Here is a 101,128-nt window from a genome sequence, read left to right on the forward strand (position 1 = left end):
CTACTTCATTACATACCAACCGCCAAGGGTGCTTCATGCCCAATCTTGTCGTTTTTAGTGGAAATGCTCATCCACAGTTCGCTCAAAAAGTCGTAAGTCACTTACATATCCCTCTAGGTGCTGCATCAGTCGGTCAGTTCTCTGATGGTGAAATTTCAGTAGAAATTACTGAAAATGTTCGTGGTAAAGACGTATTTATCGTTCAACCTACTTGTGCTCCAACCAATGACAACCTTATGGAAATCTTGGTTATGGCAGATGCTTTGCGTCGTGCAAGTGCTGGTCGTATTACTGCTGTTATCCCTTATTTTGGTTATGCTCGCCAAGACCGTCGTCCACGTTCTGCACGTGTGCCGATCACAGCGAAAGTTGTTGCAGACATGCTTACCACTGTTGGTATTGACCGTGTCGTAATGATTGACTTACATGCTGACCAAATCCAGGGCTTCTTCGATATTCCAGTCGACAACATCTACGGTACTCCTGCTTTGCTTGCTGACTTACGTCAGCAACAACATGACAACCTTATGGTGGTTTCTCCTGACGTTGGCGGTGTTGTACGTGCTCGTGCCGTTGCTAAACAGATGGGTGATATCGATTTAGCAATCATCGACAAACGTCGTCAAAAAGCCAATGAGTCGCAAGTTATGCACTTGATTGGTGACGTAAAAGATCGTGATTGCGTTATCGTAGACGACATGGTTGATACAGCTGGTACATTGTGTAAAGCAGCTGACGCGCTTAAACAATTCGGTGCACGTCGTGTTGTTGCTTACGCAACTCACCCTGTACTTTCAGGTAAAGCAATTGAGAACTTACGTAACTCTGTTATTGATGAGTTAGTTGTAACTGACACAATTCCTCTTTCTGAAGAAGCATTAAACTTAGGTAAAATTCGCCAAGTTTCTGTTGCTAGCATGGTTGCTGAAACGATTCGTCGTATTAATAACGAAGAGTCTATCAGCGCGATGTTCGATAGTTTATAATATTGCAGCTTTTTTCTTAACCCTAGCTTTGGCTGGGGTTTTCTATCACTAAACTGGTCGCAAGTTTAGTTTATTTAATCTTTAATGAGGATTTATCTCATGGCAAACTTCGTATTAAACGCTCAAGCGCGTGCTGAAGACAAACAAGGGAAAGGTGCGAGCCGCCGCCTTCGTCGCGAATCTTTAGTTCCAGCTATCATCTACGGTGGTAACGCTGAGCCTGTAGCAGTTACTTTAGAACTTCGTGAGCTTGTAAAAGCTTTAGAAAGCAATGCTTTCTTTGAAGAAGTTGTTGAAATCAAAGTAGGTGACAAAGTTGAAAACGTTAAAATCCAAGCGTTACAACGTCACCCAGCTAAAAACACTCCTATGCACGCTGACTTCAAACGCGCATAAGTGTTTAAAGGCGTAGATTAGTGTCAAATATTTCGCTAATTGTTGGTTTGGGCAATCCTGGTTCAGAATATGCCCAAACCCGCCATAATGCAGGTTTCTGGTTCGTCGAACAACTTGCAGATAAATATGGCATTACATTAAAAAATGATCCAAAATTTCACGGAATCAGTGGTCGTGGTAATATAGAAGGGCACGATGTTCGCTTACTTCTACCTATGACTTATATGAATCGTTCCGGACAAAGTGTTGTTCCTTTCTCAAAGTTCTATCAAATTGCTCCTGAAGCAATTCTGATTGCTCATGATGAACTTGATATGAACCCTGGTGTAATTCGCCTCAAAACAGGCGGTGGACACGGCGGTCATAACGGTTTACGTGATATTGTCCCGCATATTGGCCCAAATTTTCATCGTTTACGTATTGGTATTGGACATCCTGGCTCAAAAGAAAGAGTTTCTGGACATGTGCTCGGGAAAGCACCAAGTAGTGAACAAAGCCTGATGGATGGAGCAATTGATCATGCTCTCTCTAAAGTAAAGTTACTTGTTCAAGGGCAAGTACCACAGGCCATGAATCAAATTAATGCGTATAAACCAGCTTAAATTGTTGAACAATCAAGCTTGCTATCTTGCTTTTTTAGGAGCAAAATGCGCATCAGCCACCTAGCCGGCGGCAAAGGCGAAAGATTTCACCATAAGATCTTCATCTTAGATCTACTCAGGAGACGCTAGCCATGCTATCTCGTTTATTAAAATGCAAAATTCACCGTGCAGTTGTAACCCATGCTGAACTTCACTATGAAGGTTCTTGTGCAATTGATGGCGTATTGATGGACTTAGCTGGTATTCGTGAATACGAAGAAATCCACGTTTGGAACGTAACTAATGGCAAGCGCTTCACAACTTACGCAATTCGTGGTGAAGATAACTCTGGCATTATTTCAGTAAATGGCGGCGCTGCTCACCAAGCAGATGTGGGCGATTTAGTTATTATTGCTACTTTTGGTGATTTCACAGAAGCTGAAGCAAATGCCCATAAACCACGCTTGGTATATGCAAACCCAGATAACACAGTCAATCACACAGCGAACTGTATTCCGGTGCAAGTTGCCTAATTAAAGATTTAAAAATAATAAAAAGCCCGTAAATACGGGCTTTTTTTATAAGACTTTATAAACTTCTGGCAGTTCCCTTCCACCAGCTCTGTTGCTGCTTACAATTTAGAGGCTGTAGCTCTTCTCCACGTAAATCAAATAAAATCGCCTCTCCTTTTGCATTTACCTTAAATTCAGCATATTTCGCTTTCTCATAGCAATGAGCTAAGCCTTCGGCAAATAAGAAACTTCGAGAAGCTGGGTACAAAGATTGATAGTGATTATCCGGATTTTTTAAAATTAAATTCTGCTCATTAGATAAAGAGTTAGGGTCTAAAATAGTACGGATCACTCGATTTCGTGAATCTAAAATAACTTTTGCTGGAACAGAAGCATGATTAAAAATCACCTGATCTAAAGCTTCACTTTCACTTCCTGTCAGAGCTTTGAGAGATTGTAAATTTAATTCATAAGCCAGCGCCATGTAGTCCCCTTGTAAAATAGAACGGGGATCAACTGGTTTCAGCTTAATAAAAATACTTTTACTTTGATGCAATTGCCATTCATTTTTCATGACTAAACCTGCAAAAAATAATACAGAGACTACTGCAAGCATAAGAGAGAAATACTTTTTCATTACTTTCCCCCCTCAACACAATTAATTTTAGCTTCTTTCATAAGTAGCCCATATAGAGCCAGCAATATAATGCCTGACACTAAGATTGAGGCACTTTTAGCTAAAAAACTTAATTGTAAACTGTAATAAAGTTGCCAAAGCACAAAGGCAAATACTATGAGCGTAACACCGTAAACAATGCGATCTTTATTTTTTAAAGCCCATGTCAAAATAATAAATAAAATGAATACTTCAAAATAGCCGAGTGCAATAAGTAATATGCCAAAAACTAAAAAGGCAAAAAAAGTTATACCGTGAAGTTGCTGATAGAGATAGAAAAAACTAAAGCATAATAACCATACGCACGGCAATGCATAAAGGAACCATAGTGACTGATCAGCCGAATCAACAAGTGCTAATCCTATAAAGGTATCAAAGAATGAACTCACCAAAATTACAACGAGCGTACATAAAAAGATACTTCGCTTATACGATACGACCGCTTTACTTCCTATCAGTAGTACCGAGCTAAAAATCAAATAGTTAAGTAAGACTAAATTTAAATAAGTCTGAGTAGAGTTTAAGGACCATAATGAATGATCCATTTGTAGTAGATAGATTACTGCTATACCATAAGTTGCAAGCATTTGAATTAAAATAAAGAACCAGTGAGGCTTAAGAAAATAACTAATACATAAAATAAAGATCTGGGCAATCAATACCCATAAAATTTGATCTGTTTCAGAACCAAGATGAAATAAAAAAGCAGTCTGTCCACTCACAAATAAACAATATGCAAACTGCCGGATGAAATAGCTTTGCGATTTTGTTAGTAAAGTTATAGCTACAGCAACAAAGATGATTCCAATAATTAAGGAAATAGTCTCCCAAAACACCAAAGTAAATGCTGCAAGCGCTAGACCAGCAAGCCAAGCACCAATTGCCAAAGGAATGATATAAAAACGGCTTTGACGGAAAATCTTGATTAAGAAATAACTAATGAGTGCAAACCAAGTAAAAATAATCCCCGCGATCAATAAAAAGATGAACTCATTAGAATCTTTAAATAGTTGATTAATACCATCCACAAGCCATATGGTAGCCGTCACACCAAGAACAGCAGCCATTAAACTGGCACACAACTGATCATCTTTATTAAAAAAATAATAAAAAGCGATGATTCCTAGAAAAAAAGCCGAGATCAGATAAGGTAAATTTTCACTTGATAGGAATTGAATCATTCCTGTTATTGAAATAACAGCAAACCAAGCAATAAAAATAAAACGTAAAGCCGTATATTTCTTTTGACAGATCCAAAACTGCACAAGACTGAATAGATTTAGAGCAAAAAGATAAAGATAGGGAAACTTTTCTGCCCAGAAAGTCTGTTTAAAAAATAAAAATAGGGTGAGTTGGCTTGTAATACAAATTAAAGCAAAGATTCCAATATTTGGTCGATATAGCCACGGCAATAAAAGCAAAGTCCAAATCAAGAAAAGTAAATAACTGTCTGCACCAGTTTGATAAACTTGCCCAATTACAGCCAAACTCAAACCGACCATTAAGCCGCAGATGCCATGTAAAGTTTGCCTTACTCCCTCACTTAAAGTCTTTTTGATACTCACCCAAGCTGTCATAAGTAATATAACAGGTGGAATAATGAGTTGAATGCTATCTGGAAGCATCAACCAATTAGCAGCAATTAAGTACAGAATACTGAGCGCCATAAATACATAACTGAAAATATGGAGATGCTGAATAAATAAAGTATTCCTAAAAGGATAATAATCTCTTATCTGCATGAAACACCTGTTTTATTTATAATTTTCTAGAAAAAACATAACATTCACTTTTAAGCTCAACAAGTAAGCTCTTGTTAAAAAGCCTATTTCAATTTATGAAAATACTTATTCATAAAGAGACTTAGCATTCTACAAAAGCATCTAGCCAATTTTGCCAAGCGCGCTATAATAAAACCCATCGCTTCAGGGCGGGGTGTAATTCCCCACCGGTGGTAAAGTTAATTTTTATTGTTAAATTAACAAGCCCACGAGCTTAAATTATGTAATTTGAGCAGATTTGGTGAAACTCCAAAGCCGACGGTATAGTCCGGATGAAAGAAGACGACGAACTGGAATAAATCCATTTTATTTCAGTGCCAGCCTGTTTTTGCATCAGTCCTGAAATGTTCAACCGTATTCTTACGAGAGCGTTTCATTATGTCTAGTTTAATTCAACCAGAACTTTTTTTCTCAGCCCTCTCTCCTGCTGAGCAACGCATTCAACAAGCATTAGAAGATATCCGTCAAGGCAAACCTGTCTTGGTGATGGATGACTTCGATCGTGAAAATGAAGCAGATTTAATTGTTGCAGCGGAAACCCTAACTGTTGAGACCATGGCACGTATGATTCGTGATGGCTCAGGTATTGTATGTTTATGCCTTACTGAAGAGTTAGCTGATCATCTTGAACTTCCACCAATGGTTTCTCAAAACTCAAGTCAGTTTCATACTGCATTTACAGTGACTATTGAAGCTGCTCAAGGCGTTACCACTGGTGTTTCTGCTAAAGACCGTGTAACCACAATTAAAACTGCTATTAAAGATGGTGCTGTTGCAAGTGATCTTAACCGTCCAGGCCATGTTTTCCCATTACGCGCACGTAATGGTGGCGTGCTTACCCGTCGAGGTCATACGGAGGGGACTATTGATCTAGCAAGATTAGCTGGTTTAAAACCTGCTGGAGTGTTATGCGAATTAACCAATCCGGATGGGACAATGGCATCAGGAATTCAAGTTTTAGCATATGCTCAAACTCATCATTTAACCGTGATTACAATTGAAGAGCTTGTACAATATCGTCAACAACACGGTATTTAAAAATAAATAAAAAGGTTTGACTTGTTCACTTGCAGGTCAAACCTCTAAATTATAATTCTTGAAATTTAAGAAACTTTCTTTTGTGCGGCCTGTTCTTCAACATAATCTAAAAGTTCAGAAAATTTTGTAATCTTTGCTTTAGGTTGTGCTTGAGTAAGTTCTTCTGGTGTCCCATAACCATAAGTCACAGCTACCGCTTCAATACCATTATGACGGGCGCCTAAAACATCATATTGACGATCACCCACCATCAAGCATTCTTCTGGGTTTAATTGCTCACGTTCAAGAATATAATGGATAAGCTCAGCTTTATTGGTCCGCTCACCCGTTAATTCACTACCGTAAATTTGTACAAAATATTGGCTTAATTCAAAATGATCTAAAATTCGTTTTGCATAAATCGTTGGTTTAGCAGTAGCAACGAGCAAACGATACCCTTCTGCTTTTAAGGCCTTAAGTGTTTCCGCAACAGATGGATATACTTCATTTTCAAATAAACCAATCACCGAGAAACGCTCACGGTAAGCAAGTAAAGCTTGCTCAGCTAGTGCATCATCTTGAGTAGCTAATAATTTTGCTAATGACGCTTTTAAAGGTGGGCCAATCGTCCAATCAATATTTAAATCGGCAGCTAATGGATAACCTAACTTATCCATTGCATAACGAATTGATGTATGGATACCAACTTTAGGGTCTGTTAAGGTTCCATCTAAATCAATCAAAATATGTTTTATAGCCATTCAATCACTAACCCAGTAAAGTATTTAATTCAATTGGTCGAGAGTTTAATTAAACTCTCTTATACTAACGTAAATTTAAATTGAAAAGGAAATAACCGTGCGTCCAACCGTACTTTGTTTCTCGGGTTTAGACCCTTCAGGTGGTGCAGGTTTACAAGCCGATATTGAAGCGATTGGACAAAGTGGTGCACATGCAGCAATTGCATGTACAGCCCTCACCATTCAGAATTCTCAACAAGTATTTGGCTTTGAAGCAACCTCAAAAGAACTATTATTAGCCCAAGCAAATGCTGTTGTAGGCGATTTACCCATTAAATGTGTTAAGTCTGGCATGCTAGGCACTACTGATAATATTGCGGCTCTAGCCGAATTTTTACGTGCTCATCCTGACTATCAATATGTACTTGATCCTGTTTTAGTTGCAAACAGTGGCGGTTCGTTAGGAGACCAAGCAACTTTAGTTAAAGCATTTGTGGAGCTTATTCCTCTAGCGACACTCATTACTCCAAATACAGTTGAATTGCGCGCTTTAACAGGCGTTACCGATTTAGATCAAGCAACCCAAAATTTATTTGAAATGGGTGCCAAGGCCGTATTGGTGAAAGGTGGACACGAAGATACACCTAACTTTATTAAAAATAGTTTATATATTGATGGCGAGCTTGCAGCAAGTAGTACATGTCCGCGCCTTGAAGGTGAATATCATGGCTCAGGTTGTTCATTAGCGAGTTTTATTGCAGGTCGTTTAGCTCTAGGTGACTCTTTAAAAATTGCAGTTCAACATGCAGAAACATGGTTATTTGGTGTGTTAAAAAATGCTGAAACACCTGTACCCAATGGACAAAAGATTCCAAAACGGTTTTAACCAATAAATAAAAAAGGCGCTTAAAGCGCCTTTTTTTATATTCCTATTACTGAGGAATACGTAAAACTTGTCCTGGAAAAATCTCATCTGGATCTTTCAGCATTGGTTTATTCGCTTCAAAGATTTTTTGATATTGATTGGCATCACCATAAAACTCTTTGGCAATTTTTGAAAGATTATCGCCAGATTTCACTGTATAAAATTTGCTTTCTGGCTCAGGAGTTGCAACAGTCATCTGGTCATCTACTTGTGCCACATGATCCACATTGCCCACAATAAGAATGATTTTTTCTTTATCTGCTTGGCTTTGGACTTGCCCTTTAATAATAGCAGTGTCAGTTGAGCCATTATATGTTACAGATAAGCCTTCCACCCCAAGGCCTAAGCTTTTAATCAATCCCAATAATTTATTCGCAATTTCTTGTGCAGAAGGTTCTGCTGGTGTTGCTGGAGCTGCTTGTGGTTCTGCTGGTGCGGTATTTTTCTTACCAATACCTTTTACAAAATCAAAAAGACCCATTATTTAGTCCTCATATTATTGTTTATAGTAAAGTCATTAAACTGACCCTTATTGTTATACTTGAAAAAAGAGATGCCTCTGCTATCAATTGAGGTTGATCTTGTAAAAATATGTATCTCTATCAATTATCTGACTCGTATAAAAAAAGCCACCTTACGGTGGCCTTTTTTTTTAATCAGCAATATGCGAATTAACCAAGTTTTTTAGTTACATAGTCAATTGCAGATTGAACTGTAGTGATTTCGTTTGAATCTTCATCAGGGATAGTGATGTCGAAGTCATTTTCGAAAGACATAACAAGTTCAACTAAATCTAAAGAGTCAGCACCCAAGTCATCCATGAAAGATGCTTCGTTTTTAATCTCTTCAGCTTTAAGACCAAGTTGTTCTGCAACCGCTTGTTTAACGCGTTGTTCGATATCGCTCACAGGAATTCTCCTCATTGCTTGTGGCGTTTGATTTGCCACTAGTTTAATTGAATATAAAAATTTTTAAAAGTTTATACATCGGCGTTAGGCCATGTATAAACCACCATTTACATGTAATACCGTACCGGTAATGTAACCTGCTTTATCACTTGCAAGGAAACTCACCGCATTTGCGATATCTTGTGGCTCGCCTAAGCGATTTAAAGCCACTTGATCACTCATTTTTTTGCGAATGTCTTCACTAAGTGCATCTGTCATTTCTGTTGCAATAAAACCTGGTGCCACACTGTTTACAGTGATTTGGCGGCTACCCATCTCTTTTGCAAGACTACGGCTAAATGCTTCAATACCTGCTTTAGCAGCAGAATAGTTCGCTTGGCCTGGGTTTGCAAAGTGAGCTACAACAGAACTGATATTAATAATGCGACCAAAACGTGCTTTCGTCATACCCTTAAGCACACGTTTAGATAAACGATAAACGGCTTTAAGGTGGATATTGAGGATGTCATCCCAATCATCTTCCGACATACGAAGCAACAAATTGTCTTTCGTAATACCTGCATTGTTAACGAGAACAAGTACAGGACCATAGTTCTGTTCAATATGAGACACGACTGCTTCAATCTCATCGAGATTACGCACATCGAGAGCCAAACCTGCACCTTGTTCACCAAAGCTATCAGTTAGCTTTTGTGCACCAGATTCAGAAGTCGCAGTACCTACGACAAAATAACCGTCTTGAATAAGTTGCTGGGCAATTGCAGCGCCAATGCCCCGACTCGCGCCCGTTACTAATGCAACTTTGCGTTCTTGTGTCATGCAATTTTTCCTTCTGCCACTAAAACAGCATTTAGGGCATCTTCCATTTTGCTCTTACTATCAATAGAAAAAGCTTTTTCAATATTTGGTAAACGCTTTGCGAGATTACTCAATACTGTACCTGGGCCACACTCAACAATGTACTGAATACCTTGGTCTTGTAGAGACTGCATGGTACGTGTCCATTGTACAGACTGGTACAATTGTGCTGTTAAAGCCTGACGTAATTGAGCAACATCGGTAGCAATTCCCGCGTTGACATTTTGTATTACAGGAATGGTAGGTAGCTCAATGGCAGTTTGTTCCAAAGCTTCTGCAAATTTTTCTGCTGCCGGCTTCATCAATGAACAATGTGATGGAACAGAAACCGGTAAAGCAATTGCTTTAGCAGATTGTTCTTTTGCCAATGCCATAACTTGCTGTACAGATGCGGTACTACCAGCAATCACAACTTGACCTTGTGAATTATAGTTTGCTGCTTCAACTGAACCTTGGCCTGATGCAGACACGCTCTGGCACAATTCAACTACTTTATCATCAGCTAAACCAAGAATAGCAGCCATAGCGCCTTCCCCTTGAGGAACAGCATTTTGCATGAGTTTTCCACGCAAATTAACTAACTTAACTGCATCCGCCAAACTCATTGAACCTGCTGCAACTAAAGCGCTGTATTCACCTAAAGAGTGACCTGCAAGGTATTTAGGGGCTAAACCACCTAAATCTAACCATAAACGCCATAAAGCAATACTGGCAGTTAATAATACAGGCTGGGTATTTTCTGTTTGGTCTAAACCTTCACCACTTTGTGCAATGTGCCAAAGATCAAATCCTAGCGCGTCTGAAGCTTCGGCAAAAGTTTGCCCAACTCCACTAAACTGTTCTGCGAGTTCAGCGAGCATACCAACTTTTTGTGAACCTTGACCTGGAAACACAAATGCAGTTTTTGTGGCTAAAGCTACTTGTTCAAGACGTTTAGCAGACATAAGAAATCCTTTTTGGGTTTTCACTCATTTCTCTGGAGCGGAAATTTAACATTTAATTTGTATATTTATAATTGCGAAAAACAACAAAAAAAGGGAGCTTTCGCTCCCATTTTTTCTATACTTAAGCATCACGCTTAATGCATATCATGCAATTATTCAGCATCAGCTGCTTTAGCGAATAATTGGCGACCACGGTAGAAACCGTCTTTAGTCACGTGGTGACGACGATGAGTTTCACCAGTTGCTTGGTCTACTGTTAATGCATTCTCGGTTAAAGCGTCATGTGAACGGCGCATGTCACGGCGAGAGCGACTTTTACGGTTTTGCTGAACGGCCATGATGGCTCCTTACAAAGATCGAAAAAATGGATCAGAACAAATTCAGTTGTCTTATCCCATAATCATAACACAAATTATGAGTTAAGTTTACCCTTCAAACCTGCCAAAACATCAAACGGATTATCCCGTTTCTCTTCGACAACGTTCTGAATGGTAGGTTGATGTTTATGTTCACAAGCATCATGCTTGGGAGATAAAGGCATCAACAATAACAGTTCATCTTCTAGTAATGCGAGTAAGTTGATCGAGGCAGGTGTATCAAAATCACCTTTTGTCGAAGACTCACTTTCACCTAAAACGATGAAATCAGCATCCTCATCCAAGCGCTCTATCAGTGACTCATCATCTACAAGTGCAATATGAAAGTCAGAAACAATTGGCATTTCAACAGGTTCCAAACAACGTTGGCACTCCATTGGAACTTTTGTTTCCATGTGACCATCTAACCACACAATGCGATGATAGGCATCCATTGATAGCTTACAGTCTATGTTGATCAATTGGTTATCAATTGACCCAACAGCTTCACGAGCAATACGAGCAAAGCGAGACAATGGCAGTTGACCTGACCATGTAAAGCCTTGTTCAGCCCATTTAAACGGCTCAATCTGTGCCGGAAAGGTATTTGCTGACATAATTAAGGCGGCAATTCTACAAATTCATCGGTACTCTGTCAAAGATTAAGATACAATTTTGTACTTCTTTAGACAGAACTCGGGGTAAATTAAGCAATGCACCTGTTGCAGCCGCAACCTGAAGTTAACACTTCATTACTCGTTTGCACCCATTCAACCCACCAGAACCCTCTTTTACCTGACGTGGTGCAACTCTCACCATGGCCAAGCTCAAAATTAGAGTCTGAGCAAGTTGATTGGCTTATTTTACACTTTAATCACTGGTTTTCCCACCATAATGTGACATTAGTTCGTGGAGAATTTGAACCAGAATATTTCCCAGCGAACGATCATGAGCCAGCGAAAATTCAATTTGCTCATGGTTTTTTCAATAGTGCTCTTCACGAAATTAGCCATTGGACGATTGCAGGTGCAAAACGTCGCCTATTACCCGATTTAGGTTATTGGTATGCGCCAGATGGCAGAACTAAAGAACAGCAAGATTTATTTGAACAAGTAGAAATCAAACCTCAAGCCATTGAATGGTTATTTGCACAGTCTTTTGGCAGAAAATTCAGAGTCTCGCTAGATAACCTTACGGGCGATGGTGGAGATGGCAGAAAGTTTAAAGATAATGTTTATGCCCAAGTTCAACGTTACTTTTCTGGTGAAGCAAAGCTGCCTACCGATGCAGCAAGATTCATTGAATGTATTTGCCAATGTACGCGAGCAGGTGCAGCATTAAAATTAAATGAATTTAAACGTGAACTCCTTGATTAAATGACAAAAAAACTACGTAAGTTACTTGCTTCACAAGTTTGAAAGGTCTAATACTATTTTTAATAATGGCGTGATGGAGTCTCTAAAATATGCTGCATTTACATGTACATCCTGAAAATCCACAGCAACGCCTCATTGAGCAAGTGGTTGAGCGTATTCGTGCCGGAGACGTTGTGGTCTACCCTACTGATGCTGCCTATGCAATCGGATGCCAGATTGGTAATAAAAATGCGATGGAACGGATTGCCCAGATTCGTGGTTTAGGTCCTAAGCATCAATATGCAATTATGTGTTGCGATTTATCAGATATCGCGACTTATGCCAAAGTTGATAATGCGACGTACCGTTTATTAAAGGCAAATACACCAGCCATCACTACTTTTATTTTACCGGCAACCAGCGAAGTTCCACGCAGGTTAATGCACCCTAAAAAGAAAACTATTGGTCTACGTATTCCAAGCAATCCAATTTGTCAGGCTTTATTAAAAGAGCTCGGTGAACCTTTACTCACCAGCACATTAATTTTACCGGGGCAAGAAGATCCACTAGATGATCCTTACGATATTGAAAATCAATTAGCTAAGCGTATTGATGTCTTTATTGATGGCGGTTTTGGTACTTTAACAACTACGAGTATTGTTGATTTATCAGGTGAGCATCCTGAAATTATTCGTCGTGGTGTCGGTGATGTAAGTGCTTTTGAATAAGCACTTACTTTTCATTTTTTACCAATAGTTTAAAAAAAAGCATTATCAAGAAAAAAAATACTCTTTATTTAGTTTGGATTTTTTTTACACTTTAGTCGTTAAGCAATTTATTAAAAGTCACAATTCCTTTAGAATGCTTCTCACTATCTGCTGTTCTTCTGCTACAGCTATTATTGACTTGAAAAACAAGTCTCATGCTTTTGAAAATTCGCGTGGCTTATAATCGTAATGAACCAATCACTTCATCAATCCATGGAAGACGTTCCACACATCCGTGTTTTAGATGAGTGGCACGACACGATTCCTGAAGATCTTTATATTCCTCCGGCTGCCTTTGAGATTTTACTCGAACAGTTTGAAGGACCACTCGACTTTTTAATTTATCTGATTCAGAAAAACGGTTTTGATTTAGTTCAGCTCGATATCGCCCCTATTGCCACTCAATATTTAGCTTATATGGATAGCATGAAATCCTTAAATATTGAGCTGACTGCCGACTATATGGTCATGGCTGCTTTATTGGCTGATTTGAAATCTCGCTTACTTTTACCTAAGCCTACTGTAGTAAGCATCGAAAAAGATCCTAAACAAGATCTTATCGATCGACTTGAAACTTATTTACGCATTAAACAAGCCGCTGAACGTTTAGGCCAAATGCCAGTTCTTGACCGTGATACATTCAGTGCCAATGTAAGCTTAGGTCATATTGCACCTGTTTATGAAGGATATGATGTTTCAGCATTACACGATGCTTTGTTCTGTGTATTTAACCGTCCGGAACCTGTAACACACACAATTGCGCAAGAGCCTGTACTGTTAGAAGAACGTATTGCTTATATTGAAGAGAAATTAGAGTCAGGCGACGTGTTAAGTTTTAAAGAATTACTTAATCCCCAACAAGGCCGTATGGGAATGGTTGTAACTTTTATGGCTGTTTTAGAATTGACCCGACAACAAAAGATTAAGATTATTGCTACAGGAGTTGAAGCTCCACTAGCTATTCAAGGGTCTTCAATATGAGCAGTTTTGAACAAAATAATAATGATTTGTCATTAGCCGATATTCATCATGAAGTTTTATTACAGCTTGAAGCCATTATTTTTGCTAGTGAAGCGCCTGTCTCAATTGCCCGTTTAAAAGAAGCATTTAATAATCAATATAACAAACAACAGCTTCGTCAGCTTTTACAACAGCTTGCCCTTTTACAACATGGCCGTTCCATTGAGTTGATTGAAACTGCGCAGGGCTTTCGTTTTCAGGTAAGATCCAAATATCGCAATATCATTGCGCAGATTTGGCCAGAGCGACCAACAAAACTGTCACCATCATTACTAGAAACGTTGGCTGTCATTGCGTATCATCAACCGGTCACACGTGCTGATATTGAACAAATTCGTGGTGTATCTAATAATAGTCAGATTCTCAGAACGCTATTTGACTGGAACTGGATTAAAGAAGCCGGTTTTAGAGATTTACCCGGAAGACCTGCGTTGCTAATTACAACGCCTCAATTTCTGAATGCTTTTGGTCTAGCCTCTCTAGGCCAATTGCCTCCCCTGCAGAACGCCAAGGAAGCATTTATGGCTCTCGATGCAAATGCACCGAAGTCATAAAGAGGTGGACTGTTGATCATTATGTCTAAGGTTGTGCTGTCATGAGTGAAAAATTGCAAAAAGTATTAGCGCGAATCGGATTAGGTTCTCGCCGATATATGGAAGAGGTTATTGCCGCAGGACGCGTGAGTGTGAACGGCCGCGTTGCCCAAGTTGGCGAGCGCATTGAACCAGGCGATGAATTACGCATTGATGGCCGTAAAGTTCAGTTCCAGATCGAAGATGAAATTCGTCGTCGTGTACTGATTTATTATAAACCAGAAGGTGAAATCTGTTCACGTAATGACCCTGAAAAGCGTCCAACCGTATTTGATCATTTACCACAAATTGCAAATGACCGTTGGGTAATGGTAGGCCGTCTAGATATTAACAGTACAGGTTTATTACTTTTTACAAACGATGGCGAGCTTGCTAACCGCTTAATGCATCCATCTAATGAAATTGAACGTGAATACGCTGTACGTGTAATGGGTGAAGTAACACCACAATTACGTCAAAACATGGTCAATGGTGTAGAGCTTGAAGATGGCCCTGCCAAATTCGAATCTTTCTCTGAAATTGGTGGTGAAGGTATTAACCGCTGGTATCAAGTTGTAGTGAAAGAAGGCCGTAACCGTGAAGTACGCCGTATTTTTGAATCACAAGGCCTTAAAGTAAGCCGCTTATTGCGTACTCGCTACGGTACAGTCATTTTACCACGCGAATTACGTACTGGTCGCTGGATGGAACTCGACAAAACTGACATCGATAACTTGGCAAAATCTGTTGAGTTAAAACCACGTCAAGGTACAGGCTTATTTGGTATGGCAAAACGTCGCACCGAACGTATGACAGAAAAGCCAATGGCAGCACGCCGTGGTGGTTACTTACGTCAGCAACGTCGTGATGATGAAAAAGAAGCACCAGCTAACACAGGTAATCAGCGCAAATCGACTGGTTTTAACCGTGGATTTAAAAAGTTCTAAGTAAAGCTTTTAAATCAAAAAAACCGCTCAATTTAGAGCGGTTTTTTATGGCCTAATTTTTTAATTCATTCATTTTTGCTAGTTCAATCCACTCAGCTTCAGGGAAATGAATGGCTAAATGGTTCTTCAAATAATTTGAAGTATCTTGAGAGATTAATGGATCTTTTGATTCATCTTTTAGGTTGTAAACCAAAGCTTTTAATTTCAGACCACGTGACTTAAGTGCCTCGAGACTAAGCAATGTATGGTTAATACTCCCCAAACGACCAGACGTCACCAAAATAACAGGAAACTGATGCTGAGCAACGTAATCAATAGTAAGTAAACTGGTGGTTAAGGGTACCATTAAGCCACCTGCACCTTCTAACAATACAATTTCAAAACGCTCAGCCAATGTTTGAGTCGCATTCTCAATTTTTTGAAAATCGATCTCTCGGTTATCAAGACGCGTTGCTAAATGAGGTGAAGCAGGATAACTAAAGATTTCCGGCATAGTCAGCTTGTCATGATCTTCCTGAAACCAACCTTGCCCCATAATTTCACGATGCTTCTGGATATCCTCAGAGATATCAGCATTACCTGTTTGAATAAGTTTTTGGGTAATTACTTTTTTACCCTGCTCAGTCCATAATTTTGCTAAGAAACCTGTCGCGTAGGTTTTACCAATTTCGGTATCAATCCCACTCACAAAATAGATCTGGCCACTCATTTACTTCATTCTCCGGGCAATACAATAAATCGGGTGATATGTTAGGGAGTACCCCTCGGTGTGCTTAAACCGGTCATAATCTTGATAAAACTGCTGTAAAGATTGCTTAGTCCAACGATGCTGAGCAGTTGCTGTTACACCTGTTGCTTTTAAATGCTGCAACACAGCTTTAGGCGAATCGAAATAAAGCTGAGTTTCTGACTGTGCCAAATGCAAAATCTCAAAACCAGCCTGAGTTAAGGCACTATTCCAATTTTCAAGATTCCAATAATTTAAACCTTGTCCAGTTAACTCTTTAATTTCAATGAGGTTTTTAGGACCAAATGTTGAAAAGCATAGCCAGCCTTGCTCATTTAAAGCAGCATCGCAATGTTGAAGTAACCGTGGTAAATCTTGCATCCATTGCAAAGCTGAACCGGAAACAATCATATCGAGCTGCTGAGGGAGTTCTAAGGTTTCAACGTCTCCAATTAACCATTTCACATGTTCTTCATGATTAAAGTGCTGTTGCACCTCTGCATACAAATCATTTAAAACTAAATCTTCAATTTGAAAAGATTCAACAAGCAGACGAGTTAAATTGCCAGAACCACAACCAATTTCAAAGACACGTGACATCGTGCTTGGACAAAATTGCTTTAGTAAGTTCGTTAAGTTTTGGCAAATTTGTTTTTGGACAATTGCATGCTTTGAATAGCTTTGCCCTGCTTTAGCAAAACGTTGGGCAACCAAATTTTTATTCAAACTCACAGGAAACTCACCAAGGCTTCAAGTTCATGTTGCTCAACCATTGATGTTAAGGAAATGCGCAAACGCGAACTATTTTTAGGTACTGTTGGTGGACGTACAGGCATGGCATAAAAACCGCTTTCCTGAACCTGTTTCGCCTTATCGATAGCAGCCTGACTTTCTCCCACAATCACTGGAATAATATGGCTAGTCGATGGACTCACATACCCCTTTTGCACCACTGCTTGTTGAAGATATTGGCTAATATTTTTTAAATGTTTACGTTGAGATTGAGCGTTTAATACTTTTTGAAAAATAAAATTTGCCCAAGCCATAACAATCGGAGGTTGAGCAGTACTAAAAATAAGCGGGCGCATTTTATTAATGAGATAATCTTTAATAATTGGATGGCAAATAATATAACCACCGACTGCTGCTAGCGCTTTACCCAAGGTACCAACTAGAAAATCAATTTCCTGAATTACATTATATTGTTCGGCACACCCTAAACCCTGCTGTCCACGTACGCCAATTGAATGCGCTTCATCGACATATAACATGGTTTTAGCAAAGCGTTTTTTAAGCTGGACTAAAGCGGTTAAATCTGTTTCATCGCCATCCATACTAAAAATACTTTCCGTGACCACAATGATTCGTTCAATCTGGTCATCATCATGATACTTTTGTAGAAGTTGCTCTAAATGCTGTAAATCATTATGTCGATACCGCACATACTGGGCACCAGACAAACGGATCCCATCAATCATACTGGCATGAACTAACTTATCTGCCAGAATTAAAGTTTTACTATCAGCAACAGCGGGCAAAATACCAATATTCATATGGTAGCCACTATTAAATAATAGAGCCGCCCGACCACCAAATGCTTGGCTTAGGCTATTTTCCAACTGTTCATATTCATCAAAATTGCCCGTTAATAAACGTGAAGATGAAGAACTAAAATAGCTACGTTCTAATGGATAGCAATCTAAAAATTCTTGGCGAAGATCAATATCAGCTGCCAACCCAAGATAGTCATTTGAAGCTAAATTGAGCATCGTTTTATTTTGAATTGTAATAAAACGGCCATGCTGCACATTTTGGGTAAATTGTCTGAAATTACCTTGTCGTTTTAACTCATCTAACTCTGTAGCAAAATGATCGAGCAATGACATCTTAATGTGCCCCCTGCATCGTTTTAACTACTTCAACCAACTGTTCGAGCAAGTCACTTAACTCTTGTTGAGTGATGACATAAGGCGGCATGACATAAACTAATTTTCCAAAAGGACGAATCCAGATTCCACGCTCTACAAATTGTTGCTGTAAAGTTTTCATATCGACATTAAAGGTGAGTTCTACCACACCAATTGCACCGAGCACTCGTACATCAGCAACATAATCAAGCTGATTTAAAGGCATTAAATATTGGCTAAGCTGTTGCTCAATTCGCTTAATATTGGCCTGCCAATCTTGCTCAATTAATAATTGCGTACTTTTTAAAGCAACGGCACAAGCGAGTGGATTGGCCATAAAAGTTGGGCCGTGCATAAATACCCCAGCCTCACCGCGACTAATGGTTTCTGCTACATACTTTGTCGTTAAGGTCGCAGACAAAGTCATATAACCGCCTGTTAACCCTTTACCTAGGCACATAATATCCGGCTCGACTTGAGCATGTTCCCAAGCAAAGAGCTTACCTGTACGGCCAAAACCAGTGGCAATTTCATCAAAAATTAACAACAGATGATATTTTTCACAAAGCGCTTTAGCCTGACGTAAATATTCAGGGTGATAAAAGCGCATGCCTCCTGCCCCTTGGACAATCGGCTCAATAATCAGTGCAGCAAGGTTTTCATGATTTTGCTGAATAGCTTGCTCTAACTCGGCAATATCTTCTCGGTTCCACTCCTCATGAAATTTGGTTTGCGGAGCTGCTACAAAAAGACGGTTCGGTAAGCTGGTACCAAAAATCTGATGCATGCCTGTCACTGGATCACAAACAGACATCGCATTCCATGTATCACCGTGATAACCAGAACGTGTAGTAATAAAATTTGTTTTTTGTGGCTGGCCTTGTGCTGTCCAGAATTGCACAGCCATTTTCAAAGCAACTTCAACGGCAACCGAACCTGAGTCTGCATAAAAAATTTTATCGAGACTCGGCGGTGTAATTTTTAAAAGAATTTTGCCAAGTTCAATAGCAGGATCATGAGTTAAACCGCCAAACATGATATGAGACATATTTTGTAGCTGGTCGGTCACTGCCTGATTAAGTTCAGGGTGGTTATAGCCATGAATTGCACACCACCAAGATGACATACCATCAATTAAAGTTCTACCATCATCAAGTTCAATCGTTGCCCCATAGGCACGCTTCACTTTAAATGTGGGTAAAGGTTGGGTCATTGAAGTATATGGATGCCAAATATGTTCCAAATCAAAATTATCGGTCATCCTCTATACCCTTTTACAGCAATCAAATCTTTCATTTAGCACATGTTAAACCTGTTAAGAATGAAAGAAAATTGCGAGATCAACCAAAGCTTATGAACTTTGCTGATGAATTGTTAAAAATTGGCAGATTTCTTCAATTGTTCTCTCTACCTGTAAGTAGGGAAAAGCATGTGTAGCATCTTTTATTAGCTTATAACTCATGTTTTCTGTCACTATATCTTTAAAATTTTCAACAATCTTGCAAGGAATGACATTATCTTGCTCAGCAAACAGGTGAAGCTGTCGACCTGAATAGGTTTTCAAGTTATCTACCAAATTTAGCTGCTCAAGCATTTTCAAACCTTCTAACAACAGTTTATTTGAGGGCGGATTTGCTATGTTTTGTACATTAAGCCAATCTTGTTTTGCCTGAGATGAGCCAAGTGTAATTAAATAATAAAAACGTTTTAAAGTAGCTTGGGGATTCTGTAAAAAGGACGCTTTAAATTGACTAAATACATCAGCAGGCATAGCAGTATGCCACGAGGTATTAGCCACAAAACAAGGATTAGAAGCAAGCGTAATTAACGTTTTAGTTTGGCCCGTTTGTTTATAAAAAAAGTCAACCAGGTATGTTGCTAACTGTCCACCTAAAGACCAACCTACAACCACCTCAATATCAGTTAAAAAATCAAGCTGCTCGTGAAAGCCACCATCTAAAACATTAAAAATATTAATAAGTTGCGTGTCATACCCAGCTTTCATTAAACCTAATTTTAACGATTGCAAAGGTTCTATTCCTACTCCCCAACCTGTAATCAATAAAATTTTATTTTGTAACTTCATATGCACGCTCAAAGACAAATTTATGGAAATTATATATTAATATCAATTTAAAATATCTTTTAAAATCAATATAAAAATTGAATTCAAAAAAGTAAAATCAACTATTTATAGCTGTTAAATATTCTGAAATATATTGATAAATAAGGCCTAAAATATTTATATGAAATATACAAAAATTTAATTATCTAAACATTGAAGCAAATCAAAAAACAACATAATCCACACTTCACCCATAAATCCATTATGCAATGTAATTAATGTTAATACTTATGTTTTTTTATTAAAAAAAATGACTCATCAATTCATTTTAATGTTAGAAGATTAAATATTGATCAAAAAAATATGGGCAGGCAAATATGAACAATCAAAGTATAATATCTGATGGGAGAGAAAAAGATACATATTTTGTTACACCCAATGATATTATAAATACCTTACCTACAGATAAAAATTATTGTTTATTTCTGGATATTGATGGAACATTAGCTCCATTTCAAATTCATCCTGAGCATAGTTTTATTCCAAATACTACCTTAGAAGTTATAAAAAAAATTATTGAATTAAATATACCGGTGATTGCTGTAACAGGACGTGATGTTGAAACAGCAAGTAAGCTACTTCAGTCTATTGAATTACCTATAGCGGGCTTACATGGTTTAGATATTTATTTTGATTCTGATACTTATATTCGCCCAGATTTAAGCGATATTAATTTTCAAAAATTAAAAGAAGATATTATAAATTCTTGTGAAAAATATCCCGATTTATTAATTGAGGATAAAGGGCATTCTATTGCTTTACATTATCGAAAAAACCCAGAATTAGAAGATAATGCAATTTATATTATGCAACAAATTAAATATTTTTATCCTCAATTAAAATTAAATAGAGGAAAATTTGTCGTTGAATTATTACCTAAACAGGCAGATAAAGGTAAAGCAATACAAACAGTATTAAACCACCTTAATTTACCGTTAATTCATCCTATATTTATAGGAGATGATTTAACGGATGAATCAGGTTTCATTTTTATTAATCAACAGCTTGGCACTTCAATTAAAGTAGGTTCTGGTGAAACAGAAGCTCAATATAGATTAAAAGATATTAATAGTGTTTCTAATTTTCTTTTTTTCTTCCTAGAAAAAATAAAAAAGTTATACGTCAAAAATAGTCAAGATCAGAATGGAGAACAAATATGTCTAAATTAATCGTGTTATCGAATCGAATTAGTATGCCATCGGGTAAGGCTTCAGCAGGTGGCCTTGCAGTAGCTGTACAAGACGCATTAAATGATAGTAACGGCATTTGGTTAGGCTGGAATGGTCAGCAAATTACCGATACTGAAGCGCCTGAATTCGATCAGGCATATTCTCATGGGATCGACTACATTACCTGCCCTCTTACACATCAGCAATATGCACAGTACTACTGTGGTTTTGCCAATAAAGTATTATGGCCTGCCATGCATGATCGGGATGACCTGATCGAATATAATGCAGAAGAATATAATACCTACCAAAAGGTCAATCGTTTATTTGCTGAAAAATTACAACAGATTGCTCAGCCTGATGATCTTATTTGGGTGCATGACTATCACTTTTTCAGCGTAGCTCGTCATTGCCGTGAATTAGGTATGCAAAATAAAATCGGTTTCTTTTTGCATATTCCTTTCGCAAGCTTAAATATCTGGCGCAAGATCCCAGTTGCACTACAGTTGGTCCAAGATCTTTGCCAATATGATGTGATTGGTTTACAAACTCAAACCGATCAGAACACCTGTATGCAAACCTGTATGGGCTTACTTGAAGCTCAAAAAATACTAAGCGACAGAATCAGTTATAAAAAACGTCAAATCTTGATTAAGTCCTATCCTATTGGTGTTCAACCAGAGCTTATTCAGCGCCAAGCACAACAGGCCTTTCATACCCCATACGTATTTAACTTTGAAGATATACCACGTCAAAAAACAATTATTGGGGTTGACCGGATTGATTATTCAAAAGGTTTACTTGAGCGTTTCAATGCATTTGCAACCTTTCTTGAAACTAATCCTGAATATCATGGATTGGTACGTCACCTTCAAGTTGCAACGCCTTCACGTACAGATATTCCGGCCTATCAACGCTTATACCAACGCTTTAAGGCCAAATTAGAACTGATTAATGAAGAGTTTGCTCATGAAGATTGGCGACCTATCGATTGTTGCTTCGACACAGTTCAACATGACAGCTTGATGCATATTTATCGTCGTTCTGACATTTGCTGGATTAGCTCATTACGTGATGGTATGAATTTGGTCGCAAAAGAATATATTGCAGCTCAAGATCCAGAGAACCCAGGTGTGCTGATTTTATCTAAATATGCCGGTGCAGCTGAACAAATGACTCAAGCATTGATTGTTGATCCATTAGATAGAGCAGCCATGATGGATTCTTTAAAAACGGCTCTAGAGATGTCAAAAGCTGAACGTATTAATCGTTATGAACAGTTAATAGGAGGTTTAGCAGCTACTGACCTGAGCGATTGGCGAAATAATTTCTTGAAGGATTTAGAAAATTCTCCGACATTCACAAAGTCTAAGTTGTCCTTACAAGAAAAGTATCAACCCACTTACCATGTTTTATAATAATTTAAGCTTAGGGAACATCGAGGATGTTTTTCTCGATGTTCCGCGGCTGGTAAGCAAGCTTAAATTACTTGGCCTTCACAAGAGTAAAGCGATTGAGTATAGCAATCATGGTTAATAAAACCGCCACTCCTGATAAGACGGTGGTTAGGCTAGTCCACTGGCCAATCAAACCAATTAAGGCTGGGCCACTTAATGAACCTGTATAAGCAATCGTTGACACTAAAGACAGTGCCGCTGCTTTAGGCATATCATTTTGGCGTCCAACACGAGAGAACATGACTGGTACAATATTAGAACAGCCTAAACCTAAAAGTGCATAACCCAATACGACAACTTGCCAAACAGGTGCCATCACAATAGTGACCATAGCAAGAGCAGCGACAATTGCACTATAAGTCACAATAGTTTTCTCACCCCACTGTTTTAACAAGATATGCCCTGCAAAACGACCACTTGTCATACTAAGCGCGAAGAAAGTATAAGCCAGCCCAGCAAAGGCAGGATTAAGCTGGTATTTACTGGTTAAATAAATACCACCCCAATCCATTGCCGCACCTTCTGACAAAAAGGCAATAAAACACATCATCCCAATCAAAAGGATCGTACCGTTCGGACGTGAAGATTTTTTAGGCGCGTCAGTTATTTCCGCTGCACCTTGTTCATCTTGCTCAAATGTTGTTAAGGCAGATGGAATGGCAACAAAGCTCACCACCAATAAAACCATGACTACAGACAATGTGCTCATGAGTGGTGAAAGGCCAATTGCTAATAGTGCAGTGACAAGCATGGCACCGATTAAACCGCCAAGGCTACACATACCATGAAAACTAGACATGAGCGCACGTAAGCTGTGCTTTTCCACCACAACTGCTTGTAAATTAATAGCAACGCCAAGACTACCTGCTGCCGTACCAAAAATGAATAACGCTACAGCCATCGATACAAGACTATGCCAGATCGTTAAACTTGGTAGTAATACCATCAAGAGTATGGTCGCCACAGCAATTAATGGACGACATCCCCAACGCTTAACTAAAGCCCCAGTCGCAGGCATAGCAATCATTGAGCCGATTCCCATACAAAGCAGCAATAAACCAAAATTTGCATGATTTAGGTTTAAACGTTGCTGAGCATACGGAATAAGTGGTGCCCATGCAGATATCGCAAAGCCCAAGCTAAAAAAGCTAAGACGAGTTGCTAATCGTTGTGTACTTAAGAGAGTAGCTGTATCTAAAACAGCAGGTTTGGAAAATAACATATACGCGAAGCTCACCATAAAACCATTGGCGATCCATACCAACCGATTCCCCATAGAAAAACCCTTGCCTCATTAAATTTCTAGGCAAGGGTTTTTGTTGGCGAAATTATATCCAATTCCACAAAAAAAACATGGGGTCTGATACAAATTTTCTGACTTTTTTGTAACTGCCAAAGCCTTATGTAGTAAGGCTTTGAATATATTCAATTTGGCAGAATTAACATTTAAATGGTGACTTCATTTTATTAAAATGAGCCAATGAAAAACCCAGCCTAGGCTGGGTTTTTCAAGTCATTAAATTTGAGACTGGATATAATTTTGCAGGCCAATCAGTTCAATTAAACGCAACTGTTTTTCAAGCCAGTAAGTATGGTCTTCTTCAGTATCTGATAATTGTTGACGTAACATGTCACGACTGATGTAGTCGCCTTTTTCTTCACAAAGTTTAATACCTGTCGCTAATTTTTCACGCACATGATATTCAAGTGCTAAATCAGCTTTTAAGCAAGATACAACGTCTGTACCAACATTGATATCTTCACGATGCATGTTTGGTTTGGCACCTAAAAATAATACACGACGAATAATCGCATCGGCGTGAGACGCTTCTTCTTGCATCTCATGGTCAATACGTTCATAAATCTTGTTTAAGCCCCAATCTTCATACATACGAGAATGGATTAAATATTGATCACGGGCAGCCAACTCTCCGCCAATGAGCATATTTAAATAGTCTATGACTTCTGGATTGCCACGCATAATAAATCTCCTATCGTATGAGTCTATTATGGGCAAACTTAAAAATGATTGCAAAACAAAAAATAGTTAAGTTTATGATTTTTATCAAATTAAAATGAGAAACATACGCATTTGCAGTTTAAGTTATTTAAATTTCCTTTGCAAAAAGAATCGCTTGTCCGATTTATAAGCTCAGACAAGCGTTCAAATATAGCAAAAACCATCAATTTATAAATTTGTAACTAAAATCAATGGTTCTTATTTCGCTAACCTTTTAGCTCAAAGTTTGCCCATAGCCTGCCATGAGTGATAAGAAATCTGTTTCATTCATGACGGGAATACCTAACTTCGCAGCTTTTTCTAATTTTGAACCCGCCTTCTCACCAGCAACTACACATTTTGTTTTGCTAGAAACACTCCCACTTACTCGTGCACCTAATGCTTGTAGCATTTGAGTGGCCTGATCACGGGTCATTTGTTCTAATGTACCTGTAAGTACCCAGCTTTCACCATTTAAAGGTTGACGCGTTGGTGCTGTTGGTGCATCCCAATGAATTCCTGCGGCAATTAAACGATCGAGTACTTCAATGTTATGCGGTGCCAAGAAAAAGTCAGCAATCCACTCTGCTGTAATATCCCCTACATCTGGGGTTTTCTTTAAAGCTTCTACATTCGCAGCTTTAAGTGCCTCTAGCGTCTGAAATGTATTTGCTAACATTCTAGCCGTTGTTTCACCTACTCCACGAATACCTAATGCATAAATAAAACGTGCTAGAGTTGTTTTCTTACTTGCTTCAATCGCATCTATTAGGTTCTGTACTGACTTTTCTCCCATTTTTTCGATGCCCAAGAGAGTTTCTCTGTGCTCATGCAAATGGTAAATATCAGCAACATCTTTAAGTAAATCGAGACGTAATAAAGATTCTACCCAACGATCTCCCAAGCCCTCGATATCCATCGCTTTACGCGATACAAAGTGACGAATGGCTTCAATACGCTGTGCGGCACAATATAAACCGCCTGAACAACGTGCGAGAGCCTCACCTTCAGGCATCACTACAGGCGAAGCACATACTGGGCAGGACTCTGGTAAATGAACAACTTCTGCTTCAGCAGGACGGAACTCCGGCCAAACTTTTTCTACTTTAGGAATCACGTCACCCGTACGATATACACTTACCGTATCGCCAATGCGTACATCCAGACGATGAATTTCCCCAATATTATGCAACGTTACGTTAGAAACAGTCACACCACCCACAAAAACAGGGTTTAAGCGTGCTACAGGGGTCAAAGTCCCTGTACGCCCTACTTGCCAGTCAATCTGCTCAACTGTAGTTAATGCAGCTTGTGCCGGGAATTTATAAGCAGTTGCCCAGCGTGGTTCACGACTTAAGAAACCAAGCTGCTGTTGTTGTTTTAGGTCATCAACCTTCACCACCATGCCATCAATTTCAACTTGCAAGTTTGGACGTTCTTGCTGAATTTGCTCATAGCGCTGCTGTACTTCTTGAATTGAATTACACAAGTACTGACGCTCAGCAATTTGGAACCCAAGTTCCGTTAACCATTGCAAGCTATCATGCATGGTTGTGAGGCCATGATTTGGTTCACACTGTGCAATCCCATACGCATAAAATGCCAAAGGTCGAGCAGCAGCAATATTTGGATCAAGTTGTCTTAAACTTCCAGCGGCTGCATTTCGAGGGTTAGCGAAGGTTTTTTCTCCCTTTGCTTCTTGGTCAGCATTGAGTTTTTCAAAACCAGACTTTGGCATCAATACTTCACCACGTACTTCAAGTAGACGAGGTATTTCATATTTTTCTGAATGCAGAACTTTAGGTAAGTTACGAATGGTTTTAACGTTTTGAGTAATGTCTTCACCCGTTTCGCCATCCCCACGGGTTACGCCGCGAACGAGTACACCATTTTCATACCATAGTGAAATCGCAAGGCCATCGAGTTTTAACTCAACTTCATATTGTACTTTCTGGTTCGGAAGTCGCTCTTCTACACGGCGTGCAAATGCAAATAAGTCTTCTTGGTTAAATACATTACCAAGTGAAAGCATTGGCACCACATGCGTCACACTCTCAAATTTTGAAAGCGCCTGACCACCTACTTTCGTTGTTGGTGAGTCGGCTTGTACAAGTTCCGGATATTGTTCTTCTAAAGCTTTTAACTGATGAAATAAATGATCATATTCACTGTCCGAGATTGTCGGCTGATCCATGACATAGTAGGCATGGTTATGCTTTGCAATCAGTTGAATAAGCTGACGCATCTGTTCGATCACGGAAGTTATTGCCATTATTTTATTCACCATAAAAAAGGGTGGAAATTTCTCCACCCTGAGCTGCGACTAGATATATTGCAATTATCGCAACCTATACCAAAAATTTAAACTAGGCTGTTGCCTGTGCTGGACGATAATCAATCACATGATGGCGCCAATGTTCTTTTAACTGTGGCGTAAATTCAAGGTTATTTTCATCATAAACCTTACCATCAATTTCACGAGCAATAAGGCCTGCAATACTGGTCATCATGTCAAAACCGGTAACAGCTTTGCTGTTTGGAAGTGCAAGGAAAAATGCTAAACCTTGAACTTGCTCAGTCGATAAAGTTTCTAAATCGAAACCAGCAGGACCATTATCAGTCATACGCAATACAGAGAACATCAATGCACTCGGCTCATCGGTATTTTCATAGCGGTGGAAACAAGACATTTCACCGTAACGTAGACCATATTTTAAAAGCACTTTCAGTGCTTTATCACCCGATAACGCACGGCGCGGATTTGGATATACATTTAATGCGATAATCTGCTCAGCCATTGCTAACGCACTTTCGTCATCAAAACGCTGCTGCTCATGTAAATGTACATCAAGAATGTTGCTTTCACCTTCAAACTCAGCAATTTCAGCAGTTTCGATATTTGGATTTAAGCTTAATTCCGGCTCAGTTTTCGGTTGCCCTTCTGCAACTTTTGGTTCTGATGAGCTAACAACTTCTGGTTCAGCAGAAACGGTATCAACTAACTCAACTGAACTATTTTCACTTACAGTTGGGCTAACAGTATTTTCTTCAGCTTTAACTTCTTCTACTTCTACTGGCGTATTTTCAACGGGTACTTGTGTCTGGACTGTTTGAGCTTGTGAAGCCTGTTCTAGTTCTTTTGTTCCCTTTTCTTCTGACTGTGCTGGCTCGCTTAAAGTTGGTTCCACTCGTTCAGCAACGGCTGCTGACGCAACAGTAACTTCTGGCTGTTCAAGTTGATCTCGTACATGACGAGGGATAACCGGTTGATTACTTTCAGGATTAATATGCAAATCACTGTCTAGCGAGGGTTCAGCATGGTTCGGCTTTTTTAAAATCATTCTTAAGCCAATTAGCATGATAATAATGGCAACAACGATGCCAATAATCGTATTGATTTCCATTCTATGACTCCGAAACTAACCCGTATTCTTTTGCCTGTTCTAAATTGACAGTGACTAATTTTGATGTACCCGGTTCAGGCATGGTTACACCCAACAAGTCAGTTGCCATGGTCATCGCCAGCTTATTATGTGTAATGTAAATGAATTGTACATGTTCAGAAAGCTCTTTTACCAAATTACAATATCTCTGTACATTCGCATCGTCGAGTGGAGCGTCCACTTCATCGAGTACACAAAACGGTGCCGGATTTAACCTGAAAATAGCAAATACTAATGCTAACGCTGTTAACGCTTTTTCTCCACCGGAAAGTAATGCTAGAGAACTGTTTTTCTTACCCGGTGGTCTCGCCATGAGCTTAACCCCAGATTGCCAATCATCCTCAAGACTTAAACTGGCTTCACCACCATTAAAAACTTTTGGAAATAGATTTTGTAACTCTTGATTAATCTGATCAAAAGTCGACATAAACAACTTACGGGTTTCTTGGTCAATGCTCTTCATCGCATCTTTTAACTGAGTTACCGTATTTTCCAAGTCTTGAATCTGGTGGCTCAACTCATCAAAACGCTGAGAAACTTCTTCAAACTCTTGTGAAGCAGCTAAGTTAACTGCACCGATTTTTTCAAACTGTTTCTGTACTTTTTCTAGTTTTTGCTGGTGTTCAGTTAAATCTATTTTCAAGCCCGTTTGAAGCTCGGCATTTAACTCTTTGAGCTGTTCTTGATAGTGCTCACGGTCCGACTTGGCGGCTTGCCATGCTAAACGTTTGGCTTCAAGCTGCTCTCTAAGCTTTTCATCTTGCTGTTGGTATTGATGGCGTTGATCTGTAAGCGTTTGTTGCTTCTCTTGGACACTATTAAGCTCAATCTGCCATTCATTCCATGTCTTTTGCAGCTTTTCGGTTTGAGCAAACTGTTGTTGAAACTCTGACTCAAGGTTTGGCAACTCTAACTGAATAGGGTCAACAAACTTTTTCGCCTGTTCCATTTGCGCTGTAATTTGTTGATATTGGCTCTGCAAGAACGAAATATCTTTTTCAAGCAGCTCAATTTGTTGAGTTGTCTGCGTACTATTACGTCGTAAAATCTCACGTTCTTGTTGTTGCTGTTGTAAGACTTGTTGCTGTTCCTCAAGCTGCTCTGTTAATTCTTCTACCTGAAATTGCAAAGTTTTATAGTCAGGTAAAATAGTTTCGAGCTTCATTGCCAATGCATGCAAATCAATTTCAAGATCATCTTTTTGCATCGCATCTTCTTCAAGCTGCGTATCTAATTGAGCGAGTTGATCTTTCAATTGCTGTTTTTGCAATAAAAATGCTTGTGCTGCGGTTTGTTGCTTGGCAATTTGTACATCAAGCTGTTGCAAGTCTTTTTGTTTTTGTTTAATGACTTGTTGTTTTTGCTGTAGGTCAACTTGTAACTGTCCTAGCTCATCTTTTTGCTGAACTATAATTTGATCTAATGCTTGTAATTCTGGTTGCTGCTTTTGAAGAACTTGTTCAATTTCGTCTAGACGAATACGATGACTGAGCATACCTTGCGCACTTTGACTTTCGTCATCATACATAAGAGCAATTACCCAATCTTGCCCGACATGATAACCATCTAAAGTCAAAATAGACTGGCCATATTGCAGTTGCTTTTGTTCATTTAAAGCATGAGATAAATCTTGTGCAATCGCTACATTCGAGAATATTGATAGCTGTGGCGATGCAATCCAATCATTCAAGCAAGTCAGGTTCCCCTTAAATTTGCTTGATTGCTCTGAAGGCTTTAACTGGCGAGCAATTCCTTCCTGAAAGGCTTGTTCAGTTTCAACAATATGTGCCTGTAACCATTTTGCTAAAAACTTTTCAATAATTTGTGCGTGTGGTTTGCCCTGCTCTGTTAACTCTAGAGCCTGCATTAAACGTAGCGTATCTTGGTTTTGCTTTGGACTTTGTTTAGCAACAAGCTGGCTTAAGTTTTTCTGCTCTGATAATAAAACCTGTATTTCTGTTTTTAACGTTTGCTGCTGGTTTTTATTTACCTGATGCGCTTGTTGAGCTTGTTCAATACGCTGCACATACTGCTCAATTTCAGCTTCTAGCGTTGAGATTTCACGACAAAGCTGCTGCTGTAATTGCTCAAGCTCGCCTTGTTCATCTTCGTGTACTTGCGATTGGATCTGGTTTGCTTGATGTTGCAGCGTTTCTTTTTGCTGTTCAATGCGCTGAACATTTTTGCCTAATTGCTCGATTTGAGCAGACATTTGCATTTTTTGCTGTTGTTGTTTTTCAACCTGAGCTTTTACTTGCTCAAATTGTTGCTGCGCTTGCCGTTGCTGTGATTGTAAACCGGCAAAACTTTGCTCTGCTTCAGCTGCTGTATGCTCAATTGCAGTTAAAGCTTCGGTTTGCTCTTCTAACTGGCTATTCAGTGTTTCGAGTTGCAATTCAGAAAGCTGTAAACGTTCTTTAGTTTGGGCTTTTTGCTGTTCTAACTGAACGAGAGTTGTACTATTTTGCTGAAATAAACTTTGTTTTTGCTCTAGAGTCATTTTCAGTTCAGACAGTTTCTTTTCAGCTTGTTGCCATTCTTGTTGTAACGGTGAAGATTGCTGAATAAGTCTCTGAAATAAAGCACTGGTAGATTCTAAATCATGTTCAATCGTACTTAATTCTGAACGAACTAATTTAAAAGTTTCCCCCAGTTCATTCATTTGAACGGTATATTCTTCTTGTAGACGTACACTTTTCTCTGCCTGAAAAGACAAAATTTCAATTTTGAGTGTACGAATCTGGCTTTCTAATGTTTTATATTGAACTGCTGCTTCTGACTGGCGTTTAAGCGTTTTAAGTTGTGATTTTAACTCAAGCGCAATATCTTCCAAGCGTGAAAGGTTTTGCTCCGTATGTTCAAGGTGCTGCAAGGTTTCGCGGCGACGCGCCTGATAACGGGAAACACCTGCCGCCTCTTCAATGAAAATACGCATTTCTTCTGGCTTGGCATCAACCAAGCGGTTAATCATGCCTTGTTCAATGACTGCGTAAGAGCGTGGCCCTAACCCTGTGCCCAAGAAAATGTCAGTAATATCACGGCGGCGACAACGTGTACCATTTAAGAAATACTCAGATTTACCTTCGCGGGTCACCTGACGACGAACTGCGAGCTCATTATAAGCATTATAAGCTCCACCTAATTTGCCATAGGTATTGTCAAAACGCAGTTCTACACTGGCAACACCAACTGGCTTACGCTTGGATGTTCCGGTAAAAATAACATCTTGCATGCTACCACCACGCAGCTGACGAGCGTTTGACTCCCCCATCACCCAGCGGATCGCATCAATAACATTGGATTTGCCACAACCATTTGGACCAACCACTGCTGTGCGGTTCGCCTTAAAATTTAAAGTTGTACTATCTGCAAAAGATTTAAAGCCGGAAAGTTTTAAACTGCTTAAACGCATAATGCCCTAACTAGCGGCGTGAGCGTCTCGCCCAAGCCAATTCAATCTGTTTCATTCGTGTCAGCGATTCCAACACAAGGTTACGTAAGTGTCGACAAAAATCTTCCATAAATAAAGCGGCTTGTTGTGATTTTCGGATCAAAATTGCATCAGTCACGAGTTTAAATAATGCAAACGCTTCTTGTAGTTCCCGTTTAGAGGTATTTAGCGTCAAAAAATAACTACGACGTAATGATGGTAATAATTCTTTATAAAATTTCATTAAATAAGGATTACCGACCATATCTTGTTGTTCAGCAAGATATTGGAAAATAGCATCGTAGAATTTTTCGATATCGCCTGCTTTTACATGCTCAAGAAGCTGTTCTAACAAGAGCTGTAATTGATCAGCTTCATGGGCACGCCATGTTTCGCTTATGCGTTGTACAATATGCCCCAATAACATCATATTTGTATCAAACAACGCTTTGACCTGTTGTGCCGACATTTCCGAAACAATTGCACCACGACGCGGAAAAATTTCAATGAGATGCGTACGCTCGAGTAATAATAGCGCCTCACGAACTGATCCCCTACTTACGTCAAGTTCTTTAGCGATACGAAGCTCTTGTATGCGTTCGCCTTCAACCAATTCGCCACTAATAATCTGTTCGCTAATATATTTGACAATTTGCTCAGAAAGACTTTCTGTCTCTTCGAGATTCATAAATCACCCGCTACTTTTTATATGCATTAATCCATGCTTTTCTTTCGCATCCTTGTTTTTAACTGATCCCATCCATTAAAAACTATGTCATTGTCTGACAATTTTATTGCATTTTAAGCCAACCCACCCAAAATCCATACACAAATCGGATGAAAAACTCACCGTTAATCTTTTCAAGTCTTCAAATAAAAAAAGCTTAAACCGTGAGAGTCTAAGCTTTCTTTTCTATATATTTTTAATAAAACGTTTTTAATTCATAAAACCTTTATAAATAAAGTAACTGCCGACCACGACTAACAAGCAAGCAAAGCATTTTTTTAGCATTTGTGGTGACAATGCGTGGGCAACCTTAGCCCCAAGTTTAGCAGTGACAAAACTCATGACACTAATACCAATAAAAGCGTAGATATGGATATATCCAATTGTATTAGGTACAGAAATGTGCTCTTTAGCACCAAACCACATAAAACCAATTGCACCTGCAATAGCAATAGGTAAACCACAAGCAGCAGAGGTCGCAACTGCTTTTTGCATGACTACGCCATGACGGTTTAAATATGGGACAGTTAAGCTTCCGCCTCCAATACCAAAAATTGCAGAGGCAATACCAATGCCTCCACCCGCCATAAATTGCATAGGTGTTGAAGGAAGCTGACGTGTTGGGTCAACCACAACATGGGCTCCTTTGAACATCCGATAAGCCATCACAACAGCAAAGACACCAATAAGAAGCTGTAAATGCTGTCCAGACAAAAGGTCGGCAATACCTGCACCTAAAAAGGAACCAATCACTAGTCCCGGTGCTAAATTACGAAAAACAGGCCAGAGGACTGCACCTTTTTTATGATGAGCCGAAACTGAACTAAAGGAAGTCACAATAATGGTTGCTAGGGAGGTTCCGACTGCAATATGCATGATTACCGCGGGATCATAGTGCAACTGGGTAAAAACGACATAGAGAATTGGTACAATAATTAGTCCACCACCAACTCCAAACAGTCCGGCAGTAAAACCAGCAATTGCGCCAATGAGTAAATATATGATTAACTCCATAAATGTTTTACCACTCTGCTCATATTCAACATGGATTTAGAGACTCGCCAACTACAACAACTTTTAAGCGCAAAAAACCAGCTTCCAGAAGTGGTTTTATTAAAAGCAACCACAACTTCGACCAATGATGATATTCGTGAAATTGCCCAAAAAGGCATTACAACAGGCTTGGTTTGCAGTGCTCAACAAACTCAAGGGCGAGGTCAACATCAACGGCAATGGATTTCACCTGAAGGAAACATTTATTTAAGCACATTGGTGCAAACTCGAACACCCTTAGATGGTCGCTTAGCACTTGAAGTTGCGTTGAATATTTTACAAATTCCACAGCTACAACCTTTGAGCCTACAAGTGAAATGGCCAAATGATTTGTATAGTACACAAGGAAAATGGGGCGGAATTTTGGTTGAACCTCTTTCCCAACATCAGGCGATTGTGGGTGTAGGTATTAATTTAAAAACACCACCAGTCACTGATAGTGATCAACCGATCACGTCTCTAGAAGATTTAGGCCTAGAGCAAATGAGTCGTCTTGAGTTAATTTCAGAGCTTTATGTTGCAATTCAAAATGCAGCCCGCTGGTTTGATCATGGTTGTTATAACCTTGCAGGACGTTTTAACCACCATGCTGCATGGCTTAATCAGTTAGTTCAGTTCGAACATAGTCAAGGATTGGTATATGGCCGTTTCGTTGGTATCTCTAATGAAGGTGCGGTGATTCTTGAAACTCCTGAACCACAGCAGTTTTATCAAGGTCGTCTAAGACCACAAACCACTCAGTAATCAGGTATTTTTCCCATGAAAAGTTTATGGCTTGATATCGGAAACACCCGTTTAAAATACTGGATTACTGAAAATCAGCAAATTATTGAACATGCAGGTGAGTTACATTTGCAGTCCCCTGCCGATTTATTACTGGGATTAATCCAACACTTTAAACATCAAGGCTTGCACCGTATTGGGATTTCTTCGGTTCTCGATACCGAAAATAATGAGCGTATTCAGCAAATTCTAAAATGGCTAGAAATTCCTGTTGTTTTTGCCAAAGTACATGCCGAATATGCAGGTTTACAATGTGGTTATGAAGTTCCAAGTCAGCTCGGGATTGACCGCTGGCTACAGGTACTTGCTGTTGCTGAGGAAAAAGAAAACTATTGCATTATTGGTTGTGGAACAGCGCTTACCATTGATTTAACGAAAGGTAAGCAACATTTAGGCGGTTATATTCTACCAAACCTTTATTTACAGCGTGATGCACTGATTCAAAATACCAAAGGCATTAAAATTCCCGATTCGGCTTTTGATAATCTAAATCCAGGCAATAACACCGTAGATGCAGTACATCATGGTATTTTGTTAGGCCTGATTAGTACAATTGAAAGCATTATGCAACAATCACCTAAGAAACTACTCCTCACAGGTGGCGATGCTCCTCTTTTTGCAAAATTTTTACAGAAGTACCAACCTGCTGTTGAAACAGATCTTTTACTTAAAGGGTTGCAACAATATATTGCATATCATCCTAAAGATGAATAAATACTCTGCAAAATAAAAGGCGCTCTGGGCGCCTTTTATTTTATATTTTATTTCTTTTGGTCATTGTTACCAAACAGTGGTCCCATACCGCCACCACCGCCAAATTGTTTTTGCATATTGCCTAATGAGCGCATCATTTTGCTCATACCAGATGGATTCGCAAACTTCTTCATCATTTTAGCCATTTGCGCTTGTTGCTTAATGAGTTTATTCACTTCAGCTACATCCATACCACAACCAGCTGCAATACGTTTTTTACGGCTTGGGTTCATCAGGTCTGGATTACGGCGTTCCTTGATGGTCATTGACTGGATAATAGCTTCCATTTTCTTGACCTGCTTTTCAGGATTCGCCTGCTCAATTGCTTGCTGAATTCCTGCACTGCTCATGCCTGGCAACTTGTCTAAGAAGCCCATCATGCCGCCCATCTTCTTCATTTGCTCAAATTGCATCAGCATATCTTCAAAGTTGAAGCTGCCACCTTTTTGCAATTTTTTCGCCATTTTTTCGGCTTTTTCTTTGTCGATTTTACGTTCAACTTCTTCGACTAAAGAAAGTACGTCACCCATACCTAAAATACGTTGAGCAACACGGTCCGGATGGAATGGTTCTAAAGCATCAAGCTTTTCGCCCATACCTAAGAACTTAATTGGCTTACCGGTAATAGCACGCACAGAAAGTGCCGCACCACCACGCGCATCACCATCAGTTTTAGTAAGAATCACACCTGTAAGTGCCAAAGCATCATTAAATGCTTTAGCAGTATTTGCAGCATCCTGGCCTGTCATGGCATCAACCACGAACAGAGTTTCAGTTGGCTTAACTGCTGCATGCAATTCTTTAATTTCGTCCATCATGTCTTCATCGACATGTAAACGACCTGCCGTATCGACAATCAACACATCGGCAAACTGGATTTTTGCCTGTTCAATTGCACGGTTAACGATGTCAATTGGCTTTTCAGAAGGATCTGACGGAATAAAGCCTGCACCAACTTCTGCTGATACAGTTTCTAACTGTTTAATTGCTGCCGGACGGTAAACGTCGGCAGAAACGGTCATTACTTTTTTCTTTTGACGTTCTTTTAAGAAACGTGCCAGCTTGGCAGCAGTTGTAGTTTTACCTGCACCTTGTAAACCAGCAAGCAATACAACAACTGGAGGCTTAGCACTTAAATCCAGTGTTTCATTGGCCTCACCCATCATCTTGGTGAGTTCATCATAGACAATTTTTACAAATGCCTGGCCTGGAGATAACTGAGTCATCACTTCTTGGCCCAATGCCTCTTCCTTAACTTTCGCGATAAATTCACGAGTTACAGGTAACGCGACATCGGCTTCAAGAAGAGCCATACGTACTTCACGTAAGGTATCTTTAATATTGTCTTCGGTCAGCTGCCCTGAGCCAGTAACATTTCTTAAACTCTGCGTGAGTCGTTCTGTTAAGGTATCAAACATTGCAAAATCCGCTTAAAATGGCTAGTTGCAAAAAAATCTTTCTCGAAATAGAAAATTTATGCATAGAATGCTATAGGATACTTTAGTTCGCAGCGAATTTATATCTTATCTAGATGAATTAATCCTGAAAAAGGTTTGACATGATTAGCCTCCCCTTGGTTTACACAATTTTGGCACTCATCGCATATACCACTTCTTTCTGGTATCTGTTCATACGTTTAATGTCAAAACGTGAACCAAACCCATGGTTATTTGCTTTTGTTACGACCTTAGCACTGCTGTTACATGGCACAGTTTTATGTCATGCCATGCTGACGCCATCAGGAATTAACTACGATGTTTTTAATCTGGTGTCTTTTACATCAGGACTTATGTTGTTGTTAAGCTTAGTTTTTAGTACTTTCCGCCCGATTGTACCGTTAAACTTGCTCGGCATTCCTGTAGCGGCGATTGGTCTTATTTTAGGTTTTGCATTTAGCCGTCCCGATCAGTTTATTGAACAGCATTCATTAGGTTTAGATACTCATATTATTCTTTCACTTTCTGCTTATGCTGTTTTACTGATGGCAACCATACATGCGATCTTGATATGGTTCCAAAACCGAGAACTCAAAAAGAAACAAAAAAAACGTATTTGGGTCAATTTACTTCCATCCATTCAGGCCATGGAGTCTTTATTATTTGACCTCATCATTACTGGTTTTATTTTATTAACCATTGCTCTCGCGTTTGGTTTCTTAACAGTTGATAGCTTCTTTGCCCAACATCTCGCTCATAAAACCGTATTTAGTATTATTTCATGGTTTATTTATGGCTCTTTATTGATTGGCCACTATAAACTTGGCTGGCGCGGTCAAAAAGCGATTCGTTTTACCTTAATTGGTTTTGCATTATTAGCGATCGGTTTTATTGGCAGTAAATTTGTGCTTGAGATGATATTGGGTCGATAAAACAATTAAAATTTCAGCACTACTAGACAGCGTTATACATATCCCGTATAACGCTGTTTTTGTTTTGCTCAGGTGACTCAGACTGTGAAACTCATACTCGCTCCAATGGAAGGTTTAACTGACCCGATCATGCGGGATACACTCACATCTGTTGGTCACTTCGACTGGTGTGTAACCGAGTTTATTCGCGTTACAGACAGTATTTTGCCAGACCATATTTACTATAGTTTTTGTCCTGAACTTAAAAATGATGGTAAAACAGCTGCTGGAACACCTGTACACGTCCAATTCCTAGGCAATAATCCAGAGATGCTGGCAGCAAATGCGGCAAAAGTCGTTGAACTAGGGGCTCCTGCAATCGACCTTAATTTTGGTTGTCCTGCAAAAACCGTCAATCGACATCGAGGTGGTTCGGTACTTCTTGATGAACCAGACGTAGTACATATGCTCATTAAAGCTGTTCGAGATGCTGTACCTGCGCACATCCCTGTTTCAGCAAAAATGCGTTTAGGTTATCTAGATGAAAACCACACCATGGAAAACGCCCATGCTGTTGAAGATGCGGGTGCAAGCTGGTTAACTGTACATGCTCGAACTAAAGCAGATGGTTATACGCCACCAGCTTATTGGGAAAAAATTCTGCCTATTAAAGAAGCTTTAAAAATTAATGTGATTGCTAACGGCGAAATCTGGACCAATGCTGATGCTAGAGCTTGCCAGCAACAATCTGGCTGTGAAGATTTAATGATTGGCCGTGGTGCAGTGACTACTCCAGATTTAACACAATGTATTCGCCAAAATATGGATGAAGCACTGTTTACTTGGGAACAACTGGTTGACTTACAAATACGTTTTTTAAATGGTCAAGCAAAAACAGAAATTGGGATGGTTGGCCGTTATAAGCAGTGGTTAGGTATGATGACCAAAGCCTATCCTCAAGCGAAAGAATTATGGGACCAAGTGAAACGCATTAAAGCTTTAGATGAAATTGTTCAGCAGCTAGAGCAAACCAGTTCTTCTCGTATTTAATCACTCAAACAAAAGAGAGCGATTGTTTAAACAACCGCCCTCTTTTGGTATTTCAGGTTAAGTAATTATTAATTATTTTTTTAAAAGCCACTTACTTTCATTTTAAAGTCGGTCACCGAAGCACCCGTAACTCCAAAACTCCCCATAGACCCATTGGGTAAATTATTAAATGTTGTTGTACTTTGTGTACCTAAATTTCCTAAAGTCACATTGTTAAGTGATGCATCAAATTTACTAGATACACCTATATTTCCAAAGGTAAGTCCTGTCGGGTCAACCCCAGCATAAAATCCATCCAGAACAAAACCCGTTGACGCATTCGTACCTGCAAATTTAAACCCAAATGTAGCACCTGTGTTATCGGACACTAAAGTAATCGGGCAGCCAGATGCAGCAGAACAAATCGATTGAATAGCTCCTCCGAATTTAACCATAACCGACTGGGCAGCATGTCCCAATTGAATATTTAAACGAGGCTTATTGGTTTGTACAAAGTTAATATCAAGATTACCAGTAGAACGAATCAGCTCTTTTACCCCGGTATTCACCGTTGTGCCCGAACTAAAAATTGATTTTGGTGCATAACTTGTTAATGCATAATCGGATGGGCTAGATAAAGATGTACTTGGAGCTAAATAAACTGAAAATGGTAAAAGCCGAATACCATTTACGTCACTCCCCATCGTGACAGCTAAATTTAAAAAAGGATTTCCACCACCAGCATCAGTATCGATTGCAATATTAAAAGAAGGATTTGTAGATACAGCAGCTTTAATAAACTCTATGCCAGGAACCGGATTAGTAGAGTTTCCTGCAATGACAAGACCTGCTTTACTGTTGTAAGACGTAGATGCAATACCGTTCGTATCAATCAAGGCAACTTGATTAAATTTAACTTGATCGGCCTGAATACCTAAAGTTAGACCATTTTGACCCGTCGCAGCAGCAAGACTTTGATCATCCAAAGGTTGCATCGCGCAAACACTTGAACTACCGGCAAGTAACAGCCAGCACCCTATATTTTTATTTTTCATGTCGCTCTAATCCTTAAGAGACAAACGTTTATTATTTGTTCAGACTATCAGAATAATATTCAAGTACAAAGCAATTATCTCTATAACCCGACGAATGCAAATCCAATCACACTAAACTAAAATTTATATAAAAAAGTGACGTTAAACGTCACTTTTATTGATTAGTTAAAGGCGCCATTTCTAGGCACAATGCTAAAGCTGCTATTTAGACGTCCACCCGTAATTGCAAGCTCACCTAAACGTGCTCCTGCACCTGTTGAAGGTGGATAGAAATTAATATCTTTCACACGTAATGCGCCGTCAATACTCTTATCAGGATTAAAATAAACCGCGGTATTTACACCAACTTTACCTAAACCACTTGCGGTATCTTTGCCCACAACTAAAGCGGTATTAAACGCTAGCTTTCCAGTAATATTGTCAAAACCAATTGCAGAACCATCAATCGGATCACTAATTTGTACAGTATTTCCAGTTGCGGTCGCAGGCATTGTAAAATCACCCAGTACAGTTAAAGCACTACCATCTGCAATTGAACTATTCGGCACTATCGATAAATTAAGATCACCGCCTAAACGTAGTTTTAAACCAAATAAGACATCATTATTTTTGGCAAAGTTATCGATTGGCGAAGTACAAGACCCAGTTGCCGGACAAGTTTTATATTTAGCTCCCGGTAAATAACCTGCCGCAATTTCGGTTGATAAAGCAAGTAACATATCTTTTAAACCGATATTTAAACTGCCATTTTCTAAACCAATAGTGCCATTGCCTTTGAGGAACATATCAATATTACGTAACCCCATATAATAATCGGTAGGGTTGCCCGCATTATTAGTATTTGGAGAACCATCAATTAATAAAATTGAAGTTGTTTTAGTACCGCCTGCATCTCGACCTGTCGTTCCGACAGCTATACCAAACCCTAAACGTGAAGTTGTACCAGATGTTGCAACTAAATTTTGAATCGGTTTACCGTTGGCATCTTTTGTATAGTAATAAGCACTATTTGCAGGCGCATCTACACCATAGACAGCGGCATTCGCATTTAAATTATAAAAAGGTAATGCCAAACCCCACTGGTTATTTAAACCATTATCTGCAAATTGATTGGCAGCAGCGACATTTGCACTGGTGGTAAAACGACCGCGTCTTGAGAATGCCTGGAACTCTGCTCCACGCATGGCAAGAATTAAGCTAAATGGATTAGTCACCGTATCACGATGAATATTATGTTGATAATCGGCAGCAGTTGTTAAAGTGCCGGATCCTAAACGAATTGCATTTAACGTTGCGTTATTTGGCATTAATAAAGTTTTTGTATCAGCAAGATTTAGATAAATATTTCCACTGTCAAAATAACCGCGTGTAGCCGAGTTCAGCCCCGTTAAATTACCGAATTCAAAACCATAAGCATTCAGCCCTGCCCCACCAATTTCCAAGGTAGTTGCTTTACCATCTGAACCTAACATCGAATCATTATCTTTAGTGAACTCCCCTTTCATACGAAAGGCAATTCCAGAGTTACCTAAAATACTATTACTTGATCCCGTACCTGAAGCCGTATTGGCAGTACCTAATGTTGTTTTATCTGAAGAGCCATCCATACCACGGACTTGTAAGTAACTATTGACCATACGGCCGCTAGCACCTAAACGAATCAAGCCTTTAGAATTCTGTGGGCTATTTGTCGTGTCTAGGGCATAAGGATTTGACTTATCAACATTTGAGCTAAGCATTACCTCAATATTCAGACCTGAATTGGTTACTTTTCCACTACTGTCTACATATGTACCAGCAGTTAAACCAGAAGCCGAATCGGCGACACGATTAAAATCGACATAGCCATAGGTACTATTTGGAGTTTGCCCAACCGCAGCAATATTAGATCCCGTATTGGTTTGTAAAACCAGACCTCGGTTAGGGTCAATTAACATAGCGCCTTTACCAACAAAATTAAAATTAAAGTTTTTTAAAATTAATTGGTTAAGTTGCGTACGTGCATCTACTTGTCCTAAATAAATATTTGCATTATTTAGGCCAAGTCTCATGCTTGACTGGCTATTTGCATTAAATAAGCCATCTTGTGTAGTAAGGGCCAAACTCAAAGGTGAAGAAGTCTGAATAGCCAGTTGTCCCATTGTAGGTGAGCAAATTGACGAACTATTACAGACCTTAAAACTATTCACAGTAATAAGAGAAGGATTACTCTGTAAGGAGAAATCTAGACCGGTTTTTCCTGTCGTTGGATTACTGCCCACATCCAAACGGTAGTTTGTTCCTAATGTTTGTGTGGAAGCATTACTCTTTTGTACTTTTATTCCACCAGCTTGGGCTCTCAAAACCTGATCTGCACTATTTGAAGTTCCTGCATGATCGTCCCAATACGCATTGTCTATATTAATTTCATTATAAGTCGTCTGAATCGATATACCATCTTGGCCATTCACGGCACTCAAATCAGCGTCTGTTAACGCTTCTAAAGCAAAAACCTGTCCGCTCACTAACAACATACTGGCTGTTAATGTATTTAAAATAAACTTTGAGCCGTGACTTTCTTTATTTTTGTTCATCACTTCAGTTCCTTTGAAATCTACATTAACCTTTAACAACGTGGATGGCTACCATCACAGCTAAAGACCATGACTTTTCCTTGAATTGCCATGTTACCGTTCATCATTAAGCCCATAAAACCTGTTTCACGACCATAGTCATACGCCGATGGGGTCGCAGTAGCTACTTGCTGGTTCGCACTATTAGCAGTTGCTGCATAGGTTGGTTTTTTGAAATATGCATAATCATACATATTTGCACTCGAGCCTTGCGTTGTTGTTGAGCTCGTAAAGTTATCTTGCTCAATTGACAGAGCATTAAAACCAAAATTACGAATTAAAATTGGCTGTGCTGCACTAAAACTAAGTTGAATAGCCGGTTTTATAATTTCAGTATTACTTTTATCAAGATACTTTAAATCAGCACCATCTAAACCCATTTTTTGAATATTTAAAGTGCCTTGTACGCCTTTAAATACTAACCAAAGTTTATTACCGCTATCACTATTTTCAGCCCAACCACTTGGCTTAGTCGTGTCTGCTTGCACAAAACGTTTGTTAATTGCTAAACCAATGTGACAGAACTCTACGTTTTCACAAACTCCACCACTGCCATTATCAAATATACCGTTACTGGTCTGGTTTAAATTAAGCATGAGTGATAAATCAGCACCAGCTTGGCCATTGATTGCCTGTAATGCATCATTATCCAAGGTCTGTAACTCTGCATGAGTCACAGTTGCACAAAAAGCAAAGAGTAGAGCAGTTATTTTTTTCATCGCGTTACCCTCCCCTTAGAGACCTTTAGTTGTCAGTTTTAAATGCTGAATTAAAACACCATCAATAACAGCTGAACCCATGTTATTTATTGGACTAGAGTTTATAACAGGTGTAGGCGCCTGATTTAATGTTGGGAAAGTTGTACCTGTCATTCCATTATTGGCACCAATTAAATTATTTACTTCGTTATTTGCTGCCGTTAACCAAACAGCTGATGAGTTCGCCCAAACACGGTTTGCAATGGAACCATACATAGGTGTAGTTCCAGAAGTACTACTACAACCAATAGTTGGAGAACATGTAGCATCTGCAGGCTTTGTTGTTGGGGCTAAAATTGCCCAAGGTGTAGAACCATTATTATATTCCCACTGATATAGATATCCTGTTGTACCAGCGCCACAAATAAATAGAGTACAACTATAAGACTGAACCCACGTCTGAGTATTTACTCCACGTTGTTTATAATGTACTTCAGTCATCTGGTTTGAATAAGTTGTTTGTGAAATCGTACCTGAATTTAACTTACCAAACGAAATACCCACTGCTCCTTCATCGGTTGAAGCTCTTAGAGTTTTTCCACCATCCTCGCTATAGGCAGTACCAATAGAAATACTACTGTGTGTTGCATTATAGCCTTGGTAATTTTTACCACCTAAAGTTAATTGGCTACCACATTGATAAACATTACAAGTTGAGCCTTTGTAAGAGGTATCTGCACCGCTATAGTCAGTATAAATTTGTTTATAAATTTCTGGCTTATTCGCAATACGGGCAATTTCTAAACTAAAGTTTTTACCATCAGAACCTAGCACCAGAGGCTGGTATAAAGTACCTAATACAAGATTAATATTTGGGTTATAAAGGTAAACTCCCTCATTAGCATCAAAAGTCGGTGCTACACCACCATTAATTGCAGGTGTAATAAGATTTCCAGTATCGCTCGTTTCACGTGTACTCAAACGTAAAACTCCAGCATTCGATAAGCCTGAGGCATCCCACGTTTTTGTGGCGGTTTTACTATCTGTACGTGTACGTTTTTCTACATAATAACGGCATCCCGCTGAGGTACCAAAACTTCCTGTTCCTCCATTATTACAATCACCTGTTGTGCTTGTACTTAATGTCGAATTAGCACCCGCATGAATAAGAGTCCACGGAGAAGTAGTAGATCCCTCGGTTAGAGAACTTGTAGTAATAGCCTTAACATCCTTGCTGTCTCCGCTATTCAAACGTATAACTCCGGCAATCCCCAATGTATTATTATAAAAAGGACTCATGCCCCCACTAGTCGTCGCCCCACCTAAAGTTTGAAATACCTGTAGACGACTACCGTTTAAACTAAAATTATTCCAAATACCTTGCAAACGTAAACGATTCGCACGGCTCGCATCAGTACTTGTACCAATTAAACCATTAGAGTCACCATAGTTAAATTGATCTGCTGCTCCATTTATTTTATTAGGATTACGAACAAAAATATCTGACCATAAGCCTAATTTAAGCTTATATGCATCCAGACCTGCAGCATCTTTAGTCCCCATCTCATATAAAGGAGCTTCTAATGCTAAATACGTCACCTGACAAGTTGGATCAGTAGCTCCAGTACAGTTTGTTGTACTGAAGTTCGGTACTAAGTTTTCAGTTGCAACTTTAAATATCCACGGGTTAACAGCTGTACCCCAGCTTGATATTGCTGCTGCTGCCTCAGTGGGAGCTATACGTGTATTGGTATTATTATCAGATTTGGATAAAGCAAGACCATAAAGATAAATATCAGCTTTACCCACTGCACGGTCACCCGAATCAATCGTACCGTTTTTATTGGTGTCTGCCGAAGTCATACTTAATGGACCAACAGGTACATAATTGATATAACCCGTATCTTTAGTGCGATCGGTTAAAATTTGGTTGGTGGTTTCATTCGCTCCAGCTCCACGAAATACCATATAAGTATTTTGAGGCAAAATAGCGATACCTTCACCAGTAGTTTCACTTAAACCTGCATCAGAAAGTTCTTCAAGAGCAAAACTTGGCTGGCTTATACAAAAGCCAATTAAACTTGCCAGAACGGTTTTTTGAAACCTTACCGTATAATTAAGTGTAGTCATCTTGACCTTCCTGTTTATACGATGCCGCGCACCATATTTATTTTTCTTTAACAATCCTTGATGCTAGGTGAACTTTTCCTTTTCACCCTAGACTAGAAGGCAAATCTAAATAGATATTGCCAACCCTTCCACATTTCCATTATGCGCAATATTTGCACAAATGCAAAAAAAAGAGCTTAAAAACTTACTTTTCCGATGAATGCAAAATTTAAAACTACACATTCATACTTAGCAAAACTTTAAACTTCCATAGCAGTTTGGAGCAAAAGACTGATTAGCTAATTGTAAATTCTGTAATTCTAATAATGCTGGTCTTGCATTTGATAAATCCCTTGTCCCAACATTAAAATCACCACCAATACAATTGACAGCCAAGAAACCACAATTTAATGGATTCTGGGTTAATTCTTTACTCACCTCAGTAAGTGCATCTCTAATAGTATCTGTTTTAATAACTACACTATTAGTCGGGTCAATTCGACCAATATCGATTGGATTTGATAACCCTAGCCACCAACCACGCATTGCTGTTGATACTGTTCCAGGCCAACGTATATCCTGTCCCTGCATCGATAATGATAATGGGCTACCACTCAAATTAATTTTATGGATATAACCTAAATTTTCTAACAATGGTACTGTTACCGGCAAATTATTAATGGTCCCACGAAGATTACCATTTAACGTAATTCCCCCAAGGATATCGACATCTGCTGCCAGTGTACCCGACAAATCAATACCATTAACTATAGCAGAGGCTAATAAATTTACACTGCTCATCCGTTGTCCGGATACAACTGATTGTGGTAATGATAACTGTGCTTTTTGTGTAGGAGTCAATGTTATATCATAGGACTTGGTCTGGAAATCAAGATTGAATCCAGCTCCTAATGCAATCTCGCCTCTAGCTTTACCTGTAATTGCTTGATTAACACCACAACCCGCAGGAGATGGATATACACCACAAGCAGGGCTACCCGTTTGCGTGATGCGTGCAGCATCAACAGTCGCCTCACCTACTTGCGGCGCTACTACCATATAACCACTTAAACTATTAATACCATTTGGTGTGGCTGAGTTTTCTGTACCAATAGTTAAAAGCCCCTCAACCGCTTCAGCACTCAAGCGAATACCAGCTACTTCACGAGTCGAAGCACTATTTGGATTCTTTATGGCAAATTCAAGAAAAGGATTTGTCAGCTTCGCATCGCTTGCTACGCGGCCCTCGCGTGTATCTGCTACACCACTTAAACTAACATTATCAAAATCTATATCACAGCCGCCTGCACCATTTACCCCACCACAACCTAGTTGGAGCTTACGAATATTGGCATTAATTTCTAACTCGGCCTCTAAACCTAATTTATAAAATCCTACATTACTACTACTATCACGCAATTTTTCCAGATTTGCCGAATCATTAGGCGCGATATAAGACATACTCATTAATGCCTGACCACGAGTAGCTGATAGCTCAGCATCTGACATTGGAACTAAAGTAGAATCAGCATAGGCTGTAGAAAAGCATAAACTTCCGAGTGCTAATATCGCAACCTGAAGAGACGTAAACTGTCGCATGACCGACCTCCGTATCCTTGGGGGCATAATCTAATTTCTTTTTATTTGGCTTCTTTTTCTTTAATGTACTCTTAAACTAAATACATAAGAAAAATACCGATATTTACGATTTCGCTTCTTTTTAATTTGTGTGATCCACATCAAAGAAAAAAATCAATTCTTGATCATTTTATATCATTTTTTACAAAAGAAAACGTACCTTATTAATATTCCGATAAACGTCACTTTTTAAGGTATATATAAAAAATAGGCCACTTAAAGTGACCCATTTTTAAAGCTCATCTATTTTTAACAACTTATGTCTTAGGAAGTGTAACCCCAGTTTGGCCTTGGTATTTACCACCACGATCTTTATAAGAGGTTTCGCATACTTCATCACTTTCGAAAAATAGCATTTGTGCTACACCTTCACCCGCATAAATACGCGCAGGCAAGTTCGTGGTATTAGAAAATTCTAAAGTAACGTGCCCTTCCCATTCTGGCTCTAAAGGAGTGACATTTACAATAATACCGCAACGTGCATAAGTTGATTTACCAAGGCACACAGTCAAAACATTACGTGGAATACGGAAATATTCAATTGTACGCGCTAGAGCAAATGAGTTAGGCGGAATAATACAAACGTCAGACTCAATATCGATAAAACTTTTTTCATCGAAATTTTTTGGATCAACAATTGCAGAATGTACGTTAGTGAAAACTTTAAATTCGCGGGCACAGCGTACGTCATAACCATAGCTAGAGACCCCGTAGGAAATCAATTTTTCGCCATTCTTATCAAAACGGACTTGATTCTCTGCATAAGGTTCAATCATGCCGTGTTTTTCGCTCATCTCGCGAATCCAACGATCAGACTTAATAGCCATGTATTTTCTATCCAAAAGGTAATTTCATTGATTGCGACGTACTTTAACGTAAAAAAGCAATTATGAAAACAATAGCGGCTACTCTTATCGCCAAGAATAGCCCGGAATAAATTTTTAAAGATTTAATAAAGCAGAATAGCTAATTGGAATTGAGAAACTAACTAAAACCAACGAAGCTGTTCTTTGTAAATTTGATTGATTTAACCAACGTACTTTATTTGCAGCCAAGACTGACCCTAAAAAAATCCAGAATAAGGCAATCGGGGTAATTAAAGCTAAATAAGCCAGCATATGAATGAGATAAATATGAAAATTAGTCCACGCTGCAACAGGGAAAATCGCTGAAGCAAAAAGTAATGCCTTAGGATTTAGTAAAGTTGCACAAAATAATTCACGTGGGCGAATAGTTGGCTGATCTAGTTCAAGCTGTTGATTTGCCGTGTGCCATAATTTAATTGCTAAAAAAATAATATAACAAGCACTGAGCAATTTAAGTATAGGAGGTAATAAAGGAAGCGTTGCAGAAACTTTCCCGATTAACATTCCCCAAGCTGAAATCGAAATCACATACCCTAGAACTTCTGCCGGAATTAATTTAGCAGATTTTTTGAGGCCTACTTGTACTCCTGATGATGCAAGTAAAGTATTTGTTGGGCCAGGAGTAAGTAAAATAGTGGCAACCAAGCCAATAAAAAGCCATGAAATCATTGAATGACCTCACAATGTAGTCATCTCAGATTAATAGATATTATTCTAGAAGGCAAAATCTAATTGTAAGACAATTTTTTAACATCTTAAGAAATAAAATTTAAAAATTATTTATAAACAATAATTTATTAAAATTTTATTAATTCTAAGCTAAAAAACTATAGAGTCAGTCACAGCGTTTTACGTACCACATTGTATTTAAGTAATATAAGTATTTTTATTTTAAATCTATTTTTACATTAAAAAGACCTATAATAAATTATTACCGCAGTAAGTTTAATTTTTAAGCTTTTAATAAGTTTCAATTAATATATTGTTTCTTTGTGTTTATATGAGCCTCTAGGCTCTACTATCCTATGATTATGGCAAAGCAATTTTTTCAATCTTGGCTTCCTTCTCCAGAGAAAGTTTCAAATATGAAATTTTTAAGGATTTTCGGGCAAAAAACCCTTAATCCTGTGCTTTGGTATGTCAACCGTAAATCTATTACTCGCGCCATTTTTGTAGGGACTTTTTTCGGTTTACTGCCTATACCCTTTCATAGTGTATTTATTGTTATGGCAGTTTTACTGTTTGAAGTTAATTTACCTATTAGCTTAATGCTTGCTTGGCTCAGCAATCCTCTTACATTAGCGCCTATTTTATATATTGGTTTCTGGTTTGGTGCCCATATTTATCATGTACATATGATAAATAAGAAAATGCTTTTAGGGGTGCTTCACCAGATTTCACGTTGGATTACGCATTTTGGCCATGGTCATATCGATTTGAGCCTCGCTAAAATTTTAATATCAGGTCTCATTGTCGAAGCGTTTGTATTTGCAACCATACTATATATAGTGACTGAGGTTTTCTGGCGTTGGATGGTCATTCGAAACTGGAAAAATAGATCAGGTCATAAAAAACAAGAAGACGCTCTATAAGAATTCATCTTCTTGCCTAAAATTAAATTGTTATTTTGGTAGTTTAGATTTCATATATTCTTCAGCTACGTTAAGCACGTAGTCTTGGCAAGCTTCTCCTGTACCAGGGTCATAAGCTCCATTATTGGTAATATTATTAGATAAAATTCGAATTCCTAAAAACGGAACATTAAACTGGCTTGCAATTTGTGCAACAGAAGCCGCTTCCATTTCTTCAACTGAGGTACCATAACGCTCATGGAAAAATTGAATTCGGTCAAGTTCATTATTCCACACATCTGCCGAGCCAATCGTTCCTTCAACCACTTCACCTTTATCATAACGTACTTTATGTGCCGCCATTAATAGCTCTTGGTCACCTTCAAATTTGCGAATTGCAATAGGCTCAGGGTCAGATTCATCTGTTGGTAAAACATCAAAAGCCTCAACCCATGTAAGTGAGTTTGAACCGCCACCTAATGGCTGTTTAGGCGTTCTAAACGCACCAATATTGGTTGCATATTTTCCTAAAACAATATCATAAACATGGAGATCAGGATCGTGCCCCCCTGCTGTTCCCTGGTTAATAATGGCAATCGGTTTATAACGTTCAATTGCCAAAGCAGTCGCGGCAGCAGAGTTACTCATCCCCATACGTGTTTTAGAAATAATCATTGGATAGCCATTGTAGGTTCCTTTCCAAAAGGTCCAGCCACCTACTGTTTCAACAGTTTTATTTTCTAACTTTGAAGCCATTCTTTCCGACTCTACGGGTAAAGCCCCCTGAATAATAATCGGCTGTAACTTCTGTTTTTGTTCCTGTACAGTTGGTGTTTGTGAAACTGATGAGTTGTCATCATTACATCCAACTAAAAATAAAGCGCTACATAAACTGATTACGCCCAAACTATACTTAAATTGCATTTTCCACCTGTTTCTTTGAAAAAGAAGCGTAAAGTAGCAATCTGCATGCCAATTTCAAGTTTAGCTTTGTTATTTAGATTCAGTAATTTAAATTTTTCTTTTAACCAGCCAATAAAAAACCCGACTTAAAGTCGGGTCAGATGAATCAAAAGATTCGTTTATCATCTCGTGCACGCTGAGGAACTCTCTCAATCTGTTGCCACACCGCTTTCGCAATATCGATATAACTATCAGCTGCATCATCCATTGCAATCACACTCGGTTTACCTTGATCAGCATGCTCACGTATTTGAGCATTTAAAGGCAAACGACCTAGCAATGGAATATGATATTGCTCGGAAAGCTTATCACCACCACCGATACCAAAAATTTGCTCTTCATGCCCACAGTTTGAACAAATGTGGGTCGACATGTTCTCAACGACACCTAATAATGGAATACCAACTTTATTAAACAACTCGATTCCTTTAGTCGCATCAAGCAAAGCAACATTTTGTGGGGTCGTCACAATGATTGAGCCAGTCACTGGTATACGCTGTGCAAGCGTGAGTTGAATATCACCAGTACCCGGTGGCATATCAATCATGAGTACATCTAAATCTGGCCAAAGCGTTTGATTAAATAATTGCATTAGAGCGCCTGTAGCCTTCGGCCCACGCCATGCAACAGGTGTGTTGTTATCGCCAGTTAGATGTCCAATAGAAAGTACTGCCATACCGTAAGCATCTAAAGGCACAAAATTTTCACTTTCAATCAGGGGAGTTTTACCAGCATTACCTAGCATGGTCGGGATACTTGGTCCATAGATATCAGCATCTAATACCCCAACCTTAAGTCCCATTTTTTGTAAGGCAAGCGCTAAATTGACCGTAGTTGTCGATTTACCAACCCCCCCTTTACCTGATGAAACTAAAATAACATTCTTGATTCGAGGATGAAGTGGCACATCTCTTTGTTGCGGCGCTGCTTTCTGAATTGGTGGGTTATTTGGATCCGGTTCAGACTTAGGTGAGGCATCAAGCACAGGAGGTAAATTCGAAGTCTCTTTCGGTGCTTTAGATGAACAACCTTGACCAGAGCTTTCTTGTGTAGGGCGCTTTTGTTGAACTACATGTAAATTAAGTTCTTCAATACCGCACTTTTGCAAAGCACCAGCTAAATCATCATGAATTTGCTGCAAGTATTCTTTTTCGTCTGGGAAAGTATTAATGGTGAGTTGTAAAACACGACCTTGCACTTGAAGCTGACTAATGCGCTCTTTTAAAGCATCTTTTGAATCTGGCAATAAATAATTTTGGAGTACGGTTTGGATTTCCTCTTCTTTCACTTCTTGTGCGGGTGAAAAAACGGATTTTAATGAAGAAAGCCAAGACATATTGTTTACTCCAAAAACAGATCATTACAGCTTAATGGAGATAGTGTAACAGTATTGCTCCGCACTCGCTCACCTTGGGATGAATAATTACTAACTTCAGATCTCATCTTTTAGGTAAGGAGTACGGATTTTAGTTTAAATCAGCTTATTCAGCAGAATCATGATTTTTCAATTTATTGAGTTTTTCGGTAGCAGTTTTCTTCAACTCATCAAATTTTGCAGTTGCTTGAGTTTTTAACTCATCAAATTTTGTAGCCGCCTCTTCCTTTAATTCTGCAGCTTTGGCTTTAGCATCATCAAGTTTATGCGCTGCTTCAGTACGTAAATGGTCAAACTTATCTTGCAGACTATGCTGAGCATCATCAAGTTTGCCTTTCAAATCACTAGCTTTATCTTCAACTGCCTCTTTTGCAGCAGCTTGTTTTTCTTTTACATTTTCCTTTAAATCTTCCAAGGCTTTTTCACCTTGTACTTTTGCATCGGCCGCTTTGGTCTTTAGCTCATCTACTTTATCTGCAACTGCTTCTTTACCCGCAGTTTGTTTCTCTTTTACATTTTCTTTTAAATCGTCCAAAGCTTTTTCACCTTGTACTTTTGCATCAGCCGCTTTTGCCTTTAATTCATCTAATTTATTTTCAGTAGTCATCGTTGTTATCCTCATCGTTAATTAAAAAAATTACCTGAATAAGTTATTAGTTATACATCGTTATGGCTTATTTTCTGACCGTAACTGCAATTTGAAACAAAGACAATACAGGAAGGTTCAAATATTTTTTGATTTGTTTATCTGTTCTAAAGAGAAATAACTTCTGGCTTTAAGTCCATTTTTATAGATACCTCTTATATTTAGTCAAAGATTATTAATCTTTGCTTATCTCCCTGCATCAGTTAAAATCTTCCACCTTATAAATACGAATGAGAGAATGAGATCCGTGCGTAAAATTTTAGTCACCAATGCCCTCCCTTATGCCAATGGTCCAATTCATATGGGTCATTTACTCGGTTATATCCAGGCAGACATCTGGGTTCGTGCCATGCGGGCAATGGGTCATGACGTGACTTATGTATGTGCGGATGATGCTCACGGTACAGCAATTATGCTACGTGCCGAAGCAAATGGTATTAGCCCAGAAGAGCAAATCGCGAATGTTCAAAAAGAACACATCCGTGATTTTGACGGGTTTGGCGTACATTTCGATCATTATGATTCAACTCATAGTGATGCAAACAAAGCTCGTTCAACAGATATCTATATTAAAAACCGTGAAGCCGGAAATATTGCAGTTCGACCTGTAACTCAATTATTTGATCCGGAAAAAGGTATGTTCTTGTCTGACCGTTTCATTAAGGGTACTTGCCCAAAATGTAAGTCCGAAGATCAATACGGCGACTCATGTGAAGTGTGTGGTACAACTTATAATGCGACTGAGTTACTCAATCCGCGTTCGACTTTAAGTGGTGCAACACCAGTTGAAAAATCATCAGATCACTATTTCTTCAAGCTCCCAAACTTTGCTGAATATTTGCAAAAATGGACCCGCGATGAAGGTCGCTTACCTCTTTCAATTGCGAACAAGTTAGATGAATGGTTTGAAGCAGGTTTAGCAGACTGGGATATTTCTCGTGATGCTCCTTATTTTGGTTTTGAAATTCCGGATGCGCCAAATAAATATTTCTATGTGTGGGTAGATGCCCCAATCGGTTATATGTCTAGTTTTGAAAACTACATCAAAACTAAGCGCCCAGACTTAAACTTTGATGATTTCTGGAAGAAAGATAGTCAAAATGAGGTTTACCACTTTATTGGTAAAGACATTGTTTACTTCCATGCTTTATTCTGGCCTGCGATGCTTGAAGGCGCGAACTATCGCACCCCAACGGGCTTGTTCGTAAATGGTTTCTTGACTGTAAATGGACAAAAAATGTCTAAGTCTCGCGGTACTTTCATTAAAGCCGAGACGTACTTACAACATCTAAACCCAGAATATTTACGCTATTACTTTGCTTCTAAACTTTCAGATAAAGTTGAAGACTCTGACTTGAACCTTGATGACTTTGTTCAAAAAGTAAATTCAGATTTAGTCGGTAAAGTGGTTAATATTGCTAGTCGCTGTGCTAAGTTTATTAACAGCAGCTTTAACAATACGCTATCAAGTACATGTGCTGAATCTGACTTAGTACAAAGCTTTATTGATGCTGGTGATTCAATTGCTGCTGCATATGAAGCGCGTGAATTCTCTACGGCGATCCGTGAAATTATGGCGCTTGCTGACCGTGCAAACCAATATATTGATGAGAAAAAGCCTTGGGCACTTGCTAAACAAGAAGGTCAAGAGCAACAAGTTCTTGACGTCTGCTCTGTGGGTATCAACTTATTCCGTCAATTAGCAGTATACTTAGCTCCAGTACTGCCAACTTTAGCTCAGCAAGTTCAAGATTTCTTAAAACTTGAAAGCTTCGATTTCGAGTCACGTAAACAAATTCTTGTAAGCCATGAGATTGCACAGTTCCAACCTCTTATGCAGCGTGTTGATCCAAAAGCTGTTGCAGCCATGGTTGATGCTTCTAAAGAGTCTTTAGGTGCTCCTGCTCCACAAGCGACTAAAGCAGCGAAAAAAGAGAAATCTGCCGAGAAAAAAGCAGCCCCTACTCCAGCAGTTGGTGAAGCTGAAATTATCGGTATTGAAGATTTCTTAAAAGTTGACTTACGTGTTGCTCAGGTCGTTGAGGCAGGTACAGTTGAGGGTTCAGATAAATTGCTTCAATTGACGTTAGATGTAGGTGAAGCTGAACCACGTAATGTATTTAGTGGTATTCGTAGTCAATATGCGCCAGAAGACCTAAAAGGAAAATTGGTCGTTATGGTGGCTAACCTTGCACCACGTAAAATGCGTTTTGGTATTTCAAACGGTATGGTACTTGCTGCCGGAAATGGTGAAGGCATTTTCATTATTTCACCAGATAGCGGTGCAAAACCTGGCGATAAAGTTTCTTAATCCGCCTACATATAAAAAAAGCTCCCTACATTGGGAGCTTTTTTATTTCTAACCTACTTTTTAAAATAAGCAGGCTTATCTACACTGAGTACATTTAAAGTGCTATATGTGAGACATTCTATCCATCAATTAATAATTAGATTGCTCATGATTATTGGCTTGTAAATCGGGAATTTTGTAGTCTTTTTCATAAACCGGAGAACCAGCAATACTCATCGCCCGTTCATTTGAAGGTTGCTGTTTACTTGTTGTTCTCATCTCACATCCTGTAGTTAAGATGAAAAAAACAACCGAAATGCTCACCATTAGTTTTTTCATAACGTGATCCTCATTTCTTTTTGTTTTATTAATTAAGTTACCACTTTTTAAATATTTAAGTGCTAAAAAAGATATTTCAATTTGTATATATTTTGCGCAAAAATAAAGCCAGACTACAAAGAGTTGGCTTTATATTTTTTAGATATTTTAATTAAAGATTTATCATTTGAAGAAGATTAACTTTAAGCCCAATACACTAACAATGCTTCCAGCCACTCGGTCAACACCCGTTTTTGCTTTTAAATACATTTTTCGAGGCTTCTCTGAAGATAAAAGCATTGCTACACACGAGTACCAACCTGCATCAATCATAAAACAAATGAGCGGTAATGCGACGTAGTAATAATTTGGAATTTCTTTTGGCAGTAAAGCAGTAAAAACACTCGCTAGTACAACAGCAATTTTCGGATTACTTAACTGAGTAATCAAACCATATCGGTAGGCTTGTTTATAAGTCATTTTCGATTTGGCATCATTTTCCATGGCAATTGGTTCTTTGGCATGTTTAATAATTTTAAAAGCAAGCCAAAGCAAATACAGCCCTCCACCAATTTTTAAAATTAGATAAGCTGAAGGCACTGCCAATAAAACTGCCTGTAACCCCATAACTGCTAAAAAGCCAAAAAGAGCTGCACCCGTGCCCGTCCCTAATGCCGTAAACAAGCCATGTTTACGTGATTTAGATATTGAATTTTGCGCCACATAAATAAAGCTTGGCCCAGGACTTATTGCTCCAAGCATCAATGCCATCGCAATTGAAAAAAGAGGAATAAGGGACTCAAACATTGTATTGACCTAGCATCATGCAATTGCGCGATATTCTAGCAGCTTTTTTTGACACATATAAAAATGGAATAGAGATAAATTATAAAAATTGAATTTTCATGTTTTTACAATTTAGCTATTCACAACGGACAAAAATGTCCGTTAAATATATCATCTTTAAACCTCCCAAATCAGTGACATGAGTAAACGTCAAAAAATTGCAGCCCATAATCGGGATGAATTACTCAATGCAGCCGAGGAATGCTTTCGTATTCATGGTATTAATGTCCCTCTACAAGTCGTTATTGACCATGCAGGTGTAGGTAGAGCGACGTTCTACCGCAACTTTTGTGACCGAAAGGCTTTAATTAGTGCCCTTTTAGAGCGTGCAATTACACAGCTAGAGCAAAAAGCTGCTCATTTTCAACAATTCGAAGATGGTTTATTTCGTTTAATTGAAGGACATATTGCACAACTTCCCAAACTCGCAATTTTGCAAGATTTTTGGAGAGTGATTGATCGACAAGATCCAATTATGCTAAAAATTTATGAACGGCGGAATAATGCACTTAAGCCACTGATTGAAAATGCAATAGAACAAAAACTGTGCCGAGCTGATCTAACTGCTGATGACTATGCAATGGTCACAGCAATGTTGGGTTCTTCATTTCAAGGACATGAACCTGAAGAACAAACCCGCTTAGCAAAACGAGCAATTGAATTACTATTTCATGGTATTCAAGTACAAAAAATTCGAGGGATAGAATGAGTAAAACGCCTCGTTATTTAGAAACGCCACCTGACTGGACACCAGAAGAACAGCCGACTTTACCTGGTTCACCGGCAGCGATTGCGCATTCTGTACCTAAGCGATTTCTTTATTTTTTTATTGGTCTGTTTGTCGCTATTTCAGCAAGCTTAAGTAATGGTTTCATTACGGCAAATTTACCCTTAATACAAGGTGAGTATGGCCTGACGCCTTCTGAAGCCGCTTGGCTTCCTGCTGCTTATGTAATGGCCAATGTCAGTTCGAATCTGATTTTGTTTAAAGCTAGGCAACAATATGGTCTGAGAGTCTTTTCAGAAATAGGACTTGTTATTTTTATTGCCGTGCTGGTTTTGCACATTTTTGTGCATACCTATGAAATGGCCTTGTTCGCTCGGGTTGTAGCAGGTTTAGCTGGTGCACCACTCAGCTCTTTAGGTATGTATTACACCATGCAAGCTTTTAAAAAAGCCGACATGGCAAAAGGTATATATATTGCCTTTGGCTTTCAGCAGTTAGGTGTACCCCTCGCCTGGATTATTTCTCCTTTTCTTGTGAGCACAGATAGTTGGTCTGTTCTTTACACCTTTGAACTCGGCTTAGCACTTTGTTGTTTAGCGATGGTGGTTTCGTTGAAATTACCACGTAGCTTACGAATCTATGTTTTCGAAAAACAGGATTTCTTCACCTTTGCTTTACTGGCGCCAGGTTTTGCATGTCTATGTATTGTGCTGACACAAGGCCCAATCTTATGGTGGTTTAACAGTGAATGGCTTGCTTATGTATTAATTGCAGGTTTTAGCTTAGTTGTTTTAGGTTTGCTCTATGAACATTATCGTGCCAATCCATTAATTATGACACGTTGGTTAGGCGCCTCCTCAACCCTACGCTTTATCTTTGGTGCTTTTGCCATTCGTCTTTTAATGTCAGAACAAAGCTATGCAGCCGTTAACTTCCTAAAAACTATGGGAATGGGTCCAGACCAATTTGTTCCACTCTATGTGGTCATATTGGTGGGGATTTTAAGCGGAACTCTATTTAGTGCGCTTACTTTCTCGCGTGAACGAATTATTTTTCACTTACTTTTTGCAGAGTTTTTGATTCTCATTGCCTGTGGATTAGATTATCACCTTACGAGCGATGTACGGCCTTCAAACTTCTTTGCAAGCCAGTTTTTAGTAGGCTTTGCCGGCGGCCTGTTTATCGGTCCTTTACTTCTAATTGGATTTGCACAAACTTTGGCTAAAGGTCCTTCGTATGTAGTGACTTTTATTGTCTTATTCTCTGCAACCCAAACATTTGGTGGCCTTGTTGGCTCATCTTTTTTCTCGACCTATCAACAACATCGTACACAAAACTATCAAGTCGAGATTATTAAAGATTTGGAACAAGCCGACCCATTAGTTGCTCAAAGGCTTTCTACCTATCAACGTAGTGCAGCCATCACAACAAATGACCCCGCATTACAAACAGCTCAGTCTATACGCTCACTTAATCAAGTGGTTACTCGTGAAGCTCAGGTCCGTGCCTACAATGATGTGATTGCATTAAACGGTATTTTTGCCGTCGCCTTACTCTTATGGGGCGGATTTAATATTGCACGTAGTAAATACCTACAACGCAGAGGAATTAGCCGCCCTTAACGGCTTTTGTTATTGATGAAATAGAAATTGAGATTGATATATGTCAGATGATCAAAATAAACCGGAACAAACCCCTGCTCAAACATCTAATAATGAGCCAACACCTGCACCTGCACCTGCACCTGCACCTGCAAGTAAACTGATTCCGACAAAACGCTCAACCCTATTATGGATGTTGGGTGTGCTTATTATCGGTATTTTAGTAATTTTGTGGGCATGGAGAATTGGGCCTTTTGCCACGAGTGTGCAGCAAACTGACAATAGTTATGTCAAAGGTAAAACTACCATTTTATCGTCGCAAATTAATGGCTACGTTAAAGATGTATTAGTGAAAGACTTTGACCATGTTAAAAAGGGTCAAGTATTAATGCATATTGATGCCACCACTTATGACCAAAAAGTAGCACAAGCGGCTTCGGGGGTAGAACAGGCCAAAAATACTTTAGCCAATCAAACTCAGTCAATTGCTCAAAAACAAGCGGATATTGTGGCTGCGCAGGCTAAAGTAGAACAAGTTAAGGCTCAATATGAACTTTCTTTAGCACAGCTTAGACGCTATCAACAGCTAGGGAATAGTGGAGCAGCTTCTAAATCTGAGCAAGATAAAGCCGCTGCTGATGCCGAGAATAATCTTGCAGCACTTAAACAGGCAGAGGCTAATGTTCTAGTTGCCAAAGAAGCACTTAAAACAGCTCAAGTCGCAGAAGCTGGCTTAGAAGCACAAGTTTCCAGTGCTAAAGCACAGTTAGATCAAGCACAAACCACCAAAGACTATAGTGTTATTGTTGCTCCAATGGATGGACAACTTGGTGAAGTAAACCCTCGCGTTGGGCAATATGTGGCCGCAGGATCACAGTTACTCTATCTGATTCCACAGCAAACTTGGGTGATTGCCAACTTTAAAGAAACCCAAATTGCCAACATGCGAATTGGACAAAAAGCGTGGTTTACAGTCGATGCAATGAAACATAAAAAATTTACAGGTCATGTTGAACAAATCTCTCCAGCCGCGGGTTCCGAGTTCAGTGTACTAAAACCGGATAATGCGACAGGAAACTTTACCAAAGTCGTTCAACGAATTGCCGTGCGTATTACCATTGACCCAAATCAGGAAGGAATAGAACACTTACGCCCTGGTATGTCAGTGATTACTTCTGTCGACACAAGCTCTTAATCAGCTTTTTAAAAACCTCTTTAAAAAAGCTACAATGTGATCAATCATTATTTTTCTCAATTTCTAATGTTTGATCACATTGCCCAACCTATCTCCTATCAGCACATTGAACTATCCTTCCCTGTTCATCTCGACATTAAACGTTTAGATTTAGTTCATCCTCAAATTTCGGGTAATAAGTTTTTCAAATTAAAATACAATTTGCTTGCTTCAAAAGAACAAGGTTTATCAAGCATTTTGACTTTTGGTGGGGCTTACTCAAATCATATTGCTGCAACAGCTTATGCAGCTCATCTTTTTGGTTTAAAAAGTATAGGAATTATTCGTGGTGAAGAGTTAGCTAGTAAACCACTTAATCCCACCTTGGCAAAAGCTCAAAGTTTAGGAATGCAGCTACATTTTATCTCTCGCCATGAATATCGCTTACGAGATGATGCAAATTACCTTCAACAATTACAGCAACAATTTCCGCAGACCTATATCATTCCCGAAGGTGGTTCCAATGAACTGGCAGTTCAAGGTTGTCAGGAAATCCTCAGCCAATATGATTTAGAGCAATATGATGTGATTTGCTGTGCAGTCGGAACTGGCGGAACGATTTCAGGTCTGATTGAAAGAAGTGCAGCACATCAGAAAGTCTTAGGATTTTCGGCTTTAAAAGGTGATTTCTTACAACAAGAGATTAGGCAATGGACTAAAAAACAAAATTGGTCTTTGACAGATGTATACTGCTGGGGCGGTTATGCGAAAACCTCACCTGAACTATTCGCATTTATTGAAAATTTTGAAGAGCAATATACGGTCCCCCTTGAACCGATCTATACCGGAAAAATGATGTTTGGTCTGTTTGAACTTATAAAAAACAATTATTTTCCAGAGAATACTCGTATTTTGGCAATTCATTCCGGTGGTTTACAAGCTGATATTAGAAATAAACCTCACACATGACTCACCCGCTTTTAGAAGGCCTTATCCCTTACCTGTATAAATGTCCTTAGCATGAGTAAGTGCTGGCATGATAGTATATGCCCCTTTTTAATTTTCACGACTAATCGAGAACTTCTTATGTCTAACAGTCATGTCGATGTCATTGTCTTAGGTGCAGGTGCTTCTGGACTCATGTTGGCTGCACATGCTGCTAAACGGGGACGTTCGGTCTTAATTTTAGAAAAAGCCAATAAAATTGGTAAAAAGATTTTAATGTCAGGCGGTGGGAAATGTAACTTTACCAACCTCTATGTAGAACCTGAAAACTATATTTCTCATAATCCGCACTTTGTTATTTCTGCCCTATCACGCTATAGCAACTGGGACTTTATTGGTCTGGTCTGTGATTATGGAATTGCCTATGAAGAACGTAAACACGGGCAATTATTTACGTTAAACGGCGCTAAAGAAATTTTAGAGATGTTGGTAAGTGAGTGTAATAAAACAAACAATGTCGAAATCCAGACCCATTGTGAGGTTGGACAAGTCGATCCATTAGAACAAGGTGGTTTTTCAGTACACACAAATCAGGGCCGTTTTAGCTGTGAATCATTAGTGGTGGCTACAGGCGGATTATCCATCCCAACTTTAGGTGGCTCTGGTTTTGGCTATGAATTGGCACAAAAATTTGGACATACAGTTTTCCCAACCCGTGCTGGTTTAGTACCATTTACTTTTTCAGATCATATTAAAGAAGTCACTACACGCCTAAGTGGTAATGCTTTAGATGTGACTCTAACTAACTCAAAGAATAGCTTTACTGAAGCATTATTATTTACGCATCGTGGTTTGAGTGGTCCAAGTTCTTTACAGCTTTCAAACTATTGGAATACAGGTGAAAGTTTTAAAATCGACTTTTTCCCGAGCCAAGATTTAGCAACTTATTTAAAAGATAAAAAGAAAGCCCAACCTAAAGTTTTACTGCGTACTCTTCTGAACGAATTTACGGCAAAAAGTATCGTACAAGAGTTACAACAACTTATATGGTCAGAGCAGAGCGAGACACCAATTGGTAATATCAGTGATGCACAGCTAGATCATATTGCCGAGCAGCTACATGGTTTTACTGTTAAACCATCAGGCACAGAAGGATATCGTACTGCTGAAGTTACCTTAGGTGGAATTGATACAACTGAAGTTTCATCTAAAACACTCGAAAGCAAAAAGCAGAAAGGACTATACTTTATTGGAGAAGTACTTGATGTGACTGGCCACTTAGGAGGCTATAACTTCCAATGGGCTTGGTCTTCGGCTTATGCAGCAGCACAATATGTTTAAATGATGAATAAGCTAATTTGATGCTTTTGAATCATTGGATGATTTTTCAGAATCATGCTTATGGCTTGTTGTCTGTTTTGATGATTCAGATTTGCTAAATACAAATTTATAAGCACTTGCTAAAAAACCAACGGTAATCCCAGCAATTACAACAGGTGCTAAAAAACGACCAGGTTTTTTCATCGTATTTTCCTCACTTATTTGTTTTTATAGCTGTCAAAGACAGAACGACCACTCAATATAGAGTGGTCGAACTTATCACAAAAATCAAAGATTTTTTGTACTGTTTATCTGAAAATTAGTTACACCTACTAAATTTCATCATTTTCGCCAGTAGAACCAAACGGTTTATTTACTGGTGGTTGTGATGGATTTACTTGTGCAGAATCAGCTGGTTTTGCATCAGATGAAACTGTTGTTGATGGTGCAGTTGTAGTCGTTGACGGAGTTGAAGCCGTAGACGAACTACCTGTTGTATTATTAGTAGTAGGCGGTTGATATAAAGGATTTGGTTGATTTGCCTCTTTCTTAGCTTTATCCAGTAAATCAGATAAAAGTCTTTCTGCTGGTTGACGACCACCCAAACCAAATGCAAGAGCAAAAGCAACTGCAACTGCGCCTAGCGTTAAGCCGAACGCAAGGTTTACGATCGAATCGGCAATACCCATCGCTCTTAAACCAAGTGCAAGGACTAAACCAATAATCAAGACACGAACCAAACTACCTAACCAACGCGAACTATTATATTCACCGCGTTGAACAACGTTCGCCACAACATTTGCAAGCCAGAAACCAATCACCAAGATTACAGCGCCCAATAGAATGTTTGCACCGAAATGGATAAACATTGCGATTAGACCACTAATCTGATCGAAACCAAGACGGTCAGCAGCTTCAGAAACTGCAAACAACATGGTAAAGAACACGATTAGCCAACCAACGGCATTAGAAACTTTAGTTTGACCTAAAAAGCGTTGTACATCTAATTTTGCAGGAATTTCATCAACACCAGTTCCTGCAATTAACTCAGCAACCAAGCGACCAACAAAACGTGAAACAATATAAGCAACCAGTAAAATTAAACCAGCAGCAATAATGTTTGGAATAGCTTGTAAAATTTCATTGAGCATTGCTGTTGCTGGCTGAGAAATAGTCTCAATACCTAAAGCTTCAAATGCTACAATCAATGTCGTAATAATGATGATGGCAAAAACAAATGAACCTAAGAATTTGCCTACATTTGAATTTTTGAAAAGACCAATTTTTTCCGCTTGAGATTGCACACCTAAGCTATTAATTAATCCTTCAACAATACCGCGTACAATTTTTGCCAAGATATAACCAACAAAAACGATAACGCCAGCAATAAAGATATTTGGTAAGAATGCTACAGCATCATTTACCATATTTTGAACTGGAATCAGTAAGCCTGTTAATCCTAAGATTGAAAGAACAATCGGAAGGAAAAGTAACAATACAAGCCAATAAAGAATTTCACCAATATTCTGGCTAATTCCCCCTACACCCACTTCGCTGCTTAACTTATCATCAAGTTGAGTTCGGGATAAAACATTGGTCACCCCCGCCCGCACCAGTCGAGCAACGATCCAGCCAATAAAGCCCACCACTACAGCAGCAATGATATTTGGTATATAGACGAGTACCTGATTAACCATGTTGCTAAATGGACCGCTCACTCCACTAATGTTGAGCACATTTAAAGCAGCAACAACGGCGAGAATCAGAATAAACCAGAATACGACTTTGGAGATCAGACCTTCTATATTGGGTGTACGTCCAGTCGCTGAAGATAATTTCGCATTGGTATTTACTTTTTGCAGAAGTTTTTTTACACCTGCCGCCACCAATAAAGCGATGATCCAGCCTACTAGTAAGATGACAATTGCAGCTAAAATAGGATGAAACTGATCCCAGTAATACATCGCATCAAACTGAGCGCCGCGAGGCCCATTAAAAAATTCATTCATATTGTTATGTCCTCAATTGTTATGTTCTTTTCAGTGTTATCACTAAATGAAAAACACCAGTTCGTTGTAAAAAATGACGATAAATGCGGTCTATGTCACCTTATGTTTTGAATATTTTTCAATCAACAACCTTCTGCATAAATACAACAAATTGATGCAAAAGATTGCAAAAAAAGCCTTCAGGTCACATCCTAAAGGCTTTTTATCACGATATACTGGTTAGCTTATTACCCTTCATAGGTCTTCAAATCAGAAGTACCACTAATGACTTGTGGTATGGTCTCATGTTGAAAAGCGGCTTCCTCTTTTGGCGTTTTGCTGTGATCAGCAACCATATAAACCACAAGTGCGAGAAGAAAAAGCCCAACAATAATTAAAATATAAACTGGCAATCTTCTTTTTTTTGCAGTCTCTTCCGGACTCGTCACATGAGGCGGTTTTGAAAAATCATGCATCTTCTTTCCCCTCTTCTATTATCATTAACTTTATATTCATCATAACAATTTGATTTGTTGCATTGTGTGAAAAAGCATTATGAGAAGGTGTCTACAGTTGCAAAACTCTACTTTTAAAAATATTAATTTAGTATAAAATTTAGCCACTTTAATTATAACGTTTTAGAATCTAACCTCCCAATATTCAGAATCTGCGCTAAATTCCGATTTGTAATACAATATGTTTTAGCCCTTACTTTTTATAAAATAGGCTATAATAAGCCCCCTTGTTTTAAAGCTACTCAATTTTATGATGTATCGTCAGCAAAGCGTAACTCTTGATCTCGACACTGACGTCACACATCAATGTTATTTGCATCAGACAAGAGATGACCATCTCATTGGTATTATTGAATTTAATAAGCCAAGTTATGAACTCAAATGGGGGGATCTTGAATATTTCCGCCGCCGTACCGAAGAGTTCTCGGTCATGCCATTTCCTGAATGCATTAATGCGATGATTGTTGATATTCGTAATATCAATGTATTTCTGGACAATGAAGTTCCAATTTTACCGTGGCGTTTACTCGAAGAAGATTGTCCTGTTCGCCTAGTTGTTCCTCAAGACCGCCTTGAACACTATGCGGGATTATTTGAACCAACATGGCTTTCAACAGATGTCGACAGTGCGATTGCAGAGATCCGTGAGTTTATGGATATGTTTGTCCATTAATAAACATATCCATAAAAAATTTTCTTAAAATATTTTACTTCCTGTTTGTTTTACCAGTAATTTTCTACCGCAATATTTCCTTCACCACGACGATTCATTGTAAGACCACGGCATTTTAGAGCCTCTTTCGTATCATCAACCATTTGTGGGTTTCCACAAAGCATGACATGACTTGATGCTGGGCTGAGTTCTAAGCCTGCTACTTTTTCTAGCTCACCATTTTCGATTAACACGGGTAAGCGTTCATGTAACGGTGCAGATGGATCTCGGGTAATAATAGGAATAAATTTAAAACCGCTATGTCCTTCCCCAAAAGTTTCAGCAATCTCTTGAATACGGTCAACATAAGCCAGCTCAGCCGCAGTACGAACACTGTAGACCAAGTTAATTTTCTGGTAATTAGACCAAGTTTCAAAGTCTTGTAGCATCGACAAAAATGGAGCCAAGCCTGTACCTGTTGCCAGTAACCACAGATCATGCGGTAAAGGCTGTTGATAGCGTGCCAACGTCAGGTAACCATATGGAATTTTTTCCAAATAAAGCTCATCACCGACTTTCAAATGCTGTAGATTCGAAGTGAAGGCACCGTCTGGTACTACAATTGAGAAAAACTCTAGCGTTTCATCAAACGGAGAAGACACCACCGAATACGCACGGACAACCAGCTCATCTCCTACCTTTAAACCAATACGCGCAAATTGCCCTGCCGTAAATTTAAAATGCGAAGGACGCGTCATGGTAAAACTGAAAAGTGTTGGGGTCCAACGATGAACAGATAAAACTTTTTCTACGCTAAATTTTTCAATTGACATGATTTCAACGTGGCATGAAATAGTGCGCTCATGTTAGCATGACAGCCGAAATAATGAATACTTTTAAACGTTAAGGCTTTTTAAACATGCGGATGACATTACGCCAGTTGGCTGTTTTTGTAGCAGTCGCCCAAGAAGGAACCGTTACTAAAGCCAGTGATGCGGTCAGACTGACGCAAAGTGCAGCAAGTATGGCTTTAGCCGATTTAGAAGACGGCTTAGGTGCTCCTTTATTTGATCGTTTAGGTAAGCGCTTGCAGCTAAATGATCTTGGACGTTTTCTGCTTCCCCAAGCATTAGAAATTTTAGGCCGCTGTGAAGCCTTTGAACAAGCAGCCAAGGGTGAGTTACAGAGTATTGACCTTCGTATCGGGGCTACTTTAACCATCAGTGATTATCTAATGCCAGATTTAATGGCTAACTTCTTACAACGTCATCCACAAGCGCATTTACAACTTCAAGTTGGTAACACACGCCAAATGATTGAAGCTGTAAATCAGTTTCAGCTTGATTTAGCTTTAATTGAAGGGTCTTGTCACTTACCTCAACTCCAATGTATTCACTGGCGTGACGATGAGCTAGCAGTGTGCTGCTCACCTGACCACCCGTTAACACGTTTAAATCGCCCACTTACGCCTCAAGATTTTCATGACGTAGAATGGATATTACGTGAAGAAGGTTCAGGTACTCGTGAAGTCTTTGATAATGCAATTTTGCAAGATTTACCAGATGCAAATATTCGTTTGACGCTTGGACATAACGAAGCGATCTTAAAAATAGTGGCTGGCGGTTTAGGAATGTCTTGTATTTCAAAGTTAGCGATTGAACCTTTAAGTGAAAAAGGTCAACTTGTTATTTTAGATACTCCATTTTGGCAACTTACCCGCCCTCTTTATATGCTAGTGCACCGCCAAAAATATCAAGGTCCGGGCCTTAAAGCATTTTTAAAATTTTGCGATGAAGATCAGGCTTAAAGCTTGATCTTCACATTCATTAGCGTCGGAAATTAGACAATAACTCACTTGTGATCGCTTTATTGTGATCAGCAATTTTAGTTTTCTTAGTCTTCGCAGGGTTAGGATCGATACGCTCAATCTTAATAGCTTTAAATTTTCCTCGATTATCTGCAGCAAGAAATCTCACTTTTTCATTTCTTTTCGGTTCACCTTCGGATGCAGGGAAATCAGAAATATGAAAGAAAATATCTCCTTCAGTCGTCGAAATAAAACCAAACCCTTTATCGGCGTTATATTGTTTTACCCTTCCAGTATAAAACTCTTGCTTCATGATTTTTCACCCTACTTTCCCAATGCAATTACTGTAGTAAATAAAAAGAGACTTTCATTTCCGCTCTTTAAAGTTATACGGCTTAATGAAGTCTCTTTTTATCGTTATTTCAAAAATTAGTCTTTTTGAACACTACCAAAAATTTTGTCACCAGCATCGCCTAAACCTGGAACAATATAACCATGTTCATTTAAGCCATTGTCAATAGATGCAGTATAAAGCTGAATATCAGGATGTGCTGCCTCTACTTTCGCGATTCCTTCAGGTGCTGCAACTAACACCATAACACGGATATCTTTACATCCACTTGCCTTTAATACATCAATAGCAGCAACTAAAGAATTACCTGTTGCCAACATTGGATCAATAATCATGGCAATACGGTTAGCGACATCAGGAACTAACTTTTTATAGTAAGTACGTACTTCTAGAGTTGCTTCATCACGCTCAAGCCCTAACACACTTACTTTTGCACTTGGAATTAGGTTAAGCACACCATCAAGCATACCGATACCTGCACGCAAAATCGGTACAATCGTTATTTTTTTACCCGCGATACGCTGAGTAGTAACATTGCCAGCCCAACCTTCAATCTCACAATCCACAACTGGTAAGTCTTTCGTCGCTTCATATGTCAATAACATAGTCACTTCCTGAGCAAGCTCACGGAAATTCTTGGTACTGATGTCAGCACGACGTAATAAACCTAATTTATGACGAATAAGTGGGTGACGAATTTCTTGAATGGCCACAGATGTTACCTAAAAATATAAAAACGTATTTATTATAATCTTTTTTTAACTATCAATAAAAAAAAGCCTCCATATTTGGAGGCTTTTTTGTACACAAGAATTATTGTTGCTGAGAAAGCATGAAATGTAATGGAGATAAAATTTCTGCTTTTAATGCCAAATTAATCATTGGATCTGGATAAACACCCAAAATAATAACTAATGCAGCAGCAGCCAATACCATTAAACCACCCACTTTTTGTCCCCAATGTGCATCAGCATCAATACGAGGAGTTTCAGGTGGAGTCATATACATAACAACCATCACACGTAAGTAGTAATACAAACCAATACCACTACCCACAATAATCATTGCAGCTAAGAACCAGTGTTGAGTTGTTACAGCAGCCATAACAACCAAGAACTTACCAATGAAGCCTGCTGTTAATGGAATACCAGCCAAAGATAACATCATGACTGTTAATGTTGCTGTAAGTACTGGACGGCGCCAGAACAAACCACGGTAGTCTGCAAGGCTTTGCGCTTCATCTACGTTGTTATATGGGCTAGACATTAACGCTACTGCACCAAAAGCACCAATAGTCGTTAATACATAAGTCACCACATACACAGTTACGCTGCCCAAGCTTGCATATGTCATGCTGATTAAAGCAATTAACAAATAACCAAAGTGAGCAATAGATGAATAACCCAAAATACGCTTTAAGTTGACCTGACGAACAGCGAGCAAGTTACCGACTAAAATTGACAATACGGCAATGATTGTCAAAACAGTCACTAGCGAGTTCACCATGATTGCGCCAGAAGCAAGCAAATAACGTACGAACAAACCAATTGTTGCAACTTTAGCAGCAGTCGCCAAGAACGTTGCCATTGGAGCTGGTGCACCTGCATATACATCTGGTGTCCATTTATGGAACGGTGCAAGCGACAATTTGAATGCAACAGCAAAAATAATGAGTGCTAAACCTAATAACACCATTGGCTGTTTGATTGCGCCAAATAAAGCTTGTACAGAATCATAGAATGAAAGTGAACCAGTATAAGCGTAGATATACGCCATACCCATCAACAACATTGCAGAAACTGTTGCAGAAAGCACAAGATACTTAATCCCTGCTTCAAGCGACTGACTACGTTGATATGTATAAGCAAGTAAGCCGTATACAGGAATCGACATTAACTCAAGGCTAATGAAGAATGATGCATAGTGTGAACTTGCAACCATCAACATTGCACCTGCTACAGAAGCAAGTAACAGAAGATAGAGTTCTTCGCGGTTGTCTTTATAAGTCTCAATATATGCATGAGACAAAGTACAGCAAGCCAATGATGCAACTAAAATCATGAATTGATAGAACATAGTAAATGGATCAACCATAAACATGCCCATCACATTTGCCGGCACAAATTTACCGCCAAATAATTCTAACAAGATATAAAGTGCAGCAAGGTTTAAACCGACAACAGAGGTTGTTGCGATTAAATTATGGTTACGCTTAATTGAAATTAACAGCATGACGACGACTGCTGTCAAAGCAACAATCATCACCGGTGCTAAAGGCATAAGCGTAGAAAATGATACTGTGAAGTTCATGATTATTGGATCTCCACATGGTCAAGTTGAGTAGCTGTTTGCTGAACAGTTTCAACGACTTCTTGTACTGGTACATAACTATTGACCAACCACTGCATGCTTGAATGAGATACATCCAAGAATGTTTGTGGATAGATACCAAGCCAAACGAGACCAATCGCACAAATCATCAAAATACTAACTTCACGAGCAGATAAGTCTTTTAATGGACTAGTGTAGTGTTGCTTTTGTTCAGAGTTTGGTTCACCAAACAAAGCACGGTGAATCAAGATCAAACCATACAAACCTGCAAATACAAGGCTGATAGAAGCAATGATCGTGAATACAGGATATTTATTAAATGAACCCATCAAAATCAGGAATTCACCAATAAAGTTACCTAAACCTGGCACACCAACAAGAGCTGCGACGAAGAACATTAAGAAGAACGGTAAATACTGGAGCTGACCACGAAGACCACCCATCAAACGTAAATCACGTGTATGTAAGCGCTCGTAGATTTGACCAGACATAATGAACAATGCAGCTGATGACAAACCATGTGCCAACATCATGATCATTAGACCTTGGAAGGTCAAAATATTACCTGCATAAATAGCAAGTAAAACGAAGCCCATATGTGAAATCGACGTATACGCAAGTAAACGTTTCATATCAGTTTGCTGGTAAGCACACCACGCGCCGTAGAAAATACCAATCAAACCGAAAATAATTGCAATATCTGCAAACTGTGCAGAAGCTGCCGGGAAGAATGGAATTACAAAACGAAGCAAACCGTACGCTGCTGTTTTAATCAAGATACCAGCCAAGTCTACAGAACCCGCTGTAGGTGCTTGAGCATGGGCATCCGGTAACCAGCCATGCAATGGGAAAACTGGTAACTTCACTGCAAAACCAATAAAGAAGCAGATCATGAAACCATACGCGAAGCCAGCAGGTAAACGATTCGCTACAGCTAATAAATAGTTGTAATCAAAACCGATCATACCAGTCATCATGTAACCATAAACCACAAGGCCAAGGATACCGATTAACATTACTAAACCAGCGATTTGCGTATATAAGAAGAACTTGGTTGCAGCGTAAACACGTGAACGACCGTTTGAACCCTTATGACCCCATAACGCAATCAAGAAGTAGATTGGTACAAGCATCATCTCCCAGAAGAAGAAGAATAGGAACAAATCAATTGCCAAGAACACGCCGATAACGCCCCCTAAACTCCATAACAAGTTTAAGTGGAAGAAACCAACATTCTTTTGGATCTCACCCCATGAACAACCAACAGCAAGTACACCAAGTAAAGCTGTTAATAACACCATGAGTAAAGACAAGCCATCCACTGCTAGGTGAATGCCAATACCGAGAGATTGAATCCACGGTAAATAAAACTCAGCTGTCCAAGTTGGGACTTTTGAGCCTAACTCGTAGCTATAAGTACCACTTTGCCAAAGTGCAAGACCTAAGCCCAACGTGATGAGCATACCAATTAAGGCGATCCAGCGTGGCAAAGTTTTGTCGAGTTTATCGACTAACCAACAAGTAAAACCTGCAATGAACGGAACAAGGATCAGCGCGGGTAAAATTAAATTGTTTTCCATTTTATTTCCCCACTACCTGAATAACGATCAAGATCATCAATAACACCACTACACCGAGTGACATGCTTGATGCGTATTCACGCAATGAACCTGTTTGACGTGAGCTTGTGAAACTGTTTCCGCCTTTAACAAGCGCAGGAAGAACAAGCCATAAGCTGTCAATCGGATCACGACCAAATAGTTTGGCGAAGAATAAATAAGGTTTAACAAAAACGATGTCATACAACGCATCGAAACCAAATGCAGTACGACAAATATGAGCTAAGCCAGCACCAAGACTTGTTTTTGCAAACGATTTTACTGCACCGTAAGCAAATGCAAATAGACCAATACCAACAGCTAAACCAACAAGCGCGATACCTACTGCTAAATGCTCTGCCCCATGCATGCCTTCAACAAATTGTTCAGCAACATGGAATTCAGGAATTTTTGCCGTATTCAAAATGTTTGCTACCGGAGCTTTTAATGCAGCACCAACAAAAGTAGACAATACAGCTAAAATACCTAATGGAGCCCAGTAAGTAGCACCTTTAATCTCATGGTAATGTGTATTTTCTTTACCGAAGAATACAACCCAGATTAAACGGAAGGTATAGATTGAAGTCAGGAATGCACCTGCTACACCAGCCCAATATAAGCTGTTATATAAAGCAATCGATTGACCTTGTACCCAAACCTCACCGAGAATCGCGTCTTTAGAGAAGAAGCCGATAGTTAAGAATGGGATAGCTGCTAATGCACCGCCACCAATCGCAAAACATGCAAATAGGAATTTGTTTTTGTAGAACAAACCGCCCATTTTGAAAATATTTTGTTCGTGATGGTAAGCAAGAATAACTGCACCAGAAGACAAGAATAATAATGCTTTGAAGAATGCGTGAGCCAACATGTGGAACAAGCCAGCTTGATACGCTTCTGCACCTACAGCCATAAACATATAACCAAGCTGACTCATAGTTGAGTAAGCTAAAATACGTTTGATGTCTGTTTGTACGAGAGCAGCAAAGCCTGCAACTAATAAAGTTACAGCACCTGTTACCGAAATGAATTGCATCACTTCAGGCGCAAGTTCAAATACGCTGAATAGACGACAGCACAAGTACACACCAGCTGTTACCATTGTTGCTGCGTGGATTAATGCAGAAACAGGTGTAGGACCTGCCATCGCATCTGCTAACCATGTTTGCAATGGAATTTGTGCAGATTTACCAGCAGCACCCAAGAACAACATTAATGCAGTCCAGATGGTAAGTGACGAACTCTTCGTCATTACTTCTGCTGCGTGTTCAACGATGTACTGAGTATTAAGCGTACCAAATTGTTGGTAAAGCAAGAATAAAGCGATAAGTAAGAATACGTCACCTACACGGGTAACTGTAAATGCTTTGATCGCTGCCCAACCATTTGCAGGATTTGCATAATAGAAACCAATCAGCAAGTAAGAGCATAGACCTACGCCTTCCCAACCTAAGAATAACAACGCTAAGTTGTCACCCAACACAAGCAAAAGCATGCTTGCAACGAATAGGTTGAAATAAGAGAAGAAGCGCGCATACCCTTCTTCACCACGCATGTACCATGATGCAAAGATGTGGATTAGGAAACCAACACCCGTGATCATACCCATCATGAGTAAAGATAAGCCATCTAAATGTAAGCTAATGCCAGGCGCGAAACCACCAACATTGAACCATGTCCAAAGATTTTGAACAAAAACTTGCTGGCCGCTACTGGTAAATGCCATACCAGCAATCAATGCAAATAATGCAGATAAACCTACAGAACCTACACCAATAATTGCTGCAACATTTTCAGAGAGCTTATCACGCCCAGCCGCCAATAAAATAAAACCGATTAGCGGAAATAATACTGTTAGATATAAATAACTCATCCGCGCATCTCACTAGCAGCATCCACATCCAAATGATGGAAGCGATGATAGAACTGAAGGACAATCGCAAGACCGATACACGCCTCTGCCGCAGCAAGGGTTAAAATCAGAATGAACATGACTTGTCCATCTGGTTGTGCCCATACACTACCCGCAAGAACGAATGCTAACGCTGCAGCATTCATCATGATCTCAAGGCTCATTAACATAAATAAAAGGTTGCGTCGCACCATTACACCGTAAAAACCGAGTGCAAAAAGAATGGTTGCAACAATCAAACCATGTTCTAAAGGGATCTGGCCCATTATTCTTTTTCCTCTTCTGCACCTGGTTCACGTTTACCTAAGTGGTATGCTGCAACAAGGGCTGCTAGCAATAACATCGCGGCAACTTCAACCAACAATAAATAGTGTGTAAAGAGCGCTTGACCAACAACTTTTGGTCCAATTACTTGTGCTCCAAGTGGTGCAGAGATGGTTGTATATTCACCACCGAGCATCCAAACTAAAAGTAAGCCAAGTAAAAAGCTCATGAGTGCTGGATATGCCCAAGCATCTGAAGAAAGCCATTTACGTTCTTGTTCAACTGTGTGTTGCCCTAAGTTAAGCATCATCACAACGAATACGAACAAGACCATAATCGCACCAGCATAAACAATGATTTCGAGGGCGCCGGCAAACGGCGCACCTACGATCATGAAAATACCAGCAACAGCAAGCAATGAAACAATCAGACTAAGCAATGCATGTACAGGGTTCGTGTTAGTCACTACACGAACCGTAGAAACGATGGCCACGAGCGCCATCAAATAAAACGGCCACATCATGGTAATAGACTCCGTACATCGATTGGTGCACTTTCTTTTTGTGCTTGACCTTTCTCTTTACCGTTAATTGCCATACCAGTTACACGGTAGAAGTTATAGTCTGGGTATTTACCTGGACCTGAAATGAGCAAGTTTTCTTTCTCATATACGAGGTCTTGACGTACGTATTCGCCCAACTCGAAATCTGGAGTTAGCTGAATCGCTGTAGTTGGACATGCTTCTTCACACATACCGCAGAAGATACAACGAGAGAAGTTGATACGGAAAAATTCCGGATACCAACGTCCGTCTTCTTTTTCAGCTTTTTGCAGTGAAATACAGCCAACCGGACATGCAACCGCACAAAGGTTACATGCCACACAACGCTCTTCCCCATCCGGGTCACGTGTCAAGATAATACGACCACGATAGCGAGGTGGTACAATTTCCTCTGCTGGTACTTCTGGATAAAGAATTGTGTCACGTTTACGGAAACCATGGGTAAATACCATGAATAACGTCCGAACGATTGACCCAACTCCAGCTAGAATTTTATACATTTTGTACTCCCTGCTGTCTTAGGCCTGATTCATCAGAATCACAGCACCAGTTACCAATAGGTTAACCAACGCCAGCGGCAAACAAATTTTCCAACCGAAGTTCATGACTTGGTCGTAACGTGGACGCATTAAAGAACCACGTGCCAATACAAACATCATTACGAAGAATGCTGTTTTAATCACAAACCAGAACACTGGTGGAACAAATGGAATTTCTAAATTGAATGGAGCTAACCAGCCACCAAAGAATAAAGTCACGATCAATGCAGAGATAAGTACAACGTTTACATATTCAGCAACGAAGAACATACCCCATTTCATACCGCCATATTCAACATGGTAACCTTCGGCCAATTCTTGTTCTGCTTCAGGTTGGTCAAATGGGTGACGGTGAGTTACCGCAACACCTGCAACAACGAAAATCAAGAAACCTAAGAACTGTGGAATGATGAACCAAACATCACGTTGAGCTTCAACAATTTCACGAAGGTTAAATGAACCAGCGATTGCAACCACACCCATTAGCGAGATACCCAAGAACACTTCATAAGAAATTGTTTGAGCAGCTGAACGCAAACCACCGAGTAATGAATATTTGTTATTTGATGACCAACCACCGAATAACACTGCATAAACCGCAATACCAGCCATTGCCATAAAGAACAACAAACCGATGCTCATGTCCGCAACACCCAATGCAGGGCTTACAGGAATAACCATGAACGAAAGCACCGCAGTTGCCATCGCAACTGCCGGAGCTAAACGGAAAGTTAATTTATCAGCAAATTTTGGTGTCCAGTCTTCTTTGAACATGATCTTAAGCATGTCGGCAACGATCTGGAACATACCACCAGGACCAACACGGTTTGGACCATAACGGTCTTGCCACCACGCAAGCAAACGACGCTCAATGAAAGACATCAACGCTGCAACAAGAACAACAACAAGCAAAATCACAACTGCTTGAACAACAGCGTAAGCAATTGGCCAGTTCTCAGCCCAAAGTGGCGTTTGACGTATAATTTCTTGATTCATGAATTACACTCCTAATGCCACTGAAACAGGTTCAGCTAAAGATACTGTCGGAGCTAAACCAACTGGGTAACCAATATAACCTGTAGGTAAATATTCGATTACTTGTACAGGTAAGCTCACAGTTGTTTCGCCTGCTTTTACTGTAATACGTTGGCCTTCTTGTAGATTCAAACGTGTTGCGTCTTGTTCGCCCACAGCAAATACAGCTTCAGGAATACGAGTTTCCATTGCAGGTGTTTTAATTGTGAATTCACCAGAACCAAAGATATGGTGCATTGGTACAAGACGGAAGCTTTCAGGATTTGCAACTACAGCTGTTGGAGCGACATAGCTACGTGCTGGACGTTTTGCTAAACGGTCGAATAAACGAACGCCTGAATCACCACCTTTTAAGTGACCACCCACTTCATCTTGGTATTTGTTCCAAGATTGTGGAGAGTTCCAACCTGGTGCCCACGCAAATGGTACAAGCGAAGAAGCTTTTTGCGGACCTACATAACCTTCCATAGAGAATGTTAATGCTGAGTCTGGATCTGTCGGTTGTTTAGGTTCATGAACCGATAAAGGCGCACGCATTGCTGTACGACCAGAATAACGACGTGGTTCACGAGCAATTTTCAAACCATGTACACGGTAGCCAGCGTCTGGCGCAACATCTTGAATTGCTTCAAGTACTGGAACGTTCTTCACGATTGTTTCGATTACGTCGTCAAGTACTGTCCAATCAATTGGCTTGCCTTTAAGGCCAGTTTCAATGGCATGCAACCAACGCCAAGATTCTTTAATCGCGTATTCAGGTTTGTAGTAGCTTGGATCGTAAACTTGGTAGAAGCGTTGTGCACGACCTTCTTGGCTTACGACAGTACCATCACCTTCAGCAAAGCTTGCTGCTGAAAGTACAATATCAGCCTGTTTCACAGTTTCAGTTTCACTGTGGTCAAGCACGATTACTGTTTCAGCTTTATCAAGTGCTGCTTTAACTTGAGCGGCCGGTAAACGACGGAATAAGTCATTTTCAACAATAACAAGTGTGTCGTAGTCTTGAGCAAATGCTTGTTCAAGGCTTAAGCCACCAAATAATGCCAAGCCCATAGAGTTCACTTCAGGAACAACAAGGCTTAAACCAGCTTTTGAGCCAAGGTTTTGCGTTAACTCTGCTGCCGCTTCCATAATTGAAGCATCTTGCAAGCTCGTACCCGCAATAATTAACGGTTTGTTTGCTGCTTTTAAAGTGTCGGCAATAGTTTGAGCAAATGCTTTTGCATCTTCATCTAAACCATTAACTGTTTCACCTTTAACTGCCGCAGCAACTGCAAAACCTAAACGCGCAATATCATTTGGAGATGCAACAACTTCACCTGTCGCAACATCTGCAAGACGAGTTTGAGTTGCAGCCAAGATATAGATCGGAGATTTCGCTTCCTGACCAATACGTTGTACAGGCTCAGCCAACCAGTCCGGTGTACGTGTTTTTGCAGCCATTTCGCGAGCTTTGTTTTTTGCAGCTTGACGAACTGACAATGCCATACGTGGAGCAGTTTGAGTTAAATCTTCACCCAAAATTAGTACTGCATCGTAGCTTTCAATTTCACGCATGTTCGGGTTGTAAATACCCTCTGTTTGCATGATTGAAGCAGCAAGTTCAACGAGGCTTTGCTCTTTTTGTGCAACACCTGTTGAGTAGTTTGCTTGGCCCACTAGTTCACGCAATGCGTAATTTGATTCTAAGCTTGCACGTGGCGAACCGATACCTAGAACTTTTTTACCTTCAAGTTTCGCAATTGTTTGGTCCAACGCTTGGTCAACAGAAACAGTAGCTACTGTTTCGCCATTACGGAACTGAGGTTGACGTGGACGATCTGCACGGTTTACATAACCTGTGCCAAAACGGCCTTTGTCACAAAGGAAGTATTGGTTAACCGAACCATTGAAACGGTTTTCTACACGACGGATTTCGCCATAACGCTCACCCGGAGAGATGTTACAACCTGAAGAACAGCCATGACACACGCTTGGTGCATATTGCATATCCCATTTACGGTTATAGCGCTCTGAATGAGTCTTATCGGTAAATACACCAGTTGGACATACTTCAGTCAAGTTACCAGAGAATTCAGACTCTAAAGTACCTGATTCTGGACGACCAAAGTAAACACGTGATGCATTGGCATATACACCAAAGTCTGTACCGCCTGCATAATCTTTGTAGTAACGAACACAACGATAACAAGCAATACAACGGTTCATTTCATGTGCAATGAATGAGCCTAGTTCTTGGTTGTAATGTGTACGCTTAGTAAAACGATAGCGACGACGGTCGTGACCTGTCATTACAGTCATATCTTGTAAATGACAGTGACCACCCTCTTCACACACTGGACAGTCGTGTGGGTGATTGGTCATTAAGAACTCAACAATAGATTCACGGAAATCTACTGCTTCTTTGTCTTCAATCGAAATATAGGTATTGTCAGATGCTGGTGTCATACATGACATCACAAGACGTCCGCGCGTATCTTCAGGATTTGCATACTGAGTTACGGCACATTGACGACATGAACCAACAGAACCTAAGGATGGGTGCCAACAAAAATACGGAATATCAATGCCAAGGGATAAACATGCTTGTAGCAAGTTTTCTGATCCATTGACTTCGTACGATTTTCCATCGACATGAATTGTAGCCATAGTCGAATCCCTTAAGCTTGTTCTACGTTGCTAGTTTGCACGACAGGACGATCAGTCACTTTCGCTTCAAACTCGCTACGGAAATGTTTGAGTGCGCCCATAAGCGGCTCCATCGCACCTGGTGCGTGGGCACAGAAAGTCTTACCAATCCACAATTTACGAGTAAGTTCTTGTAAGTGGTCGATATCCTCTTTCTTACCTTCACCTGTCTCAAGTGCTTTAAGCGCTTTAACAGCCCATGGCAAACCATCACGGCAAGGTGTACACCAGCCACATGATTCACGCGCAAAGAATTCTTCCAGATTACGGGTCAACGACACCATACATTGGGTCTCGTCTACCACCATTAATAAACATGTTCCTAAACGCGAACCTGCTTTCATAATGGTTTCAGCATCCATTGGTAAATCAATGGTATCTGCCGGTAAAAAGTCAGTAGACGCACCGCCTGGTAACCATGCTTTAAGCTTCAAGCCATCACGCATACCACCAGCATGTTCTTCGATTACTTCACGTGCAGTCGTACCAAATGGTAGTTCCCAAAGACCAGGGAATTTTACTTTACCTGACGCACCATAAATCTTTGTGCCCGGATCTTTTGATTTACCTGCTGATAAACCGATATACCATTCTGGACCACGAAGCATGATTGCTGGCAAGTTGTTATAAGTCTCAACGTTGTTCACAATCGTTGGGCGACCCCATGCACCAGCAACTTGCGGGAACGGTGGTTTAGTACGTGGGTTAGCACGGCGACCTTCAAGTGAGTTAATCAATGCAGTTTCTTCACCACAAATATAACGACCTGCACCAGTGTGCACGTGTAACTCAAAGTTCCAGCCAGAACCTAAAATGTTGTCACCTAAGTAACCTTTAGCGCGGATTTGCTCAAGCGCTTCATTTAGGTATTGTGCAGCCTCGATATATTCACCACGAATAAAGATATAACCCTGAGTTGCTTCTAGGGTATAACCTGCAATCAACATACCTTCGATCAATTGGTGAGGAAGTTTTTCCATCAACAAACGGTCTTTAAAGGTACCTGGTTCCATCTCATCGGCGTTACAGATCAAGTAACGTGGACCGCCATCATTTGGCGCCATAAGAGACCATTTGATCCCTGCAGGGAAGCCTGCACCACCACGACCTTTTACAGTTGCAGCTTTAATGACTTCAAGCACTTCAGCAGGTTTCATACCTAATGCTTTTTTAAAGCCGGCATAACCTTCAAGTGCTTCGTAATCGTCAGCACTACGTACCGATTCTTGTTTGCTTAAACGCCAAGTCAGTGGATGAGTTTCCGGATTACCGTCGCCATAAATTGGTTTTGGTTCAGTATTCATACATACTTCTCCAATAACTGTTTGATTGATGTCACTTCTACTAAACCGTGAGTATCTTCATCAATCATTAACGTTGGGCCTTTGTCACAGTTGCCTAGACAGCAAATTGGAAGCAGCGTAAAACGACCATCTTGTGTCGTTTGACCAAACTGAATACCTAATTCGCGTTGGAATGCTTCAGCAAGTGTTTCAGCACCCATCAAGAAGCAAGCAATTGAGTCACAAAGCAAAATTACGTGGCGACCTACAGGTTGGCGATAGATACGGTTGTAGAACGTTGCAACACCTTCCAAATCTGCAACACTGATCGTTAATAATTGTGCGATGGCGTTCATTTGAGCATCATCTACCCAGCCATTACGGCGCTGTACGCACTTTAATGCATCTAAAGAAGCTGCACGTGGGTATGGATAGTGACCAATGTGATGTTCAATTTCGTGGATTTCTTCAGCAGTCAAAATCCCCTCAACATTCACACGTGGTTTTTTATCAGTCAGAATCATCATTTTGCGTTACCTCTTAGCGATCCACGTCAGCCATAACCACGTCAATGGTCGCCAGATAAATGATTAAGTCAGATACTAAACTGCCGTTAATCACTGAAGGAATTTGCTGTAAGTGAGTAAACGTCGGTGTACGGATACGAGTACGATAACTCATCGTTGCCTTATCCGAAGTCAAGTAATAAGTACTTGCACCTTTCACAACTTCAGTCATGAATGACGCTTCACCAGCAGGCATGACAGGACCCCATGACACGCTCAAGAAGTGCGTAATCAAAGTTTCAATATCTTGTAACGTCTTATCTTTTGGTGGTGGAACAGCCAATGGGTGATCCGCTTTATATGGACCAGAAGGCATGTTATCCAAACACTGTTTGATAATTTTGAGTGATTGTTCAATTTCACGGAAGTGAACAAGTACACGAGCGTACGCATCGCCTTCATACTCAACCGGAACTTCGAAGTCGAAGTTTTCATAGCCACTGTATGGACGATATTTACGAACGTCGAAATCAATACCTGTTGCACGTAAACCAGTACCGGTTACACCCCATGCAAGCGCAGATTTGGCATCGTATTGAGCAACATTACGTGTACGACCAATAAACACAGAGTTTTTAAATGCAGCTGTGTAGTATTCGTTCAAACGTTTTGGCATCCAATCTAGCAACTCTTTAACAAGTTTTTGCCAGTTGTTTGGAAGGTCATGTGCTGTACCCCCAATACGGAACCATGCCGGGTGCATACGGTAACCCGTAATTGCTTCAACGATGTCGTATACTTTTTGACGGTCTGCGAACATATAGAATACTGGTGTCATACCACCGGCATCCTGAATTGCCGTACCACAGTAAAGTAAGTGGTTATTAATACGGAACAATTCGTTCAACATGACACGGATCACTTGTGCACGCTCAGGAACTTTGATTCCAGCAAGCTGCTCAACAGCCATGACATATGGCATGTTTTGCGCACAACCACCCAAGTAGTCAACACGGTCAGTATAAGGAATGAATGAGTGCCATGTTTGACGCTCAGCCATCTTTTCCACACCGCGGTGGTGATAACCGATATCAGGAACACAGTCCTTCACTTCTTCACCGTCTAACTGCAATACAATACGGAATGCACCGTGCGCAGATGGATGGTTAGGACCCAAGTTCAAGAACATGAAGTCTTCGTCAGCGTTACCACGCTTAAGACCCCAGTCTTCTGGTACAAAGCGTAAGTGTTCCTGTTCGAAATCTTGCTTCGCTTTGTCTTGCATGTACGGCGTATATTCTGTCGCACGTGCTGAATATTCTTTACGAAGCGGGTGACCTTCCCAATAAGTTGGTAACAAGATACGACGAAGCATTGGATGCCCTTCGAAATTGATACCGAACATATCGTAAGCTTCACGTTCATACCAGTTGGCATTTGGCCAGATATTTGTCGCTGTCGGGAGGTTAAGATCGTTTTCGTTCAAGGCAACCTTGATACGAATGTCACTATTACGCTCAAGCGATAATAAATGATAGAACACAGTGAAGTCAGATGCTGGCAAACCATCACGATGTTGACGTAAACGCTCATCCATCGCTGATAAGTCAAACAGCATTACATAAGGACGTTCCACTTTACGCAGGAACATGAGGACTTCTTGCACGCGTGCGCGCTCAACCCAGACTGTTGGAAACTCTTCAAAAGTCGCCTGCACATAGAAATTCTCACCAAATTTGGTTTTGAGCTCTTCTACGATTGCAAATGCTGGGCGTGAATCAACTGGTGTTGATTCTGGCATAGCAATGTCAGTTTCAGCCATTGGCTTGGCTTCCTATTTAATACAAATTCTGTCAATTTTCTCGATGAACATATCGGTTAGATATGTCAAAACACCGTCAAAAAATTATTTAATCTCATCCATAGAGCGTAAGTTTTTAACGGCAATACGCTGCGCATTCTTACGATCACGTTCTGGCATCATCTTTGGCTTATACACTGGCTGAAGATCATCACCAATCACGGCAGAAAGCGGGCGTCGCTCTAATTGAATCTGGTCTTGTAAAAGCATTAATGCTTGGATTAATGCTTCAGGACGAGGCGGACAACCTGGGACGTACACGTCAACAGGAATAATTTTGTCTACACCTTGTACTACTGAATAGATGTCGTACATACCTCCAGAGTTTGCACAAGCACCCATTGAAATAACCCATTTAGGTTCTAACATTTGTTCATACAAACGTTGGATAACCGGAGCCATTTTTACAAAGCAGGTACCTGCAACAATCATCAAGTCAGCCTGACGAGGTGAAGCACGAATAACCTCTGCACCGAAACGGGACAAGTCATGCACGCCTGTTAAGGTCGTTGCATATTCAACGTAACAACATGATGTACCAAAGTTAAATGGCCACAAAGAGTTTTTACGTCCCCAGTTTACTGCTGTATGCAAGACATCCTCTAAACGAGTCATGAATACGTTTTTATTCACTTCCTCTTCAAGTGGATCTGTCACAATTTGACGATCTTGCAATGGATATTGATCAGCATCCGGATTCGCGCGGGTCAGAGTATATTTCATCCCGACTTACTCCTTTTCAGATGACAATGCAGGTGTAGTTTTTGACTTAACACGACCTGATGATTGGGCTGGAATCTGGCCTGTAGGGTCAGTTACGAGCTCTTCAATAGAGTTAAAGCGTGTAATTTCAGCAATGTTCATTGTTGGTGAACCGACTTTAATCTTCTCACCTGCTAATTTACGGCGATCTGCCGGTGCCCAACTTAAAGCACCTACAGAGAAGGCATAAACAAGCGCAATTAATAGGTCAACGACAAAGATTACGACAGTGGTATAACCCAACCATCCTACTTCACGCACCGAAGTAGACCATGCATAGAGGTAAAGTGCCTCTAAGTCGAAAACAACGAAGAAAATTGCAACTAGATAGAACTTTGCAGACAGGCGAATGCGAGCGCCACCAGCACTCACGACACCTGATTCAAACTGCTCTTGCTTAGCACGTCCCCACGATTTCCCCCCGAGGAGTAAGGGAACTGTGAGCATAAAGACGCAAAGAAATGTAACGCCGATCACGAAGGCGATAATCGCCCAGTCGTATGGAGTAATGGCACTCATGCGGGGATAACTCCTGGCAGGCCTATTATTTAACAAAGAATGTATGTATTGGCCTTCAAATACACCAAACACAAAATTAATCCCGCCAATTGTACCTGATTTCTAATTTCCCTTGCTAGTTGAAGCGTCTTAGTCTTTTGGATGATTTTCCAATCAAAAGTAATCATCTATGTCTTGTAGAGGGGGTTTCACCGCTTATAATCGGTTTATTTGATAGTTTTCGCACTTGTAATGATTTTTTTCATTTTCTGATTTTTAATATTATTTGCACAATTGCTCAATCGGTCAAATTAAACACCTTACTTTTTTATAATATTAATCGGTTTTTTATTGTATTCATCTTCCCCTCTGAATTATGATGAATGTTTAATCATGCATTAATATTTTATTACTCTTGGATAAGAGTGTTTATCATTAAGGGCAGCTGATGCCATACTCACTTCGTGAATTTTCATTTTCTACCTCCCTGAAATTTTTTCTCTTATTTACCATCATTATTACGTTATGTTGCTTTATTGGAATTGCATCTCGTCCTCTTAGTTTTCTTGCTTTTTTCTGGCCTGCTAATTCGGTATTTCTAGGCCTATTGCTTCGATTTCCACAAACACGCCAAATTGGTAGTTTTGCCGGTGCTTTTACCGGTTACATGATTGCCGATTTAGTTAATGGCACACCTCTTTTTCTCACCCTTATTTTAACGATATCCAACTACCTGTATGTAGTAACGACTTTAGCACTCGCAATATTGTTTAATCGCCATATAAAAGCAGCTTATCAAGGCTATTCTTATTTACTCTTATTCGCACTATGCGGGATTGGCAGCATAACCGGTGCTTTGTTTGCAGCAACTTTTGTGCCTATGTTTAACACCAAATTTATGATTGGTAGTTTTTGGGCCGAATTTGGTTATTGGGTTACATCAGAGCTTCAAAATGCCTTATTGTTGCTGCCCATTATTTTAAACATCCCCCCTTACCTTAAAATAAAAAACCATCTTAAGGGTAATCGTATATATATCAAAGCGATTGATTTTTTGCCTTTATTCGCTGTTTTAATTTCGATAGGTGTAAGTTATTACGACTCGGGTCCAGGTTCCCTACTCTACCCCATCGCCGCATTAATCTGGTGCGCTATACGCTATAAACCGATTATTGTTGCTCTCATTACATCCTTTACCAGTGCATATATTATTTATCATGTCTCAGGGCATTATTTGTTACTGTATCCGCAAGACTATTTAGGCAATACCATTTCTATACGTATAGGGCTGATCATGATGACGGTTGCGCCACTTACCGTTTCCAGTATTAGCGCACTCCATTCTGAATTAATTCAGAAGTTACAACATGCAATTGCCCATGATGAACTCACCTCAAGTTTAACTCGACGCCAATTTTTACAGTCAGTCCGCCTACTCCAAGAAAAAGTACAAAAGGAAAATAAGACCTCTGCATTTTTTATGTTGGACGTCGATCATTTTAAAAAAGTGAATGATAGTTATGGCCACTTAATTGGGGATAGAGCCTTACAGACCTGTGTAACGACCATACAAAATATTTTACATCCTCATGACTTACTAGGACGTTTTGGTGGAGAAGAATTCGCAATTTTTATTCCGGATACCACCAGAGAGGCTGCCTTTGAACTCGCGGAAAGAATACGCATTCAAATTAGTCAACAACCGATTTATGTATATGGCAAATTACCCATCTTTGTGCAGGTAAGTATTGGTATTAGCTTATATTCTCCAAGCTATCACCGTTCTATTGAAAGTTTGTTTAAAGAAGCAGACGATGCGCTCTATCAAGCAAAGCGCCAAGGGCGTAATAGAGTTTTTATTTCTTTGTAATATTTCCAAGTCATCATCTAGTGTAATGAATTTTATACAATATCTTCTGTTTTGCCATGTATGCTAATAACAGATAATAAGGAGAAAAATGCATGAATCTAGAATATACGCATAAACCAGACTATTACTTGTTTGCACAATTACTGGTGCGACATATAGAAAGCTATATTCATAAACACCCAGATGCAGATAATGCCATTTTTGACTTGCGAGATGTCTATGAAATTTTTAGGCAAGATTTCGCATCAACCACAACAAACCTAGAAGGCATTTTACATATTGCAGACTCATATAGAGTTGAGACTTTGAATGGGGATCAGTCTCTTATTCAAAAATATCAAATTGATGCTAAAAATAATTCGCTCTTGATTGACTTTAATACAGATGCACTCAATAGCCTGAGAAGCGGCAAACCTATTTTGGAACCTGATGCAACTCAGTTATAAATGAAGCAATAAAAAAAGCACCTTATGCAGGTGCTTTTTTATTGGTCTTTAATGGCGGTTGTTTAAAGCGATGTGCTGGCCAAGTCATAATAAAGCGTGCGCCTCCCAAACTTGGACTTTCATCTACCTTAATTTCCCCACCAAACCAGTAAGCAATACGACTTACGATAGAGAGACCCAAACCATAACCGCCAGATGCACGTGTACGGCTATCATCTAAACGGGCAAAGGCTTCAAATACACGCTTGCGGTCTTGCTCAGGAATACCCGGTCCGTCGTCTTCGACACAGACAAAAGCCATGCCATCATTATGAATACCGCCCGTAATCCGAACTTTGTTATCACAATAACGAACTGCATTACCTACCAGATTTTGCACGACACGGTGAAGGTAACGACGCTCTGCATCTACTTTCACATATAAAGGCGGTGGAATAAGTTCAATTTCTTTCTGTGTTTTTAAAGCCTCAGTTTCAACTGCAACCTGATCCAACACTTCAAAGAGTACAATTTCTGCAAAGTCTAATGAAGGTGTACCCTGCTCTAGTTTTGCATAAGTCATGATTTCATCAATTAAGGTATTGAGTGCCTCAATATCTTTATCAATCATGTCGACCTGATGCATACGATGATTGTAATCATCTTCTTCGGCTAACATTTCTGTACCAAAGCGAATACGTGCCACAGGTGTTCTGAGTTCATGAGATACTGCTCTCATTAACTCACGTTGAGCCTCAATCAAGCGCTGAATATGGTCAGACATATTGTTATAACTTGAAGCCAAGTTTGCCATTTCATCGCTTCCCTCAATAGGAACACGTAATGACAAATCACCCGATTTCATACGGTTTAATGCATAACGCACCTGTCGGATTTTGCGCTCTAACGGCAAAATCAAACCGTAAACACCTAGACTTAATAAGAATAAGCTAAATAAGGTAATACCCGCCGAAAGCTGTAAAGGCATCCAGTTAAACATTGGAACCGGACCCAGCACTAACACCTGCGCAGGATGATTCGGTATTGGAGACACAATCGAAATGGTTGTACCGCGCACTGTTGCACTATCTTTGTACAACATGACACTTTGGTCTTGGCGCAAACGTCCAATCTGTTCAGAATCCAGATTTACATCTTGAATGTTTTGAATATTGATCGGATATGAGAAATGCTTTTGAATCTTGGCAAGATATTCTTGTTCCTGCCCCGGATAAAACATTAAATAGTCGAGCACAAAAATAGGAAGAGCCTTCATTTGGCGTTCAGTGATTTTGTCGACTTTTATAGATAGGTAATGTTGTGGGTCGTCACGTAAACCAATAATGACATATGCGATGCTATTGCTTGCATCGTAACGAACTACAGATTTTTGTGCTTCGATCCGCTTTTTCTCGGTCCGAGACAGCTCAACCTTACTTGCATCGGTATAATAAATTGGAAGTTCGAGCAAATCAGATGCGTCAGAAATCCAATCTATTTTTTGCTGCTTCCCAGGTTGTCGAGCGACTCCTTCACTAATGACATAAGAAATACCATCAGTTAAAGATTCTCGGTATTCTTGTGCGCGTTGGTAGTTGATAATTTGTACCAGTAAATACCCAAAAACAGCCACCAAAACAACAAGAATTACCAGCCCCGCATATATTCGCAGGAATATACTGTGTTTAAACACTCGACCAACCTTATAGGAAGTTTAATCAGATTTTACAATCCATTGGTTTCTTTAACAAACAAGTAACCTTTACTACGTACAGTTTTAATACGTTTTGGATTTTCAGGATCATCGCCAATTTTTGGACGAATACGTGAAATACGTACGTCAATTGAACGGTCTTGACCATCGTATTCGATACCACGTAAACGTTCGAAGATATCTTCACGCGATAAAATACGGCCAGCGTTTGATGCAAGCAACCATAACAAGTCATATTCAGCACTTGTAAAGTCAACAAGCTCACCGTTCAACGTTACCGAACGGCCACCATTGTCGATGACAAGGTCGTCAAACTCAATACGTTGAGCAACTTCATCTTCAACAGTTTTATCTGTACGGCGTAACAAAGCACGAATACGCGCTAATAATACACGTGGTTGAACTGGTTTCGCGACATAATCGTCTGCACCCATTTCCAGACCAAGTACCTGATCCATATCTTCAGTACGTGCAGTCAACATTAAGATTGGTTGATGATAGTGTGGGCGAACTTCACGACAAACGGTTAAACCATCTGCACCCGGCAACATGACATCCAAGACCACAAGATCCGGTTGCTCACTAATAATACGACGAATTGCACGGTTACCATCGGTTTCTACACCAACTTCCAAACCATTACGGATTAAATATTCTTGAGTTAATCGCGCTAAACGCTCGTCGTCTTCAACGATCAGAATCTTTGGTAACTTTTCTTCTTGGCTCATATCATTGCCCCTATAAATCTCATTACATGTATCTTAAAAATCTTGCAGATACATTCGTTTATCATTTGCAATATACACACGTTTACATTGTAAACAAGTAGGCGTTCACCAAACTGATACATGACAACCATGTTTTGTTGCATTTTATTAATCTTTGAATTTTCAGGTATTTTTATTATCTGTTTATTGTTCTTAAATGTCATAATCTATTCATATTTCCTATGTATGAATATTAAACAAATTATTTCTTCACTAAATTTAAATTCACTCAAGTGTTTGTTTTTTGAGTTATCCACAAAGTTATCTATAAGTGTTTTTTCACAGCTTTGGTATGCTATCTCCCGACAAATCATACAGATAAAAAATTACTAAAAAGTCAAGATTGATCTACCGTAAAAAATCCCGTATCTTGTGTTGAAAATAAACTTTAACTACTAAGTCTTGTGTTTATCCCTCAAATATCGTGGCATGTTTTTTGCTCGGTTCAAACGGTCTATGAACATAACAAAAGTGACAATGGAGCTATGCTGGCATGAGCGTAATTACTTCGACTCCCGGTCAAATTCAGGTGATTAAACGCACCGGAGATGTTGCTGCATTTGATGCAGAGAAAATTTCTGTTGCGATTGGTAAAGCTTTTCTTGCTGTGGAAGGTCAACAAAGTGCGGATTCGAGCCGTATTCACGACCGTATTACCCAACTGACGGAAATGGTACTGAACACTTTCACTCGCCGTTTACCTTCTGGCGGTACGATTCATATTGAAGAGATTCAAGATCAAGTTGAACTTGCACTGATGCGTACTGGGGAGCACAAAGTCGCTCGTGCTTACGTTATCTATCGCGAGCAACGCGCAAGTGCCCGTAAAGACACAAATTCTAATCATCACCCTACCTTGCAAGTTACCGATGCAAACGGTCAGCTTCAACCACTTGATTTAAGTGCACTGCAAGCAACTGTAAATCGAGCTGCTGAAGGCTTAGAAGGTATTGATGTTCAAGCAATTATCGATGAAACCGTTAAAAACTTATATAACGGCGTAAAAGAAAGCGATATTGCTACCACCATGATGATGGCAACACGTACACGTATTGAACAAGAACCTAACTATACATACGTAACTGCACGTTTGCTTCGTGATGAATTGGTAAGCACTGGCTTAGCATTCTTAGGTTTACCGGCCGATACAGCTGAAAACAATGCACTTGAAGCATTCTTGAAAAAAGGTGTAGAGCTTGATTTGCTTTCACCGGACTTGCTTAAGTTCGATCTAGAAAAACTAGCAGCAGCGATTCAACCGGAACGTTCTAACCAGTTTACCTATTTAGGTTTACAGACTCTATTTGACCGTTACTTCATCCATTCAAATGGCGTTCGCTTCGAATTACCACAATTATTCTTCATGCGTGTGTCAATGGGTCTTGCACTTAATGAGCAAGACAAAGAAGAGCGTGCAATCGAGTTCTATAACTTGTTGTCTAGCTTTGACTACATGGCATCTACGCCTACCCTGTTTAACTCAGGTACATTACGTCCACAGCTTTCAAGCTGTTACTTAACAACGATTGGCGATGACCTTTATGACATTTATGGTGCAATGCGTGACAACGCGATGCTCTCTAAATGGGCAGGTGGTTTAGGTAACGACTGGACACCTGTACGTGCCTTGAACTCTTATATTAAAGGTACAAACGGTAAATCTCAGGGTGTCGTTCCGTTCCTTAAAGTTGCGAACGATACAGCCGTTGCGGTAAACCAAGGTGGTAAGCGTAAAGGTGCGGTATGTGCGTACTTAGAAACTTGGCACTTAGACATTGAAGAATTCTTAGAACTTCGTAAAAACACGGGTGATGACCGTCGTCGTACTCACGACATGAACACTGCAAACTGGGTTCCTGACCTATTTATGCAACGTGTGTTTGAAGATGGCGAATGGACACTATTCACTCCGTCTGAAACTCCAGACCTACACGATTTAACTGGTGCTGAGTTTGCTGAACGCTATGCATACTATGAATCTGTTGCGAAAGAACAGAACATGTTGCACAAGAAAGTACGTGCGAAAGACTTATGGCGCAAAATGCTTTCTATGTTGTTCGAAACTGGTCACCCTTGGATCACGTTTAAAGATGTTTGTAACTTACGTTCACCACAACAACACGTTGGCGTAGTTCACTCATCTAACCTATGTACTGAAATTACGTTAAACACCAACCAAGACGAAATTGCGGTATGTAACTTAGGTTCGATCAACCTTGTTCAACACGTTAAAGGTGGCGTATTAGACCGTGAGAAGTTAGCGCGTACTGTTAAAACAGCAGTTCGTATGCTCGATAACGTTATCGACATTAACTACTACGCTGTACCACAAGCGAAGAACTCTAACTTGAAACACCGCCCTGTTGGTATGGGTATCATGGGCTTCCAAGATGCGCTTTACGAAATGGGTATGGCTTACGGTTCTGATGAAGCTGTGAACTTTGCTGACGAGTCAATGGAAGTGATTAGCTACTATGCAATCCAAACTTCAAGTGACTTGGCTGTTGAACGTGGTGCTTACTCAACATTTAAAGGTTCATTGTGGGATCAAGGCATCCTTCCAATCGACTCTTTAGAAATTGTTGCCAAATCTCGTCCAGAACGTATGTTTGAAGTTGACCGTACTCAACGTTTAGATTGGGACAGTTTACGTGCCAAAGTTCAAAAAGACGGTATGCGTAACTCAAACGTAATGGCAATTGCTCCAACTGCAACCATTTCGAACATTTGTGGTGTTTCTCAGTCTATTGAGCCAACATTCCAAAACTTATATGTGAAATCTAACTTGTCTGGTGAGTTCACTGTGATTAACCCTTACCTTGTTCGCGCATTAAAAGAACGTGGTCTTTGGGACACAGTGATGGTTAATGACCTCAAACACTTTGAAGGTTCAGTACAAAAAATTGCTCGTATTCCTGAAGAATTAAAAGCAATCTTTGCAACTGCGTTTGAAGTTGAGCCACGCTGGATTGTTGATGCTGCATCACGCCGTCAAAAATGGATTGATCAAGCACAATCTCTTAACCTTTACATCTCTGGTGCAAACGGTAAGAAACTTGACATCACTTATAAGATGGCATGGTTACGTGGTCTTAAGACGACTTATTACCTCCGTGCGTTAGGCGCAACATCTGCTGAAAAATCTACAATTAACACAGGTGCGTTAAACGCGGTTAAACCTGCAACTGTAGAAGCAGCAGCACCTGCGGCAGCTCCAGTCGTAGAAGCGAAGAAGCCTGAAGCAGTTGAAGAAGACGGCTTCACTCAAGCAGCTCCGGTTCCTATGGCTTGTTCAATCGACAACCCAGATTGCGAAGCTTGCCAATAACATTCAATAAAGTTGCTCTTTAACACAAAAGAGCAACTTTAAACGAGGTAAAGATTATGTTTTTTCATCTCAGCCATAACTATATGCTTGGTGTTGGAATCTTAATCTTTGCCTTTATTTTCTTTTATACGCCTATGGTTTACGCCTTTTTTAAAATCCGTAAACAACAGCGTAAGCAAAATAAGTTGTAGGGATAATGGACCAAAGGCCCAAAATTTGGTCATACATCAATAAAACTTAATTTTGTTTACACATTATGAGCGTATAGTAGTGACATCTTCGTTTAGAGATGTCGAACATAGATATATACAACGAAGAGAGAACAACAATGTCTATCCTTAGTTGGGACGATTTTGAAGATGATTCGCAAAAACCGGCTGCACCTGAACACAAGTCTGCGCCCGTCAACCCGGAAAAAACGCCTGATTCGCAGAATGTATCTGCTGCGCAGCCATCATCGCAGAGCGTGGCAGCTCCACAATCCGCTGGAACCCATTCCGTGCGATCAACAAATCCAACCGATTCAATGGCTCGAGCATCTGAAGCCTTAGAACATTTGGATGTTGCTCCTGGCCTTGAAGAGTTAGAAATGGGCGCGCAACGCGTTCAGGTTGACGACAAAGCCATGATTAACTGTCGCGCTGACTTGAACCAGCTTGTTCCATTTAAATATGAGTGGGCTTGGCAAAAATACCTAGATGGTTGTGCAAACCACTGGATGCCTCAAGAAGTGAACATGAACCACGATATCGCACTTTGGAAGTCTGAAAATGGCTTAACTGAAGATGAGCGTACGATTGTTATGCGTTCTTTAGGTTTCTTCTCGACTGCGGACTCTTTGGTTGCGAACAACCTAGTATTGGCAATTTACCGTCACATCACGAACCCTGAATGCCGTCAGTACATTTTGCGTCAAGCGTTTGAAGAAGCAATTCACACTCACGCTTACCAATACTGTATCGAATCTTTAGGTATGGACGAAGGTGAAGTCTTCAACATGTACCGCGAGATTCCATCGGTTGCACGTAAAGCAGCTTGGGGCTTGAAATACACTCAATCGTTAAGTGACCCTACTTTCCACACAGGTACGCCTTACAACGACCAACGTTTACTTCGTAACTTGATCGCGTTCTACTGTGTTCTTGAAGGGATCTTCTTCTACTGTGGCTTTACTCAAATTTTGAGTATGGGTCGCCGTAACAAGATGAATGGTGTTGCTGAGCAGTTCCAATACATTTTGCGTGATGAGTCTATGCACTTGAACTTTGGTATCGACATGATTAACCAAATCAAGATTGAGAACCCTCACCTTTGGACTGCCGAGTTCCAACAAGAAGTAATTCAAATGATTCTTGAAGGTACGATGCTTGAAATCGAATATGCACGTGACACAATGCCACGTGGTGTATTGGGTATGAACGCAAGCATGATGGAAGAATATTTGAAATTCATCTGTAACCGTCGTTTATCTCAGTTAGGTTTACCAGAGCAATTTGCTGGTGTAACTAACCCATTTGCGTGGATGTCGGAGATGATGGACTTACGTAAAGAGAAGAACTTCTTTGAAACTCGCGTAACTGACTACCAAACTGGTGGTGCGTTAAGCTGGTAAGTTTTACCGCTTTCCCGAAAAGCCGCTCATCTAGAGTGGCTTTTTTATTACCAGAATTATTTAGGCTCAGCTCAAGCCTCATTTATTTATTCTTTATTCAATAAATATTTAATAATTTATACAAAGCTATTCTGACCTTAATCATATATAAGCTATATTCTTTTAATTTAAAAATAAATAATATAAAAATCCAAATAATTTATAAAAACAATTTAAAATACTAAAATAAAAATTATTGTTTTAAAAATAATTTTGTTAAACAAATAAAATAAGGTGTCGGCTGACCCACTCTGGCTTTTAAACGAACGAAAACTCAGCCGACGGCGTAGATATACCAAATTATTATTACAAAAACTTATATCCCTACGATTATTTTACAAATCCGAATAAATACTCAAGTAAAAATATCACAAAATTTATCTATATTATTTTTGTCACTCTCTTTATTTAAAGCGATAGTTTTAAGCCCTATAAATAAATTAAATTTACTTTAAAAACAAAAGGTTATAAACACAGCTACTTTAATTTTAAATAAAAATTATTTTACTTCAAAAAGATAAATCATTTTTTAAATACATATATTATTTTAATCTTAAAAATTTTTTATTAACTCAGCCCATTTTTTATGTTTAAAAATGTTATTAAAAATAATCGTATTTTTTATTTTGTTGATTTTGAATATATTTAAAAACTCGCTGTATCAGCCGTGACAAATTACACAACTTGACACCAAATAGTAAAAAATTAAATACTCTTTCTCAATTATGTGCTCTGAAACACATAATCAATAAATAGTAATAACAACATCTCAAACAAATCACATGGAAATAGATTATGTTTATTAAAAGTATTTTATCTTCGATTACTAGTATTATCCCACTTCCTGAAAATAGTAACACAAGCAGTAATTTAGGTAACGGCTCTGGTGACGGCCTACTTAATGGAATATCTTCCGGAAATGGTGAACACAACTATGGTATTGGCAATGGTATTGCCGATGACGCAAGCATTACCGCCCCAATTACCATTCCCCTCAACCTCTCTGGTAACTCAATTACTCTCATAGGCAATTCATCTTCAAGTTCGGTGAATAGCTCTCCAACCACCACTTCAAATAACGTTAATGACAACGACGTAACGAATAATGGTAACGGCTCCACCATTGGTAGTGGTACAGGCAATGGCTCTGGTGACGGGCTTTTAAATGGCGCCGCTTCTGGTAATGGTGAACACAACTATGGAATCGGTAATGGTATAGCCGATGACGCAAGCATTACTGCTCCACTTTCAATTCCAATTAACCTTGCGGGTAACTCTATTACCCTAATTGGTGACTCATCTTCTAGTTCGGTCAACAACTCTGCAACCAATACATCAAATACCGTGAATGATAACGACACCACCTATAACGGCAATGGCTCAGGTGGTGGTAATGGTTCGGGCGATGGCTTGTTAAATGGAATTGGCTCTGGCAATGGCGAGCAAAACTACGGTATCGGAAATGGGATTGCGGATGACGCAAGTATTACAGCCCCAATTACGCTTCCTATTAACTTGTCTGGTAACTCAATTACTCTAATTGGCAATTCATCTGCAAGTTCTGTTAATTCCTCGCCAACTACAACGTCAAATACTGTGAATGACAACGACACCACCTATAACGGCAATGGTACTGGTGATAGCGGCGTGAGCGCTCTGGGCGGTTCTGGCAATGGTTCAGGTGACGGCGCAGGTAATGGTATCGCTTCTGGCAATGGTGAACATAACTATGGTATTGGCAATGGTAACGGCGACGATGTTGATATTACTGCTCCGATTACCGGCGTTCTAAACATTTCAGGAAACTCATTTACTCTCATTGGTAATTCTTCATCAAGTTCAGTCAATACCGCGCCAACAACCACATCAAATACAGTGAACGACAATGACACCATTGATAATGGTAATAGCGGCGGCACAGGTAGTGGTTCAGGCAATGGCTCTGGTGATGGTTTACTTAATGGCGCTGCTTCTGGCAATGGCGAGCATAACTACGGCATTGGCAACGGAAATGGTGATGATGTAGATATTACCGCACCAATTACAGGTGTTTTTAATTTCTCTGGTAACTCTTTCTCACTCATTGGCAATTCATCTTCTAGTTCAATTAATACTGCCCCAACTACAACGACCAATACAGTTAATGACAATGACGTAACTGATAATGGAAATGATGGAGGCGGACTTGTGGGTGGAAGTTCTGGAAATGGCTCTGGTGATGGCCTGTTAAACGGCGCTGCTTCTGGCAATGGCGAACATAACTACGGCATTGGCAACGGAAACGGTGATGATGCAGATTTCACCTTCCCTCTTACTGGTGTACTTAACTTTTCCGGCAACTCGCTTTCAGGCTTTGGCAGTTCATCTAGTGACTCGGTAAATGTTGCCCCTACCACAGCAACTAATACCGTCAATGATAATGACACTATTGATAATGCCAACACAGGTAGCCTTGGTGACGGTTCAGGCAATGGCTCTGGCGATGGAATTTTAAATGGTGCAGCGTCTGGTAATGGTGAGCATAACTATGGCATTGGTAACGGAAACGGTGATGATGCAGACTTTACACTTCCATTTACTGGCGGCTTAAATATTCTGGGCAATGCTTTATCAGGTATCGGCGGCTCTTCGACCGACTCTATTAATATTTCACCGACAACTACTTCAAACACAGTCAATGACAATGACACTACCAACAACGGCAACACTTCAGGTGGTGTGATTGGTTCTGGCGACTCAGGCAACGGTTCTGGTGATGGCTTATTAAATGGTATTTCATCAGGTAACGGTGAACATAATTATGGCATTGGCAACGGTAATGGCGATGATGTTGACGTTGTTGCCCCTATCACTACACCACTTAATGTATTAGGCAACTCTTTCTCATTTATTGGTGGTGAAGGTACAGGCGATATCTTAGGTCCGATTACTGGCGTTATTGGTGGTATTGGCGGTGATGGAGATATCCTAAGCCCGATTACTGGCATTATCGGTGGCATTGGTGGTGATGGAGATATCCTAAGCCCGATTACTGGCATTATCGGTAGCATTGGCGGCATCGGTGGGGATCTGGGCGATAACCCACTTACAGGTATTATTCAAAGCGGTATTGACGTTCTACAAAATTTAGAAAGTTTAAAAACAGGTTTGATTAATACAGGTATTGATACGATTGCCGGAACAATTATTGGTGTGTTCCCTGATGCAGAGCACCCTGTCGGCGATTTTGCAGACCTTGGAAAACTACTTTTCGAGACTTCACGCGATAGTGTTAACGGTACGCTTGAGGCTATTTCTGACCTTGCAGGCGCTGACCTTGAGGGTGCAAGTGGCTCGATTACTGGTGTAATTGATACCCTTATTACCAATGGTTCAACGGCATCTACCATTATTCAGCATATTGTAGGTGATGACCTAGTCACTGAAAACGGTGGCCTCTTGGGTTCAATCACCACGATTATTGGTGGTGTTGACAGCGGCGACGGTGGTTCACTGGGTGGCCTAGATGGCTTAATTAACATTAACTATGGCGACTCAGACAATAGTAACTCTGTAGATGTAGAAGATATTTTAGGAAATATTCTTGGCTCGGTAGGTTCAAATCAAGGTATTGCTGTTGGTGAACCTGATCCAACGGGCGGTAGTTTGATTCATACGATTTCACTTAACACAGTAAATCAGTTAACTGACCAACTTTTACATGCTTTACCGACTGTCTAATGTTTTCGTAAAGATATAACCCCTATAAAAGCACCTTTCAAATCTTGAGTTTGGAAGGTGTTTTTTATTAAAGAGCTTTTGACAGTAATACGCTCATGCTTATAGATTATTAATCCAGATCTAAATAACCAAATACAGCCTTTTCAACTCGCTGTTGTAAATGATTTAAATCACTTTCCCCTACTATGCCCGCCGCGTTAATCATTCCTTTGCTTAAAGCAATTACATCTTAAATGAATATCTGAGATGATGAACTTACATAAAGAGAAGAAATTCTTTGAAATACGCAAGATGCCATAATTTCTCAAAGATCATCAATCTTTTCCAGAATACAAAACTGAGCCAACTAAAACTGCTTGGCCTGCAATGCTAACGTGTAATATTGAATCTGTTTTCTCAACTGTCACTAAAACCCGCCCCGGTTTTTCTATTGCGAAGCCTTGATATCCCCAATAACTTACTTTCTGGTCACATTCGATTAAATCGTAATGAACAAGGTACGCCCCCGCTGGACCATTTGCATTACCAGTTACCGGATCTTCATTTATACCGATTGCAGGTGCAAACATTCGACCATAAGTAATAGGTTCTTGCCTACTCCCTTCCAAAACAAAGGGGAAAAAACCATTGCAACCGATTTCAGCACTAATAGCTTTCAATTTTTCATTATTTGGAGTTAATCCATCAAGCTTACTTCTGCTCAGCATCGGCACCATCACCTTGGAATGCCCCGTCGTGACAACTTGTATTGGTAAGTCAGCAAAATCACTTTTACTCACACCGAGTGCGCTTGCGAGTTCAGTCCGTTGACTCTCATTAAAAGGTGGTAAAAACTCTACGCGACCTTGAGTCATTTTCACCAATAACGCTTCTGGACTTCCAAATATTGAAACGGGTAAATGACCTGCTCCTGTTTTTGCGATTAATGGATAGTCGGATTGGTGGCCTGTAGTTGCACGTAAAAAATGAGTGGCGATTGTGGCATGTCCACAGATTGGGACTTCATGTGTAGGGGTAAAATATCGAACATGTATATCATGGCTTTGATCTTTAGGTGACAAAACAAAGGCAGTTTCTGAATACCCAGCGAATGCAGCAATATCTTGCATCTCTTGAGTCATAAGATGGTCCGCATCTAGAACAACCCCTGCTCGATTTCCTGTATTTGGTTTGGTGGTAAACGCATCAACTATATAAATGGTCGTCATGGCAGAACTCCTCTGTTGTTAACATTGTGATCTCAGAAATAGCTCCTGCCATAACCAGAAAATCTTATTTAATTGCAACGACACATGCCTTAGCTCTAAAAAGTTTATAGTCGTCTCATATAATGAGTTTTGAGTCTTTGTAGTGATTGTTTGAATTGTATAAATCTAAACATCGAAGATACTATAGTTTTTATTGCAAACGCATTTTCTAAATATGGAAAGGTATGAACTGGGACGATACTAAAATTTTGTTAGCTATTGGGCGAACTGGTGGGTTGAGCCGCAGTGCAAAATTGCTTGGTATTAGTGTTTCTACCGTACATCGCAGAGCCGTTGAACTGGAGAAAAGCCTCAATGCGGTTCTTTTTTCCCGAGACAGTGATGGCTATACACTCACCCATGTTGGAAAACATTTTTTTGCTTTGGCTGAAAAAGCAGAAGAGCATTTGATAGCGATGGAACGTTACAATGATCAAGGTCAACAATCATTGTTCCGTATTGCTTTACCTGAGTTAATTGGGCAGCAGTTGCTTCAGTCAAAGCTAACAGCATTGCAATTAAAGCACCCAGATTTACAATTAGAAATATCAACAAGTGTCGTTCCTGTTGATTTTTCCCGACGAGAAGCTGACATTATTCTTCGACTTGTCCGACCAGAAAGTGGCCGTTACATTATTCGGCGACTTGGCCAACTGGAGTATGGGCTTTATTGTAGTAAAGATTATCTCGCCAGTTTCACAGAGCATGCTGAAACAGCTGATGATTTGCTGAATCATCGTATAATCGGTTGGGACCGAAGCCTTCAATATACGTTCTTAGCACAATGGATGCGTGAACTCACCCAAGATGCGGCCCCTGCTTTGTCTTTTGATAACATGCACTCGCAACTACGAGCAGTCATTGAAGGACAAGGAGTTACAGCCTTGCCTTGTTTTGTTGCAAAGGCTTCGGGTTTAGTACCTATACTACCTATGCAAACTTTAAAACAAGATGTGTGGTTAATGCGTCATTTAGATACTAAGGATAGTGACTATTCAACGTTGATTAGTGAAACAATTGAAAAAGGACTACAAGAATATCTGTTGTGATTGATGCGATTCGAGACTCTGAATTTTGTACAGTACCCTACTTTGAATTTGTCGAAATTATTCCAGCAATTGAAGATGGGTATGTGGAGTATGAAAATTCTTCTAAACATAAAATGTCATATCTGTAATTTTTTCCTATCCCATAAATAAAAGTAATTGCTTAAATTAAATGACAAGGAGTTGACTCACTTAATTTTAAAAAAACTCTCTATTTGAGGAAAATTATGCAAGAAATAAAATCACTTTTAGAACAGTTAAATCAACTGGAACCTTTACCAGCAAAGAACAGAGAAACGTATTTAGAAAGCCTTACCCGACGAGGGTATAAATATATGATCGCTATTACAGGCGTCTTATTTTTAATATTAGTTATACTAGCAATATGGCATAAGGTATCACCTTTTACAGATCAAGGAAGAGAAATTGCTAAATGGTTTGCCCTGTTAACTATATTTATACCAGCGATTTATATCATTATCGATATAGGCATTGGTTTAGTATCTATATTCAAATTCAAATCGCGAAGTTTTGATTGGTTAATACTTGAAATTGATCACGATAAAAAAGCCATAGAATCATTAATCAAGTACAAAAAAGAAACTCTATTAGAGGCACAGGATTGGCTCCAGTTAAAATGCTCTCGACTCAGCAGTAGAATTTCAACATTTATTGGAAACTCGGATAAATATGCTGTGTTTTCATTAATAGGCTTAGGTTGGTCTGTATGGAAAGAATTGTCAAAGGTGCCATCTATTTCATTTTCATTAAGTAATGGAGACATAGTCCAAACCTTACTGTTGTATGGCACAGCTTTTCTCACAGGCATTGCTTTAGGTTCAATGGTTATCAACTATCAAATCCAACGCTACAAATATCAAATAGAACTTATTGAATTGACTTTGAAGAAAAAAAACTAATAAGTTAAATATCTTTAGAATCTAAATTAGTCTATGAAATGATATAAGTTATGCCATTTCATAGACTAATCAGAAATTAGATATTTTCTATAAGATAATCATTGAAGGTGAGTCTTGAATATTACTTAAATTTAAAATTATGATAAATAAATTATGCATTCAGTTCTTCATATACATTTTTAATAAAATACATATGTGCAATATAACCTTTTAAAAAAATCCTCCTAAACAGTAATTTTAAGTAGCACTACAAACTAATATTGTAATATCATTAAATACATAATACTTTACTTAAAAAGGGCGATAATTGATGTCGGATAATTTACTCGTTACTTTCCACAAGCTTAATACACAAGTATTATCATTATCACCTGCGAGTCCTAAACCTAATATAAATTTCAATCTAATTGAGTTTTTTGAAAAACTTAAACAATGGAATTATGAAGGTTTTAAATATCCTTATTCAAATGATCGTTTTTGTGGATTGTTAGGAAAAATTGATATTGATCCTATAAATTTTATTATTCGTTTAGTTTTTGTTGTTGCTGACGTAGAAGCTGATCCTCAATGTGCTCGAGATCTCGATACTAACCAAACACGTCTATTACAACGCCGTCCAGGTGAAGCAGCAGATAAACGTGTACATATTGTTTTAAAAGTTGATAGATCGGCGCCTTTTCTTGCAGATGTGGGTATTGAGCATGAAAGTGGAGTTACTATGCGTATTTTTGTTAGTACCCTAAACTATCTTGCTAAACATGCACGCCGTGAAAATATAGATTCAAAGAGTTACTTTATTGGTGAGCATCCAACTGAAAGATATGAACGAGGCCCTAAAAAAGATTTACCAAAAGAACTTGGTTTTAAACTCAACTTTAAATATGAATCTATTTTAAGTGATGAAATTATTGATGCATTTATTCATGGCAGAGTAAAAAATGTTGAGTTTACTCAAGCTCCACAATTTCAACAAAATTGGGATAATCAAGGTATTTTTAGACAAAATGAAGTGAAAGTTAGCTTAAGTGCTAGTGCGGTTATTATTCCTAGTAGTATACGAACAAAAGAACAGAAAGCAGGTTTTGTAAAACGTATTTTCCATAATCTAATTCAACAACATACAAACCTTCAAGGAGTTTTGTTTAAAATAAAATTTGAAGACGGTAAAGGTAGTGAACGGCTTGCTCAATATAATCCCGATCTTGATGAGTTTGTACTAGTGAAGAAAGAAAGAATTCCTGCTTCTTTACGACAACCTATGACGGCGGATATCCAAATTAACCATAACCTATGTGATAGAATACAGTCTAAATTATGAAATAGTATGAGGTGATTAAATGCTTGAAAATATATTTAAGCCTTTGAATTACCTTGCCATTAAGTGGGAAGTTAAAGGTGCCATTTCAAAGAAAAAATTTGATTTCTTCATCCCGGCTATATTGGCTTTAATAACTAGCGTTATTTTGTTAGGAATAGATATATATGCCTATAATCCATTGAAGGAAATTGAACCTAATATTTTCAAAAATGATTTTGCAGTATTGTTAACCGGCTTTTTACAAACTATTCCTGGTTTTTATATTGCAGCTCTTGCTGCTATAGCCACATTGACTAGTGAAGTTATGGATCGGCCAATGTCTGGTGTAGCCCCTACCGAAAAAATACTTGAAACTAATCCTGATAGAGAAGTAGAAATTCCTCTCTCTCGACGAATGTTTTTGTCTCGTCTATTTTCATATTTAGCATTTATAAGTTTAATTCTTTATTTTTTCGTTCTTACTTTTAAATATTTCTATAGTTTAGATATATTTAGTACCTCTCAATTTTGGTATGAGCTTGGATATGTATTTTGTCTTTTTATTATCTGCTTCTTTATGTTCCAGTTATTATTGCTGACCTTTTTAGGTTTATATTATCTAGGTGATAGAGTCCATAGAAATTAGCTATTGAGAATTTAAATAAGAAAAAAGTATATTTTCTTATTTACCACCCAAAAACTTTAATAAAAACTTATGTTCCCCCTCCCCCAAAACCTCTCCAACACTACATCTCTTTCATCCAAACTGTTAGAGCTTAAAACCTGTAGCATCAGGCCATCTATAAGGTTTAAAACCATATCTGCATCGAATTTAAAAGCACGGGTCTCACAGCTAAAAATCAGGTCAAAAAGTTCCCGATGTAGCCATTTTCGGTATTCAACTGCCATACGGTAGGCTTGCGGATATAGCCGTTTTATTTCAAAA

The 101,128-nt window shown here is 39.5% G+C and carries 93 protein-coding genes, 2 pseudogenes and 1 riboswitch; of the genes and pseudogenes, 36 read left to right on the plus strand and 59 right to left on the minus strand.

Going from position 1 to position 101,128, the window contains the following annotated elements:
* The first annotated feature begins 35 nt into the window (after window positions 1-35).
* From R5R67_RS08080 to panD, 4 genes are all read left to right on the plus strand, one after another.
* Window positions 36-986: a ribose-phosphate pyrophosphokinase gene (locus R5R67_RS08080; RefSeq protein WP_001133287.1), complete on the plus strand. Its 951-nt coding sequence runs from the start codon at window positions 36-38 to the stop codon at window positions 984-986.
* Between the two features lie 99 nt (window positions 987-1,085).
* The gene (gene rplY, locus R5R67_RS08085; RefSeq protein ID WP_001273421.1) at window positions 1,086-1,382 is read left to right on the plus strand and encodes a 50S ribosomal protein L25; all 297 of its coding nucleotides are present in this window, start codon (window positions 1,086-1,088) and stop codon (window positions 1,380-1,382) included.
* A 20-nt stretch (window positions 1,383-1,402) separates the two neighbouring features.
* Window positions 1,403-1,984, plus strand: coding sequence for an aminoacyl-tRNA hydrolase (gene pth, locus R5R67_RS08090; protein ID WP_000065594.1), 582 nt, complete (start codon window positions 1,403-1,405; stop codon window positions 1,982-1,984).
* Window positions 1,985-2,115: 131 nt separating this feature from the next.
* On the plus strand, window positions 2,116-2,496 hold the full coding sequence (gene panD, locus R5R67_RS08095) for an aspartate 1-decarboxylase (protein ID WP_000952664.1): 381 nt from the start codon (window positions 2,116-2,118) through the stop codon (window positions 2,494-2,496).
* A 55-nt stretch (window positions 2,497-2,551) separates the two neighbouring features.
* On the opposite strand, the gene R5R67_RS08100 is transcribed toward panD, so the two are convergent.
* Together R5R67_RS08100 and R5R67_RS08105 are read right to left on the minus strand one after the other, a co-directional pair.
* Window positions 2,552-3,112: a GDYXXLXY domain-containing protein gene (locus tag R5R67_RS08100; protein ID WP_000759828.1), complete on the minus strand. Its 561-nt coding sequence runs from the start codon at window positions 3,110-3,112 to the stop codon at window positions 2,552-2,554.
* Window positions 3,112-4,893: a DUF2157 domain-containing protein gene (locus R5R67_RS08105; RefSeq protein ID WP_002040499.1), complete on the minus strand. Its 1,782-nt coding sequence runs from the start codon at window positions 4,891-4,893 to the stop codon at window positions 3,112-3,114. Before R5R67_RS08105 ends, R5R67_RS08100 begins: the two co-directional genes overlap by 1 nt.
* A gap of 176 nt (window positions 4,894-5,069) precedes the next feature.
* Window positions 5,070-5,220, plus strand: a riboswitch (FMN riboswitch).
* Between the two features lie 90 nt (window positions 5,221-5,310).
* Here R5R67_RS08105 and ribB point away from each other — a divergent pair.
* Window positions 5,311-5,970 (plus strand): 3,4-dihydroxy-2-butanone-4-phosphate synthase, encoded by a 660-nt coding sequence (gene ribB / locus R5R67_RS08110; RefSeq protein ID WP_000096537.1) that lies wholly within the window; start codon window positions 5,311-5,313, stop codon window positions 5,968-5,970.
* Between the two features lie 65 nt (window positions 5,971-6,035).
* Here ribB and R5R67_RS08115 read toward each other — a convergent pair whose 3' ends face one another.
* Complete coding sequence (locus tag R5R67_RS08115; RefSeq protein ID WP_318754803.1) at window positions 6,036-6,710, minus strand: HAD-IA family hydrolase; 675 nt, start codon at window positions 6,708-6,710, stop codon at window positions 6,036-6,038.
* Between the two features lie 97 nt (window positions 6,711-6,807).
* On the opposite strand from R5R67_RS08115, the gene R5R67_RS08120 reads away from it, so the two are divergent.
* Entirely contained in the window at window positions 6,808-7,575 is a 768-nt protein-coding gene (locus tag R5R67_RS08120) for a hydroxymethylpyrimidine/phosphomethylpyrimidine kinase (protein ID WP_001247945.1), read from the plus strand.
* Between the two features lie 46 nt (window positions 7,576-7,621).
* On the opposite strand, the gene lysM is transcribed toward R5R67_RS08120, so the two are convergent.
* The 6 genes from lysM to R5R67_RS08150 form a co-directional block, all read right to left on the minus strand.
* The gene (lysM, locus tag R5R67_RS08125; protein WP_000522216.1) at window positions 7,622-8,095 is read right to left on the minus strand and encodes a peptidoglycan-binding protein LysM; all 474 of its coding nucleotides are present in this window, start codon (window positions 8,093-8,095) and stop codon (window positions 7,622-7,624) included.
* Window positions 8,096-8,285: 190 nt separating this feature from the next.
* On the minus strand, window positions 8,286-8,522 hold the full coding sequence (gene acpP / locus R5R67_RS08130; RefSeq protein WP_001279871.1) for an acyl carrier protein: 237 nt from the start codon (window positions 8,520-8,522) through the stop codon (window positions 8,286-8,288).
* A gap of 84 nt (window positions 8,523-8,606) precedes the next feature.
* Window positions 8,607-9,341, minus strand: coding sequence for a 3-oxoacyl-ACP reductase FabG (gene fabG / locus R5R67_RS08135; RefSeq protein WP_000191300.1), 735 nt, complete (start codon window positions 9,339-9,341; stop codon window positions 8,607-8,609).
* Window positions 9,338-10,324, minus strand: coding sequence for an ACP S-malonyltransferase (gene fabD / locus R5R67_RS08140; RefSeq protein WP_001274818.1), 987 nt, complete (start codon window positions 10,322-10,324; stop codon window positions 9,338-9,340). The genes fabG and fabD overlap by 4 nt, the downstream gene beginning before the upstream one ends.
* A 152-nt stretch (window positions 10,325-10,476) precedes the next feature.
* Window positions 10,477-10,662, minus strand: a complete 186-nt coding sequence (gene rpmF, locus R5R67_RS08145) for a 50S ribosomal protein L32 (protein ID WP_000290730.1) — start codon at window positions 10,660-10,662, stop codon at window positions 10,477-10,479.
* Window positions 10,663-10,736: 74 nt separating this feature from the next.
* Window positions 10,737-11,297 carry a YceD family protein gene (locus tag R5R67_RS08150; RefSeq protein ID WP_001275712.1) on the minus strand — a complete coding sequence of 187 codons (561 nt, stop codon included), beginning with the start codon at window positions 11,295-11,297 and terminating at the stop codon, window positions 10,737-10,739.
* Between the two features lie 96 nt (window positions 11,298-11,393).
* On the opposite strand from R5R67_RS08150, the gene R5R67_RS08155 reads away from it, so the two are divergent.
* The 5 genes from R5R67_RS08155 (at window position 11,394) to rluB (ending at window position 15,341) form a co-directional block, all read left to right on the plus strand.
* Complete coding sequence (locus R5R67_RS08155) at window positions 11,394-12,056, plus strand: elongation factor P hydroxylase (protein WP_000550439.1); 663 nt, start codon at window positions 11,394-11,396, stop codon at window positions 12,054-12,056.
* A gap of 89 nt (window positions 12,057-12,145) precedes the next feature.
* Window positions 12,146-12,763 (plus strand): L-threonylcarbamoyladenylate synthase, encoded by a 618-nt coding sequence (locus tag R5R67_RS08160; RefSeq protein ID WP_000902826.1) that lies wholly within the window; start codon window positions 12,146-12,148, stop codon window positions 12,761-12,763.
* A gap of 228 nt (window positions 12,764-12,991) precedes the next feature.
* Window positions 12,992-13,783, plus strand: a complete 792-nt coding sequence (locus tag R5R67_RS08165) for a segregation and condensation protein A (RefSeq protein WP_002040502.1) — start codon at window positions 12,992-12,994, stop codon at window positions 13,781-13,783.
* Window positions 13,780-14,376 (plus strand): SMC-Scp complex subunit ScpB, encoded by a 597-nt coding sequence (scpB, locus tag R5R67_RS08170; protein ID WP_000093856.1) that lies wholly within the window; start codon window positions 13,780-13,782, stop codon window positions 14,374-14,376. The genes R5R67_RS08165 and scpB overlap by 4 nt, the downstream gene beginning before the upstream one ends.
* 41 nt (window positions 14,377-14,417) lie before the next feature.
* A complete protein-coding gene (rluB, locus tag R5R67_RS08175; RefSeq protein ID WP_001291249.1) occupies window positions 14,418-15,341 on the plus strand; it encodes a 23S rRNA pseudouridine(2605) synthase RluB in 924 nt (307 codons plus the stop codon).
* Between the two features lie 52 nt (window positions 15,342-15,393).
* On the opposite strand, the gene bioD is transcribed toward rluB, so the two are convergent.
* The 5 genes from bioD to R5R67_RS08200 all read right to left on the minus strand — a co-directional run bounded on the left by bioD (window position 15,394) and on the right by R5R67_RS08200 (window position 20,061).
* The gene (bioD, locus tag R5R67_RS08180) at window positions 15,394-16,050 is read right to left on the minus strand and encodes a dethiobiotin synthase (protein WP_000016601.1); all 657 of its coding nucleotides are present in this window, start codon (window positions 16,048-16,050) and stop codon (window positions 15,394-15,396) included.
* Window positions 16,051-16,800, minus strand: a complete 750-nt coding sequence (gene bioC, locus R5R67_RS08185; protein ID WP_000055881.1) for a malonyl-ACP O-methyltransferase BioC — start codon at window positions 16,798-16,800, stop codon at window positions 16,051-16,053. It abuts the gene before it with no gap.
* Complete coding sequence (locus tag R5R67_RS08190; RefSeq protein ID WP_000054329.1) at window positions 16,797-17,954, minus strand: 8-amino-7-oxononanoate synthase; 1,158 nt, start codon at window positions 17,952-17,954, stop codon at window positions 16,797-16,799. The genes bioC and R5R67_RS08190 overlap by 4 nt, the downstream gene beginning before the upstream one ends.
* Before the next feature lies 1 nt (window position 17,955).
* Window positions 17,956-19,236, minus strand: a complete 1,281-nt coding sequence (gene bioA / locus R5R67_RS08195) for an adenosylmethionine--8-amino-7-oxononanoate transaminase (protein ID WP_000131440.1) — start codon at window positions 19,234-19,236, stop codon at window positions 17,956-17,958.
* A gap of 90 nt (window positions 19,237-19,326) precedes the next feature.
* A complete protein-coding gene (locus R5R67_RS08200) occupies window positions 19,327-20,061 on the minus strand; it encodes a hydrolase (RefSeq protein ID WP_000776128.1) in 735 nt (244 codons plus the stop codon).
* A 356-nt stretch (window positions 20,062-20,417) separates the two neighbouring features.
* Between R5R67_RS08200 and otsB the strand changes: the two genes are divergently transcribed.
* Together otsB and R5R67_RS08210 are read left to right on the plus strand one after the other, a co-directional pair.
* On the plus strand, window positions 20,418-21,269 hold the full coding sequence (otsB, locus tag R5R67_RS08205; RefSeq protein ID WP_001064775.1) for a trehalose-phosphatase: 852 nt from the start codon (window positions 20,418-20,420) through the stop codon (window positions 21,267-21,269).
* The gene (locus R5R67_RS08210) at window positions 21,257-22,687 is read left to right on the plus strand and encodes an alpha,alpha-trehalose-phosphate synthase (UDP-forming) (RefSeq protein ID WP_000040108.1); all 1,431 of its coding nucleotides are present in this window, start codon (window positions 21,257-21,259) and stop codon (window positions 22,685-22,687) included. The genes otsB and R5R67_RS08210 overlap by 13 nt, the downstream gene beginning before the upstream one ends.
* Window positions 22,688-22,754: 67 nt before the next feature.
* Here R5R67_RS08210 and R5R67_RS08215 read toward each other — a convergent pair whose 3' ends face one another.
* The 7 genes from R5R67_RS08215 to R5R67_RS08245 form a co-directional block, all read right to left on the minus strand.
* Window positions 22,755-23,948, minus strand: coding sequence for an MFS transporter (locus R5R67_RS08215; protein WP_001992131.1), 1,194 nt, complete (start codon window positions 23,946-23,948; stop codon window positions 22,755-22,757).
* 294 nt (window positions 23,949-24,242) lie between these two features.
* On the minus strand, window positions 24,243-24,707 hold the full coding sequence (gene ftn / locus R5R67_RS08220; RefSeq protein WP_001214863.1) for a heteropolymeric bacterioferritin subunit Ftn: 465 nt from the start codon (window positions 24,705-24,707) through the stop codon (window positions 24,243-24,245).
* A gap of 253 nt (window positions 24,708-24,960) precedes the next feature.
* A complete protein-coding gene (ligA, locus tag R5R67_RS08225; RefSeq protein WP_001018842.1) occupies window positions 24,961-26,997 on the minus strand; it encodes an NAD-dependent DNA ligase LigA in 2,037 nt (678 codons plus the stop codon).
* A 94-nt stretch (window positions 26,998-27,091) separates the two neighbouring features.
* Window positions 27,092-28,129, minus strand: coding sequence for a cell division protein ZipA C-terminal FtsZ-binding domain-containing protein (locus R5R67_RS08230; RefSeq protein ID WP_000405211.1), 1,038 nt, complete (start codon window positions 28,127-28,129; stop codon window positions 27,092-27,094).
* A gap of 1 nt (window position 28,130) precedes the next feature.
* Window positions 28,131-31,580 carry a chromosome segregation protein SMC gene (gene smc / locus R5R67_RS08235; RefSeq protein ID WP_001239981.1) on the minus strand — a complete coding sequence of 1,150 codons (3,450 nt, stop codon included), beginning with the start codon at window positions 31,578-31,580 and terminating at the stop codon, window positions 28,131-28,133.
* A gap of 10 nt (window positions 31,581-31,590) precedes the next feature.
* Window positions 31,591-32,286, minus strand: a complete 696-nt coding sequence (locus tag R5R67_RS08240) for a GntR family transcriptional regulator (protein WP_001047228.1) — start codon at window positions 32,284-32,286, stop codon at window positions 31,591-31,593.
* A gap of 249 nt (window positions 32,287-32,535) precedes the next feature.
* Entirely contained in the window at window positions 32,536-33,339 is an 804-nt protein-coding gene (locus tag R5R67_RS08245; protein WP_000420176.1) for a sulfite exporter TauE/SafE family protein, read from the minus strand.
* Between the two features lie 30 nt (window positions 33,340-33,369).
* Here R5R67_RS08245 and R5R67_RS08250 point away from each other — a divergent pair, with 30 nt between their 5' ends.
* Window positions 33,370-34,122, plus strand: coding sequence for a biotin--[acetyl-CoA-carboxylase] ligase (locus R5R67_RS08250; protein WP_000362828.1), 753 nt, complete (start codon window positions 33,370-33,372; stop codon window positions 34,120-34,122).
* A 15-nt stretch (window positions 34,123-34,137) separates the two neighbouring features.
* Window positions 34,138-34,875, plus strand: a complete 738-nt coding sequence (locus R5R67_RS08255) for a pantothenate kinase (RefSeq protein WP_000839420.1) — start codon at window positions 34,138-34,140, stop codon at window positions 34,873-34,875.
* Between the two features lie 47 nt (window positions 34,876-34,922).
* On the opposite strand, the gene ffh is transcribed toward R5R67_RS08255, so the two are convergent.
* Window positions 34,923-36,332, minus strand: coding sequence for a signal recognition particle protein (ffh, locus tag R5R67_RS08260; RefSeq protein ID WP_000460625.1), 1,410 nt, complete (start codon window positions 36,330-36,332; stop codon window positions 34,923-34,925).
* Between the two features lie 140 nt (window positions 36,333-36,472).
* Between ffh and R5R67_RS08265 the strand changes: the two genes are divergently transcribed.
* The gene (locus R5R67_RS08265; RefSeq protein WP_000624642.1) at window positions 36,473-37,282 is read left to right on the plus strand and encodes an inner membrane protein YpjD; all 810 of its coding nucleotides are present in this window, start codon (window positions 36,473-36,475) and stop codon (window positions 37,280-37,282) included.
* A gap of 84 nt (window positions 37,283-37,366) precedes the next feature.
* Entirely contained in the window at window positions 37,367-38,311 is a 945-nt protein-coding gene (locus R5R67_RS08270; RefSeq protein WP_001984199.1) for a tRNA dihydrouridine synthase, read from the plus strand.
* 80 nt (window positions 38,312-38,391) lie between these two features.
* On the opposite strand, the gene R5R67_RS08275 is transcribed toward R5R67_RS08270, so the two are convergent.
* From R5R67_RS08275 to R5R67_RS08305, 7 genes are all read right to left on the minus strand, one after another.
* Window positions 38,392-39,345, minus strand: coding sequence for a DUF6160 family protein (locus R5R67_RS08275; protein ID WP_000791869.1), 954 nt, complete (start codon window positions 39,343-39,345; stop codon window positions 38,392-38,394).
* A 161-nt stretch (window positions 39,346-39,506) separates the two neighbouring features.
* Window positions 39,507-41,918: a DUF6160 family protein gene (locus R5R67_RS08280; RefSeq protein WP_001038895.1), complete on the minus strand. Its 2,412-nt coding sequence runs from the start codon at window positions 41,916-41,918 to the stop codon at window positions 39,507-39,509.
* A 32-nt stretch (window positions 41,919-41,950) separates the two neighbouring features.
* On the minus strand, window positions 41,951-42,676 hold the full coding sequence (locus R5R67_RS08285; protein ID WP_000724338.1) for a DUF6160 family protein: 726 nt from the start codon (window positions 42,674-42,676) through the stop codon (window positions 41,951-41,953).
* 15 nt (window positions 42,677-42,691) lie between these two features.
* Window positions 42,692-44,785 (minus strand): hypothetical protein, encoded by a 2,094-nt coding sequence (locus tag R5R67_RS08290; protein WP_000209696.1) that lies wholly within the window; start codon window positions 44,783-44,785, stop codon window positions 42,692-42,694.
* Window positions 44,786-45,013: 228 nt separating this feature from the next.
* Window positions 45,014-46,363, minus strand: coding sequence for a hypothetical protein (locus R5R67_RS08295; protein WP_318754804.1), 1,350 nt, complete (start codon window positions 46,361-46,363; stop codon window positions 45,014-45,016).
* A gap of 296 nt (window positions 46,364-46,659) precedes the next feature.
* The gene (gene dcd, locus R5R67_RS08300) at window positions 46,660-47,229 is read right to left on the minus strand and encodes a dCTP deaminase (RefSeq protein WP_000985728.1); all 570 of its coding nucleotides are present in this window, start codon (window positions 47,227-47,229) and stop codon (window positions 46,660-46,662) included.
* A gap of 114 nt (window positions 47,230-47,343) precedes the next feature.
* On the minus strand, window positions 47,344-47,937 hold the full coding sequence (locus tag R5R67_RS08305) for a LysE family translocator (protein ID WP_000626777.1): 594 nt from the start codon (window positions 47,935-47,937) through the stop codon (window positions 47,344-47,346).
* 356 nt (window positions 47,938-48,293) lie between these two features.
* Between R5R67_RS08305 and R5R67_RS08310 the strand changes: the two genes are divergently transcribed.
* On the plus strand, window positions 48,294-48,860 hold the full coding sequence (locus R5R67_RS08310; RefSeq protein ID WP_002040505.1) for a DUF2062 domain-containing protein: 567 nt from the start codon (window positions 48,294-48,296) through the stop codon (window positions 48,858-48,860).
* A gap of 30 nt (window positions 48,861-48,890) precedes the next feature.
* Here R5R67_RS08310 and R5R67_RS08315 read toward each other — a convergent pair whose 3' ends face one another.
* From R5R67_RS08315 to R5R67_RS08325, 3 genes are all read right to left on the minus strand, one after another.
* Window positions 48,891-49,763, minus strand: coding sequence for a 5'-methylthioadenosine/S-adenosylhomocysteine nucleosidase (locus R5R67_RS08315; RefSeq protein ID WP_001159889.1), 873 nt, complete (start codon window positions 49,761-49,763; stop codon window positions 48,891-48,893).
* A gap of 145 nt (window positions 49,764-49,908) precedes the next feature.
* Window positions 49,909-51,138 (minus strand): iron-sulfur cluster carrier protein ApbC, encoded by a 1,230-nt coding sequence (apbC, locus tag R5R67_RS08320; protein ID WP_318754805.1) that lies wholly within the window; start codon window positions 51,136-51,138, stop codon window positions 49,909-49,911.
* Between the two features lie 145 nt (window positions 51,139-51,283).
* A complete protein-coding gene (locus R5R67_RS08325) occupies window positions 51,284-51,784 on the minus strand; it encodes a hypothetical protein (RefSeq protein WP_000206127.1) in 501 nt (166 codons plus the stop codon).
* 286 nt (window positions 51,785-52,070) lie between these two features.
* Here R5R67_RS08325 and metG point away from each other — a divergent pair, with 286 nt between their 5' ends.
* Window positions 52,071-54,134, plus strand: coding sequence for a methionine--tRNA ligase (gene metG, locus R5R67_RS08330; protein ID WP_001226772.1), 2,064 nt, complete (start codon window positions 52,071-52,073; stop codon window positions 54,132-54,134).
* Window positions 54,135-54,263: 129 nt separating this feature from the next.
* On the opposite strand, the gene R5R67_RS08335 is transcribed toward metG, so the two are convergent.
* Both R5R67_RS08335 and R5R67_RS08340 read right to left on the minus strand, forming a co-directional pair.
* Entirely contained in the window at window positions 54,264-54,452 is a 189-nt protein-coding gene (locus tag R5R67_RS08335; RefSeq protein WP_000735804.1) for an NF038215 family lipoprotein, read from the minus strand.
* A gap of 162 nt (window positions 54,453-54,614) precedes the next feature.
* A complete protein-coding gene (locus R5R67_RS08340) occupies window positions 54,615-55,238 on the minus strand; it encodes a LysE family translocator (protein WP_000463103.1) in 624 nt (207 codons plus the stop codon).
* A 178-nt stretch (window positions 55,239-55,416) separates the two neighbouring features.
* Between R5R67_RS08340 and R5R67_RS08345 the strand changes: the two genes are divergently transcribed.
* The 5 genes from R5R67_RS08345 to R5R67_RS08365 all read left to right on the plus strand — a co-directional run bounded on the left by R5R67_RS08345 (window position 55,417) and on the right by R5R67_RS08365 (window position 61,065).
* Window positions 55,417-55,986 carry a TetR/AcrR family transcriptional regulator gene (locus R5R67_RS08345; protein WP_000044601.1) on the plus strand — a complete coding sequence of 190 codons (570 nt, stop codon included), beginning with the start codon at window positions 55,417-55,419 and terminating at the stop codon, window positions 55,984-55,986.
* Entirely contained in the window at window positions 55,983-57,626 is a 1,644-nt protein-coding gene (locus R5R67_RS08350; protein WP_000047788.1) for an MFS transporter, read from the plus strand. Before R5R67_RS08345 ends, R5R67_RS08350 begins: the two co-directional genes overlap by 4 nt.
* A 40-nt stretch (window positions 57,627-57,666) precedes the next feature.
* Window positions 57,667-58,800 (plus strand): HlyD family secretion protein, encoded by a 1,134-nt coding sequence (locus tag R5R67_RS08355; RefSeq protein WP_001278635.1) that lies wholly within the window; start codon window positions 57,667-57,669, stop codon window positions 58,798-58,800.
* Between the two features lie 66 nt (window positions 58,801-58,866).
* Window positions 58,867-59,748 carry a 1-aminocyclopropane-1-carboxylate deaminase/D-cysteine desulfhydrase gene (locus tag R5R67_RS08360; RefSeq protein ID WP_000459518.1) on the plus strand — a complete coding sequence of 294 codons (882 nt, stop codon included), beginning with the start codon at window positions 58,867-58,869 and terminating at the stop codon, window positions 59,746-59,748.
* Between the two features lie 117 nt (window positions 59,749-59,865).
* A complete protein-coding gene (locus tag R5R67_RS08365; RefSeq protein WP_000071505.1) occupies window positions 59,866-61,065 on the plus strand; it encodes an NAD(P)/FAD-dependent oxidoreductase in 1,200 nt (399 codons plus the stop codon).
* A 12-nt stretch (window positions 61,066-61,077) separates the two neighbouring features.
* On the opposite strand, the gene R5R67_RS08370 is transcribed toward R5R67_RS08365, so the two are convergent.
* The 3 genes from R5R67_RS08370 to R5R67_RS08380 all read right to left on the minus strand — a co-directional run bounded on the left by R5R67_RS08370 (window position 61,078) and on the right by R5R67_RS08380 (window position 63,508).
* Window positions 61,078-61,248: a hypothetical protein gene (locus R5R67_RS08370; RefSeq protein ID WP_000742883.1), complete on the minus strand. Its 171-nt coding sequence runs from the start codon at window positions 61,246-61,248 to the stop codon at window positions 61,078-61,080.
* Between the two features lie 128 nt (window positions 61,249-61,376).
* A complete protein-coding gene (locus R5R67_RS08375; RefSeq protein WP_001001666.1) occupies window positions 61,377-63,053 on the minus strand; it encodes a mechanosensitive ion channel in 1,677 nt (558 codons plus the stop codon).
* A 227-nt stretch (window positions 63,054-63,280) separates the two neighbouring features.
* Window positions 63,281-63,508 (minus strand): hypothetical protein, encoded by a 228-nt coding sequence (locus R5R67_RS08380; RefSeq protein WP_000543705.1) that lies wholly within the window; start codon window positions 63,506-63,508, stop codon window positions 63,281-63,283.
* A gap of 292 nt (window positions 63,509-63,800) precedes the next feature.
* Between R5R67_RS08380 and R5R67_RS08385 the strand changes: the two genes are divergently transcribed.
* Window positions 63,801-64,220 carry a hypothetical protein gene (locus R5R67_RS08385; protein ID WP_002000170.1) on the plus strand — a complete coding sequence of 140 codons (420 nt, stop codon included), beginning with the start codon at window positions 63,801-63,803 and terminating at the stop codon, window positions 64,218-64,220.
* A gap of 50 nt (window positions 64,221-64,270) precedes the next feature.
* Here R5R67_RS08385 and R5R67_RS08390 read toward each other — a convergent pair whose 3' ends face one another.
* Window positions 64,271-65,032 carry a ferredoxin--NADP reductase gene (locus R5R67_RS08390; RefSeq protein WP_000021172.1) on the minus strand — a complete coding sequence of 254 codons (762 nt, stop codon included), beginning with the start codon at window positions 65,030-65,032 and terminating at the stop codon, window positions 64,271-64,273.
* Window positions 65,033-65,118: 86 nt separating this feature from the next.
* On the opposite strand from R5R67_RS08390, the gene gigC reads away from it, so the two are divergent.
* The gene (gene gigC / locus R5R67_RS08395) at window positions 65,119-66,006 is read left to right on the plus strand and encodes a LysR family transcriptional regulator GigC (protein ID WP_001242992.1); all 888 of its coding nucleotides are present in this window, start codon (window positions 65,119-65,121) and stop codon (window positions 66,004-66,006) included.
* Window positions 66,007-66,025: 19 nt separating this feature from the next.
* On the opposite strand, the gene R5R67_RS08400 is transcribed toward gigC, so the two are convergent.
* The 15 genes from R5R67_RS08400 to ndhC form a co-directional block, all read right to left on the minus strand.
* On the minus strand, window positions 66,026-66,319 hold the full coding sequence (locus tag R5R67_RS08400) for a cold shock domain-containing protein (protein WP_000806837.1): 294 nt from the start codon (window positions 66,317-66,319) through the stop codon (window positions 66,026-66,028).
* 116 nt (window positions 66,320-66,435) lie between these two features.
* Window positions 66,436-67,071, minus strand: coding sequence for a uracil phosphoribosyltransferase (gene upp / locus R5R67_RS08405; protein ID WP_001007343.1), 636 nt, complete (start codon window positions 67,069-67,071; stop codon window positions 66,436-66,438).
* A gap of 100 nt (window positions 67,072-67,171) precedes the next feature.
* Window positions 67,172-68,668 carry an NADH-quinone oxidoreductase subunit NuoN gene (gene nuoN / locus R5R67_RS08410; protein WP_001011958.1) on the minus strand — a complete coding sequence of 499 codons (1,497 nt, stop codon included), beginning with the start codon at window positions 68,666-68,668 and terminating at the stop codon, window positions 67,172-67,174.
* 2 nt (window positions 68,669-68,670) lie between these two features.
* Window positions 68,671-70,269 carry an NADH-quinone oxidoreductase subunit M gene (nuoM, locus tag R5R67_RS08415; protein WP_000429844.1) on the minus strand — a complete coding sequence of 533 codons (1,599 nt, stop codon included), beginning with the start codon at window positions 70,267-70,269 and terminating at the stop codon, window positions 68,671-68,673.
* 1 nt (window position 70,270) lies between these two features.
* Window positions 70,271-72,160 (minus strand): NADH-quinone oxidoreductase subunit L, encoded by a 1,890-nt coding sequence (gene nuoL / locus R5R67_RS08420; protein WP_000121137.1) that lies wholly within the window; start codon window positions 72,158-72,160, stop codon window positions 70,271-70,273.
* A complete protein-coding gene (gene nuoK, locus R5R67_RS08425) occupies window positions 72,157-72,465 on the minus strand; it encodes an NADH-quinone oxidoreductase subunit NuoK (RefSeq protein ID WP_000529822.1) in 309 nt (102 codons plus the stop codon). Before nuoK ends, nuoL begins: the two co-directional genes overlap by 4 nt.
* The gene (gene nuoJ, locus R5R67_RS08430) at window positions 72,465-72,983 is read right to left on the minus strand and encodes an NADH-quinone oxidoreductase subunit J (RefSeq protein ID WP_014205902.1); all 519 of its coding nucleotides are present in this window, start codon (window positions 72,981-72,983) and stop codon (window positions 72,465-72,467) included. Before nuoJ ends, nuoK begins: the two co-directional genes overlap by 1 nt.
* On the minus strand, window positions 72,983-73,525 hold the full coding sequence (gene nuoI, locus R5R67_RS08435) for an NADH-quinone oxidoreductase subunit NuoI (RefSeq protein WP_000276693.1): 543 nt from the start codon (window positions 73,523-73,525) through the stop codon (window positions 72,983-72,985). Before nuoI ends, nuoJ begins: the two co-directional genes overlap by 1 nt.
* An 18-nt stretch (window positions 73,526-73,543) precedes the next feature.
* Window positions 73,544-74,560, minus strand: coding sequence for an NADH-quinone oxidoreductase subunit NuoH (gene nuoH, locus R5R67_RS08440; RefSeq protein WP_001070989.1), 1,017 nt, complete (start codon window positions 74,558-74,560; stop codon window positions 73,544-73,546).
* A 3-nt stretch (window positions 74,561-74,563) separates the two neighbouring features.
* Entirely contained in the window at window positions 74,564-77,248 is a 2,685-nt protein-coding gene (gene nuoG / locus R5R67_RS08445) for an NADH-quinone oxidoreductase subunit NuoG (RefSeq protein WP_000190957.1), read from the minus strand.
* Window positions 77,249-77,259: 11 nt separating this feature from the next.
* Window positions 77,260-78,591, minus strand: coding sequence for an NADH-quinone oxidoreductase subunit NuoF (gene nuoF, locus R5R67_RS08450; protein ID WP_001091095.1), 1,332 nt, complete (start codon window positions 78,589-78,591; stop codon window positions 77,260-77,262).
* A complete protein-coding gene (gene nuoE, locus R5R67_RS08455; RefSeq protein WP_000973142.1) occupies window positions 78,588-79,097 on the minus strand; it encodes an NADH-quinone oxidoreductase subunit NuoE in 510 nt (169 codons plus the stop codon). The genes nuoF and nuoE overlap by 4 nt, the downstream gene beginning before the upstream one ends.
* 13 nt (window positions 79,098-79,110) lie before the next feature.
* Window positions 79,111-80,898 carry an NADH-quinone oxidoreductase subunit C/D gene (gene nuoC / locus R5R67_RS08460; protein ID WP_000852150.1) on the minus strand — a complete coding sequence of 596 codons (1,788 nt, stop codon included), beginning with the start codon at window positions 80,896-80,898 and terminating at the stop codon, window positions 79,111-79,113.
* 84 nt (window positions 80,899-80,982) lie between these two features.
* The gene (locus R5R67_RS08465) at window positions 80,983-81,660 is read right to left on the minus strand and encodes a NuoB/complex I 20 kDa subunit family protein (RefSeq protein ID WP_000878003.1); all 678 of its coding nucleotides are present in this window, start codon (window positions 81,658-81,660) and stop codon (window positions 80,983-80,985) included.
* A gap of 6 nt (window positions 81,661-81,666) precedes the next feature.
* Window positions 81,667-82,218: an NADH-quinone oxidoreductase subunit A gene (ndhC, locus tag R5R67_RS08470; RefSeq protein WP_001274550.1), complete on the minus strand. Its 552-nt coding sequence runs from the start codon at window positions 82,216-82,218 to the stop codon at window positions 81,667-81,669.
* 427 nt (window positions 82,219-82,645) lie between these two features.
* On the opposite strand from ndhC, the gene R5R67_RS08475 reads away from it, so the two are divergent.
* Complete coding sequence (locus R5R67_RS08475; protein ID WP_001147032.1) at window positions 82,646-84,067, plus strand: sensor domain-containing diguanylate cyclase; 1,422 nt, start codon at window positions 82,646-82,648, stop codon at window positions 84,065-84,067.
* A 92-nt stretch (window positions 84,068-84,159) separates the two neighbouring features.
* A complete protein-coding gene (locus R5R67_RS08480) occupies window positions 84,160-84,513 on the plus strand; it encodes a hypothetical protein (protein ID WP_001047857.1) in 354 nt (117 codons plus the stop codon).
* Window positions 84,514-84,535: 22 nt separating this feature from the next.
* Here R5R67_RS08480 and bfmS read toward each other — a convergent pair whose 3' ends face one another.
* The 3 genes from bfmS to R5R67_RS08495 are packed head-to-tail and all read right to left on the minus strand — an operon-like array spanning window position 84,536 to window position 87,137.
* Window positions 84,536-86,185, minus strand: coding sequence for a sensor histidine kinase BfmS (gene bfmS / locus R5R67_RS08485; RefSeq protein ID WP_000472465.1), 1,650 nt, complete (start codon window positions 86,183-86,185; stop codon window positions 84,536-84,538).
* A 32-nt stretch (window positions 86,186-86,217) separates the two neighbouring features.
* Entirely contained in the window at window positions 86,218-86,934 is a 717-nt protein-coding gene (bfmR, locus tag R5R67_RS08490; RefSeq protein WP_000076440.1) for a response regulator transcription factor BfmR, read from the minus strand.
* Window positions 86,931-87,137 (minus strand): hypothetical protein, encoded by a 207-nt coding sequence (locus R5R67_RS08495; protein ID WP_000143214.1) that lies wholly within the window; start codon window positions 87,135-87,137, stop codon window positions 86,931-86,933. The genes bfmR and R5R67_RS08495 overlap by 4 nt, the downstream gene beginning before the upstream one ends.
* Window positions 87,138-87,466: 329 nt before the next feature.
* Here R5R67_RS08495 and R5R67_RS08500 point away from each other — a divergent pair, with 329 nt between their 5' ends.
* From R5R67_RS08500 to R5R67_RS08515, 4 genes are all read left to right on the plus strand, one after another.
* A complete protein-coding gene (locus R5R67_RS08500) occupies window positions 87,467-90,301 on the plus strand; it encodes a ribonucleoside-diphosphate reductase subunit alpha (RefSeq protein WP_000111544.1) in 2,835 nt (944 codons plus the stop codon).
* 56 nt (window positions 90,302-90,357) lie between these two features.
* Window positions 90,358-90,492 carry a hypothetical protein gene (locus R5R67_RS08505; protein ID WP_000465010.1) on the plus strand — a complete coding sequence of 45 codons (135 nt, stop codon included), beginning with the start codon at window positions 90,358-90,360 and terminating at the stop codon, window positions 90,490-90,492.
* 137 nt (window positions 90,493-90,629) lie between these two features.
* Window positions 90,630-91,913: a ribonucleotide-diphosphate reductase subunit beta gene (locus R5R67_RS08510; RefSeq protein WP_318754806.1), complete on the plus strand. Its 1,284-nt coding sequence runs from the start codon at window positions 90,630-90,632 to the stop codon at window positions 91,911-91,913.
* Window positions 91,914-92,747: 834 nt separating this feature from the next.
* A complete protein-coding gene (locus R5R67_RS08515) occupies window positions 92,748-95,672 on the plus strand; it encodes a beta strand repeat-containing protein (RefSeq protein ID WP_000470125.1) in 2,925 nt (974 codons plus the stop codon).
* A 109-nt stretch (window positions 95,673-95,781) separates the two neighbouring features.
* Here R5R67_RS08515 and R5R67_RS08520 read toward each other — a convergent pair.
* Together R5R67_RS08520 and R5R67_RS08525 are read right to left on the minus strand one after the other, a co-directional pair.
* Window positions 95,782-95,901 (minus strand): annotated as a pseudogene (locus R5R67_RS08520) (TetR/AcrR family transcriptional regulator); the annotation flags it as partial.
* 85 nt (window positions 95,902-95,986) lie between these two features.
* Complete coding sequence (locus R5R67_RS08525) at window positions 95,987-96,880, minus strand: PhzF family isomerase (protein ID WP_000208305.1); 894 nt, start codon at window positions 96,878-96,880, stop codon at window positions 95,987-95,989.
* 224 nt (window positions 96,881-97,104) lie between these two features.
* On the opposite strand from R5R67_RS08525, the gene R5R67_RS08530 reads away from it, so the two are divergent.
* The 4 genes from R5R67_RS08530 (at window position 97,105) to R5R67_RS08545 (ending at window position 100,828) form a co-directional block, all read left to right on the plus strand.
* Entirely contained in the window at window positions 97,105-97,968 is an 864-nt protein-coding gene (locus R5R67_RS08530; RefSeq protein WP_001103907.1) for a LysR family transcriptional regulator, read from the plus strand.
* A gap of 224 nt (window positions 97,969-98,192) precedes the next feature.
* Window positions 98,193-98,885, plus strand: a complete 693-nt coding sequence (locus tag R5R67_RS08535; protein ID WP_001156089.1) for a hypothetical protein — start codon at window positions 98,193-98,195, stop codon at window positions 98,883-98,885.
* A 310-nt stretch (window positions 98,886-99,195) separates the two neighbouring features.
* On the plus strand, window positions 99,196-100,203 hold the full coding sequence (locus R5R67_RS08540) for a hypothetical protein (RefSeq protein ID WP_001282654.1): 1,008 nt from the start codon (window positions 99,196-99,198) through the stop codon (window positions 100,201-100,203).
* A gap of 19 nt (window positions 100,204-100,222) precedes the next feature.
* A complete protein-coding gene (locus tag R5R67_RS08545; protein WP_000892293.1) occupies window positions 100,223-100,828 on the plus strand; it encodes a hypothetical protein in 606 nt (201 codons plus the stop codon).
* 56 nt (window positions 100,829-100,884) lie between these two features.
* On the opposite strand, the pseudogene R5R67_RS08550 reads toward R5R67_RS08545, so the two are convergent.
* A pseudogene (locus tag R5R67_RS08550) lies at window positions 100,885-101,128 on the minus strand (TetR family transcriptional regulator); the annotation flags it as partial.

The organism is Acinetobacter sp. OYA S30 (assembly GCF_033599315.1).
Taxonomy (GTDB): Bacteria; Pseudomonadota; Gammaproteobacteria; order Pseudomonadales; family Moraxellaceae; genus Acinetobacter; species Acinetobacter baumannii.

Excerpts from the sequence above, each read along its gene's own strand:
- R5R67_RS08115 (WP_318754803.1), bottom strand. The coding sequence starts at position 6,710 with ATGGCTATAAAACATATTTTGATTGATTTAGATGGAACCTTAACAGAC.
- rplY (WP_001273421.1), top strand. The coding sequence starts at position 1,086 with ATGGCAAACTTCGTATTAAACGCTCAAGCGCGTGCTGAAGACAAACAA.
- rluB (WP_001291249.1), top strand. The coding sequence starts at position 14,418 with ATGAGTGAAAAATTGCAAAAAGTATTAGCGCGAATCGGATTAGGTTCT.
- R5R67_RS08100 (WP_000759828.1), bottom strand. The coding sequence starts at position 3,112 with ATGAAAAAGTATTTCTCTCTTATGCTTGCAGTAGTCTCTGTATTATTT.
- R5R67_RS08335 (WP_000735804.1), bottom strand. The coding sequence starts at position 54,452 with ATGAAAAAACTAATGGTGAGCATTTCGGTTGTTTTTTTCATCTTAACT.
- R5R67_RS08210 (WP_000040108.1), top strand. The coding sequence starts at position 21,257 with ATGTCTAAATTAATCGTGTTATCGAATCGAATTAGTATGCCATCGGGT.
- R5R67_RS08360 (WP_000459518.1), top strand. The coding sequence starts at position 58,867 with ATGTTTGATCACATTGCCCAACCTATCTCCTATCAGCACATTGAACTA.
- R5R67_RS08365 (WP_000071505.1), top strand. The coding sequence starts at position 59,866 with ATGTCTAACAGTCATGTCGATGTCATTGTCTTAGGTGCAGGTGCTTCT.
- R5R67_RS08355 (WP_001278635.1), top strand. The coding sequence starts at position 57,667 with ATGTCAGATGATCAAAATAAACCGGAACAAACCCCTGCTCAAACATCT.
- lysM (WP_000522216.1), bottom strand. The coding sequence starts at position 8,095 with ATGGGTCTTTTTGATTTTGTAAAAGGTATTGGTAAGAAAAATACCGCA.
- R5R67_RS08345 (WP_000044601.1), top strand. The coding sequence starts at position 55,417 with ATGAGTAAACGTCAAAAAATTGCAGCCCATAATCGGGATGAATTACTC.
- R5R67_RS08245 (WP_000420176.1), bottom strand. The coding sequence starts at position 33,339 with ATGGAGTTAATCATATATTTACTCATTGGCGCAATTGCTGGTTTTACT.
- R5R67_RS08350 (WP_000047788.1), top strand. The coding sequence starts at position 55,983 with ATGAGTAAAACGCCTCGTTATTTAGAAACGCCACCTGACTGGACACCA.
- nuoM (WP_000429844.1), bottom strand. The coding sequence starts at position 70,269 with ATGGAAAACAATTTAATTTTACCCGCGCTGATCCTTGTTCCGTTCATT.
- R5R67_RS08200 (WP_000776128.1), bottom strand. The coding sequence starts at position 20,061 with ATGAAGTTACAAAATAAAATTTTATTGATTACAGGTTGGGGAGTAGGA.
- R5R67_RS08250 (WP_000362828.1), top strand. The coding sequence starts at position 33,370 with ATGGATTTAGAGACTCGCCAACTACAACAACTTTTAAGCGCAAAAAAC.
- R5R67_RS08240 (WP_001047228.1), bottom strand. The coding sequence starts at position 32,286 with ATGAATCTCGAAGAGACAGAAAGTCTTTCTGAGCAAATTGTCAAATAT.
- R5R67_RS08545 (WP_000892293.1), top strand. The coding sequence starts at position 100,223 with ATGCTTGAAAATATATTTAAGCCTTTGAATTACCTTGCCATTAAGTGG.
- panD (WP_000952664.1), top strand. The coding sequence starts at position 2,116 with ATGCTATCTCGTTTATTAAAATGCAAAATTCACCGTGCAGTTGTAACC.
- R5R67_RS08500 (WP_000111544.1), top strand. The coding sequence starts at position 87,467 with ATGAGCGTAATTACTTCGACTCCCGGTCAAATTCAGGTGATTAAACGC.
- R5R67_RS08295 (WP_318754804.1), bottom strand. The coding sequence starts at position 46,363 with ATGCGACAGTTTACGTCTCTTCAGGTTGCGATATTAGCACTCGGAAGT.
- R5R67_RS08230 (WP_000405211.1), bottom strand. The coding sequence starts at position 28,129 with ATGGAAATCAATACGATTATTGGCATCGTTGTTGCCATTATTATCATG.
- rpmF (WP_000290730.1), bottom strand. The coding sequence starts at position 10,662 with ATGGCCGTTCAGCAAAACCGTAAAAGTCGCTCTCGCCGTGACATGCGC.
- nuoF (WP_001091095.1), bottom strand. The coding sequence starts at position 78,591 with ATGAATACTGAACCAAAACCAATTTATGGCGACGGTAATCCGGAAACT.
- nuoG (WP_000190957.1), bottom strand. The coding sequence starts at position 77,248 with ATGGCTACAATTCATGTCGATGGAAAATCGTACGAAGTCAATGGATCA.
- R5R67_RS08495 (WP_000143214.1), bottom strand. The coding sequence starts at position 87,137 with ATGACATTTAAGAACAATAAACAGATAATAAAAATACCTGAAAATTCA.
- R5R67_RS08165 (WP_002040502.1), top strand. The coding sequence starts at position 12,992 with ATGAACCAATCACTTCATCAATCCATGGAAGACGTTCCACACATCCGT.
- R5R67_RS08480 (WP_001047857.1), top strand. The coding sequence starts at position 84,160 with ATGAATCTAGAATATACGCATAAACCAGACTATTACTTGTTTGCACAA.
- nuoH (WP_001070989.1), bottom strand. The coding sequence starts at position 74,560 with ATGAATCAAGAAATTATACGTCAAACGCCACTTTGGGCTGAGAACTGG.
- R5R67_RS08530 (WP_001103907.1), top strand. The coding sequence starts at position 97,105 with ATGAACTGGGACGATACTAAAATTTTGTTAGCTATTGGGCGAACTGGT.
- R5R67_RS08515 (WP_000470125.1), top strand. The coding sequence starts at position 92,748 with ATGTTTATTAAAAGTATTTTATCTTCGATTACTAGTATTATCCCACTT.
- R5R67_RS08285 (WP_000724338.1), bottom strand. The coding sequence starts at position 42,676 with ATGAAAAAAATAACTGCTCTACTCTTTGCTTTTTGTGCAACTGTGACT.
- R5R67_RS08190 (WP_000054329.1), bottom strand. The coding sequence starts at position 17,954 with ATGTCATTGCTCGATCATTTTGCTACAGAGTTAGATGAGTTAAAACGA.
- R5R67_RS08280 (WP_001038895.1), bottom strand. The coding sequence starts at position 41,918 with ATGAACAAAAATAAAGAAAGTCACGGCTCAAAGTTTATTTTAAATACA.
- apbC (WP_318754805.1), bottom strand. The coding sequence starts at position 51,138 with ATGTCTTGGCTTTCTTCATTAAAATCCGTTTTTTCACCCGCACAAGAA.
- R5R67_RS08150 (WP_001275712.1), bottom strand. The coding sequence starts at position 11,297 with ATGTCAGCAAATACCTTTCCGGCACAGATTGAGCCGTTTAAATGGGCT.
- ribB (WP_000096537.1), top strand. The coding sequence starts at position 5,311 with ATGTCTAGTTTAATTCAACCAGAACTTTTTTTCTCAGCCCTCTCTCCT.
- R5R67_RS08080 (WP_001133287.1), top strand. The coding sequence starts at position 36 with ATGCCCAATCTTGTCGTTTTTAGTGGAAATGCTCATCCACAGTTCGCT.
- gigC (WP_001242992.1), top strand. The coding sequence starts at position 65,119 with ATGCGGATGACATTACGCCAGTTGGCTGTTTTTGTAGCAGTCGCCCAA.
- R5R67_RS08510 (WP_318754806.1), top strand. The coding sequence starts at position 90,630 with ATGTCTATCCTTAGTTGGGACGATTTTGAAGATGATTCGCAAAAACCG.
- R5R67_RS08265 (WP_000624642.1), top strand. The coding sequence starts at position 36,473 with ATGATTAGCCTCCCCTTGGTTTACACAATTTTGGCACTCATCGCATAT.
- R5R67_RS08370 (WP_000742883.1), bottom strand. The coding sequence starts at position 61,248 with ATGAAAAAACCTGGTCGTTTTTTAGCACCTGTTGTAATTGCTGGGATT.
- fabD (WP_001274818.1), bottom strand. The coding sequence starts at position 10,324 with ATGTCTGCTAAACGTCTTGAACAAGTAGCTTTAGCCACAAAAACTGCA.
- R5R67_RS08340 (WP_000463103.1), bottom strand. The coding sequence starts at position 55,238 with ATGTTTGAGTCCCTTATTCCTCTTTTTTCAATTGCGATGGCATTGATG.
- ndhC (WP_001274550.1), bottom strand. The coding sequence starts at position 82,218 with ATGAGTGCCATTACTCCATACGACTGGGCGATTATCGCCTTCGTGATC.
- R5R67_RS08505 (WP_000465010.1), top strand. The coding sequence starts at position 90,358 with ATGTTTTTTCATCTCAGCCATAACTATATGCTTGGTGTTGGAATCTTA.
- nuoI (WP_000276693.1), bottom strand. The coding sequence starts at position 73,525 with ATGTATAAAATTCTAGCTGGAGTTGGGTCAATCGTTCGGACGTTATTC.
- nuoK (WP_000529822.1), bottom strand. The coding sequence starts at position 72,465 with ATGGGCCAGATCCCTTTAGAACATGGTTTGATTGTTGCAACCATTCTT.
- nuoN (WP_001011958.1), bottom strand. The coding sequence starts at position 68,668 with ATGAACTTCACAGTATCATTTTCTACGCTTATGCCTTTAGCACCGGTG.
- R5R67_RS08105 (WP_002040499.1), bottom strand. The coding sequence starts at position 4,893 with ATGCAGATAAGAGATTATTATCCTTTTAGGAATACTTTATTTATTCAG.
- ligA (WP_001018842.1), bottom strand. The coding sequence starts at position 26,997 with ATGGCAATAACTTCCGTGATCGAACAGATGCGTCAGCTTATTCAACTG.
- nuoE (WP_000973142.1), bottom strand. The coding sequence starts at position 79,097 with ATGATGATTCTGACTGATAAAAAACCACGTGTGAATGTTGAGGGGATT.
- ftn (WP_001214863.1), bottom strand. The coding sequence starts at position 24,707 with ATGCGTGGCAATCCAGAAGTCATAGACTATTTAAATATGCTCATTGGC.
- nuoJ (WP_014205902.1), bottom strand. The coding sequence starts at position 72,983 with ATGTGGCCGTTTTATTTGATGGCGCTCGTGGCCATCGTTTCTACGGTT.
- dcd (WP_000985728.1), bottom strand. The coding sequence starts at position 47,229 with ATGGCTATTAAGTCTGATCGTTGGATTCGCGAGATGAGCGAAAAACAC.
- fabG (WP_000191300.1), bottom strand. The coding sequence starts at position 9,341 with ATGACACAAGAACGCAAAGTTGCATTAGTAACGGGCGCGAGTCGGGGC.
- R5R67_RS08475 (WP_001147032.1), top strand. The coding sequence starts at position 82,646 with ATGCCATACTCACTTCGTGAATTTTCATTTTCTACCTCCCTGAAATTT.
- R5R67_RS08275 (WP_000791869.1), bottom strand. The coding sequence starts at position 39,345 with ATGAAAAATAAAAATATAGGGTGCTGGCTGTTACTTGCCGGTAGTTCA.
- R5R67_RS08540 (WP_001282654.1), top strand. The coding sequence starts at position 99,196 with ATGTCGGATAATTTACTCGTTACTTTCCACAAGCTTAATACACAAGTA.
- R5R67_RS08255 (WP_000839420.1), top strand. The coding sequence starts at position 34,138 with ATGAAAAGTTTATGGCTTGATATCGGAAACACCCGTTTAAAATACTGG.
- R5R67_RS08385 (WP_002000170.1), top strand. The coding sequence starts at position 63,801 with ATGTATCGTCAGCAAAGCGTAACTCTTGATCTCGACACTGACGTCACA.
- R5R67_RS08525 (WP_000208305.1), bottom strand. The coding sequence starts at position 96,880 with ATGACGACCATTTATATAGTTGATGCGTTTACCACCAAACCAAATACA.
- R5R67_RS08465 (WP_000878003.1), bottom strand. The coding sequence starts at position 81,660 with ATGAAATATACTCTGACCCGCGCGAATCCGGATGCTGATCAATATCCA.
- nuoC (WP_000852150.1), bottom strand. The coding sequence starts at position 80,898 with ATGGCTGAAACTGACATTGCTATGCCAGAATCAACACCAGTTGATTCA.
- R5R67_RS08305 (WP_000626777.1), bottom strand. The coding sequence starts at position 47,937 with ATGATTTCATGGCTTTTTATTGGCTTGGTTGCCACTATTTTACTTACT.
- R5R67_RS08215 (WP_001992131.1), bottom strand. The coding sequence starts at position 23,948 with ATGTTATTTTCCAAACCTGCTGTTTTAGATACAGCTACTCTCTTAAGT.
- ffh (WP_000460625.1), bottom strand. The coding sequence starts at position 36,332 with ATGTTTGATACCTTAACAGAACGACTCACGCAGAGTTTAAGAAATGTT.
- R5R67_RS08390 (WP_000021172.1), bottom strand. The coding sequence starts at position 65,032 with ATGTCAATTGAAAAATTTAGCGTAGAAAAAGTTTTATCTGTTCATCGT.
- nuoL (WP_000121137.1), bottom strand. The coding sequence starts at position 72,160 with ATGAGTTATTTATATCTAACAGTATTATTTCCGCTAATCGGTTTTATT.
- otsB (WP_001064775.1), top strand. The coding sequence starts at position 20,418 with ATGAACAATCAAAGTATAATATCTGATGGGAGAGAAAAAGATACATAT.
- R5R67_RS08160 (WP_000902826.1), top strand. The coding sequence starts at position 12,146 with ATGCTGCATTTACATGTACATCCTGAAAATCCACAGCAACGCCTCATT.
- R5R67_RS08535 (WP_001156089.1), top strand. The coding sequence starts at position 98,193 with ATGCAAGAAATAAAATCACTTTTAGAACAGTTAAATCAACTGGAACCT.
- R5R67_RS08315 (WP_001159889.1), bottom strand. The coding sequence starts at position 49,763 with ATGCAATTTAAGTATAGTTTGGGCGTAATCAGTTTATGTAGCGCTTTA.
- bioA (WP_000131440.1), bottom strand. The coding sequence starts at position 19,236 with ATGACCGATAATTTTGATTTGGAACATATTTGGCATCCATATACTTCA.
- bioD (WP_000016601.1), bottom strand. The coding sequence starts at position 16,050 with ATGAGTGGCCAGATCTATTTTGTGAGTGGGATTGATACCGAAATTGGT.
- R5R67_RS08310 (WP_002040505.1), top strand. The coding sequence starts at position 48,294 with ATGATTATGGCAAAGCAATTTTTTCAATCTTGGCTTCCTTCTCCAGAG.
- smc (WP_001239981.1), bottom strand. The coding sequence starts at position 31,580 with ATGCGTTTAAGCAGTTTAAAACTTTCCGGCTTTAAATCTTTTGCAGAT.
- scpB (WP_000093856.1), top strand. The coding sequence starts at position 13,780 with ATGAGCAGTTTTGAACAAAATAATAATGATTTGTCATTAGCCGATATT.
- R5R67_RS08325 (WP_000206127.1), bottom strand. The coding sequence starts at position 51,784 with ATGACTACTGAAAATAAATTAGATGAATTAAAGGCAAAAGCGGCTGAT.
- R5R67_RS08400 (WP_000806837.1), bottom strand. The coding sequence starts at position 66,319 with ATGAAGCAAGAGTTTTATACTGGAAGGGTAAAACAATATAACGCCGAT.
- R5R67_RS08380 (WP_000543705.1), bottom strand. The coding sequence starts at position 63,508 with ATGCATGATTTTTCAAAACCGCCTCATGTGACGAGTCCGGAAGAGACT.
- R5R67_RS08375 (WP_001001666.1), bottom strand. The coding sequence starts at position 63,053 with ATGAATGAATTTTTTAATGGGCCTCGCGGCGCTCAGTTTGATGCGATG.
- R5R67_RS08155 (WP_000550439.1), top strand. The coding sequence starts at position 11,394 with ATGCACCTGTTGCAGCCGCAACCTGAAGTTAACACTTCATTACTCGTT.
- bfmR (WP_000076440.1), bottom strand. The coding sequence starts at position 86,934 with ATGAGCCAAGAAGAAAAGTTACCAAAGATTCTGATCGTTGAAGACGAC.
- R5R67_RS08290 (WP_000209696.1), bottom strand. The coding sequence starts at position 44,785 with ATGACTACACTTAATTATACGGTAAGGTTTCAAAAAACCGTTCTGGCA.